Below are 115343 nucleotides of genomic sequence, written 5' to 3' on the forward strand. Positions count from 1 at the left end.
CGCGCGGGAAACTGACCCAGCCCCGCCGCATCCACCGCGCCGGAACCACCCGGCAGCCAGTACCGCTGCCGCTGGAAGGCATACGTGGGCAGGTCCACCCGCTGGGCACCCGTACCCGCGAAGACCTTCCCCCACTCCACCGCGAGCCCCCGTACGAACAGCTTCGCCAGCGCCGTGAGCAGCGCGCGGGGTTCGTCACGGCCGCGGCGCAGCACCGGCAGCCACACCTCGGCAACGTCGCCGTCGGCGTCCGTACGGGACTGCGGGCCCATGCCCGACAGCACACCGTCCGGACCGATCTCGATGAATGTCCGTACGCCGCTGTCGCGGAGCGCGCAGGCCGCATCGGCAAAGCGGACCGCTTCGCGAACGTGCCGCACCCAGTACGAAGGATCGGTGACCTCACTGGTCACAGGCTTGCCGGTCAGAGCCGACACCAGCGTCAGACGAGGCTCCCGGGCGGTGACGGAGCCAACGACGCGCGCGAACTCCTCCAGCATCGGCTCCATCAACGGCGAGTGGAAGGCATGCGAGACCCGCAGACGACTCGTACGGGCCCCGGTCTGCGCGAGTTCTTCCGCCGCAGCAAGTACCTCGTCCTCCACGCCGGAAATCACTACAGCCTTTGGGCCGTTAACCGCCGCGATGCCGACACCCGGGCGGCCCTTGATCGCTTCGAGGACCCGCTCCTCACTGGCCTCAATCGCAACCATGGCACCGCCAGTCGGCAGCTCCTGCATCAGCCGGCCGCGCGCAACCACCACCGCACACGCATCCTCCAGCGACCACACCCCCGCCACATACGCAGCCGCCAGCTCACCAATCGAATGCCCCGCCACCACCTGCGGACGCACGCCCCACGACTCCAACAGCCGAAACAACGCCACCTCGACCGCAAACAAACCGGACTGCGCCCACACCGTCTCGCCGATGCGGCCCTCACCCGGCCAGGACGCCTCGCCCTCACCACGGATCACCGCCGCCAGCGAACCCTCCAGATGCTCGGCCAGACCCGCGCACACGGCATCGAAGGCCTCAGCGAAGACCGGGAACGCCGCATACAGCCCCTGACCCATGCCGACCCGCTGGGCACCCTGCCCCGTGAACACGAAGCCGACCTTGCCCGCAGTGCTCGGCGCCCCACAGACGACACCGGGAACCTCGCGGCCTTCCGCCAACGCCCGAACTCCGGCGGCCAGTTCCTCACGATCGGCACCCAGCACCACCGCCCGGTGCTCCAACACCCCACGCAAAGACGCCAGCGACCATCCCATGCCACTCGCGCCCACGTCCGGACGCCGCTCGACAAACTCCGCCAACCGCTCGGCCTGCCCCACCAGCCCAGCAGCCGACCGGCCCGACACCACCCACGGCACCACCGGCAACACCACACCACCATCGCCGCCAGCGCCCTCAGCCGGGGCAGACTCGCCCTCAAGCGCGGAAGTGTCCTCCGGGGCCTGCTCGATGATCACGTGGGCGTTGGTGCCGGAGAACCCGAACGAGGACACGCCCGCACGCCGCGGACGCTCCCCCACCTCCGGCCACGGAGCGGCCTCGGTCACCAGCCGCACCGCACCCGCATCCCAGTCGATACGCGAGGACGGCACCTCGGCGTGCAGCGTCGCCGGGACGATGCCGTGCCGCATCGCCGACACCATCTTGATGACCCCCGCCACGCCGGCCGCCGCCTGCGCATGCCCGATGTTGGACTTCACCGAACCCAACAGCAACGGCCGCTCCTCCGGCCGACCCTGGCCGTACGTCGCCAGCAGTGCCTGCGCCTCGATCGGATCGCCCAGCCGCGTACCCGTGCCATGGCCCTCGACCACATCCACGCCATCGGCGCCCACACCGGCGCTCGCCAGCGCCGCGCGAATCACCCGCTGCTGCGACGGGCCGTTCGGCGCCGTCAGACCGTTGGAAGCACCGTCCTGGTTCATCGCCGTTCCGGCCACCACCGCGAGAATCCGGTGACCGTTGCGCCGCGCGTCCGACAGCCGCTCGACGACCAGGACGCCGACACCCTCGCCCCAGCCCGTGCCGTCGGCCTGTTCCGAGTACGCCTTGCAGCGACCGTCCGCCGCCAAGCCCCGCTGCCGCGAAAAGTCGATGAACGTCCCCGGGGTCGACATCACCGTCACACCGCCGGCCAATGCAAGGGACGACTCCCCCGAACGCAACGACTGGCACGCCAGATGCAGAGCCACCAACGACGAGGAACACGCCGTGTCCACCGTCACCGCCGGACCCTCCAAGCCCAGCGCGTACGCGACCCGCCCCGAGGCAACCGCACCCACACCACCCGTGCCGATGTATCCCTCCACTTCCTCCGGCACAGCGCGAGTCGGCAGGTAGTCGTGGTAGAAGAGGCCCGCGAAGACGCCCGTATCGCTGCCCTTCAACGATCCCGGATCGATCCCCGCGTCCTCCAGCGCCTCCCACGACGTCTCCAGCAGCAGCCGCTGCTGCGGATCCATCGCCACCGCCTCACGCGGACTGATCCCGAAGAACTCCGCGTCAAACTCCCCGGCGTCGTAAAGGAAACCGCCCTCGTTCGAGACACTCTTCCCCACCGCATCCGGATCCGGGTCATGGATGTCCTCGGCCCAACCACGATCCACCGGGAACGCACCCACCGCGTCCCGCCCCGATGCGAGCAGCTGCCAGAACTCACCCGGAGACGACACACCACCGGGGAAGTGGCAAGCCATCCCCACGATCACCAGACGGTCGTCGTCGACCGGCGCTCCGCCGGCCGCCTGGAGGGACGAGCCCACCGTCATGGCATCCGGCTCGCCAACCACCTCGCGCAGTACGAAGTCGGTCAGCGCCGCCGGAGTCGGATAGTCGAACACCACCGTCGCCGACAGCCGCAGGCCCATGGCGTTGTTCAGGCGGCTGCGCAGTTCGACTGCCGTCAGGGAGTCGAAGCCGGCGTCGCGGAAGGAGCGGCCGGGGTCGACGGCTTCGGGGCCCGACATGCCCAGCACCATGGCGGCCTGCGCCATGACCAGGTCCTGCACGACCTCGTGCTGTTCGGCCGGGCCCAGCCCTGCCAGACGTGCGGCCAGCGCGTTCTGGCCATCGGCGGCCTGGCCGACGGTACGGCGGGCAGACGAGCCCGTCCGCGCCGTACGGACAAGGCCGGACAGCAGCGGCGGAACCTCGCCGGCGCTACGCAGGGCAGGCAGGTCAAGCCGGGCCGTCACCAGCAGCGGGTCGGCGGCACCAGCGGCCGCGTCCAGCATGGCGAGGCCGTCCGCCGCGGACAGCGGCTTCAGCCCCTGGCGGGACAGCCGCAGCCAGTCGACATCGGCGAGCGCGCTTGCCATGCCGTACTCCCACGGACCCCACACCAGGGATGTCGCCGGCACACCGGACCTTCGGCGGTACGCGGCCAGGGCGTCCAGGAAGGTGTTGCCCGCCGCGTAGTTGGCCTGGCCCGGGTTGCCCCAGACCCCGGACACCGAAGAGAACAGCACGAAGGTGTCCAGGTCCAGGTCGCGGGTCAGCTCGTGCAGGTTCCAGGCCGCGTCAACCTTCGGCCGCATCACCGACTCCACGCGCTCCGCGGTCAGAGCCGTGGCCAAGCCGTCGTCCACGATCCCGGCCGCGTGAATGACACCCGTCAGCGGCACACCGTCCAGGACCTCGGCGAGCTGGGCACGGTCGGCGGCATCGCACGCCGCAACGGTGACCTCGACACCCACCTGCTCCAGTTCTACAACCAGTTCCGGCATGCCGGAAGCCTCGATGCCACGGCGGGAGACCAGCAGCAGCCGCTCAACCCTGCCCGACTCAGCCAGATGCCGGGCCACCAGACCCCCCAGAGCACCCGACGCACCCGTCACCAACACCGTGCCCGCAGGACCACCCACCGGAGCCGACGGCTCCAGAGCAACCCGCGCCAACCTCGGTACCCGCACCTGACCCCCGCGCACCGCGAACTGCGGCTCACCCGAACCCACACCCACCCGCAGCCACGCCACGACACCATCGGCGGACAGATCATCCACATCCGCCAGCACCAAACGCCCCGGATTCTCCGCCTGCGCCACCCGCACCAACCCCCACACCGCAGCAGGGGCAACCTCCACGGCGCAGTCCGCACCCGCATCCACCGCACGCTCGGTCACCACCAACAGCCGCGACCCGGACAAGGCCTCTTGCGCAAGCCACTCCTGTACGACACCCAATACGCGCACCGCCGCGCTACGAGCCGCGCCCGCAACACCAGCCGTGCCCACCTCCGGCACGACCCGCAGCACCACAACCGAGGGGACCTCACCGCCCCCATCCACCGACGCCACCAGGCCACTCACACCCTCGGCACCCAGCTCCACCCACAGACGCTCAGACACCGACTCGCCCTCGGGCACGACCGGCACCCACTCCACGCCATACAGACCCTCACGAGCCGACGCCGCCGCAGCGGCAAGGGGCCGCAGGACCAGCGAGCCCACCGAGACGATCAGTTCACCGGTGGCGTCGGCGAGGGTCAGCGATACGCCCTCGCCAGTACGCTCCGGGGTCACCCGGACCCGAGCCACCGACGCACCCGACGCATGCAGGCTGACGTTCTTCCAGGCGAACGGGACGTCAGGCCGGTCCCCGTGCACACCCGTGCCCACGATCACATGCAACGCGGCGTCCAGCAGCGCCGGATGTATCCCAAAGTCGGCGGCGTTCACACCCTCCGGCAGGGCGACTTCCGCGAACAGTTCGTCGCCACGCCGCCAGGCCGCACGCATCCCCTGGAACACGGGACCATACGCGAGACCGCTCGCCGCCAGCGCCGGGTAGAAATCGTCCAGGTCCACGGCGACGGCACCGGCCGGGGGCCACTGCGCCAGCCCACTGTCGGAAACCGCAGAGCCAGCCGGGGCCACCATGCCAACCGCATGCCGAACCCACTCCGCCTCGGACGCGGCGTCGTCGGCCTGGGCATAGACCGCTACCGCACGACGACCGGCCTCGTCGGGCTCGTCAACGGTGACCTGAACCCGCTTCCCGCTCTGCTGCGAGAGCATCAGCGGCGCCTCGATGACCAGTTCCTCGACCTGACCACATCCGGCCTCGTCACCGGCCCGCACCACCATCTCGACCAACGCGGCACCCGGCACCAACACCTGCCCGGCCACCACATGATCGGCCAAACACGACTGCCCCGACAGAGACAACCGACCCGTCAACATCAGACCGCCGGTCGCGGGCAGCGTCACCGCCGCCCCCAGCAGCGGATGACGCGGGCTCTCCAGGCCCAGATCCTCGGCACGCCTGCCCACGGCGGGGGTCAGCCAGTACCGCTGCCGCTGGAAGGCATACGTGGGCAGGTCCACCCGCTGGGCACCCGTACCCGCAAAGACCTGGTCCCAGCCAACGTCCACACCCCATACGAACGCCTTGGCAAGCGCCGTCAGCAGTGCGCGCGGTTCGTCACGGCCACGGCGCAGCACCGGCAGCCACACTTCAGCAACGTCGCCGTCGGCGTCCGTACGGGACTGCGGGCCCATGCCCGACAGGACACCGTCCGGTCCGATCTCGATGAACGTCCGCACACCGGCGCCCCGCAGCGCCCCGGCCGCATCCGCGAAACGGACCGCCTCCCGCACATGCCGCACCCAGTACGACGGATCGGCCACCTCAGCGCTCACCGGCTTGCCGGTCAGGCCCGACACCAACGTCAGACGAGGCTCCCGGGCGGTCACGGAGCCAACGACGCGCGCGAACTCCTCCAGCATCGGCTCCATCAACGGCGAGTGGAAGGCATGCGAGACCCGCAGACGACTCGTACGGGCCCCGGTCTGCGCGAGTTCTTCCGCCGCAGCAAGTACCTCGTCCTCCACGCCGGAAATCACTACAGCCTTTGGGCCGTTAACCGCCGCGATGCCGACACCCGGGCGGCCCTTGATCGCTTCGAGGACCCGCTCCTCACTGGCCTCAATCGCAACCATGGCACCGCCAGTCGGCAGCTCCTGCATCAGCCGCCCACGTGCGGCCACCACCGCACACGCATCCTCCAGCGACCACACCCCCGCCACATACGCAGCCGCCAGCTCACCAATCGAATGCCCCGCCACCACCTGCGGACACACACCCCACGACTCCAGCAACCGGAACAGCGCCACCTCAACCGCAAACAAGCCGGACTGCGCCCACACCGTCTCGTCAAGCCTGCCCTCACCCGGCCAGGACGCCTCGCCCTCACCACGGATCACCGCTGCCAGCGAACCGTCCAGATGCTCGGCCAGACCCGCGCACACGGCATCGAAGGCCTCGGCGAACACCGGGAACGCCGCATACAGCCCCTGACCCATACCCACCCGCTGGGCACCCTGCCCCGTGAACACGAAGCCGACCTTGCCCACACCACCAGCCGACGCCCCGGACACCACACCCGGAACCTCACGACCCTCAGCCAACGCCAACATTCCGGCGCCCAGTTCCTCACGATCGGCACCCAGCACCACCGCACGGTGCTCCAACACCCCACGCAAAGACGCCAGCGACCATCCCACGTCACTCGCGCCCACGTCCGGACGCCGCTCGACAAACTCCGCCAACCGCTCAGCCTGCCCCACCAGCCCAGCAGCCGACCGACCCGACACCACCCACGGCACCACCGGCAACACCACACCACCAGCACCCACCGGCGCGGATGCAGAGCCAGGCACGGGCGCTTCGTCGTCCGGCGCCTCCTCGATGATCACGTGAGCGTTGGTGCCACTGATGCCGAACGAGGACACGCCCGCACGCCGCGGACGCTCCCCCACCTCCGGCCACGGAGCGGCCTCCGTGACCAGCCGCACCGCACCCGCATCCCAGTCGATACGCGAGGACGGCACCTCGGCGTGCAGCGTCGCCGGGACGATGCCGTGCCGCATCGCCGACACCATCTTGATGACCCCCGCGATGCCCGCGGCCCACTGGGCGTGCCCGATGTTGGACTTCACTGTGCCCAGCCACAGCGGGCGGTCTTCCGGCCGTCCCTGGCCGTACGTCGCCAGCAGCGCCTGCGCCTCGATGGGGTCGCCCAGCCGGGTGCCCGTGCCATGGCCCTCGACCACATCCACATCACCCGTTCCCAGCCCGGCGTTGGCCAGCGCAGCACGGATCACCCGCTGCTGTGCGGGGCCGTTCGGCGCCGTCAGTCCGTTCGACGCGCCGTCCTGGTTGACCGCGCTGCCGGACACCACCGCCAGCACCTGGTGTCCCAGTCGCCGCGCGTCCGACAACCGCTCCAGTACGACGACGCCGGCTCCCTCGGCCATGCCCATGCCGTCGGCCTGTTCCGAGTACGCCTTGCAGCGGCCGTCGGCGGCCAGGCCGCGCTGGCGGCTGAACCAGACCAGCCACGACGGGCTGGCGTGGACGGTGACGCCGCCCGCGAGTGCCAGCGAGCACTCGCCGGACCGCAAGGCCTGGGCGGCCAGGTGCAGTGCCACCAGGGAGGACGAGCACGCCGTGTCCACGGTCAGGGCGGGCCCTTCCAACCCGAGCGTGTAGGCGACCCGGCCCGAGATCACGCTGGGGGCGATACCCGACTGGAGGTGACCCTCAAGTGCTTCGGGCGCGTCGGCGCCGTAACCGGAGGAGGACGCGCCGACGAAGACGCCGGTCGACGAGCCGCGCAGCTGCTTCGGGGCGATGCCCGCCCGTTCGAGGGCTTCCCAGGAGAGCTCCAGGAGCAGGCGCTGTTGCGGGTCCATGGCCAGGGCCTCGCGCGGGCTGACGCCGAAGAACTCGGCGTCGAACTCGCCGGCCCCCGAGATGAATCCACCCGCGCGCGCATAGAAGGTGCCGGCCCGCTCCGCGTCCGGGTCGTACAGCCGCGACAGGTCCCAGCCCCGGTCGGTGGGGAGTTGCGCGACCGCGTCCCCGCCCTCGGCCAGCAGGTCCCACAGCTGCTCGGGGGCGTTCACGCCCCCGGGGAGGCGGCAGCTCATCGACACGATCGCGATGGGCTCGTCGGTGGGTGCGGCGGGCCGGGCGTGTGCCGGTGTCCCGTCCGCGTGTCCCAGCGCCTGCGCCCGCAGGAACTCGGAGAGCACCGTCGGCGTCGGGTAGTCGAAGATCAGGGAGGAGGGCAGCCGCATGGCGACCGCGGTGCTCAGCCTGTTGCGCAGCTCGACCCCGGTCACCGAGTCGAAGCCGAGGTCCTTGAAGGTGTGCCCGGGGTCGATCGCCTGGGGTGCGGAGTGCCCGAGGACCGCCGCGGCATGTGTCTGGATCAGGTCCAGGATCATCTGGTCCTGCTCGGGTGCCGGGCGCCCCGCCAGCTCGCGCAGCACCCCGGTGCCGGCGTCGAGCGGGGGCAGTACGGCCGCGCCGGGGGCCGGCTGCGGCACCTCCCTCACGTGCGAGGGCGCTCCGCCGTCGAGCCAGAAGCGCTCGTGCCGGAAGGCGTACGTGGGCAGGTCCACGCGCTCGCCGGCCGGCAGTACGGCGCTCCAGTCCACCGAGGCGCCCTGGACGAACGCCCGCGCCAGGCCCGCCACCAGGCTCGCGGCGCCCGCGTCGGCCCGCCGCTGGAGCGGGATGAACACGCTCTGCGCGCCCGGGACGTCCGCCACCGCGTCCGGGCCCAGCGTCGAGAGCGAGCCGTCGGGGCCCACCTCGATGAAGACCGACACGCCCTGCGCCGCGAGGGCGGCGACGGCGTCGCCGAAGCGCACCGCCTGCCGCGTCTGCGCGGGCCAGTACGCGCCGTCGCACTCGGTCAGTACGTCACCGGTCAGCGCGCCCGCCCAGACCAACTGTGGCCGCTGGTATTCCAGTCCCGCCGCGACGTCTCCCAGCTCTTCGAGGACCGGGTCCATGGCCGTGGAGTGGAACGCGTGCGAGACCCGCAGCCGTCGCACCCGACGGCCCCGCTCGCGCCACTGCGCCACGACCCGGTCGACCGCGTCCGCCTCGCCCGAAACCACCACCGACTCCGGGCCGTTGACCACCGCGATGGAGACGCCGGGCAGCTCCGCCAGGCCGGCGAGCACGTCGGCTTCCGGCGCGTTGATCGCGGCCATGGCGCCGCCGCTGGGCAGCGCCTGCATCAGCCGGGCGCGTGCGGCCACCAGTCGGCAGGCGTCGTCCAGGGACAGCACTCCGGCCACGTACGCGGCGGCCACCTCGCCGACGGAATGGCCCACCACCGCATCGGCGACCACACCGGCCGCCTTCAGTACCGCTGCGACGCCGACCTCGAAGGCGAACAGCCCCGTCTGCGCGTACAGCGTCTGGTCCGCGAGGGCCTCGTCTACGCCGTCGGTGCCCAGGACGACGTCCCGTACCGGGATTCCGAGCTCCGACTCCAGCAGGCCGCACGCCCGGTCGAAGGCCTCGGCGAAGACCGGGCTGCCTTCGTACAGACCGCGCCCCATGCCGGCCCACTGCGAGCCCTGCCCCGCGAAGACCAGCCCCACCCGTGCGCCGGGCCGGGCCACGCCCGAGACCACCGATGCCGAGGGGGCCCCGTCGGCGAGCCGCTCCAGACCGGTCGCCAGCTCGGCACGGTCGGTGCCCAGTACCACGGCGCGGTGCTCGAACGCCGAGCGCGTGCTCGCCAACGACCAGGCTATGTCGGCCGGTTGCTGTTGCGGATGTTCCTCCAGCCACGCGCGCAGACGGACGGCCTGGGCCGACAGCGCCTGCGCCGAGCGGCCCGAGACCAGCCATGCGCAGGCGCCCGTGACCGCCGGGGCCGTGACCGCCGCGGTCACCTCGGCTGTGGCCGGGGCCTCCTCGACGATGACGTGGACATTGGTGCCGCTGATGCCGAACGCGGACACCCCGGCGCGGCGGGTGCGCTCTCCGGCGGGCCAGGGGGTCGACTGTGCCAGCAGCCGCACCTGGCCCGCCGACCAGTCCACGTGCGGCGAGGGTTCGCCGGCGTGCAGCGTCGCGGGCAGCCGGCCGTGGCGCAGGGCGAGCACCATCTTGATGACGCCGGCCACGCCGGCCGCCGCCTGGGTGTGGCCGATGTTGGACTTCACCGAGCCGAGCCACAGCGGTCCTTGACCGGCGCGCTCCTGGCCGTAGGTGGCAAGGAGCGCCTGCGCCTCGATCGGGTCGCCCAGCCTGGTGCCCGTGCCGTGCGCCTCCACCGCGTCCACGTCGGCGGCGGCGAGGCCGGCGTTGGCCAGGGCCCGGCGGATGACGGCCTGCTGGGCTTGGCCGTTGGGGGCGGTGAGGCCGTCGCTGGGGCCGTCGGAGTTGATCGCCGAGCCGCGCAGCACGGCCAGGACGGAGTGGCCGCTGCGTACGGCGTCGGACAGGCGCTCCAGGACGAGCAGACCGACGCCCTCCGACCACACGGTGCCGTCGGCCGCAGCGGAGAAGGGTTTGCACACGCCCTCGGGGGACAGCGCGCGCAGGCCGCTGAAGGCGACGAAGTTTCCCGGCGTGGCCATCACGGAGACGCCACCGGCCAGGGCGAGCGAGCAGTCGCCCTGGCGCAGGGCCTGTGCGGCGAGGTGAATGGCGACCAGGGAGCTGGAGGCGGAGGTGTCGACCGTGATGGAGGGGCCGTGCAGTCCCAGGAGGTAGGAGATACGGCCCGACATCACGCTGGTCGTCGTGCCGGTGAGCAGGTAGCCCTTAACGCTCTCGGGCGCTTCCTGCAGCCTGGGGCCGTACTCCCTGGGCTCGGCGCCCACGAACACGCCGGTTCTGGTGCCCCGGATCGCGGCGGGGGTGATGGCCGCGCGCTCCAGTGCCTCCCACGAGGCTTCGAGCAGAAGGCGCTGCTGCGGCTCCATCGACAGGGCCTCGCGCGGCGGGATACCGAAGAACCCCGCGTCGAAACCGGCGACGTCCTCAAGGAAGCCGCCCCGGGTGAGATAGGTCTTCCCAGGGCTCTCCGGGTCCTGGCCGTACAGGGATTCGCGATCCCAGTTCCGGTCCCCGGGAAAGTCGGAGAGGACATCCCGCTGCTCGCCCAGGAGTTTCCACAGATCCTCGGGTGAACGAACTCCGCCTGGGTATCGGCAGCTCATGCCCACGATGGCCAGTGGCTCGGCTCCGGCTGCCGCGAATTCCGTCGGAGCTGCCCCATCAGTCTCGTTCACAATTCCCTCGGCATTCCGGAGGTTGAGTGCGATACCTGGTCGAAATTCTTCCGCCAAGGGAAATATCGACGTAATAAAAAAGCGCGCCGGCGCCCCGACAGCCACGATATGGCTGGTCGGCCCGGCACACCATGCGTTCAACCGTGGAGGGCGCGTCGGTTGAGCGGCGCGCCACATCCCGGTCGGTGGAGAAACTCGCGTCCCTTATCCGTGTGCGACGGCGTCCTGGTCGCCTGCGGCCACGGCCAGTTCGGGCGAGGTGAGCCGCATCGTCGTCGGCGCCTCGCGCGGGGTGGCGAGCAGGTGCAGCCGCTGTACGTCCTTCTCCGCGGGCTCGCCGAGGGCGGCGAGGCAGCAGCAGGAGTCGTTGGCGAAGCCCGCGAACCGGTAGGCGATGTCCATCATGCGGTTGCGGTCGGTCGCCCGGAAGTCGGCGACGAGGTGCGCGCCGGCCTGCGCTGCCTGGTCGATGAGCCAGTTGAGGATGACCGCGCCGGCCCCGAACGTCACCACGCGGCACGAGGTCGCCAGGAGCTTGAGGTGCCACAGGCCCGGGTGGCGCTCCAGCAGGAGCACGCCGACCGCGCCGTGCGGTCCGAACCGGTCGGTGAGGGTGACGGTGAGGACCTCGTGGTCCGGGTCGGCCAGCAGGGCGCGCAGATCGGCGTCGGAGTAGTGGACGCCGGTCGCGTTCATCTGGCTGGTGCGCAGGGTCAGTTCCTCGACCCGCGAGAGGTCCTCCTCGTCGGCCCGCTTGATCGCCATGACGAGGTCGAGGGTGCGCAGGAAGTCCTCGTCGGGGCCGTTGAAGGTGTCCTTCTCGGCGTCCCGGCGGAAGCTGGCCTGGTACATCTCGCGGCGGCGCCGGGCGTCGACGGTGACGACCTCGGGACTGAATTCGGGCAGTCCGGTCAGCGTGGTCGCCTGGTCGGCCGCATAGCAGCGGATGTCGGGCGCGTGGAAGTTCACTTCGGCGCGCTCGGTGGGCAGGTCGTCGATGAAGGCGACGGCGGTCTGGGCGAAGTTCAGCCGCTCGGCTATCTCCCTGACCGCGTCGGACTTGCGCCCCCAGCCGATTTGGGGGTGGACGAAGTACTCGGCGATGCCCAGCTTTTCCAGGTGCTGCCAGGCCAGGTCGTAGTCGTTCTTGCTGGAGACCGAGTGCAGGATTCCCCTGGAGTCGAGCTCGATGATGGTCTCGCGTATTCCGGGAAACAGGTCCACGCTCGGGTCTTCCAGGAGCGTGCCGTCCCAGACGGTGTTGTCCAGGTCCCAGACCAGGCATTTCACGAGGGGTTGGCTGTCAGCCACGGGGGCCTCCCACCTGCATCGCATCGTCACGGTTCTTGTGTGCGTCGGAAATCGACAGGGCATGGTCCGCCAGGATCAGCTGGCAGATCTCGTTGCTGCCTTCTATGAGCTCCATGAGCTTGGCGTCCCGGAACGCGCGGGCCACCACGTGCCCGTCCTCGGAGCCTGTCGACCCGAGCAGTTGGACGGCGGTGGCGGCGCTCTGGGCGGCGTGGCCGGCGCTGACGTGCTTGGCGAGGACCGCCATCAGGCCCATGTCGGGCGAGGCGGAGTCCCAGCAGCGGCTCGCGTGTTCGCAGGCGCGCAGGGCGGCCTGTTCGGCGATGAACATCTCGGCCAGGTGCCTGCGGACGAGCTGGTGCTCGGCGAGCGCCACTCCGCCCTGCTCCCGCTGCTTGGCGTGGCTGCCGGCGGCGTTCAGGCAGGCGCGGAGAATGCCGACGCAGCCCCACGCGATCGACACGCGCCCGTAGGAGAGTGCCGTGGTGAACAGCATCGACAGGGGCTGTCCGCCGCCTCCGAGCACGTGGGTGGCGGGCAGGCGGACGTTGTCGAGGCGGATGTTGGCGTGACCGGCGGCCCGGCAGCCCATCGGGTGGGGGACGAGCTCGATGTGCACGCCCGGGGCGTCCACGGGGACCACAGCGGCGGCGGAGCCGTCGCCGTCGCCGTTGCGGCCCACGATCAGGACGAAGTCCGCGTAGCGGGTGCCGGTGACCCACTTCTTCTCGCCGTGGACGGTGAACCCGTCCCCGTCGGGCTCGATGCGGGTCCGCATGGCCGCCAGGTCGCTGCCGGCGCCCGGCTCGCTGAAGCCGACCGCCGTGAGCTTTCCGCCGGTCAGCTCCGAGAGGAACCGGCGCCGCTGGTCGCGGTCGCCGAACCGCTGGATGGCCCAGGCCACGATGCCCTGCGAGGTCATGATGCTCCGCAGGGAGCTGCACAGGCCGCCCACGTGGGCGGTGAGTTCACCGTTTTCCTGGCTGCTCAGCCCCAGGCCGCCGTAGGTCTGCGGGACCTGCGCGCACAGCAGGCCCCGGGCGCCGAGCGTGCGCAGCAGGTCGGTGGGCAGCTCGCCGGTGACGTCCCAGTCGGCCGCCTGGCCGCCGGCGAGCTCGTCGATGAGGGCGAGCTCGCCGGCCAACTGCTCAGGCATTCTCGGCCGTTTCCGAGGTGTCGCGGAGCCGCAGCACCAGACCGGCCATGGTCTGGACGGTGCGGAAGTTGTCGAGCTTGAGGTCTCCGCCGACGATGGCGATGTCGTACGTCTCCTCAAGGTGGACGACGAGCTGCATCGCGAACATGGAGGAGACGACGCCGGACGCGAAGAGGTCCTGGTCGACCTCGACGGTCGTCTTGATGCGCTCGGCAAGGAAGTCGAGGATCTCCTTCTGGAGGCCTTCGGTGGTGAAAGATTCCTCTTGGACGCTCATGACGCGACCTTTCCGTAGTCGTAGAAGCCCCGGCCGGTCTTCCGGCCGAGGTGGCCGTCCCGCACCTTCGCGAGCAGGAGGTCACAGGGGCGGCAGCTCTCGTCGCCGCGGCGCTCGTAGAGCACGTTGAGCGAGTCGACGAGGTTCTCCAGGCCGATGAGGTCGCCGGTCCGCAGCGGACCGGTCGAATGGCCGAGGCAGCCTTCCAGCAGGCCGTCGACGACCTCGACGGAGGCGACGCCTTCCTGGACGAGCATGGCCGCGGTGTTGATCAGCGGGTGCAGCAGCCGGTTGATCACGAAGCCGGCCGAGTCGTCGATGACGAGGGCCTCACGGCCCAGGACGCCGAGCAGCCCGGTGACCTCTTCGAGGATGGCGGGGTCGGTGCGCGGGCCGCGGATGACCTCGACCATCTTGATCATGTACGAGGGGTTCATGAAGTGCACGCCCACGAGCTCCTCGGGGCGCACGGTCCAGGAGGCCATCTCGTCGATCGGGATGCAGGAGGTGTTGGAGATCAGGGTCGTGCCGGGCCGCACGATCCTGGAGACCTCGGTGAGGACCTTCTCCTTGACCTCGGCGACCTCGGTGACGGCCTCGATGACGGTGGTGGCGTCCGCGATGTCCACGAGGGACGCGCTGGTGGTCAGCGTGCCCTGCGGGCGGTCCGCCGGCAGCACGCCCATGAGCTGGGCGTGCCGTGTCTTCTGCTTGATGGTCTGGCGCGCCGTGTCCAGCACGGCCTCGTCGACGTCCACCAGCACGACGGGGACGCCGTGGCCGATGGCGAGAGTCGAGATGTTCGTGCCCATTACACCGGCGCCGACGATGGCGAGGCGGTGCTCCTCAAAAGCAGTGCTCATAGGTTCTTCCCTGCGGTTTCGTGAGCCGTTTCGTGAGCCTTTTCCTGACGGGCACGGTCAGGCCTGGGCGGCCTGCCCTGCCCCGCGTGTCACGCGCGCACCCTCGCGGCGAGAGCGGCGGGGGTCGGGTACTGGAACACCTCGGTGAGTTCGAGGGACGTACCGGTCAGTTCTTCGACCTTCTGTGCCAGTACGGCGGCGAGCAGCGAATGGCCGCCCGCTTCGAAGAAGTTGGTCTGTGCCGTCGCCTCGGTGCCCAAGAGCCGGCGCCACATCTCCAGGAGTTCGCGTACGAGTGCGTCGTCCGCCGCCGGGTCCTGGTGCCCGCTTCCCTGGTCGAGTGCCTTCTCGGCGAGCCGTGCCAGGGCGTCCCGGTCGGTCCGGCCGTCGGGGGTCCTGGGCAGCGCGTCCAGGGGGACGACCTGCCAGGAGGCGGTGGACGCGGCGAAGGCGTGGTCGGCGGTCTCGGCGAAGGCGACGATGGTGGGCTCGCCGTCGGGCGGCGTCACGGCCAGCGCCGCGGCCGCGGTCACCGCGCGGTGGTCGAGCAGCTCCGCCTCGACGTCGCCGAGGTTGACGGGGCCGCCGTCGGTGGCCACCTGGCGGTCGATGCGGCCGAGCCACTCGATGGTTCCGTCCGTCCGCCAGCGGGCCAGCTGCCCGGTGCGGTGGTGGCGCCCGTACCGTGTGCGGGTCGGGAAGGCGGGGTCGTCGGGGCCGCTCAGGGCGAGCCCAGTCCCTGCGAGGCAGAGTTCGCCGCGCAGGCCGATGGGCAGTTCCCGGCCGTCGGGGGCGGTGACAAAGGCCCGCGTGTTGGTGATCGGCCGTCCCCGGTTCACGGCCTCGGCGGCCTCCACCCGGCCGGACAGGGCCCAGCCGGTGGTCTCCAAGGTGCCGTAGGCGCTGTGCAGTTGGCAGCCGGCCGTCAGGAGCCGCCGTGCGGTCGCGCGGGACAGCTCCTCGCCCTGGGCGAGCACGGTCAGCCCGTGCGGCCGGCCGGCGAGGTCCTCCAGGATGCGGGCGGGGGTGCCCGGCGGGAGGACGACGACGCTCGGGCCGTGGCGGTCGGCGGTTTCGCGCAGGCCGCTGCCATCCGTCCGCGCCTGCCGCGGCGCGATCACGACCCGGCCGCCCGCGCTCAGCGTCAGGCAGAGGTCGAAGAGCGCGCCGAACGTGCCGGGCGCGGCGAGTGCCAGTACGCCGGTGCCGGGCTCGACGCCGAGCTCGGTGGTGAAGTGGCCGACGGTGTCGGCGAGGGCCGCGTGGCTCAGCATGGTGGCGACCGGCTGTCCGTCGTCCCCGCAGGTGTGGAACAGGCAGGCGGGCGCCGTCGGTTCGGCGGTGGCATCCGGCGTGGCGGGGCCGGTCGCCGGGGCGGTCTCCAGCGGCAGTACGGGCGGCAGTTCCCCGTCGGCGGGAAGCTGTACGCCGGTCCCGGTCAGGGCGGCCTTCGCCCGGGAGTGGGTGAGCTGTAGAGCCAGCCAGGACGGGGCGTGCCCGATGTCGAGCGGCAGGCAGACGGCGCCTGCCCGCCAGACGCCGAGGGTGGCCGCTGCCGCCTCCTCGCCGCGGGGTGCGGCGATCGCCACCACGTCGCCCGCGCCGACGCCCGCGCCGGCCAGCAGCGCGTGGATGGCGGCCGCCGCCTCGTCCACCTGCCGGTACGTGGCGGTGTGCGCGCCCTCGACCACGGCGGGCGCGTCCGGCGTGCTCGCCGCACGGGAGGCGAACGCCGCCTGCACCGTGGGCAGTTCGATGGGGGAGGTCGTGTTGTTGGCCCGGTCGACGGCCCGACGGTCGGTGCCGCTCCACCCGGCGCTCTCGCCGAGCGGCCGGTCCGGGTCCTCGGCGGCCTCGATCAGCAGGGCCTCCAGCCGGTGCAGCATCGCCTCGACGTCGGCACGGGCCAGGGTCTCGGTGGAGTACCGGAGCAGGATCTCCGCGTCGGACGGCGTGCCGACCAGTTCGAGGTCGAACTTGCTGTAGGGGTTCTCGACCGTCACCAGCCGGGCCGGCATGCCGTCGATGGACAGCTCGCCGACGGGTGCCGCGGGCAGGAAGTTGAACAGGTGCCGGTAGAGCGCGGACTGCCAGGTCGAGCCGATCTCGGGGATCTCCCCCGCCAGTTCGTCGACGGAGGCGTTGGCGTGCCCCATCGCGCCGAGGAAGGCGTCCCGGGCCCGGCGGGCGAGCGGGCGGAAGCCCTCGGCCAGGTCGACGCGGACCCGGACCGGGACCACGTTGACGTGGTACCCGATGGCGGAGGTGTGCGGCCCGCGGACATCGACCGGGGTGCCGACGATAAGGTCGGGGCCCGCGCCGTGCGAGGCGAGGAGGGCGGTGTAGGCGGCCAGCATCACGGCGGCGGCGGGCGCCCTGGCCGCGCGCTGCAGTTGCTGCACGGCGTGCTGCGCCTCGGGGGAGAGCGTGTGGCGCGCGTTCTCGCCCGTCATCATCGGCTGACGGCTGCGCGGCAGGCCGCACCAGAGGTCGAGGCCGCCCGGCTCGATGCCCCGCAGCGTCTCGCTCCAGTACGCGACATCGGCGGGCCGCGGCTCGGGCTCGGCGAGGGCCGGGACCTCCGCGGTGGCCTGTGGCGGCACGGGCCGGCCGGCCGCGATCGCGTCGTAGACCGGGATGAACGACTGGAGGAAGAGGGCGGCGGAAACCATGTCGAACGCCAGGTGGTGCACCCCCACGCACAGGACGTCACCGTCCTGTGCGGTGGCGAACCCGACTCTGACCAGGGGCCGGCCGTCGAGCGTGAAGGGGCGGTCGACGAACGCGGTGAGGTCTTTGTCCAGCGACCCGCCGGTCAGGTCGAGCGGCTCGATCTCCGTGGCGAACTCGCTCGCGGGGACGACCTCCTTGACCAGTTCCGCGCCGGTCGCGCGAAAGACCGTCCGCAGCATCTCGTAGCGGCCGAGGACGATGGCCAGGGCCGCCTTCAGTACGTCCGGCCGCAGCCGGCCGCTCACCTGGAGGGCGATCCCCAAGTTGTTGATCCCGGTCTCCGGGACCAGCTCCTCCATCAGCCAGAGGGCCTTTTCCTTGTTCGTGGTGTTCATGACGCTCAGAATTCGGCGTGGTCGAGGAGTGTGCGAACGGTGGAGTCGTCACGCAGCAGATCGGCGTGGCTGGTGTCGAGCGAGATGCGTCGGCCGAGCATTTTGGTGGCGTTGACGGCCGTCGCCGCCCCGTTCTCCTCCAAGGTGGCGTAATCCGTGGAGGTAAGGGCGAGGGAACGCTTCCAGGTCTGGCTCGGATCGATGTCCACGGCAGCGGAAAGCCATGACATATACGTCTCGAACAGCTGGACCACTTCGTCCCTGCGGGAATCGGAAAGGCCGATCCGCCGGAATGCGGTGGAGGCCGTCTCCCGATAGAGCTCGACGACCTCGATGGCCGCGTCGACCAGGCTGATCGACGGGGTCCCGACGATCTCGGCGGCGCGCTTCCTGGCCTGTTCCGCCTCCTCGTCGGAGAAGACGGGGCCGGCCAGGGCGACCATCTTGTTGATTTCGGCGGCGAGCAGCTGGATGTCGGTGACCTGCCCGTCGAAGAGGACGATCTGGGGCTCGGTGCCCTGCCGCTGCGCCACGCGCTCCGCGATCTCCGCCGCGTAGACACCGCCGAGACAGTAGCCGAGCACGGCCACCACCTCGTACTTGTCCCAGTCCACACCCCGCATCCAGTGCTCGGTGTAGAAGTCGCCCGCGGGGCGCTCGGTCACCCGTACGGAAGGAAGCGTGGTCTGCATGAACCCGTGGCCGGACCAGGCGGACCCCATTTGGGCCGCCAGGTCCGCGAACCCCGCCTCGCGGCGTCCGGCCGCAGGGAAATCGACACCGAGAATAAGAGAGTTCGACGTGGGGACGGAGATGACGCTCCACGATTCTTCGTTCGGCACTTGTTCACCCATCATCAGAGGCGGACGGTCGCTTTCCCTGCGCCGCAGCCTGAGGTGCTAAATCGGACCAACCTGTCACGAAGGCGGAATTCCGTCCAAAGAAGCCGGTTGGACGCTAACATGATCCCGCCTTCCGGGGAACCCTCAAGAATCCCCAGGAGCGCCTTCCTGAAGCTCGTCCGGAAGCTCACTCAGGAGGAAGCCTGCGATCGCTTCCGGAAAATAGAGGTCGTAGACAAAGCCCTCCGGCAGTTTAAGTCCAGTCTGCTCGATAATTCTTTCCCGCAGTTGAACGGCGGACATGGACGTCATGCCCATCTCGAAGACGTCGCCGGTGGGGTGGATCGAGTCGCCCGAGGGGTAGTCGAGCGTCGCGGCGATCTCCTGGCGGACCAGTTCGAGCAGCAGCTCCCGCTGCTCGTCCTTGGACAGGCCGGACAGCTGCCGTACCCATCCCAGGGCCCCCGGCCCGTCCGCCGGCCCGCCGTCGGTCCCGCCCTCCTCGCCGTCGCCCGGCAGGCCGCCGGGCTGCGCGAGGTCGCGTTCGCGCTGCCGCCAGGTGGTGAGCTGCGCCAGCACCGTGCCCAGCGGCATGTCCTCCCGCAGCGGCTCGGTCATGCCCAGCACCCCGGCGAGGGCGGCCATGTCCCCTTCCTCCAGCGCGGTCCAGAACCGCTGCTCGCCCGGGGACGCCGCCACCGGCTTACGGGCCGGCGCGGCCGGCCAGTACCGCTGCCGCTGGAACGCGTAGGTGGGCAGGTCGACTCGGTGTCCGCCGCCCAGGACCGCCGCCCAGTCCACCGCGGTCCCGCTCACATGGACCGTGGCGAGCCCCGCCACGAACGACCGCAGTCCGGCCTCCCCGTGGCGCAGTGTCCCGGTGATCGTGACTCCGGCGCCCTTTTGCAGGTCCTCGTCGTCCAGGGCCCGCCGGATGCCCGCGGTCAGTACGGGGTCCGGGCTGACCTCGACGCACGCGCCGAACCCACCGTCGAGCAGGGCCAGCGCCATCTCCCGCAACGGTGCGGTCTCCCGCGGGCTGCGGCACCAGTAGCCGGCGTCCATGTCCGTGCCGTCGGTCCAGGCCAGGTCCCGGCTGGAGAAGACGGGCACCGTCCCCTGCCGCGGGCGGACCGGGGCCAGTGCGTCCCTGCCCGGCTGTGCTCCGGCGGTCAGCGCCGCGGTCCTGGCGGCGTCGGTCAGCGACAGCACTCCCGCGACGTGCGCGGCCGCGATCTCGCCCACGGCGTGCCCGGCGACCGCCGCCGGGTGCACGCCCGCCGAGCGCCACAGCGCGGCGAGCGACACCATCACCGCCCACAGCACGGGCTGGCGGACACCGGGGCGGTCCAGCGCCGGGCCGTCCGGCCCCTCGCAGACCACCTCGGTCAACTTCCAGTCCACGTACGGGGCCAGGGCCTGCTCGCACTCGGCCATCCGGGCCGCGAAGACGGGCGCCTCGTCCAGCAGCCCGGCGGCGGAGCCGAGCCACCCCGACTCACCGCCGGGGAAGACGAACACCGCCTTGTGCTCCGCCGCCGCGGTTCCGGTCAGCACGTCCCTGGTCTGCACGCCGGCGGCGACCAGGGCGAGCCCGGCGAGCAGGCTGTCGCGCTCCTCGCCCAGCACGACCGCCCGCTCGGCGAACGCCGTACGCGTCGTGGCCAGCGAGTACCCGACGTCCACGGGGGCCAAGTCCGGCCGTTCCAGCAGCAGCTCCCGCAGCCGTCCCGCCTGGGACTTGAGCGCTTCCGTGTTCCGCCCGGACAGCACCCACGGCACCACGGCGGGCGGGGCCGAGGGCCCGGCGGGAGCGGCACTCGCGGGCGGCTCGGGGGCCTCTTCCAGGATGACGTGCGCGTTGGTGCCGCTGATGCCGAACGAGGACACGCCCGCACGGCGCACCCGGTCGCCGGCCGGCCACGGCACCGGCTCGGTCAGCAGCCGCACCTCGCCGTCGGCCCAGTCCACGTGCGGCGAGGGCTCGTCCACGTGCAGCGTCGCCGGCAGCTCGCCGTGCTGGAGGGCGAGCACCATCTTGATCACGCCCGCGACACCGGCCGCCGCCTGTGTGTGCCCGATGTTGGACTTCACCGAACCCAGCCACACCGGTCGGTCCTCGTCGCGTCCCTGGCCATAGGTCGCGATCAGCGCCTGCGCCTCGATCGGGTCGCCCAGCGTCGTCCCCGTACCGTGCGCCTCGACGGCGTCGACCTGGTCCGCGCGGACCCCGGCGTTCGCCAGCGCGGCCCGGATCACCCGCTGCTGCGACGGGCCGTTGGGCGCCGTCAGACCGTTGGACGCACCGTCCTGGTTGATCGCGCTGCCGCGCAGCACCGCCAGCACCTGGTGCCCGTTGCGCCGCGCGTCCGACAGCCGCTCCACCAGGAGCACGCCCGCGCCCTCGGCGAAGCCGGTGCCGTCCGCCGCGGCGGCGAACGCCTTGCACCGTCCGTCCGGCGCGAGCCCGCGCTGCCGGGAGAACTCGATGAACGTCCCCGGCGTAGCCATGATCGTCACGCCGCCGGCCAGCGCCATCGAGCACTCGCCCGACCGCAGCGCCTGCGCGGCCAGGTGCAGCGCCACCAGCGCCGACGAGCACGCCGTGTCGACGGTCATCGTCGGCCCCTCCAGGCCGTAGGTGTACGCGAGGCGCCCGGACAGGATGCTCGTCGCGACGCCGGTCATCAGGTGCCCCTCGGCCTCGGAACCCCCCTCGGCCAGCACGCTCATCTCGTACCCGGAGGTGTAGCCGCCCACGAACGCGCCGGTCTGGCTGCCGCGCAGGGAGACGGGGTCGATCCCGGCCCGCTCGACGGCCTCCCAGGACAGTTCGAGCAGCAGCCGCTGCTGCGGGTCCATGGCCAGCGCCTCGCGCGGACTGATCCCGAAGAAGGCGGCGTCGAACTCGCTGGCGTCCGCGACGAAACCGCCCGCCTGCGTGTACGAGGTCCCCGTGTGCGCGGCGTCCGCGTCGTACAGGGCCTCCAGGTCCCAGCCGCGGTCGGCGGGGAACCCCGAGATCGCGTCGCGCCCGTCGGCGAGCACGTGCCACAGGTCCTCGGGCCGGTTGATACCGCCGGGGAACCGGCAGCTCATCCCCACGATCGCGATCGGCTCGTCGTGGGCCGCGGCCCCGGCGGGAGCCGGGGCGTCCGCGCCCGCGGCGGTCTCCCCGCCGAGCCGGCCGCGCAGGTGCACGGCGAGCGCGGTCGGGCTGGGGTAGTCGAACACGAGGGTGGCGGGCAGCCGCAGCCCCGTGGCCGTGCCGACCCGGTTGCGCAGCTGGACTGCGGTGAGCGAGTTGAAGCCCAGGTCGGTGAAGGCCCGGCCCGGCTCGACGGCGTCGGCGGAGGCGTGGCCCAGCACCGCCGCGACGTGCGCGCGCACCAGGTTCAGCAGCATCTGGTGGCCGTCCTCGGCGGGCAGCGCGGCGAGCTGCTGCCGCAGTGAGTCCGCGCCCGCCCCGCCGGAGGCCGCGGTCCGCCGGACCGGTCCGCCGGTCAACGCCCGCCACAACGGCGGGATCTCGTCGCTGCGGGCCGCCTGCGCCCGCATCCCGGGCAGGTCGAGCCGGGCCGGTACGAGCACGGCCGCGTCGCGGGTGAGCGCCAGGTCCAGCAGGGCCAGGCCCTCGGCCGCGCTCAGCGCGGTGGTCCCGCTCCGGGTCATCCTGGCCAGCTCGGCGTCGGAGAGCTGCCCGGTCAGGCCGCTGACCTCGGCCCACAGGCCCCAGGCCAGCGACGTTCCCGGCAGCCCGGCCGCCCTGCGGCCGGCCGCCAGCGCGTCGAGGAAGGCGTTGGCCGCCACGTAGTTGCCCTGCCCCGGCACGCCGAACGTCGCCGCCGCCGAGGAGAACAGCACGAAGTGCTCCAGGTCGATGTCCATGTCCCGGGTCAGCTCGTGCAGGTGCCATGCGGCGTCGGCCTTGGGTCGCATCACCGTCGCCACCCGCTCCGGGGTCAGCGAGGTGACCGTGCCGTCGTCGAGGACACCGGCGGCGTGGATGACGGTCCTGAGCGGGCGCTCGGCCGGGATCGCCTCGATCACGGCGGCCAGCGCGCCGCGGTCCGCCGCGTCGCAGGCGACCGCGTCGACCGATGCGCCGAGCTGAGCCAGCTCGGCGGCCAGCACGGCCACTCCGGCGGCGGCCGGGCCCGAACGGCTGGTCAGCACCACGCCGTCGGCACGCCCGGTGGTCACCAGGTGCCGGGCCACCAGCGCGCCCAGCGTGCCCGTACCACCGGTCACCAGCGCGGAGCGCGCGCCCTGCCGGACCGACGGCTGTTCAACTGCTGTCAGGGACCGGGATGGACGGGTCAGCCGACGCCCGTAGGCGACCTTGCCGCGAACTGCCAGCTCCGGCTCTCCGCTGTCCACCACGGATGGCAGGACCGATACGGCCTGGTCGTCGATGGTGGTGGCGGGCAGGTCCACGAGGACCAGCCGACCGGGGTTCTCCGACTGCGCCGAGCGCAGCAGACCCCTGGCGGCGGCCGCCGCCAGGTCCACGACTCCTTCACCGGCGGCGGCTGCCACACCGCCACGGGTGACGACCACGAGCTGGGCGTCTTCCAGGCGCTCTTCGGCCAGCCACTCCTGCACCAGCCCCAGAGCCCCACCGGTCACCCAGCGGGCGGCCTCGGCCACGTCGCCGTCCGTGTCCCCCACGCAGGCCAGCACGAACCGCGCAGTGAACTCCCCCGCGCCGGCCGCGGCGGCCACCTCGGCAAGGTCGGCGAAGGCACGTACCGGCACACCGGCCGCGTCCAGCCCCTCGGTCACACCGAAGCGGTCGGCGCCGATCAGCGCCCACTGCCCCGACGGTACGGGGGCCTCGGGGATCGGGGCCCACTCGACAGCGAAGAGAGCATCGGCCACTCCGGCCTCGGCGGTCTGGAGTTGGTCCGCCGAGACGGGACGGGTGATCAGCGACGCCACCGACACCACAGGCGCACCCGTCGCATCCGCGGCCGCCACATTCAGGCTGCCTTGGGCATCACGTCGCAGCCGCGCCCGCAGCACCGAGGCACCACTGGCATGCAGCTCCACACCGGTCCACGCGAACGGCAGCCGCGCCTGACCCGGCTCGCCCTGCTCGGCATCGCCGACCAGGGCGCTGGCGTGCAACACCCCATCGAGCAGAGCCGGGTGCAGGCCAAAGGCTCCCGCGTCCTCGGCCACGCCCTCGGGCAGGACCACCTCAGCGAAGATGTCCTCGCCGCGGCGCCACACCGCCCGCAGACCCTGGAACGCCGGCCCGTATCCGTATGCCCCTGCCAGCGCGTCGTACATCCCGCTGACATCCACCGCGGTCGCATCGCGCGGCGGCCAGACAGCGAAGTCCTTCTCCTCCTGAGCCGGTGCACCGGCCGGGGCGAGCGTGCCACTGGCGTGCTGGGTCCAGGCCTCCTGGGAGCCGTCGGTACGGGAGAACACCTCCACCGCACGACGCCCATCAGCGTCGGCCCCAGCCAACACCACCTGGACCTGGACACCTCCGTCGGCGGGCACCACCAGCGGCGCCTGCAACGTCAGCTCCTCCAACAGGCCACAACCCACCTGATCACCGGCACGTACGACCAGCTCCACGAAACCGGTGCCGGGCAGCAGGATCACACCGCCCACCCTGTGGTCCGCCAGCCACGGATGCGTACGCACCGACAGCCGACCGGTGCACACCAGGCCCGCACCACCAGCCAGTTCAACCACCGCACCCAGCAGCGGATGACCCACCGCCCCCAGACCCAGCGACACCGCATCCCCGCCGGCAACCGGCCCGGCCGCACGCGGCCAGAACCGCTCATGCTGGAAGGCATACGTCGGCAGCTCCACCCGGCCGGCGGACGGCAGCACCTTCACCCAGTCGACCGCCACGCCATGGACGAAGGCCTCCGCAAAGGACGTGAGGAGCCGCGCCGCGCCGCCGTCGTCGCGGCGGAGCGTCCCGCACACCACACCGGCCGCCGTACCGGGGCCGGCGTCCTGCGCGACCTCTTCGAGCGTGTCATTCATCGCGCCCAGCAGCACCGGATGCGGGGTCACCTCAATGAAGATCTGGTGCCCCGCCCCGGCCAGCACCCGCACCGCACGGTCGTAATGCACGGTGGCGCGCAGGCTTCCGTACCAGTACGCGGCGTCCAGCTCCTCACCGGACAGCGTCTCGCCCGTCATCGCCGACACCATCGGCACCCGGCCCCGACGCGGCGCGATCCCGGCCAGCGCGGAGGTGATCTCCTCCTCCAGGCGCTCCACCTGGGCGGAGTGCGAGGCGTAGTCCACGGCCACCATCCGGGCCCGGACCCCTTCCGCGTCCAGCTCCGCCTTGAGCTCTTCCAGAGCCCCGGGCTCGCCGGAAACCACCACCGCCGCCGGGCCATTGACCGCCGCCAGCGACAGCCGCTCGCCCCACTTCGGCAAACGCTCCTCGACCTCCGCAGCCGACAGGCTCACCGAGAGCATCCCGCCCGCACCCGCCAGCACCCTCAGCGACTGCGACCGCAACGCCACGACACGGGCACCATCCTCCAACGACAGCATCCCGGCCACCGTCGCCGCCGCGATCTCACCCTGCGAGTGACCCACCACCGCATCCGGAGACACACCTGCCGCCTCCCACACCGCCGCCAGCGACACCATCACCGCCCACAACGCGGGCTGGACGATGTGCGCCGCCTCCAGAGCGGGAGCGCCCGGCGCACCCGCGAGGACGTCGCTCAGCGACCAGTCGACGAACGGCGCCAGCGCCCGCTCACACTCGGCGAGCCGCGCCGCGAACACCGGACTGGTCTGGGCGAGTTCCCGCCCCATGCCCAGCCACTGCGAGCCCTGCCCCGCGAAAGCGAACACCGTCCGCGCACCCGGCCGAGCCACGCCCGACACCACGGAACCCGCAGGCACATCGGCCGCCAGGCTCTCCAGACCGGACACCAGCTCAGTACGGTCAGCGCCCACCACCACAGCACGGTGCTCGAACACCGACCGCGTGGTCGCCAGAGACCAGGCCACATCGGTCAGTTCCAGTTCAGGACGTGCCGCCACCCACTCACGCAGCCGTCCCGCCTGTGCGGTCAGGCCCTCGGCCGAACGGCCCGACACCAGCCACGCTCCGACCCCGCCGGGCTCGACCACAGCAGATCCGTCGGCCGGCTCTCCGGCATCGCCCTCGGGTACGGTTTCGGCCTCCGCGCCGGGGGCTTCCTCCAGCAGCAGATGGACATTGGTGCCGCTGATACCGAACGAGGACACGCCCGCACGGCGTACCCGGTCGCCGGCCGGCCACGGCACGGCTTCTCCCAGCAACCGCACATCGCCGGTCGTCCAGTCGACGTGCGGCGAGGGCTCGTCCACGTGCAGCGTCCGCGGCAGCTCGCCGTGCTGGAGGGCGAGCACCATCTTGATCACGCCCGCGACACCGGCGGCGGCCTGGGTGTGGCCGATGTTGGACTTCACCGAGCCCAGCCACACCGGCCGGCCCTCGCTGCGCTCCTGGCCGTACGTGGCCAGCAGCGCCTGCGCCTCGATCGGGTCACCCAGCGTGGTACCCGTACCGTGCGCCTCCACCACGTCCACATCGGCGGCTGTCAGTCGGGCATTGGCCAGGGCGGCCCGGATGACGCGCTGCTGGGACGGGCCGTTGGGCGCCGTCAGACCGTTGGACGCGCCGTCCTGGTTAATGGCGCTGCCGCGTACCACCGCCAGCACCTTGTGACCGTTGCGCCGCGCGTCGGACAGCCGCTCCACCACGAGCACACCCGCGCCCTCGGCGAAGCCCATGCCGTCGGCGTCCGCCGAGAACGCCTTGCAACGCCCGTCCACGGCCAGGCCGCGCTGCTGGCTGAAGCCCACGATCCCGTCAGGGGTGGCGATGACCGTGGCCCCGCCGGCCAGCGCCATCGAGCACTCCCCGGCACGGATCGCCTGGGCGGCCAGGTGCAGCGCCACCAGCGACGACGAACACGCCGTGTCCACGGTCACGGCCGGGCCCTCCAGGCCCAGCGCGTAGGACACCCGGCCGGACATCACGCTCGTCGCGAAGCCCGTCGTCAGATGCCCTTCGACTCCCTCGTTCCCAGTGCCGGCGCCGAATCCGTACGCCGATGCGAAGCCGCCGACGAAGACACCGGTCTGGCTGCCACGCAGCGACCCCGGGTCGATACCGGCCCGCTCCAGCGCCTCCCACGACACCTCGAGCAGCTGTCGCTGCTGCGGGTCCATCGCCAGCGCCTCACGCGGGCTGATCCCGAAGAACCCGGCGTCGAAGCCGCTGGCATCCGCCATGAATCCGCCGGACCGGGTGTACGAGGTCCCCACCTTCTCGGGGTCGGGGTCGTAGAGCCCCTCCGTGTCCCAGCCCCGGTCGTCCGGGAAGCCGGCGATCGCGTCCGTCCCGCTGGCTATCAACTTCCAGAACGCGTCGGGGTCGTTCACATCACCGGGGAACCGGCAGGCCATGCCGACGATCGCGATCGGCTCGTCGGACACCGCGTCCGTATGGACCGGCGGGAGGTTCACCAGCTGCTCGCCGTCGCCCACGAGCCGGGCCCGGAGGTGACCGGCGAGCGCGACGGGGTTGGGGTAGTCGAAGACGAGCGTGGCCGGCAGCCGCAGACCGGTCGCGGTGTTGAGGCGGTTGCGCAGTTCCACCGCGGTCAGCGAGTCGAAGCCCAGGTCGGAGAAGGCCCTGGTGGGTTCGATGGCGTCGGCGGAGGTGTGTCCGAGCACGGCCGCCACATGCGTACGGATCAGGTTGGTGAGCCTGCGCTCCCGGTCCTGCTGCGACAGTCCGGCCAGCTGCTGGTGCAGCGAGTCCGCGCCGCCGCTGCCCGAGGCCGCGGTACGGCGACCGGAGACGCTACGGATCAACTCGCGCCAAATCGGCGGGACCTCGGTGCTTCGGGCGGCCTGCGCCCGCAGCCCGGCCAGGTCGATTCGGGTCGGCACCAACAGCGCCTCGTCCCTGGCCACTGCCATGTCCAGCAGGGCCAGACCGTCCTCCGCGCTCAGCGCCCTGGCGCCGCCGCGGGTCAACCGGTCCCGTTCGGCGTCGCTGAGCTGCCCGGTCAGCGCGCTGACGTCGGCCCACATGCCCCAGGCCAGCGAGGTTCCGGGCAGTCCTGCGGCGCGACGCTGGGCGGCGAGGGCGTCGAGGAAGGCGTTGGCCGCCACGTAGTTGCCCTGGCCGGGAGAGCCGAAGGTCGCCGCGGCCGAGGAGAACAGGACGAAGTGCTCCAGGTCCATGCCCTGGGTCAGCTCGTGCAGGTTCCAGGCGCCGTCCGCCTTGGGCCGCATGACGGTTGCCACCCGCTCGGGGGTGAGCGAGGCGATCGTCCCGTCGTCCAGGACGCCCGCGGTGTGCACCACCGTCTTCAGCGGCGCCTCTTCGGGAATCCGGGCGAGGACGGTGGACAGCGCGTCGCGGTCGGCGGCGTCACAGGCCACGACCTGCACCTGCGCGCCCAGCGTCGCCAACTCCGCCGCCAGCGCCGCCACGTCGGGAGCCGAGGGACCGGAGCGGCCGGCCAGCACCAGCCCATCGGCCCGCCCGGTCGACGCCAGATGCCGGGCCACCAGCCCGCCCAGCGTGCCCGTACCACCCGTCACCAGCGCCGTCTTCCCACCCGTGCGGTGGGCCTGCGGTCCGTAGCGGCCTACGGGAATCGTGAGGACCATCTTGCCGGTGTGCCGCGCCTGCGACATGAAGCGGAACGCCTCCCGCGCCCGCCGCACATCCCACGCCCGCACCGGAAGCCGCGACAGCTCACCCTCGGCCATCAACCCGACGATCCGCCCGAGCATCTCGCCCATCCGCTCCGACCCGGCTTCGCCGAGGTCGAACGGCCGGTAGGTGACCCCCGGGTGCTCCTGTGCCAGAGCCTGCGGATCGCGCAGGTCGGTGCGGCCCATCTCGATGAACGCGCCGCCCTTCGGCAGCAGCCGCAGCGAAGCATCGGTCAGCTCCCCCGCCAGCGAGTTCACCACGATATCCACACCCGCACCGCCCGTGGCAGCCAGGAACTCCGCCTCGAAACCAGCACTCCGCGACGAGGAAATATGCGCCTCGTCCAGACCCATCGCCGCCAGCACCGGCCACTTCGCCGGACTCGCCGTAGCGAAAACCTCCAGGCCGAGATGGCGCGCAATCTGCACCGCCGCCATCCCGACGCCACCGGCAGCCGAATGTACGACCACCCGCTGCCCGGCCCGCGCACCCGCCAGCTCCACCAGCCCGTACCAGGCCGTTACGAAGGCGACCGGTACGGACGCGGCCTCCGCGTAGGACCAGGCCTCCGGGATCCGTACGACCTGTCGTGCATCCGTGATCACAACCGGGCCGAAGCCGCCGGCGGCGATCCCCATCACACGGTCACCCACGGCCAGCCCGGACACCGCAGGACCGGTCTCGATGACCGTTCCGGCGACCTCGCTGCCCATCAGACCGCCACCCGGATACATGTCCAGACCGATCAGCACATCCCGGAAGTTCAGCCCGCCCGCGCGAACCGCCACCCGAACCTGCCCGGCCTCCAAAGGAGCACCGGCCTGCGGCACCGCCGCCAGCACCAGCCCCTCCAACGACCCACCCGCATCCGGCTCCAACCGCCACAGCCCCTCAGGCACCACCAACTCACCCGACGGACGCGACAACCGCCGCCCCAACGCCACCTTGCCCCGCACCGCCAACTCCGGCTCACCACCGCCCGCCACAGACGGCAGCACCAAGACGGCCTGATCATCGGTGGCGGTGGCCGGCAAGTCCACGAGGACCAACCGGCCCGGGTTCTCCGACTGCGCCGAGCGCAGCAGACCCCTGGCGGCGGCCGCCGCCAGGTCCACGACTCCTTCACCGGCGGCGGCTGCCACACCGCCACGGGTGACGACCACGAGCTGGGCGTCTCCCAGGCGCTCTTCGGCCAGCCACTCCTGCACCAGCCCCAGAGCCTCACCGGTCACCCGGCGGGCGGCCTCGGCCACGTCGGCACCCTCGTCGCCGGCACACACCAGCACGACTCGCGGGGAGACATCGCCCGCCTCAGTGGCGGCCGTCACCTCGGCGAGGTCGGCGAAGGCACGTACCGGCACACCGGCCGCGTCCAGCCCCTCGGCCACACCGAAGCGGTCAGCGCCGATCAGCACCCACTCCCCCGACGGGACCGCAGACTCGACCACGGGAGCCCAGTCCACCGCGAAGAGCGCATCGGCCACTCCGGCCTCTGCGGAATGGAGTTGGTCCGCCGAGACGGGACGGGTGATCAGCGACGCCACCGACACCACGGGCGCGCCCGTCGCATCCGCGGCCGTCACCGTCAGGCTGCCCTGAGCGTCCCGCCGCAGCCGCGCCCGCAGCACCGAAGCACCACTGGCATGCAGCTCCACACCGGTCCACGCGAACGGCAGCCGCACCTGACCCGGATCGCCCTCCTGGAGCTGGACGGGTCCGTCCGCGAGGGCCCCCGCCTGGAGTACGGCGTCGAGCAGCACCGGGTGCAGCCCGAAGGAACCGGCCTCCTGAGCCACGCCCTCGGGCAGTTCCACCTCAGCGAAGATGTCCTCGCCGCGGCGCCACACCGCCCGCAGGCCCTGGAACGCCGGCCCGTAGCCGTACGACGCCGTGGCCAGCGCCTCGTACATGCCGCTGATGTCCACCGCGGTCGCATCGCGCGGCGGCCAGACAGCGAAGTCCTTCTCCTCCTGAGCCGGTGCACCGGCCGGGGCGAGCGTGCCACTGGCATGTTGGGTCCAGGCCTCCTGGGAGCCGTCGGTACGGGAGAACACCTCCACCGCACGACGCCCATCAGCGTCGGCCCCAGCCAACACCACCTGGACCTGGACACCTCCGTCGGCGGGCACCACCAGCGGCGCCTGCAACGTCAGCTCCTCCAGCAGGCCACAACCCACCTGGTCACCGGCACGTACGACCAGCTCCACAAAGCCGGTGCCCGGCAGCAGGATCACACCGCCCACCGTGTGGTCCGCCAGCCACGGATGCGTACGCACCGACAGCCGACCGGTGCACACCAGGCCCGCACCACCAGCCAGTTCAACCACCGCACCCAGCAGCGGATGACCCACCGCCCCCAGGCCCAAGGAGACCGCGTCCCCGCCCAGGTTCGGCCCGGCCTCGGGCGGCCAGAACCGCTCGTGTTGGAAGGCGTAGGTCGGCAGCTCGACCCGGTCGGCGGACGGCAGCACCTTCGCCCAGTCGACCGTCACGCCGTGGACGAAGGCCTCCGCGAAGGACGTGAGGAGCCGCGCCGCACCGCCGTCGTCGCGGCGGAGCGTCCCGCACACCACACCGGCCGCCGTACCGGGGCCGGCGTCCTGCGCAACCTCTTCGAGCGTGTCATTCATCGCACCCAACAGCACCGGGTGCGGGGTCACCTCCACGAACACCTGGTGGCCCTGGGCAGCGAGCGTGCGGACCGCACGGTCGAAGTGCACGGTGGCCCGCAGGCTTCCGTACCAGTACGCGGCGTCCAGCTCCTCACCGGACAGCGTCTCGCCGGACATGGCCGACACCATCGGCATCCGACCCTGGCGCGGGGCCACCTCGGCCAGTACGGAGACGATCTCCTCTTCAAGCCGCTCCACCTGGGCGCTGTGCGAGGCGTAGTCCACCGCCACCATCCGAGCCCGGACCCCTTCCGCGTCCAGCTCGGCCCGCAGCTCCTCCAGCGCCTCCGGCGCGCCCGACACCACCACCGCGGCCGGCCCGTTAACCGCCGCCAGCGACAGCCGCTCGCCCCACTTCGGCAAACGCTCCTCGACCGCAGCGGCCGACAGGCTCACCGAGAGCATCCCGCCCGCACCCGCCAGAACCTTCAACGACCGCGACCGCAACGCCACGACACGGGCACCATCCTCAAGAGACAGCATCCCGGCCACCGTCGCCGCCGCGATCTCACCCTGCGAGTGACCCACCACCGCATCCGGAGACACACCTGCCGCCTCCCACACCGCCGCCAGCGACACCATCACCGCCCACAACGCAGGCTGGACGATATGCGCCGCCTCCAGAGCAGGAGCACCCGGCGCACCCGCGAGCACATCGCTCAGCGACCAATCGACGAACGGCGCCAACGCCCGCTCACACTCAGCGATCCGCGCCGCAAACACCGGACTGGCTTCCGCCAACCCCCGGCCCATACCCACCCACTGCGAGCCCTGCCCCGCGAAGGCGAACACCACCCGCGCACCCGGCCGGACCACACCCGAGACCGCCGAACCCGCGGGCACACCGGCCGCCAGGCTCTCCAGGCCGGCCACCAGCTCGCCGCGGTCAGCGCCCACCACCACAGCACGGTGGTCGAACAGCGACCGTGTCGCGGCCAACGACCACGCCACGTCCTTCGGCTCCAGCTGGGGCCGCGCGCTCACCCAGTCCCGCAGCCGCCCGGCCTGCCCCGTCAGCCCCTCGGCCGACCGGCCCGACACCAGCCAGGCGTGCGCCCCCGAGACCACCGGTGCCGGTGCCGCGGTCTCGCCGTTCTCGGGCGCGGCCTCGCCGGACGCCGCTTCCTCGGCGGAGGACTCGGGAGCCTCCTCCAGGATGAGGTGGACATTGGTGCCGCTGATGCCGAAGGAGGACACACCGGCGCGGCGCGGACGCTCGCCGGCCGGCCACGGCACGGCCTCGGTCAGCAGCTGTACGTCGCCTTCCGACCAGTCCACGTGCGGCGAGGGCTCGTCCGCGTGCAGCGTCCTGGGAAGTTCGCCGTGCTGGAGGGCGAGCACCATCTTGATCACACCGGCCACACCGGCCGCCTGCTGGGCATGCCCGATGTTGGACTTCACCGAGCCCAGCCACAGCGGCCGGTCCTCGGGCCGGTCCTGGCCGTACGTCGCCAGCAGCGCCTGCGCCTCGATCGGGTCGCCGAGCGTGGTACCCGTACCGTGCGCCTCGACCACGTCCACATCGGCGGCCGTCAGACGGGCATTGGCCAGCGCGGCGCGGATCACCCGCTGCTGGGACGGGCCGTTGGGTGCCGTCAGGCCGTTGGACGCGCCGTCCTGGTTCGTCGCGGAGCCGCGTACCACCGCGAGCACCTTGTGGCCGTTGCGCACGGCGTCGGACAGCCGCTCCACGACGACCATGCCCGCGCCCTCGCCCATGCCCATGCCGTCGGCGTCCGCCGAGAACGCCTTGCAGCGCCCGTCCTCGGCCAGGCCGCGCTGCCGGGAGAAGCCGACGAAGCCCGCGGGCGAGGCCATGATCGTGACGCCACCGGCGAGCGCGAGCGAGCACTCGCCGGAGCGTACTGCCTGGCAGGCCAGGTGCAGCGCCACCAAGGACGACGAGCACGCCGTGTCGATGGACACCGCGGGCCCTTGCAGCCCGAGCAGGTAGGAGATACGGCCCGACATCACGCTGGCCGCGCCGCCGGTCATCAGGTGCCAGTCCAGGCCCTCGATGCTCCGCAGGCCCTCGTGCGTGACGTAGTCGGAGGGAGCGACACCGACGAACACGCCGGTCAGCGAGCCCCGGAGTGAGGCCGGGTCGACCCCGGCCCGCTCCAGCGCCTCCCACGAGGTCTCCAGCAGCAGTCGCTGCTGCGGGTCCATCGCCAGCGCCTCGCGCGGGCTGATCCCGAAGAACCCGGCGTCGAAACTCGCCGCGTCCCGCAGGAAGCCGCCCTCGACCACATAGGACGTGCCCTGGTTGTCCGGGTCCGGGTCGTACACGCCCTCGGCGTCCCAGCCCCGGTCCGTCGGGAAGCCGGAGATCGCGTCCCCGCCCGCGGCCAGGAGGTCCCACATCTCTTCCGGAGTGGTCACCCCGCCCGGGTACCGGCAGCTCATGCCGACGATCGCCAATGGCTCCGACGAAGCCGAGACGAGCTGGCGGTTCCGCTGACGCAGCCGCTCGGTTTCCTTCACGGAGGCACGCAGCGCTTCAAGGAGCTTGTCGGCCTGTCCGGTCATCGCTGCCTCCACGCATCGAGCATCATCAACTTCACTCCGTCTCGCCGTCCAAGGCCAGGCGGATCAGGCTTTCGGCGTCCAACCCGTCGATGTCCTCGGCCTCTTCGCCCTTGTCGTCGACCAGGGCGTCGTCGTGAACGTCGGCGAGTCGCATCAAGACCTCCATCAGCCCGGCCTCACGGAACCTGGACAGCGGGACGGTCGCGAGCGCCTTCCGGAGTTTCTCCTCGGCAGGCTGTGTTTCGCCATGTTCAGCGATCTCCGGCAGCAGCTTTTCCTGCAGGAACGCGGCCAGTTCCACGGGGTTGGGGTAGTCGAAGACGAGCGTGGCCGGCAGCCGCAGTCCGGTCGCGGTGTTGAGGCGGTTGCGCAGCTCCACCGCGGTCAGCGAGTCGAAGCCCAGGTCCGTGAAGGCCCGGGTCGCCTCGATGGCGTCGGCGGAGGTGTGTCCGAGCACGGCCGCCACATGCGTACGGATCAGGTCGGTGAGCCTGCGCTCCCGGTCCTGCTGCGACAGTCCGGCCAACTGCTGGTGCAGCGAGTCCGCGCCGCCGCTGCCCGAGGCCGCGGTACGGCGACCGGAGCCGCCACTGACCAACGCCCGCCATAGCGAGGGGACTTCCGCGCTGTGGGTGGCCTGGGCCCGCAGCCCGGCCAGGTCGAGACGGGCCGGTACGAGTACGGGCTCGTCGCGGGTGAGCGCCAGATCCAGCAGGGCCAGGCCGTCATCCGCGGTCAGCGCGTTGACACCACCACGGTTGATGCGGGCCCGTTCGGCATCGCTGAGCTGCCCGGTCAGCGCGCTGACGTCGGCCCACATGCCCCAGGCCAGCGACGTTCCCGGCAGACCGGCCGCCCTGCGGTCGGCCGCCAGCGCGTCGAGGAAGGCGTTGGCCGCCACGTAGTTGCCCTGGCCGGGAGAGCCGAAGGTCGCCGCGGCCGAGGAGAACAGGACGAAGTGCTCCAGGTCCATGCCCTGGGTCAGCTCGTGCAGGTTCCAGGCGCCGTCCGCCTTGGGCCGCATCACCGCCCCGATCCGCTCGGGGGTGAGCGAGCCGATCGTCCCGTCGTCCAGCACACCCGCGGTGTGCACCACCGTCTTCAGCGGCACCTCTTCGGGGATCCCGGCGAGGACGGTGGACAGCGCGTCACGGTCGGCGGCGTCACAGGCCACGACCTGCACCCACGCGCCCAGCGTCGCCAACTCCGCCGCCAGCGCCGCCACGTCCGGAGCCGAGGGACCGGAGCGGCCGGCCAGCACCAGCCCATCCGCCCGCCCGGTCGACGCCAGATGCCGGGCCACCAGCCCGCCCAGCGTGCCCGTACCACCCGTCACCAGCGCAGCCCGTCCAGCCGGCCGCGGGGCGACCAGATCGGAGACCTCGGGAGTGGAGGGGATGGTCAGGACCATCTTGCCGGTGTGCCGCGCCTGCGACATGAAGCGGAACGCCTCCCGCGCCCGCCGCACATCCCACGCCCGCACCGGAAGCCGCGACAGCTCGCCCTCGGCCATCAACCCGACGATCCGCCCGAGCATCTCGCCCATCCGCTCCGGCCCGGCCTCGCTGAGCTCGAACGGCCGGTAGGCCACGTCGGGGTGTTCCGCCTTCAGCGCGTCGGTATCCCGCAGGTCGGTGCGGCCCATCTCGATGAACGCGCCGCCCTTCGGCAGCAGCCGCAGCGAAGCATCGGTCAGCTCCCCCGCCAGCGAGTTCACCACGATGTCCACACCCGCACCGCCCGTGGCAGCCAGGAACTCCGCCTCGAAACCAGCACTCCGCGACGAGGAAATGTGCGCCTCGTCCAGACCCATCGCCGCCAGCACCGGCCACTTCGCCGGACTCGCCGTAGCGAAAACCTCCAGGCCGAGATGGCGCGCGATCTGCACCGCCGCCATCCCGACGCCACCGGCGGCCGAATGTACGACCACCTTCTGGCCGGGGCGTGCACCCGCCAGCTCCGCCAGCGCGTACCAGGCCGTTACGAAGGCGACCGGTACGGACGCGGCCTCCGCGTAGGACCAGCCGTCCGGGATCGGCACCACTTGCCGCGCGTCTGTGACAACGACCGGGCCGAAGCCGCCGGCGGCGATCCCCATCACACGGTCGCCCACGGCCAGCCCGGACACCGCAGGACCGGTCTCAATGACCGTTCCCGCAACCTCGCTGCCCATCAGACCGCCACCCGGATACATGTCCAGACCGATCAGCACATCCCGGAAATTCAGCCCGCCCGCGCGAACCGCCACCCGAACCTGCCCGGCCTCCAAAGAAGCATCGGCCTGCGGCACCGCCGCCAGCACCAGCCCCTCCAACGACCCACCCGCATCCGGCTCCAACCGCCACAGCCCCTCAGGCACCACCAACTCACCCGACGGACGCGACAACCGCCGCCCCAACGCCACCTTGCCCCGCACCGCCAACTCCGGCTCACCACCGCCCACCACAGACGGCAGCACCGAGACAGCCTGGTCGTCGATGGCGGTGGCCGGCAAGTCCACGAGGACCAACCGGCCCGGGTTCTCCGACTGCGCCGAGCGCAACAGACCCCAGACAGAGGCCGCCGCCAGATCCACGACACCCTCGCCGACAGAAGCGGCCACACCACCACGGGTGACGACCACGAGCTGGGCGTCTTCCAGGCGCTCTTCGGCCAGCCACTCCTGCACCAGCCCCAGAGCCTCGCCGGTCGCCCGGCGGGCGGCCTCGGCCACGTCGCCGTCCGTGTCCCCCACGCAGGCCAGCACGAACCGCGGAGTGAACTTCCCCACGTCGGCCGCGGCGGCCACCTCGGCAAGGTCGGCGAAGGTACGTACCGATACTCCGGCCGCCTCCAAGCCCTCGACCACACCGAAGCGATCGGCACCGATCAGCGCCCACTGCCCCGACTGAACCGCAGACTCGGCAATCGGAGACCAGTCGATGGTGAACAGCGAGTCCGCCACGCCCGCGTCAGCAGACCGGAGTTGGTCCGCCGAGACGGGACGGGTGATCAGCGACGCCACCGACACCACAGGCGCACCCGTCGCATCCGCGGCCGCCACAGTCAGGCTGCCCTGAGCATCCCGCCGCAGCCGCGCCCGCAGCACCGAAGCACCACCGGCATGCAGCTCCACACCGGTCCACGCGAACGGCAGCCGCGCCTGACCCGGATCACCCTGCTCGGCATCGCCGACCAGGGCGCTGGCGTGCAACACCCCATCGAGCAGAGCCGGGTGCAGGCCAAAGGCTCCCGCGTCCTCGGCCACACCCTCGGGCAGTTCCACCTCGGCGAAGATGTCCTCGCCGCGGCGCCACACCGCCCGCAGACCCTGGAACGCCGGCCCGTATCCGTATGCCCCTGCCAGCGCGTCGTACATCCCGCTGACATCCACCGCGGTCGCATCGCGCGGCGGCCAGACCGACAGGTCCTCCTCCGCCGCTCGGGATTCCCCGAGGGGAGCGACCGTGCCGCTGGCGTGCTGGGTCCAGGCCTCCTGGGAGCCGTCGGTACGGGAGAACACCTCCACCGCACGACGCCCATCAGCGTCGGCCGCAGCCAAGACGACCTGGATTTGCACGCCGCCCTCAGCGGGCACCACCAGCGGCGCCTGCAACGTCAGCTCCTCCAGCAGGCCACAACCCACCTGGTCACCGGCACGTACGACCAGCTCCACAAAGCCGGTGCCCGGCAGCAGGATCACACCGCCCACCGTGTGGTCCGCCAGCCACGGATGCGTACGCACCGACAGCCGACCGGTGCACACCAGGCCCGCACCACCAGCCAGTTCAACCACCGCACCCAGCAGCGGATGACCCACCGCGCCCAGACCCAGCGACACCGCATCCCCGCCGGCGACCGGCCCGGCCGCACGCGGCCAGAACCGCTCATGCTGGAAGGCATACGTCGGCAGCTCCACCCGGCCGGCGGACGGCAGCACCTTCACCCAGTCGACCGTCACGCCGTGGACGAAGGCCTCCGCGAAGGACGTGAGGAGCCGCGCCGCGCCGCCGTCGTCGCGGCGGAGCGTCCCGCACACCACCCCGGCCGCCGTACCGGGGCCGGCGTCCTGCGCGACCTCTTCGAGCGTGTCATTCATCGCCCCCAGCAGCACCGGGTGCGGAGTCACCTCAATGAAGATCTGGTGCCCCGCCCCGGCCAGCACCCGCACCGCACGGTCGTAATGCACGGTGGCGCGCAGGCTCGCGTACCAGTACGCGGCGTCCAGCTCCTCACCGGACAGCGTCTCGCCCGTCATCGCGGAGACCATCGGCACCCGGCCCCGACGCGGCGCGATCCCGGCCAGCGCGGAGGTAATCTCCTCCTCCAAGCGCTCCACCTGGGCGGAGTGCGAGGCGTAGTCCACGGCCACCATCCGGGCCCGGACCCCTTCCGCGTCCAGCTCGGCCCGCAGCTCCTCCAGCGCCCCGGGCTCGCCCGAAACCACCACCGAGGCCGGCCCGTTAACCGCCGCCAGAGACAGCCGCTCGCCCCACTTCGGCAAACGCTCCTCGACCGCCGCAGCCGACAGGCTCACCGAGAGCATCCCGCCCGCACCCGCCAACACCTTCAACGACCGCGACCGCAACGCCACAACACGGGCACCATCCTCCAACGACAGCATCCCGGCCACCGTCGCCGCCGCGATCTCACCCTGCGAGTGACCCACCACCGCATCCGGAGACACACCTGCCGCCTCCCACACCGCGGCCAGCGACACCATCACCGCCCACAGCGCAGGCTGCACCACATCCGCAGCCTCCAGAGCAGGCACACCCTCCGCACCCGCGAGAACAGCACTCAGCGGCCACGGCACGTACGGCGACAGCGCCGCCTCACACTCGGCAAGACGCGCCGCGAACACCGGACTGGCTTCCGCCAACTCCCGGCCCATACCCAGCCACTGCGAACCCTGCCCCGCGAAAGCGAACACCGTCCGCGCACCCGGCCGAGCCACGCCCGACACCACGGAACCCGCAGGCACACCGGCCGCCAGGCTCTCCAGACCGGACACCAGCTCAGTACGGTCAGCACCCACCACCACAGCACGGTGCTCGAACACCGACCGCGTGGTCGCCAGAGACCAGGCCACACCCGCCGGTTGCAGCTCCGGACGCGTGGTCACCCAGTCGTGCAGCCGCTCCGTCTGCCCTGCCAGGCCCTCGGCCGAACGGCCCGACACCAGCCACGCTCCGACCCCGCCGGGCTCGACCACCGTGAGGGTGTCGGCCTCGGCGGGCGCGCTCTGGTCGATGGCGTCGTCCTGGCCGTCGTTCTCCGGCACACCGGCCTCGGCGGCCGGGGCCTCCTCAAGGATGATGTGCGCGTTGGTGCCGCTCAGACCGAACGACGACACACCGGCCCGCCGCGGACGGCCGTTGGTGGGCCACGGCGCCGCTTCCGTCAGCAGCCGTACCTCGCCCGCCGTCCAGTCCACGTGCGGCGAGGGCTCGTCCGCGTGCAGCGTCTTCGGCAGGTGCTGGTGCTGGAGCGCCAGCACCATCTTGATCACACCGGCCACGCCGGCCGCGGCCTGGGTGTGGCCGATGTTGGACTTCACCGAGCCCAGCAGCAGCGGCCGGTCCTCGGGCCGCTCCTGGCCGTAGGTGGCCAGGAGCGCCTGCGCCTCGATCGGGTCGCCCAGCTTGGTGCCCGTACCGTGCGCCTCCACCACGTCGACCTCGTCGGCACGCACTCCGGCGTTTGCCAACGCGGCCCGGATCACCCGCTGTTGGGACGGGCCATTGGGCGCGGTCAGGCCGTTGGAGGCGCCGTCCTGGTTCGTCGCGGAGCCGCGCAGCACCGCGAGGACCTTGTGGCCGTTGCGCCGGGCGTCGGACAGCCGCTCCACGACGACCATGCCCGCGCCCTCGGCAAAGCCCATGCCGTCCGCGTCGGCCGAGAAGGCCTTGCAGCGCCCGTCCCTCGCCAGCCCGCTCTGCTCGCTGAAGCCGACGAACCCCTCGGGGGTCACCAGGATCGTGATACCGCCGGCCAGCGCCATCGAGCACTCGCCGGACCGCAGGGCCTGGGCGGCCAGGTGCAGTGCCACGAGGGACGACGAGCAGGCCGTGTCCACCGTCACCGCGGGGCCTTCGAGACCGAGCGCGTACGACACCCGGCCGGACAGCACGCTCGTCGCGTTGCCGGTGATGAGGTGCGCCGCGCCCTCGATTTCCACGCCGTAGCCGTAGCCGGACGCGTATCCGCCGGCGAACACGCCGGTCGAGGTGCCGCGCACCGACTCCGGGTCGATACCGGCCCGCTCCAGGGCCTCCCACGAGGTCTCCAGCAGCAGGCGCTGCTGCGGGTCCATGGCCAGCGCCTCACGCGGGCTGATCCCGAAGAACCCGGCGTCGAAGCCGCTCATGTCCTCGATGAACCCGCCGGCCTGTACGTACGAGCCGCGGCCCGAGGGGTCGCTGAGGGCCTCCAGGTCCCAGTCCCGGTCCTCCGGGAATCCGGAGATCGCGTCCCCGCCGGAGGTGAGCAGCGCCCACAGCCCGTCGGGGTCGACCACGCCGCCGGGGTAGCGGCAGCTCATGCCGACGATCGCGATGGGCTCGTCGGCCACGGACGGGGCCGAGGCCGCCGTCGGTGCCGCGGTGTCGTTCGGCTGGGCCCCCAGCAGCTCCGCTTCGAGGAACTCGGCCAGGGTGGCCGCGCTGGGGTAGTCGAACAGCAGGGTCGCGTGCAGCCGCAGCCCGGTCGCGGTGTTGAGGTCGTTGCGCAGTTCCACGGCGGTCAGCGAGTCGAAGCCGAGTTCGCTGAAGGCGCGGCCCGGCTCGACCGCCTCGGGCGACGGGTAGCCCAGCACATGGGCGGCCTTGGCCTGGACGAGTTCGATCAGCAGCCGGTGCTGCTCGGCCCGGCCCAGTCCGGTGAGTTGGCGCGCCAGGTCCCCTTCGGCCGGTACGGCGGGGACGGCCGCCAGGAGCGAGGCCAGCTGGTGGATCTCCGGCAGGTCCCGCATCAGCGGAACCTCCAGCAGGCTCGCCGCCGACACCGGCGTCGACAGGATCACGGACCAGTCGATGTTCGTCACCGTCAACACGGTGTCGGGGCCGTCGAGCGCCTCGCCCAGGGCCCGGACCGCCAGGTCCGGAGCCATCAGCCCTTCCCACTGGTTGCGGGCCAGCCGCTGCCGCGCGGCCTCGGAGCCCTGCGCCACGCCGGCCGCCCACGGGCCCCAGGCCACAGCGAGCCCGGCCAGTCCGCGGCTCCGCCGATTCTCGGCGACGGCGTCCAAGTACGCGTTCGCGGCGGCGTAGTTGGCCTGGCCGGGACCGCCCGTCGTGGCCACCACGGAGGAGAACAGGACGAATGCGTCCAGGTCCAGGTCCGCGGTCAGCTCGTCCAGGTGGGCCGCGCCGCCGGCCTTGGCCGCCAGCACCGTCTCCAGACGTTCCGCCGAGAGGCCGTCGATGACGCCGTCGTCCAGCACCGCCGCGGTGTGGATCACCGCGGACAGCGCAGGGCCGCTCGTACCGATCCAGTCCACCAGTCCGGCGACGTCCGACCGGTCACTCACATCACAGGTCAGGACGTCCACATGGGCGCCCTGCGCGGCCAGTTCGGCCGCCTGTGCGGCGACGCCCTGTCCGGTGGGCCCGGAGCGGCTGGTCAGCACCAGGCGGTCCACGCCGCGTCCGGTCAGCCAGTGCGCGACGTGTCCGCCGAGCGCGCCGGTGCCGCCGGTGATCAGCGCGGTTCCGTGCGATGTCCCCGCGCTTCCGTTCGCCGTCGGCTGCGGGGCGTGGGTCAGCCTGCGGCCCAGAATCCCGGCAGGCCTGACCGCGGCCTGGTTCTCGTCGCAGCCTGCCAGCACGGCCACCAGCTGCGCGCCGGTGCGCTCGTCCAGTACGGCGGGCAGGTCGATCAGCCCGCCCCAGCGGTCGGGGTATTCCAGGCCGACGACCCGGCCGAAGCCCCAGATCTGCGACTGCAGCGGGCTGCTCAGCACCTCGCCGGGCCCGGTGGCGACGGCGCCGCTGGTGAGGATCCACAGCGGCGCGGCCACATCGGCGTCGCCGAGGGCCTGCACCAGGGCGAGGGTCGTGGCCAGGCCTCGGGCCACGACCTCGCGGCCGGGCAGCGGCGTCTCGTCCAGCGCCAGCAGCGAGACGACACCGCACAGCGCGGCAGCGTCCGTACCGGCGCTCCGCAGCGCCTGTTCGAGCAGCGCGGCCACATCGGGCCGGTCCACGGTCCCGGCCGGTATCTCGACGATCACGGGCTCGGCGCCGCGGGCGGTCAGCGCCGCCACGCTCCCCCGGGTCAGCTCGGCCGCCGCAGTTCCGGCAGGCGTCACCACCAGCCACTGTCCCGACAGCCGTGCGCTGCCCTGCTCGGTGGCAGGCGCCCACGTGATGCGATAACGCCAGCCCGCCGTCGCCGACTTGTCCTGCTCGCGGCGCCGCCAGGACGCCAGCGCGGGCAGCACCGCACCGAGCTGCTTCCGGTCCTCGATCGCCAACGTGTCCGCAACCCGCGCCAGGTCCCCGCCCTCGACCGCCGCCCAGAACTGCGCCTCGGCCACCGTACTCGCACCATCACCACCCACCAGGGGGGCGGTCGCGGCGGCGGCCTCCAACCAGTACCGCTGGTGCTGGAAGGCATACGTCGGCAGCTCCACCGACTCCGCGGCAGGCAGCACCGCCTTCCAGTCCACCGGCAGCCCACCGACATACGCCTGCGCCAACGACGTCATCAGACGCCGGGCACCGCCGTTGTCCCGCTCCAACGTGCCCACGACCAGGACGTCGATGGTGCCCGCGTCCTCGGCGGTCTCCGTCACCGCCGCGGTCAGCACCGGATGCGGGGAGACCTCGACGAACTCCCCATACCCCTCACCGAGCAGAACCCGGACAGCCTCCTCGAAGCGGACCATCTTGCGCAGGTTCGCGTACCAGTACGCGGCATCCACCTCAGCGCCAGACACCCACTCGCCCGTAACGGTCGAAACCATCGGCACCCGACCCGCCCGCGGCGCGATCCCGGCAAGCTCCTTCGCCAGCACCGCTTCCAGCGGCTCCACCGCAGGGGAATGCGCCACGAAATCCGTCTCCGGGATACGCCAGCGCAGCACATGCCGCGAGGCCAACTCCCGCTCGAACTCCGCCAACGCACCCGGCTCACCCGACACCACCACAGCCGCCGGACCATTCACCGCAGCCACCGACAGCCGGTCATCCCAACGCTCGACCAACTCACGCACGGCCTCGGACGGCATCACCACCGACACCATCGAGCCCTCGACCGACAGACTCGACAGCGCCCGCGACCGCACCGCCACCACCCGCGCACCGTCCTCAAGAGACAGCAACCCGGCCACCGTCGCCGCAGCAATCTCACCCTGCGAGTGACCCACCACCGCATCCGGAGACACACCAGCGGCCTCCCACACCGCCGCCAGCGAGACCATCACCGCCCACAGCACCGGCTGCACCACATCCGCCGAATCCAGCCCCGGCGCACCCTCCCCACCCGCGAGCACCTCGGCAAGGGACCAGTCGACATGCGGTGCGAGTGCCTGCTCACACTCGGCCAACCGCGCCGCGAACACCGGACTCGACTGAGCCAACTCCCGACCCATACCGACCCACTGGGCACCTTGCCCCGCGAACACGAATGCCGTCCGGCCGCTGGAGCGGGCCACTCCGGAGACCACCGACCGCGCGGAGGTCCCGTCGATCAGGCTCTCCAGGCCGGCCACCAGCTCCGTACGGTCATCGCCCACGACGACCGCCCGCTGCTCAAAGGCGGACCGGGTCGCCGCCAACGACCAGGCCACATCGGTCGGTTCGAGTTCAGGCCGGGTCGCCACCCACTCGTGCAGGCGCTCCGCCTGAGCCGTCAGGCCCTCGGCCGTACGGCCCGACACCAGCCACGCGCTGACGTCGTCAGCCTCGATCAGGGCGGGGGCAGCGGCCGACGCGGGCGCATCGGCGGGATCCTCCGGGCTGTCCGTCTTGTCGGTGTCCTCGGCCGGGGCCTCCTCCAGGATGACGTGCACGTTGGTGCCGCTCATGCCGAACGCCGACACACCGGCGCGGCGCACATGCTCGCCGACGGGCCACGGCTTGGCCTCGGTCAGCAGCCGCACCTCGCCGGCCTCCCAGTCCACGTGCGGTGTCGGCTCGTCCACGTGCAGCGTGCGGGGCAGTTCCTGGTGCTGGAGGGCGAGCACCATCTTGATCACGCCGGCCACACCGGCGGCGGCCTGTGTGTGACCGATGTTGGACTTCACGGATCCCAGCCACAGCGGCCGGTCCTCGGCGCGCTCCTGGCCGTAGGTCGCGATCAGGGCCTGGGCCTCGATCGGGTCACCGAGCGTGGTGGCCGAACCGTGCGCCTCCACCACGTCCACATCGGAGGGCGACACCCGGGCGCTGGCCAGCGCGGCGCGGATCACCCGCTGCTGGGACGGGCCGTTGGGCGCTGTCAGACCGTTGGACGCACCGTCCTGGTTGACCGCCGAACCGGGGATGACCGCCAGCACCTTGTGCCCGTTGCGCCGGGCGTCCGACAGGCGCTCCACCACGAGCATGCCCGCGCCCTCGGCGAAGCCCGATCCCTCGGCCGCCGCGGCGAAGGACTTGCAGCGCCCGTCCACCGATATGCCGCCCGCCTTGGCGAAGGCGACGAACACCCCTGGGGTGGCGGTGACCGTGGCACCGCCGGCGAGTGCGAGCGAGCACTCGCCCGACCGCAGCGCCTGGGTGGCCATGTGGAGAGCCACCAGGGACGAGGAGCAGGCCGTGTCGATCGTGACGGCGGGGCCTTCCAGGCCGAAGGTGTACGACAGCCGGCCCGACAGCACGCTGGTCGCGTTGCCGGTCACCAGGTGACCCTCGACGACCTCCGTGCCCTCCAGGGGCACATCGGTTCCGTACCGGGAGCTGTAGCCGCCGACGAAGGCGCCGGTCTGGCTGCCGCGTAGCGTCGCGGGGTCGATGCCGGCCCGCTCGAAGGCCTCCCACGAGGTCTCCAGCAGCAGTCGCTGCTGGGGGTCCATGGCCAGCGCCTCACGCGGGCTGATCCCGAAGAACCCGGCGTCGAACGCGCTGGCGTCCCGGACGAACCCGCCCGCCTGCGTGTACGAGGTTCCGGCGCGCTTGGACTCCGGGTCGTAGAGCGCCTCGATGTCCCAGCCGCGATCCTGCGGGAACGGACCGATCGCGTCCGCGCCCGAGGCCAGCAGCTGCCACAGCTCCTCCGGGCTGGCGGCGCCGCCGGGGAAGCGGCAGGCCATGCCGACGATCGCGATCGGCTCGTCCGCCGTTCCCGTCACCGCCGGGCCGGAGGGCGTCGCGACGGCGGGCAGGTCCCCCGCCATTTCCGCGCGCAGCAGCCCGGCCAGCGCCGTGGGGGTGGGGTAGTCGAAGACCAGCGTCGCGGGCAGCCGCAGTCCGGTCTCCGCGTTCAGCCGGTTGCGCAGCTCGACCGCGGTCAGCGAGTCGAAGCCCACATCGGTGAACGCCCGGCTCGCGTCGATCGCCTCCACCGAGGAGTGCCCCAGCACCGCGGCGACATGGGCGCACACCAGGTCCAGCAGCACCCGGGCGCGCTCCGCGCCCGGCACCGACGCCAGCTGACGCCGCAGTGCCTCCCCGGCACCGGCGCCCGTGTCCGCACTCGCGACGGCGCCCGAGGCGGCCGTACGCCGGGTGGACACGCCCGCCAGCACCCGCCACAGCGGCGGGATCTCGGCGCTGCCCGCGGCCTGCGCCCGCAGCGCTGCCATGTCCAGCCGGGCGGGCATCAGCACGGCTTCGTCCCGGGTCAACGCGACGTCCAGGACGACCAGGCCGTCTTCGGCGCCCAGCGGTACGAAGCCGCGGTCGATCCGCGACAGCAGCCGCTCGTCGAGGTTGCGGCCGATGCCCGCCTCGTGCACCCAGGGGCCCAGCTGGAGCGAGAGTCCCGCGAGTCCGGCCGCTCGCCGGTATCCCGCCAGGGCGTCCATGAACGAGTTCGCGGCCACGTAGTTGCCCTGGCCCGGGGCGCCGAAGGTCGCCGCCGCCGAGGAGAACGTGACGAAGCGCTCCAGATCCAGGTGTGCGGTGAGCTCGTGCAGGTGCCAGGCCGCATCGACCTTCGGGCGCATGACCGCCGCCAGCCGCTCGGGGGTCAGCGACGCGATCACACCGTCGTCGACGACGCCCGCGGAGTGGATGACGGAGCCCAGCGGGCAGTCGGCCGGAATCCGCCGCAGCGTCGCGGCCAGCGCGTCCCGGTCGGCGGCGTCACAGGCGATCACCTGTACCCACACGCCCAGCTCCGCCAGCTCGGCGGCCAGCGCGGCCACTTCGGCGGCGGCCGGGCCCGAACGGCTGGTGAGCACCACGCCACCGGCCCGGCCCGTCGCCACCAGGTGCCTGGCCACCAGCGCGCCCAGCGTGCCCGTACCGCCGGTCACCAGCACCGAGCGGGCCGCCGTGTCGGCCTTCGGCTCGGACGGCCATGCGACCGGCGCCAGCTCGCCGGACGGGCGGGTCAGCCGCCTGCCGTAGGCGGAGCGTCCGCGGATCACCAGCTCGGGCTCGCCGCCGGCCAGTACCGAGGGCAGCACACCGGCGTGGTCACCGGCGTCGACGGCGGGCAGGTCGGCCAGGACCAGTCGGCCCGGGTTCTCCGCCTGCGCCGACCGCAGCAGGCCCCACGCGGCGGCCGCGGCCAGGTCCGACACCGCCTCACCGGCGACCGAGTCCACTGCGCCGCGGGTGACGACCACCAACTGCGCCTGGTTCAGGCGCTGTTCGTCCAGCCACTCCTGCACCAGCTCCAGCGTCGCGCCCGCGTTCTCGCGCACCGCTCCCGGGACGTCCTCGGTATCGGCGGGCAGGGGTTCGGCGCAGACCATGACCGTGCGGGGGTCGATCTCGCCCGCCTCGGCCGCGGCGGCCAGCTCGGCGATGTCGGCGAAGGGCCGTACCTGTACGCCCGCGGCGCCCAGCCCGTCCACCAAGCCGAAGTGGTCGGCGCCGAACAGCGCCCACTCCCCGGACGGGGCCGCGGCCTCGGCCACGGCGACCCAGTCCGTGACGAACAGCGAGTCGGTCAACCCGCTGTCGTCGGCCCGCAGTTGCCCCAACGGCACCAGGCGCTTGACCAGCGACCCCACCGACACCACCGGAGCCCCGGTCGCATCGGCGGCCGTCAGCGACAGACCGCCCTGCGCATCGCGCCGCAACCGCACCCGCAGCATCGAAGCGCCACTGGCGTACAGCTCAACATCCGTCCACGCGAAGGGCATCGGCACATGCCCCGGCTCGGCCTCGGCGTCCGCCTCCACCAGTGTCGCGCCGTGCAGCGCTGCGTCGAGCAGCGCCGGGTGCAGGCCGAACGCGCCCGCTTCCTGGGCCACTTCCTCCGGCAGCGCCACCTCGGCGAACACGTCCTCGCCGCGGCGCCAGGCGGCCCGTACTCCGTGGAAGGCCGGGCCGTACACCTCCGCCAGATGCACCGCGTACAGGTCGGCGATGTCCACCGGTACGGCATCCCGCGGCGGCCACACGCTCAGGTCTTCGTCACCGGGCCCGGCCGTCGTGGCCGGCGCCACCACGCCACTGGCGTGGCGCACCCACTCCTGCTGGGTGCCCGCCTCGTCGGGGCGGGAGAACACCTCCACCCCGCGGCGGCCCTGGGCGTCGGCCGCGGCCACCACGACCTGGATCTGGACCCCGCTGCCGTCGGCGGACACCACCAGCGGTGCCTGCAGCGTCAGTTCCTCCAGCTGGCCGCAGGCCACCTGGTCGCCGGCGCGTACCGCCAGCTCCACGAAACCGGTGCCGGGCAGCAGGATCACACCGCCGACCGCGTGGTCGGCCAGCCACGGCTGCGAGCGCACCGACAGCCGCCCGGTGCACACCAGGCCCGCGCCACCGGCCAGTTCCACCACCGCGCCCAGCAGCGGGTGCCCCACGGCGCCCAATCCGAGCGACGTCGCATCGCCGCCGGCCGAGCGCCCCACCAGCTGGGTCAGCGTCCCCTTCGGCCAGTACCTCTCGTGCTGGAAGGCGTACGTCGGCAGCTCCACCCGGTCCGCAGACGGCAGTACCTTCGCCCAGTCGACCGTGGCACCGTTGACGAACGCCTCGGCCAGCGATGTGACCAGGCGGCTCGCGCCGCCGTCGTCACGGCGCAGCGTCCCGCACACCGCCGCGGGCACCGTACCCGGACCCGCTTCCTGCGCCACTTCCTCCAGCGACTCGGTCATCGCACCGAGCAGCACCGGGTGCGGAGTGACCTCGACAAAGACCTGGTGGCCCTGGGCAGCGAGCGTGCGGACCGCACGGTCGAAGTGCACGGTGGCCCGCAGGCTTCCGTACCAGTACGCGGCGTCCAGCTCCTCACCGGACAGCGTCTCGCCGGACATGGCCGACACCATCGGCACCCGGCCCTGGCGCGGGGCCACCTCGGCCAGTACGGAGACGATCTCCCGCTCCAGCCGCTCCACCTGGGCGCTGTGCGAGGCGTAGTCCACCGCCACCATCCGAGCCCGGACCCCTTCCGCGTCCAGCTCGGCCCGCAGCTCCTCCAGCGCCTCCGGCGCGCCCGACACCACCACCGCGGCCGGGCCATTGACCGCCGCCAGAGACAGCCGCTCGCCCCACTTCGGCAAACGCTCCTCGACCGCAGCGGCCGACAGGCTCACCGAGAGCATCCCGCCCGCACCCGCCAGAACCTTCAACGACCGCGACCGCAACGCCACGACACGGGCACCATCCTCAAGAGACAGCATCCCGGCCACCGTCGCCGCCGCGATCTCACCCTGCGAGTGACCCACCACCGCATCCGGAGACACACCTGCCGCCTCCCACACCGCCGCCAGCGACACCATCACCGCCCACAACGCAGGCTGGACGATGTGCGCCGCCTCCAGAGCGGGAGCACCCGGCGCACCCGCGAGCACATCGCTCAGCGACCAATCGACGAACGGCGCCAACGCCCGCTCACACTCGGCAAGACGCGCCGCGAACACCGGACTGGCCTGGGCGAGTTCCCGCCCCATACCCACCCACTGCGAACCCTGCCCCGCAAAGGCGAACACCGTCCGCGCATCGGGCTTGACCACGCCCGAGACGACGGCGCCGCTGGGGGTCCCCTCGGCCAGGCTCTCCAGACCGGCTACCAGGTCGCCGCGGTCGCCGCCCACCACTACGGCGCGGTGCTCGAAGGCCGCCCGGGTGGTCGCCAGCGACCAGGCCACGTCCACCGGTTGCAGCTCAGGACGTGCCGAAACCCACTCGCGCAGCTGGCCCGCCTGCGCCGTCAGGCCCCGCTCCGAACGCCCCGACACCAGCCATGCGCCGGCGCCCGACACCACGGGAACCACGGAACCGGCACCGCTCGCGTCCGCCGACTCGGCCGCACCGTCCTCCGGCGCGGCCTGCGCCTCGTTGGTGGTCGCGCCGTCCTCGGCGGGAGCCTCCTCCAGGATGAGGTGGGCGTTCGTACCGCTGCCGCCGAACGAGGACACACCCGCGCGGCGCAGGCGTTCCCCGGCCGGCCACGGCACCGGCTGCGAAAGCAGCTCCACCTTGCCGGAGTCCCAGTCCACGTGCGGCGTGGGCTCGCTCACGTGCAGCGTCTTCGGCAGCTCGCCGTGCTGCATCGCCAGCACCATCTTGATGACTCCGGCCACACCGGAAGCCGCCTGGGTGTGGCCGATGTTGGACTTCACCGAGCCCAGCCACAACGGCCGGCCCTCGCTGCGCTCCTGGCCGTAGGTCGCAAGGAGCGCCTGCGCCTCGATCGGGTCGCCCAGCGTGGTACCCGTACCGTGCGCCTCCACCGCGTCCACGTCGGCGGCCGACAGCCGGGAGTTCTCCAGCGCGGCACGGATCACGCGCTGCTGGGAGGGGCCGTTGGGGGCCGTCAGACCGTTGGACGCGCCGTCCTGGTTGATGGCGCTGCCACGGATCACCGCGAGCACCTTGTGCCCGTTGCGCCGGGCGTCGGACAGCCGCTCCACGACGACCATGCCCGTGCCCTCGGCCCAACCGGTTCCGGCCGCGTCCGCGGAGAACGCACGGCAACGGCCGTCCACCGAAAGGCCCTGCTGCCGGGAGAACTCCACGAACATGCCCGGCTGCGCCAGCACCGTCACGCCACCGGCCAGCGCCATCGAGCACTCCCCGGCGCGGATCGCCTGGCAGGCCAGGTGCAGCGCCACCAGGGAGGACGAACACGCCGTGTCCACCGTCAGCGCCGGGCCCTCCAGGCCCAGCACGTACGACACGCGGCCGGAGAGCACGGCGGTCAGGTTGCCGGTCATCATGTGACCTTCGAGCCGGTCCGTGCCCCCTTCCGCCAATTCCAGGTTCACTATGTAGTTCGAGGTGAAACCGCCGACGAAGACGCCGGTCTTGCTGCCGCGCAGCGTCCCCGCGTCGATTCCCGCCCGTTCCAGGGCCTCCCAGGACACCTCAAGAAGCAGTCGCTGCTGCGGGTCCATCGCCAGCGCCTCGCGCGGGCTGATCCCGAAGAACCCCGCGTCGAATCCGCTGGCGTCCCGCACGAACGCGCCCGACTGCGTGTACGACCTGCCGGACTTCTCCGGGTCGGGGTCGTAGACACTCTCCAGATCCCAACCGCGGTCGGTCGGGAACTCGCCCACTCCGTCGCCGCCGGCCGACAGCAGGTCCCAGAAGTCCTCCGGGCTCTCCACGTTGCCGGGATAACGGCACGCCATGCCGACGATCGCCAACGGCTCGTAGTCGCCCGCCTCCAGCTTGTGCAGGCGCTTCCGCGTCTCCTGGAGCTCGGCTGCAGTCTTCTTGAGATAGGCGAAGAGTTTCTCTTGGTTATCCACAGTGACCCCTTACTAAAGCGTGCCGTCAATAAGTCCGAAGCAACTAGTTGGACAGACCAAGTTCCTTGTCCAGAAACTCAAACACCTCGTCGGGAGTTGCCGACTGGAGTTCGACCTCTTCACTCTCGGACTCCGCTCCGCCCTGTTTTTCGATCCACTGGGACAGAATTTTCTGCAGCCGCCTCGTGATGCTTTCGCTTGTTTCCTGGTCGGGTGCCGAACTCGACAGACTGGATTCGAGCCGGTCGAGGTCGTCGAGTATCGGCACCGAAACTGCTTCATCCTCGATGAATTCGGTCCGCAGCCAGGTGGCCACCGCCACGGGAGTGGGGTAGTCAAAGATCAACGTAGCGGGCACCCGCAGCCCAGTCGCAGCGTTCAACCTGTTACGGATCTCGACCGCCGTCAGCGAGTCGAAGCCCAGGTCCTTGAACGCCTGCTGCGCCTGTACCGCCTCCAGCGACGGATGTCCGAGCACCACCGCCGCCTCGGCCCGCACCAGGTCCGTCAGCACCCGCTCCTGCTCGGCCCGGTCCATCCCGGCCAGCCGCCGGGCCAGCTCCCCTTCGCCGGACGCGGCGTCGGCGGGTGCGGCGGCGGCGGGTGCGGCGGCGACGGTGGCCAGTTGACGGACCTCCGGCAGGTCCCGCACCAGCGGGCTCTGTGTCAGACCCACCGAGGTCGCGGCCAACTGGGCCCAGTCCACGTCCATCACCGTCACGACGGCGTCGGGGCCCTCCAGCGACTCGCCGAGCGCCCGCACCGCCAGTTGCGGGTCCATCGCGGGCATCGGGAGCCGTTTCATCCGCGACCGGATCGCCTCCTTGGACTCCGCGAGGCCGCCTCCGCCCCACAGGCCCCAGGCCACCGACAGACCGGCGAGCCCACGGCTGCGGCGGTGCTCCGCCAGGGCGTCCAGGTAGGCGTTGGCCGCCGCGTAGTTGCCCTGACCCGCGGAGCCCAGCGTGGATGCCGCGGAGGAGAACAGCACGAACGCGTCGAGGTCCAGGCCGGCGGTCGCCTCGTCCAGGTGGGCGGCGCTCGCGGCCTTCGCGGCCAGCACCGTCTCCAGACGCGATACGGAGAGACGATCGACCACCCCGTCGTCCAGAACACCCGCGGTGTGCATCACCGCGGACAGCGCCGGACCGCTGCGACCCGTCCACCCCACCAGCGCGGCCACGGCCGACCGATCGCTCACATCACAGGCCACGACGTCCACACGGGTGCCCTGCGCGGCCAACTCGGCAGCCTGAGCCGCGATGCCGGGAGCCCCGGGCCCGGAACGGCTGGTCAGGACGAGACGCTCCGCATCCCGTTCGCCCAGCCACCGCGCCACATGGCCCGCGATCGCACCCGTACCACCGGTGATCAGCACACTGCCCCGCGGCGTCCACTGCTCCTCGGTACCCCGGGACGGGGCGGGCCGGCTCATCCTGCGGCCGAAGACCCCGGCCGCTCTGATGGCGACCTGGTCCTCGCCGCCCCCGGCCAGCACCGCCACCAGGCGCGCGCCGGCCCGGTCGTCCACCGCCGCGGGCAGATCGACCAACCCGCCCCACCGGTCCGGGTGCTCAAGAGCGATGACCCGGCCCAGCCCCCACACCTGCGCCTGGACGGGGCTGCCCAGCACCTCGTTCGGCGTCGCCGCCACTGCACCGCATGTGGCCAGCCACAGCGGAGCGGCGATTTCTGCGTCGCCGAGGGCCTGTACGAGACCCAGCGTCGCCGCCAGACCACCGGCCACCACCGGGTGCTCCGGCACCGGCGTCTCAGCCAGCGCCAGCAACGACAGCACACCCGCGACCCCGCCGGGGTCCGCGCCCTTCAGCGCCTCGCCGATCCGCGCGGCCACACCGTCCCGGTCCACGGACAGGGCCGGGACCTCGACCACGACGACCTCGGCACCACGGGCCCCCAGCGCCGCCGTGCACCCCAGGGTCGTGCCGCCCTCGGCCAGACCTTCCGGGACCGCCACGAGCCACGTCCCGGACAGCACGCGCAGGTCGGGCTCGGCCGCCGGGGCCCAGCCCATCCGGTAGCGCCAGCCCGCGGTCACGGACCGGTCCTGCTCACGGCGCCGCCAGGACGCCAGTGCCGGCAGCACCTCGCTGAGATGCTGCTGGTCCTCGATGGCGAGCGTGTCCGCTATCCGGTCCAGGTCGCCGCCTTCGACGGCCGCCCAGAACTGCGCCTCGGCCGCCGTACCCGCTCCGTCCCCGCCGGTGGCGGGCAGCGCCGACAGGCCCTTCGGCCAGTACTGCTCGTGCTGGAAGGCGTACGTCGGCAGCTCGACCCGGTTCGCGGTCGGCAGTACCTTCGCCCAGTCGACCGTGGCACCGTGGACGAACGCCTCGGCCAGCGATGTGACCAGGCGGCTCGCGCCGCCGTCGTCGCGGCGCAGCGTCCCGCACACCGCCGCGGGCACCGTACCCGGACCCGCTTCCTGCGCCACTTCCTCCAGCGACTCGGTCATCGCACCGAGCAGCACCGGGTGCGGAGTGACCTCGACAAAGACCTGGTGGCCCTGGGCAGCGAGCGTGCGGACCGCACGGTCGAAGTGCACGGTGGCGCGCAGGCTTCCGTACCAGTACGCGGCGTCCAGCTCCTCACCGGACAGCGTCTCGCCGGACATGGCCGACACCATCGGCACCCGGCCCTGGCGCGGGGCCACATCGGCCAGTACGGAGACGATCTCCTCTTCAAGCCGCTCCACCTGGGCGCTGTGCGAGGCGTAGTCCACCGCCACCATCCGGGCCCGGACCCCTTCCGCGTCCAGCTCGGCCCGCAGCTCCTCCAGCGCCTCCGGCTCGCCCGAAACCACCACCGCGGCCGGCCCGTTAACCGCCGCCAGAGACAGACGCTCGCCCCACTTCGGCAAACGCTCCTCGACCGCCGCAGCCGACAGGCTCACCGAGAGCATCCCGCCCGCACCCGCCAACACCTTCAACGACCGCGACCGCAACGCCACAACACGGGCGCCATCCTCCAACGACAGCATCCCGGCCACCGTCGCCGCCGCGATCTCACCCTGCGAGTGACCCACCACCGCATCCGGAGACACACCTGCCGCCTCCCACACCGCCGCCAGCGACACCATCACCGCCCACAACGCAGGCTGCACCACATCCGCAGCCTCCAGAGCAGGAGCGCCGTCCGCGCCGGCGAGTACCTCCGACAGCGACCACGGCACGTACGGCGACAGCGCCGCCTCACACTCGGCAAGACGCGCCGCGAACACCGGACTGGACTCCACCAACCCCCGCCCCATACCCAGCCACTGCGAACCCTGCCCCGCAAAGGCAAACACCGTCCGCGCTCCCGCACGGGCGACGCCCGACACCACCGAGCCCGTGGACACCCCTGTCGCCAGGCTCTCCAGGCCCGTCACCAGTTCCGCGCGGTCGCCGCCCACGACGACGGCGCGGTGTTCGAACTGGGAGCGGGTCACGGCCAGCGACCAGGCCACGTCGGCCGGGTCCGAACCGGGTCGTGCGGCCACCCATTCGCGCAGCCTGCCCGCCTGGGCAGACAGTGCCTTGGCCGACCGGCCGGACACCACCCACGCGCCGGGGCCCGAGACCACCGGTGCCGTGGCAGCGGTGCCGCTGTCGGCGGCGTCCGGGACATCGTCCTCCGTGGTTGCGGAGCCGGTGGCCGGGGCCTCTTCGAGGATGATGTGCGCGTTGGTGCCGCTGATGCCGAAGGAGGACACACCGGCGCGGCGCGGCCTCCCGTCGGCGGGCCAGGGCACCGGCTCGGTGAGCAGCCGCACGTTCCCGGCCGACCAGTCGATGTGCGGCGAGAGCTCGTCCACGTGCAGCGTCCGCGGCAGCTGCTGGTGCTGGAGCGCCAGCAGCATCTTCATCACACCGGCCACACCGGCGGCTGCCTGGGTGTGGCCGATGTTGGACTTCACCGAGCCCAGCCACACCGGACGGTCCTCGGGACGGTCCTGGCCGTAGGTCGCGATCAGGGCCTGGGCCTCGATCGGGTCGCCCAATGAGGTGCCCGTACCATGCGCCTCCACCACGTCCACATCGGCGGCCGACAGCTGCCCGCCGGCCAGGGCGGCGCGGATGACGCGCTGCTGGGAGGGGCCGTTGGGCGCCGTCAGACCGTTGGACGCGCCGTCCTGGTTGATGGCGCTGCCGCGCACCACCGCGAGCACCGGGTGGCCCAGCCGCCGCGCGTCCGACAGGCGCTCGACCACGAGCATGCCGACGCCCTCGGCCATGCCCATCCCGTCGGCCGAGGCGGCGAACGCCTTGGAGCGTCCGTCCGCCGCGAGCCCGCGCGCCTGGGAGAACGCCACGAACCCGTCGGGGATCGCCATGACCGTGACGCCGCCGGCCAGGGCGAGCGAGCACTCCCCCGACCGCAGCGCCTGGGTGGCCATGTGGAGGGCCACCAGCGAGGAGGAGCACGCCGTGTCCATGGTCACGGCGGGGCCTTCCAGGCCGAAGGCGTACGACAGCCGGCCCGACAGCACGCTGGTCGCGTTGCCGGTCATCACATGCCCTTCGATGCCCTCGAACTCCCCGCCGCCCTGGAAGTCGAGTGCGGCATAGCCCGACCCGTAGCCGCCGACGAAGGCGCCGGTCTGGCTGCCGCGCAGCGCGGCCGGGTCGATGCCCGCCCGCTCGAAGGCCTCCCACGAGGTCTCCAGCAGCAGCCGCTGCTGCGGGTCCATCGCCATGGCCTCGCGCGGGCTGATCCCGAAGAACCCCGCGTCGAAGCCGCTGGCGTCCCGGACGAACCCGCCCTCTTGGGTGTAGGAGGTTCCCGACTGCTCGGAGTCCGGGTCGTAGAGCGCCTCGATGTCCCAGCCGCGGTCCTGCGGGAACGGACCGATCGCGTCCGTACCCGAGGCCAGCAGCTGCCACAGCTCCTCCGGGCTGGCGGCGCCGCCGGGGAAGCGGCAGGCCATGCCGACGATCGCGATCGGCTCGTCCGCCACCGCGGCGGCCGGGCGGGCGGGTTCGGCGGCGGGCAGTTCGCCCGCCAGCTCGCCCCGCAGCAGCCCGACCAGCGCGGCGGGGGTGGGGTAGTCGAAGACCAGCGTCGCGGGCAGCCGCAGCCCCGTCTCCGTACGCAGCCGGTTGCGCAGCTCGACCGCGGTCAGCGAGTCGAAGCCCAGGTCGGTGAAGGCCCGGCCCGCCTCGATCGAGTCCGCCGACGCGTGTCCGAGGACCGCGGCGACATGCGCCCGGACCAGGTCCAGCAGCATCCGGTCCCGCTCCGGTCCCGACGCGCCGGCCAGCCGTCGGCGCAACGCCTCCCCGGCGTCCGCACCGGAAGTGGTGGTCTGAGCGGCGGCGGCCCGGCGGACCCGGCCGCCGGCCAGCGCCCGCCACAGCGGTGGGACGTCCGTGCTGCGCGCGGCCCGCGCCCGCAGGTCCGCCAGATCCAGCCGGGCCGGTACGAGTACGGCCTCGTCGCGGGCCAGCGCGGTGTCCATCACGGCCAGGCCCTCCTCGGCGCCGAGCGTCGCGACCCCCGACCGGCTGATGCGCGTCAGCAGCTGCTCGCCCAGGTCCCGGCCGATGCCCGCTTCGTGCACCCACGGGCCCCACGCCAGCGACAGGCCCGCGAGGCCCGCCGCCCGACGGTGGCTCGCCAGTGCGTCCAGGAAGGCGTTGGCGGCAACGTAGTTGCCCTGGCCGGGCGCGCCGAAGATCGAGGCCGCCGAGGAGAAGAGGACGAAGTGGTCCAGGTCCATGTCCTGGGTGAGCTCGTGCAGGTGCCACGCGGCGTCGGCCTTCGGCCGCATGACCGCCGCCAGCCGGTCGGCGGTGAGCGTGGCAATCACCGCGTCGTCGATGATCCCGGCGGCGTGGAAGACGGAGCCCAGGGGGCACTCGGCCGGGATGGTCGCCAGCAGTGCGGCCAGCGCGTCCCGGTCGGCCACGTCACAGGCCACGACCCGGACCTGTGCGCCCAGCTGCGCCAGCTCCGCGGCCAGCACTGCCACATCGGCGGCGGCAGGGCCCGTGCGGCTGGTCAGCACCACCCCGCCGGCCCGGCCGGTCGCCACCAGGTGGCGGGCCACCAGCCCGCCCAAGGTCCCCGTACCACCCGTCACCAACAGCGTCCGCCGGCCACCGACGAGGGGGCCCGCGGGGTGTTCAACCGCCGCCAGAGCGCCGGACGGACGGGCCAGCCGCCGCCCGAACACACCCTTGCCCCGGAGGGCCAGCTCCGGTTCGCCGCCGGCGAGAACCGTCGGCAGCACGGCGATCCGTTCGCCGTCGTCGGTGGCGGGGAGGTCGGCGAGGACCAGCCGGCCGGGGTTCTCCGACTGCGCCGAGCGCAGCAGGCCCCGGACCGCGGCCGCCGCCAGGTCCGCCACGCTCTCGTCAGCCGTGGCCGCCACACCGCCGCGGGTGACGACCACCAGCTGCGCCGCCTCCAGGCGCGGTTCGTCCAGCCACTGCTGGGCCAGCTCCAGCATCTCGCCGGTCATCCGCCGGGCCGCCTGCGGCATCTCTTCGGCGGACGTGGGCGGGGTGCCCACGCAGACCAGCACCGTCCGCGGAGTGGCGTCACCGGCTTCCGCTGCCACGGCGATCTCGGTCAGGTCGGGGAAGGTCCGCACCGGTACGCCCGCGGCGGCCAGACCGTCGACCACCCCGAACCGGTCGGCGCCGATCAGCGCCCACTCTCCCGCCGGGGCGGGGGCCTCGGCCACCGGGGCCCACTCCTCGACGAACAGCACATCGTTCGGCGCGCCGTCGGCGCTCTGGAGCTGGGCGGCCGACACCGGGCGGCTGACCAGCGACTCCACCGACACCACCGGGGCGCCCGCGGTGTCCGCGGCGGTCAGCGCCAGGCCGCCCCGCGCGTCCCGCCGCAGCCGGGCGCGCAGCACCGACGCGCCGCCGGCGTGCAGTTCCACGCCGGTCCATGCGAACGGCATACGGACCTGACCCGGCTCGTCCTGGGCGTCTTCCGCCGCCGTGTCGTCCAGGGGCACGGCGTCCAGGGCGGCGGCATGCAGGGCGGCGTCGAGCAGAGCCGGATGCAGCCCGAAGGAATGCGCCTCGTGAGCCACCGGCTCCGGGAGCCACACCTCGGCGAAGATGTCCTCGCCACGGCGCCAGGCGGCCCGCAGCCCCTGGAACGCCGGGCCGTACACACCGGCCAGCCGCTCCGCGTACACATCGTCGACGTCGAGCGCGGTCGCGCCCTGCGGCGGCCAGACCGACAGGTCCTCCTGGGCCTGCCCGCTCGCCGGGGCCGGGGCGAGCACACCGGCGGCGTGCTGCGTCCATGCCTGCTGCTCACCGGTGTCGTCGGGGCGCGAGAACACCTCGATCCCGCGCCGCCCCTCGTCGTCGGCCGCGGCCACCACGACCTGGACCTGTACGCCGCTGCCGTCGGCGGGCACCACCAGCGGCGCCTGCAGCGTCAGTTCTTCCAGCAGGCCGCACCCGGCCTGGTCGCCGGCCCGTACCGCCAGCTCCACGAAGCCGGTGCCCGGCAGCAGTACGACGCCGCCCACGGTGTGGTCGGCCAGCCACGGATGCGTACGCACCGACAGCCGTCCCGTGCAGACCAGCCCCGCGCCGCCCGCGAGTTCCACCGCCGCGCCCAGCAACGGGTGGTCCACCGCGCCCAGGCCCAGCGACACCGCGTCCTGGCCGGCGCCCGCCAGCGTCAGGGGGAGCATCCCCTGCGGCCAGAACCGCTCGTGCTGGAAGGCGTACGTGGGCAGTTCCACCCGTCGGCCGGCCGGCAGCACCGCGGTCCAGTCCACGTCGGCTCCGTGGACGAACGCCTCGGCGAGCGAGGTGACCATCCGCACCGCGCCGCCTTCGTCGCGGCGCAGCGTGCCGCAGACCGCACCGGGCACCACGCCCGGACCCGCGTCCTGCGCGACCTCCTCCAAGGTGTCGTTCATCGCCCCCATCAGCACCGGGTGCGGGGTGACCTCGATGAACACCTGGTGCCCCTGGTCGGCCAGGGTCCGCACGGCACGGTCGTAGTGGACCGGTGCCCGCAGACTCCCGTACCAGTAGCGGGCGTCCAGCTCGGGTCCTGACAGCGTCTCGCCCGTCATCGCGGAGACCATCGGCACCCGCCCCTGGCGCGGCGCCACGCCTGCCAGTACGGAGACGATCTCCGCTTCGAGCCGCTCGACCTGGACGGAGTGCGAGGCGTAGTCCACGGCGACCATCCGGGCCCGTACGCCCTCGGCCTCCAGCTCCGCCCTGAGCTCTTCCAGGGCCTCCGGCTCGCCGGAAACCACCACAGCGGACGGCCCGTTCACTGCCGCCAACGACAACCGCTCGCCCCACTTCGGGAGACGCTGCTCAACGGCCGGAGCCGGCTGGCTCACCGAGAGCATTCCGCCCGCACCCGCAAGGGCCTTCAGCGATTGCGAACGCAATGCCACCACACGGGCGCCGTCTTCGAGCGACAGCATCCCGGCGACCGTCGCCGCAGCGATCTCACCCTGCGAATGGCCGACCACTGCGTGGGGGGCCACACCGGCGGCCTCCCAGACGGCAGCCAACGACACCATGACCGCCCACAGTGCGGGCTGCACCACATCCGCGGCCTCCAGAGCGGGAGCGCCGTCCGCGCCGGCGAGTACCTCCGACAGCGACCACGGCACGTACGGCGCCAGCGCCGCCTCGCACTCGGCGAGCCGCGCCGCGAACACCGGGCTGGACCGGACGAGTTCGCAGCCCATGCCCAGCCACTGCGAGCCCTGGCCCGCGAAGGCGAACGCCACCCGCGCGCCGGGGCGGGCCACACCCGACACCAGCGAACCGGCGGGGACACCGGCGGCCAGGCTCTCCAGGCCGGTCAGCAGCTCGGCAGGTTCACCGGCCACCACGACAGCCCGGTGCTCGAATGCCGACCGGGTCGTCGCCAGCGACCAGGCCACGTCCACCGGCGCCAACTCCGGCCGCTCCAGCAACCATTCACGCAGCCGGCCCGCCTGGGCCGCCAGGCCCTCCGCCGACTGGCCCGACACCAGCCACGCGCCGGGGCCCGACACCACGGCGGCCCCATCCGCGCCGGCCGCCGGGGCGGAATCGTCCTCGGCCGCGCCGGCTTCGGTGGCCGGCGCCTGCTCCAGGATGACGTGGGCGTTGGTGCCGCTCATCCCGAACGAGGACACACCGGCACGGCGCACCCGCTCCTCGGACGGCCACGGCATCGGTTCGTTCAGCAGCTTGATGTCGCCGGCGGACCAGTCCACGTGCGAGGACGGCTCGTCGGCGTGCAGGGTCTGCGGGATCTGCTCGTGCTGGAGAGCGAGCACCATCTTGATCACGCCCGCGACACCGGCGGCTGCCTGGGTGTGGCCGATGTTGGACTTCACCGAGCCCAGCCACACCGGCCGGTCCTCGGGACGGTCCTGGCCGTACGTGGCCAGGAGCGCCTGCGCCTCGATCGGGTCACCCAGCGTGGTACCCGTACCGTGCGCCTCCACCACGTCCACATCGGCGGCCGTCAGTCGGGCATTGGCCAGGGCGGCCCGGATGACGCGCTGCTGGGACGGGCCGTTGGGTGCCGTAAGCCCGTTGGACGCGCCGTCCTGGTTAATGGCGCTGCCGCGTACCACCGCGAGCACCGGGTGTCCGTTGCGCCGGGCGTCCGACAGGCGCTCGACCACGAGCATGCCCGCGCCCTCCGCCCAGCCCGTGCCGTCCGCGTCCTCGGAGAACGCACGGCACCGGCCGTCCATGGACAGGCCCTGCTGCCGCGAGAAGTCGATGAACGTCCCCGGCGTCGCCATGACGGTGACGCCACCGGCCAGTGCCAACGTGCACTCGCCCGAGCGCAGGGCCTGGGCGGCGAGGTGCAGCGCTACGAGGGACGACGAACACGCCGTGTCCACCGTGACCGCCGGGCCCTCCAGGCCCAGCACGTACGACACCCGGCCCGACAGCACACTCGTCGCGTTGCCGGTCATCAGGTGCCCCTCAACGCCTGAACCGCCCTGGCCCGCCAGGGTGAAGCCGTAACCGGACGCGTAGCCACCAGCGAATACGCCCGTCGCGCTGCCGTGCAGGGACTGCGGGTCGATGCCGGACCGCTCCAGCGCCTCCCAGGAGGTCTCCAGCAGCAGGCGCTGCTGCGGGTCCATGGCCAGCGCCTCACGCGGACTGATCCCGAAGAACCCGGCGTCGAACTCCGCCGCGTCGCGCAGAAACGCACCCTGCGCCACATACGAGGTGCCGTCCCGCTCGCCGTCCGGGTCGTAGACACCGTCCAGGTCCCAGCCGCGGTCGGTCGGGAAGCCACTCACCGCGTCCCCGCCGGAAGCCAGCAGGTCCCAGAACTCCTCGGGGCTGCCCGCACCGCCCGGGAAACGGCACGCCATACCGACGATCGCCAACGGCTCGTCCGAAGGCGCCATGACGAACAGCGGAGTGCCGGTACCCGTCTGCTCGCCGGTCAGCTCCGCCCGCAGGAAGTCGGCCAGCGCGGTCGGCGTGGGGTAGTCGAAGATCAGCGTGGCGGGCAGCCGCAGGCCGGTCAGCGCATTGAGCCGGTTGCGCAGCTCGACCGCCGTCAGCGAGTCGAAGCCCAGGTCCTTGAACGCCCGGCGGCCCCCGACGGCTTCGGCCGAGGCGTGCCCGAGCACCGCGGCGGCCTCGGCCCGTACGACATCGGTGAGCACCCGCTCCTGCTCCGCCCGGTCCAGCCCGGCCAGCCGTCGCACCAGTTCGCCCTCGCCGCGCAGCGCGGCTTCGCCCCCTGTACCCACGGCGGCCAGCTGGCGGACCTCGGGCAGGTCCCGCACCAGCGGCGCCTCCCACAGCCCCGCCGCATCGGGCGCGGACGCCAACTGGGCCCAGTCCACGTCCATCACGGTCAGCACCGGGTCGGGGCCCTCCAGGGCCTCACCGAGTGCCCGTACGGCCAGAAGCGGGGTCATCGGCGGCATGGCGCCCCGCTTGGCCCGCGCACGCACGGCGTCGCTGGACTCGGCGAATCCGCCGCCCGCCCATGCGCCCCATGCCACGGTCAGGCCGACGAGCCCACGGCTGCGGCGGTTCTCCGCCAGGGCGTCCAGGTATGCGTTCGCGGCAGCGTAGTTGCCCTGACCCGCGGAGCCCAGCGTGGATGCCGCGGAGGAGAACAGCACGAACGCGTCGAGGTCCAGGCCGGCGGTCGCCTCGTCCAGGTGGGCGGCGCTCGCGGCCTTCGCGGCCAGCACCGTCTCCAGACGCGATACGGAGAGACGATCGACCACCCCGTCGTCCAGAACACCCGCGGTGTGCATCACCGCGGACAGCGCCGGACCGCTGCGCCTCGTCCACCCCACCAGCGCGGCCACGGCCGACCGATCGCTCACATCACAGGCCACGACGTCCACACGGGTGCCCTGCGCGGCCAACTCGGCAGCCTGAGCCGCGATGCCGGGAGCCCCGGGCCCGGAACGGCTGGTCAGGACGAGACGCTCCGCATCCCGTTCGCCCAGCCACCGCGCCACATGGCCCGCGATCGCACCCGTACCACCGGTGATCAGCACACTGCCCCGCGGCGTCCAGGTACGGCCGTTGGCACGGGGCTGCACCGCCCGCGTCAGTCTGCGGCCGAGGACCCCGGCCTTCCTGATGGCGACCTGGTCCTCGCCACTGCCGGCCAGCACGGCCACCAGGCGTGCGCCCGCGCGCTCGTCGACCGTCGCGGGCAGATCGACCAACCCGCCCCAGCGCTCGGCATGTTCCAGACCGATCACCCGACCGAGGCCCCACACCTGCGCCTGGACGGGGCTGATCAGCACCTCGTCCGGCGTGGCCGCGACCGCGCCCCGGGTGGCCAGCCACAGCGGGGCGGCGATTCCGGCGTCGCCGAGGGCCTGTACGAGACCCAGCGTCGCCGCCAGACCACCGGCCACCACCGGGTGCTCCGGCACCGGGGTCTCAGCCAGCGCCAGCAACGACAGCACCCCGGACACGCCGACGGGCTCCGCGCCCTTCAGCGCCTCGCCGAGCAGCGCGGCCACACCGTCCCGGCCCACGGTCCCGGCCGGGACCTCGACCACGACGACCTCGGCCCCGCGGGCGGCGAGTGCGGCCGCACACTGCTGTGCCACCTCGTCCTCGCCCAGCCCGGCGGGGGACGCGATCAGCCATGTCCCAGACAGCACACGGGAGTCGGGCTCGGCGACGGGTGACCAGTTCACCCGGTAACGCCAGTTCGCGGTCACCGAACGGTCCAGCTCACGACGCCGCCACGACGCCAGCATCGGCAGGATCTCGCCCAGATACCGCTGGTCCTCGATCTCCAGCACATCGGCGACCCGCGCCACGTCGCCATCCTCGACCGCTGCCCAGAACTGGGCCTCCGCCGCCGTACCCGCGACATCTCCCCCGACGAGCGACGCCGCTGTCGGCATCAGCGACAGCACACCCTCCGGCCAGAACCGCTGGTGCCGGAAGGCGTATGTGGGCAGCTCCACCTGCTCGCCGGCCGGGAGCACCTTCGCCCAGTCGACGGCAGCACCGTTGACGTACGCCCGCGCCAGGCCGTTGATGAGGCCGGTCACGTCCTGGTCGGCGCGACGCTGAAGGGGTACGAAGACGCCTTCGTCGGTGCCGACACCCGCCACCGCATCCGGGCCGAGCGCCGAGAGCGATCCGTCGGGGCCCACCTCGATGAACACCGACACACCCTGCGCGGCGAGCGCGGCCACCGCATCGGCGAAGCGCACCGCCTGCCGGGTCTGCGCCGGCCAGTACGCGCTGTCGCACTCGGTCAGCACCTCACCGCTCAGCGCACCCGCCCACAGCAGCTCCGGACGCCGATACGTCAACTCGCCCGCAATCGTGCCGAGTTCACCCAGGACCGGATCCATGGCAGCAGAGTGGAAGGCGTGCGAGACCCGCAGGCTCCGCACCCGACGACCCTCACCCCGCCAGTACTCCACCACCCGCTCCACCGCATCCGCCGCACCCGACACCACCACCGACTCCGGACCGTTGACCACCGCAATCGACACCCCGGACACGTCCGCCAGAGCGGCCAGCACATCGGCTTCCGACGCGTTGACTGCCGCCATCGCACCACCGCCAGGCAGCGCCTGCATCAGCCGCGCCCGCGCCGCCACCAGACGACACGCATCCGGCAACGACAGCACCCCGGCCACATACGCCGCAGCCACCTCACCCACCGAATGACCCACCACCGCATCGGCAACCACACCGGCCGCCTTCAACACCGCAGCCAAACCCACCTCGAAAGCAAACAAACCCGCCTGCGCATACAACGTCTGATCCGTCAGGCTCTCGTCGACACCGTCGACACCCAGCACGACATCGCGTACAGAGTCACGTACAGAAGCTCCCAACTCCAGCTCCAGGAGCCCGCACACCCGGTCAAACGTCTCCGCAAACACCGGACTGCCGCCATACAGTGCCCGGCCCATGCCCAGCCACTGCGAACCCTGACCCGCAAACACCAGGCCCACCCGGGCATCCGACGGGGCCACGCCGGAGACCAGCGAGCCCGCCGACACACCGGCGGCCAGGTTCTCCAGACCGGCCACCAACTCGTCGCGGCCACCGCCCAGAACCACTGCCCGGTGCTCGAACACCGACCGCGTCGTCGCCAACGACCAGCCCACATCCACCGGCGCCAACTCCGCACGAGCCGAAACCCACTCACGCAACCGGCCCGCCTGCGCCGCCAGACCCTCGGCCGACCGGCCCGACACCAGCCACGCACCGACCTCACCGGCCTTGACGACCGCCGCTGCGGTTTCAGGCGCAGCGGCCCCTTCGTCCTCAGAGGGAACCTCGGCAGGCCCGGGGGCCTCCTCCACGATGACGTGGGCGTTGGTACCGCTGATCCCGAACGAGGACACACCGGCACGGCGCGCACGCTCCCCAGCGGGCCACGGCACCGACTCGTTCAGCAGCTTGATGTCGCCGGCGGACCAGTCCACGTGCGAGGACGGCTCGTCGGCGTGCAGCGTCTGCGGGAGCTGCTCGTGCTGCAGCGCCAGCACCATCTTGATCACGCCCGCGACACCGGCGGCGGCCTGCGTGTGACCGATGTTCGACTTCACCGAGCCCAACCACAACGGGCCCTGCTCGGCGCGCTCCTGGCCGTAGGTCGCGAGGAGTGCCTGGGCCTCGATGGGGTCGCCCAGCGTGGTGCCCGTACCGTGTGCCTCCACCACGTCCACGTCACTGGCGGACAGCTGGGCGCTGGCCAGGGCGGCGCGGATCACGCGCTGCTGGGACGGCCCGTTGGGAGCGGTCAGACCGTTGGACGCACCGTCCTGGTTCACCGCCGAGCCGCGTACCACCGCGAGCACCTTGTGGCCGTTGCGCACGGCGTCGGACAGCCGCTCCACGACCAGCATGCCCGCACCCTCGGCCCAGCCCGTGCCGTCCGCGTCCTCGGAGAACGCACGGCAGCGCCCGTCCTCCGACAGGCCCTGCTGCCGCGAGAACTCCACGAAGGTCCCCGGCGTCACCATGACCGTGACGCCACCGGCCAGCGCGAGAGAGCACTCACCCGAGCGCACGGCCTGGACGGCGAGGTGCAGTGCTACGAGGGACGACGAGCACGCGGTGTCCACCGTGACCGCCGGGCCCTCCAGGCCCAGCACATACGACACCCGACCCGACAGCACACTCGTCGCGTTGCCGGTCATCAGGTGCCCCTCGGCACCCGACCCGCCCTGCCCCGCCCACGAGACGCCGATCCCGTAACCGGACGCGAAGCCGCCCGCGAACACGCCGGTCGCGCTGCCGTGCAGGGACTGCGGGTCGATCCCGGCCCGCTCCAGCGCCTCCCACGAGGTCTCCAGCAGCAGCCGCTGCTGCGGATCCATCGCCAGCGCTTCACGCGGGCTGATCCCGAAGAACCCGGCGTCGAACACCGTCGCATCGCGCAGGAACGCGCCCTGCGCCACATACGAGGTGCCATCGCTCTCGCGATCCGGGTCGTACACGCTGTCCAGGTCCCAGCCGCGGTCGGTCGGGAACCCGCTCACCGCGTCCCCGCCCGAGGACAGCAGCTGCCAGAACTGCTCCGGACTGCCCGCACCACCCGGGAAGCGGCACGCCATACCCACGATCGCAACCGGCTCCGTCGCCCGCTCCTGCACCTTGCGCAGCCGTGCTCGGGCGTCCTGGGCGTCTGCAATGGCCCGCTTAAGGTAACTACGAAGCTTGTCCTCGTCAGACACGTCAGCTCCCAGGAATGATGGTTCGGCAGTTTCAGGGGCGGGCCGGCCGCACGGAGCGTGCGGCCGGCCCAGTTCCGGCGGGGCCCGTCAGGTCCGGGCAGGGATCACTCGAGTTCGTCGACGAGGGCGAACAGCTCGTCGTCGGTCGCGGCCTCGAGTTCTTCCTCACGCCGCTTCTTGCTCTTGTCGGCGTCCTGGCTGCCCATGGCATCCAGCAGTCGGCGCAGCCTCTCTGCGGCCTCCTCGCGCACCGGCTCGTCCACCGACTCCCGAAGGGCGGCCTCAAGCCGGTCGAGCTCGGCGAGAAGCGGCACCGACACCGCCTCGTCCGGAACCATCTCGGTCCGCAGCCAGGTGGCCAGCGCGACCGGGGTGGGGTAGTCGAACACCAGCGTGGCGGGCAGCCGCAGCCCCGTCACACCGTTGAGGCGGTTGCGCAGTTCGACGGAGGTCAGCGAGTCGAAGCCCAGGTCCTTGAACGCCCGGCGGCCCTCGATCGCCTCGGCCGAGGCGTGCCCCAGTGCAGCGGCCACCTCGGCCCGCACCACATCGGTGAGCACCCGCTCCTGCTCCGACCGACCCAACTCGGCCAGGCGCCGCACCAGTTCGCCTTCACTGCGATGCGTACCGCTGCCGCTCGTGCCCGTGGCGGCAGCGAGCCGGCGGATCTCCGGCAGGTCGCGTACGAGCGGTGTCTCCCGCGGGTCCGTGGCGCCCGGCGCCGCCACCAGCTGGGCCCAGTCGACGTCCATCACCGTCACGACGGCGTCCGGACCGTCCAGCGCCTCGCCCAGGGCGCGTACGGCGAGCTGCGGGTCCATGGGCGGCATCGGGCCACGCTTGACCCGCGCCCGCACCACCTCACTGGAAGCGGCGAAACCGCCGCCCGCCCATGCACCCCATGCCACGGTCAGACCGGCCAGGCCGCGGCCCCGCCGGTGCTCCGCCAGGGCGTCCAGGAAGGCGTTCGCCGCCGCGTAGTTGCCCTGCCCCGCGGCCCCGAGAGTCGACGCCGCGGAGGAGAACAGTACGAACGCGTCGAGGTCCAGGCCGGCGGTCGCCTCGTCCAGGTGAACGGCGCTCGCGGCCTTCGCGGCCAGCACCGTCTCCAGACGCGACACCGACAACCGGTCCACGACACCATCGTCCAGCACCGCAGCCGTATGCATCACGGCGGAGACAGCGGCTCCCGTCGCCCCGGTCCAGGCCACCAGCCCGGCCACGGCCGACCGGTTGCTGACATCGCACGCCACCACGTCGACGGCGGTCCCGGCGGTCGCCAGCTCGGCCGCCAACGCGGCAGCACCCTGCGCTCCGGGGCCGGAGCGGCTGGTAAGCACCAGTCGCGGTGCCCCGCGCCCGGCCAGCCAGCGCGACACATGCCCGGCGATCGCACCCGTACCACCGGTGATCAGCACGCTGCCGCGCGGTGTCCAGGTACGGCCGTTGCCACGGTGCTGCGCCGCCCGGGTCAGCCTGCGGCCGAGGATCCCGGCCGCCCTGATGGCGACCTGGTCCTCGCCGCACCCGGCCAGCACCGCTACGAGGCGCGCACCGGCCCGGTCGTCCACCGCCGCGGGCAGATCGATCAGACCGCCCCAGCGGTCCGGGTGCTCCAGGCCGACGACCCGGCCCAGACCCCACACCTGCGCCTGCACCGGACTGACCAGCGCCTCGCCGGGGGCGGCCACGACCGCGCCCCGGGTGGCCAGCCACAGCGGCGCGACGACGTCGGCGTCGCCGAGGGCCTGGATGAGGCCCAGCGTCGCGGCCAGTCCCCCGGCCACCACGGGGTAGTCCGGCACCGGGGTCTCGTCCAGCGCCAGCAGCGACAGCACACCGGATACGCCGGGCTCTGTTCCCGTGCGCTCCAACGCCGAACCCAGCACGGCCGCGATGTCCGCGCGGTCCACGACGCCGGCCGCCACCTCTGCCACGACGACCTCGGCACCACGGGCACCGAGCGCCGCAGCGCACTGTCGCACCACGTCGTCCTGGCCCAGTCCAGCGGGGGCCACAAGGAGCCACGTCCCGGACAGGACACGGGAGTCGGGCTCGGTTGCCGGAGCCCAGCTCGCCCGGTAGCGCCAGTTCGCGGTCGCCGAACGGTCCTGCTCACGGCGCCGCCAGGACGCGAGCGCGGGCAGTACCTCACCCAGAGGCTGCTGGTCCTCGATGGCCAGCGTGTCCGCGATCCGCGCCAGGTCGCCGTCCTCGACCGCGGCCCAGAACCGGGCCTCGGCCGCCGTGCTCGCACCATCGCCACCGGCGACCGATCCCGGCGTGGGGAAGTTCAGAATACCCTCCGGCCAGAACCGCTGGTGCCGGAAGGCGTACGTCGGCAGCTCCACGCGCTTCCCGGCCGGCAGGACGGCCGACCAGTCCACGGCGACACCGTTGACGTACGCCCGCGCCAGGCCGTTGATGAGGCCGGTCACGTCCTGGTCGGCGCGGCGCTGAAGGGGTACGAAGACGCCTTCGTCGGTGCCGACACCCGCCACCGCATCCGGGCCGAGCGCCGAGAGCGATCCGTCGGGGCCCACCTCGATGAACACCGACACACCCTGCGCGGCGAGCGCGGCCACGGCATCGGCGAAGCGCACCGCCTGCCGGGTCTGCGCGGGCCAGTACGCGCTGTCGCACTCGGTCAGCACCTCACCGCTGAGCGCACCCGCCCACAGCAGCTCCGGACGCTGGTAAGTCAACTCGTCCGCGACAGATCCGAGTTCGCTCAGGACCGGGTCCATGGCGGCAGAGTGGAAGGCGTGCGAGACCCGCAGGCTCCGCACCCGACGACCCGCCGACCGCCAGTACTCCACCACCCGCTCCACCGCATCCGCCGCACCCGACACCACCACCGACTCCGGACCGTTGACCACCGCGATCGACACTGCGGAGGTCCCGCCCAGAGCGGCCAGCACATCGGCTTCCGACGCGTTGACTGCCGCCATCGCACCACCGCCGGGCAGCGCCTGCATCAGCCGCGCCCGCGCCGCCACCAGACGACACGCATCCGGCAACGACAGCACCCCGGCCACATACGCCGCAGCCACCTCACCCACCGAATGACCCACCACCGCATCGACAACCACACCGGCCGCCTGCAACACCGCAGCCAAACCCACCTCGAAAGCAAACAGACCCGCCTGCGCATACAACGTCTGATCCGTCAGGCTCTCGTCGACACCGTCGACACCCAGCACGACATCGCGTACAGAGTCACGTACAGAAGCTCCCAACTCCAGCTCCAGAAGCCCGCACACCCGGTCAAACGTCTCCGCAAACACCGGACTGCCGCCATACAGTGCCCGGCCCATGCCCAGCCACTGCGAACCCTGCCCGGCGAACACCAGGCCCACCCGGGCGCCCTGCCGCGCCACACCCGAGACCACCGAACCCGCCGACACACCACCGGCCAGATTCTTCAGCCCCGTCAACAGCTCCTCACGCTCACCACCCAACACCACAGCCCGGTGCTCGAACACCGACCGCGTCGTCGCCAACGACCAAGCCACATCGACGGGCGCCAAATCGGGCCGCATCAGCAACCACTCGCGCAGTCGGCCCGCCTGGGCCGACAGCCCCTCGGCCGACCGCCCCGACACCAGCAAGGCACCGGCCCTGCCGGTCTCGACCACCATGGGAGCGTCGAGTGTCCGGCCCGTCTCGTCCACGGGTTCAGCGGGGGAGGACACCGACTCGCCGTACTCGGCGGGCGCTTCCTCCAGGATGATGTGAGCGTTGGTGCCGCTCATCCCGAACGAGGACACTCCGGCGCGGCGCGGACGCTCTCCGGCAGGCCACGGCACCGACTTCGTCAGCAGCCGTACCTCGCCCGCCGTCCAGTCCACGTGGGACGACGGCTCGTCCGCGTGGAGGGTCTGCGGGAGCTGCTCGTGCTGGAGCGCCAGCACCATCTTGATTAGACCCGCCACGCCGGCCGCAGCCTGGGTGTGGCCGATGTTGGACTTCACCGAGCCCAACCACAGCGGACGGTTTTCCGGCCGCTCCTGGCCGTACGTGGCCAGCAGCGCCTGCGCCTCGATCGGGTCACCCAACGTGGTGCCCGTACCGTGCGCCTCCACCACGTCTACATCGGCGGCCGACAGCTGACCGCTGGCCAGAGCCGCGCGGATCACCCGCTGCTGGGACGGGCCGTTGGGAGCGGTCAGACCGTTGGACGCACCGTCCTGGTTCGTCGCCGAGCCGCGCACCACGGCCAGGACGGGGTGGCCGTTGCGCCGGGCGTCCGACAGGCGCTCGACCACGAGCATGCCCGCGCCCTCCGCCCAGCCCGTGCCGTCCGCGTCCTCGGAGAACGCACGGCACCGGCCGTCGGCCGACAGGCCCTGCTGCCGCGAGAAGTCGATGAACGTCCCCGGCGTCGCCATGACCGTCACACCACCGGCGAGCGCCAGCGTGCACTCGCCCGAGCGCAGGGCCTGAGCGGCGAGGTGCAGCGCTACGAGGGACGACGAACACGCGGTGTCCACCGTGACCGCCGGGCCCTCAAGGCCCAGCACATACGACACCCGGCCCGACAGCACACTGGTCGCGTTGCCGGTCATCAGGTGCCCCTCGGCACCGGAGCCGCCCTGCCCCGCCAGCGTCACACCGAGCCCATAGCCCGATGCGAAGCCACCGGCGAAGACGCCCGTCGCGCTGCCGCGCATCGCACCGGGGTCGATGCCCGCCCGCTCCAGGGCCTCCCAGGAGGTCTCCAGCAGCAGCCGCTGCTGCGGGTCCATCGCCAGCGCCTCACGCGGGCTGATCCCGAAGAAGCCGGCGTCGAACTCCGCCGCGTCCCGCAGGAACGCACCGGACCGCGTGTACGAGGTTCCCTCGCTCTCCCGGTCCGGGTCGTAAAAGCCCTCCAGGTCCCAGCCACGGTCGGTCGGGAAACCGCCCACCGCGTCCCCGCCGGAAGCCAGCAGGTCCCAGAACTCCTCCGGACTACCCGCACCACCCGGGAAGCGGCACGCCATACCCACGATCGCCAGCGGCTCGTCCACCGCAACGGCAGACACAGTGGCCACCGGCGCGGCCACCTCTGCCTCCGCCCCGGTCAGCTCACCCCTCAGGAACCCGGCCAGCACGACCGGGGTGGGGTAGTCGAACACCAGCGTGGCGGGCAGCCGCAGCCCCGTCACACCGTTGAGGCGGTTGCGCAGTTCGACGGCGGTCAGCGAGTCGAAGCCCAGGTCCTTGAAGGCTCGCCGGTCCTCGATCGCCTCGGCCGAGGCGTGTCCCAGCGCAGCGGCCACTTCGGCCCGTACGACATCGGTGAGCACCCGCTCCTGCTCCGTCCGGCCCAGCCCGGCCAGCCGTCGCGTCAGCTCACCCTCACCGTGCACCACGGCTTCGGGCCCCGCGCTCGCGGCGACCAGTCGGCGCACCTCGGGCAGGTCGCGCATGAGCGGCATCTTCCGCACATCCGCAGCGCCCGGGGCGGAGGCCAGTTGGGCCCAGTCGACGTCCATCACCGTCAGCACGGCATCCGGACCGTCCAGCGCCTCACCCAGCGCACGCGCCGCGAGCTGCGGGTCCATGGGCGGCATCGGGCCGCGCTTGACCCGCGCCCGCACGGCGTCGCTGGACTCGGCGAAACCGCCACCCGCCCACACGCCCCATGCCACGGTCAGGCCGGCCAGGCCGCGGCCCCGTCGGTTCTCCGCCAGCGCGTCCAGGAAGGCGTTCGCCGCCGCATAGTTGCCCTGACCCGGACCACCCAGCGTCGACGCCGCCGAGGAGAACAACACGAACGCATCAAGATCCAGGCCGGCAGTCGCCTCGTCCAGATACACCGCACTCGCCGCCTTCGCAGCCAGCACCGTCTCCAGACGCGACACCGACAACCGGTCCACGACACCGTCATCCAGCACCGCAGCCGTATGCATCACCGACGACAGCACAGGACCACTCGTACTGGTCCAGGCCACCAGCCCGGCCACCGCCGACCGGTCACTGACATCACACGCCACCACATCGACAGCAGCCCCGGCAGCAGCCAGCTCAGCCACCAGGCCCGCCACATCGGAAGCGGCAGGACCCGAGCGGCTGGTCAGCACCAGACGCGACGCACCACGCCCGGCCAGCCACCGCGCCACATGACCCGCGATCGCACCCGTACCACCGGTGATCAGCACACTGCCACGCGGCGTCCACCTCACGTCACCGCGAGGCTGCGAGGCGCGTCCCAGACGCCGGCCCAGCACTCCCGCCGACCGGATCGCGACCTGGTCCTCGGCGCTGTCGGCCAGCACAGCCGCAAGGCGTGCGCCCGCGCGCTCGTCGACCGTCGCGGGCAGGTCGATCAGACCGCCCCAACGGTCCGGGTGCTCCAGGCCGACGACCCGGCCCAGCCCCCACACCTGCGCCTGCACCGGACTGACCAGCACCTCACCCGGACCGGCGGCCACCGCACCACGCGTGACCAGCCACAGCGGCGCGGCCACACGTATATCACCGAGGGCCTGTACGAGCGCCAAGGTTGCGGCCAGTCCCCCGGTCACCACCGGGTAGTCCGGCACCGGAGTCTCGTCCAGCGCCAGCAACGACAGCACACCCGCGACCCCGCCGGACTCCACACCCTCCAGCGCCTCGCCGAGCAGCGCGGCCACACCGTCCCGGTCCACCACTCCGGCCGGGACCTCGACCACGACGGCCTCGGCCCCGCGGGCGGCGAGTGCGGCCGCACACTGCTGTGCCGCCTCGTCCTCGCCCAGTCCGGCGGGGGCCGCGATCAGCCATGTCCCAGACAGCACACGGGTGTCGGGCTCGGCGACGGGTGACCAGGTCGCCCGGTAGCGCCAGTTCGCGGTCGCCGAACGGTCCTGCTCACGGCGCCGCCAGGACGCGAGCGCGGGCAGTACGTCGCCGAGTTGCTTCTGGTCCTCAAGGGCCAGCGTGTCCGCGATCCCGGCCAGGTCGCCGTCCTCGACCGCGGCCCAGAACCGGGCTTCCGCCACCGTATTCGCGCCGTCTCCGCCCGCGGACGAACCGACCGAGGGCATCGCCAGAATCCCCTCCGGCCAGAACCGCTGGTGCCGGAAGGCGTATGTGGGCAGCTCCACCTGCTCGCCGGCCGGGAGCACCTTCGCCCAGTCGACGGCAGCACCGTTGACGTACGCCCGCGCCAGGCCGTTGATGAGGCCGGTCACGTCCTGGTCGTCGCGGCGCTGAAGGGGTACGAAGACGCCTTCGTCGGTGCCGATACCGGCCACCGCATCCGGGCCGAGCGCCGAGAGCGATCCGTCGGGGCCCACCTCGATGAACACCGACACACCCTGCGCGGCGAGCGCGGCCACGGCATCGGCGAAGCGCACCGCCTGCCGGGTCTGCGCCGGCCAGTACGCGCTGTCGCACTCGGTCAGCACCTCACCGCTCAGCGCACCCGCCCACAGCAGCTCCGGACTCCGATACGTCAACTCCTGCGCGACAGATCCGAGTTCACCCAGGACCGGGTCCATGGCGGCAGAGTGGAAGGCGTGCGAGACCCGCAGGCTCCGCACCCGACGACCCGCCGACCGCCAGTACTCCACCACCCGCTCTACCGCATCCGCGGCACCCGACACCACCACCGACTCCGGACCGTTGACCACCGCAATCGACACCCCGGACACGTCCGCCAGAGCGGCCAGCACATCGGCTTCGGAGGCGTTGATCGCCGCCATCGCACCACCGCCGGGCAGCGCCTGCATCAGCCGCGCCCGCGCCGCCACCAGACGACACGCATCCGGCAACGACAGCACCCCGGCCACATACGCCGCAGCCACCTCACCCACCGAATGACCCACCACCGCATCGGCAACCACACCGGCCGCCTTCAACACCGCAGCCAAAGCCACCTCGAAAGCAAACAGACCCGCCTGCGCATACAACGTCTGATCCGTCAGGCTCTCGTCGACACCATCCACACCCAGCACGACATCGCGTACGGAGTCACATACGGAAGCTCCCAACTCCAGCTCCAGAAGCCCGCACACCCGGTCAAACGTCTCCGCAAACACCGGACTGCCGCCATACAGTGCCCGGCCCATGCCCAGCCACTGCGAACCCTGACCCGCAAACACCAGGCCCACCCGGGCATCCGACGGGGCCACGCCGGAGACCAGCGAGCCCGCCGTCACACCGGCGGCCAGGTTCTCCAGACCGGCCACCAACTCGTCGCGGCCACCGCCCAGAACCACTGCCCGGTGCTCGAACGCCGACCGCGTCGTCGCCAACGACCAGCCCACATCCACCGGCGCCAACTCGGGCCGTGTCACGACCCATTCGCGCAGCCGACCTGCCTGTGCCACCAGACCGGCCGCGGAGCGGCCCGACACCAGCCACGCACCGACCTCACCGGCCTTGACGACCGCCGGGGTCTCGGGCGCACCGGTCCCCTCGCCCTCAGCGAGAGCCTCGGCAGGCTCGGGGGCCTCCTCCACGATGACGTGGGCGTTGGTACCGCTGATGCCGAACGCCGAGATGCCGGCGCGGCGTACCCGACCGTCGGACGGCCACGGCACCTGCTCGTTGAGCAGCCGTACCTCGCCCGCCGTCCAGTCCACGTGCGAGGACGGCTCGTCGGCGTGCAGCGTCTGCGGGAGCTGCTCGTGCTGCAGCGCCAGCACCATCTTGATCACGCCCGCGACACCGGCGGCGGCCTGCGTGTGACCGATGTTCGACTTCACCGAGCCCAACCACAACGGCCGCTGCTCGGCGCGCTCCTGGCCGTACGTGGCAAGGAGCGCCTGCGCCTCGATCGGGTCGCCCAGCGTAGTGCCCGTACCGTGCGCCTCCACCACGTCTACATCGGCGGGGGACAGCTGACCGCTGGCCAGAGCCGCGCGGATCACCCGCTGCTGGGACGGGCCGTTGGGCGCCGAAAGGCCGTTGGACGCACCGTCCTGGTTCACCGCCGAGCCGCGCACCACGGCCAGGACGGGGTGGCCGTTGCGCCGGGCGTCCGACAGGCGCTCGACCACGAGCATGCCCGCGCCCTCGGCCCAGCCCGTGCCGTTCGCGTCCTCGGAGAACGCGCGGCACCGGCCGTCCACGGAAAGGCCCTGCTGCCGCGAGAACTCCACGAAGGAGAACGGTGTGGCCATGACCGTGACGCCGCCGGCCAGCGCGAGCGAGCACTCGCCCGAGCGCACCGCCTGGACGGCCAGGTGCAGCGCCACCAGCGACGACGAACACGCCGTGTCTACCGTGACCGCCGGGCCCTCAAGACCCAGCACGTAGGAGATACGGCCGGACAGCACACTGGTCGAGTTGCCGGTCATCAGGTGTCCCTCGACACCTGCTCCGTCCTGGCCCGTCAACGCCATTCCGATGGCGTAGCCCGAGCCGAAGCCGCCCGCGAACACACCGGTCGCGCTGCCCCGCAGCGAATGCGGGTCGATCCCGGCCCGCTCCAGGGCCTCCCAGGAGGTCTCCAGCAGCAGCCGCTGCTGCGGGTCCATCGCCAGCGCCTCACGCGGGCTGATCCCGAAGAAGCCGGCGTCGAACTCCGCCGCGTCCCGCAGGAACGCACCGGACCGCGTGTACGAAGTTCCCTCGCTCTCCCGGTCCGGGTCGTAAAAGCCCTCCAGGTCCCAGCCACGGTCGGTCGGGAAACCGCCCACCGCGTCCCCGCCGGAAGCCAGCAGGTCCCAGAACTCCTCCGGACTACCCGCACCACCCGGGAAACGGCACGCCATACCCACGATCGCCAACGGCTCGTCCACCGCAACGGCAGACACAGTGGCCACCGGCGCGGCCACCTCTGCCTCCGCCCCGGTCAGCTCACCCCGCAGGAACCCGGCCAGCACGACCGGGGTGGGGTAGTCGAACACCAGCGTGGCGGGCAGCCGCAGCTTTGTCGCCGCGTTCAGCTGGTTGCGCAGTTCGACGGCGGTCAGCGAGTCGAAGCCCAGGTCCTTGAACGCCTGCCTGGCCTGCACCATGTCCATCGAGGAGTGGCCCAGGACCGCGGCAGCCTCCGCCCGCACCACGTCGGTGAGCACCCGGTCCTGTTCGGCCCGGCCCAACCCGGCGAGGCGCCGGGCCAGTTCGCCACCGCTGTGCGCCGGGCCGTTGGCGCTCGCGCTCGCGGCGGCCAGTCGGCGGATCTCGGGGAGGTCGCGCACCAGCGGCATCTCGTGCACGTTCGCCGTGCCCGGCGCCGAGCCCAGTTGCTCCCAGTCGACATCCATCACGGTCACGACGGCGTCGGAGCCGTCCAGCGACTCGCCGAGCGCCCGTACGGCCAGGTGCGGGTCCATGGCAGGCATGGCGGTTCGCTGCATACGCGTCCGGATCACCTCGGTGGACTCCGCGAGTCCACCGCCGCCCCACAGACCCCAGGCGACCGCGAGACCAGCCAGGCCGCGGCCCCGCCGGTGCTCCGCCAGAGCGTCCAGGAAGGCGTTCGCCGCTGCATAGTTGCCCTGACCCGGACCACCCAGCGTCGACGCCGCCGAGGAGAACAACACGAACGCATCAAGATCCAGGCCGGCAGTCGCCTCGTCCAGATACACCGCACTCGCCGCCTTCGCAGCCAGCACCGTCTCCAGACGCGACACCGACAACCGGTCCACGACACCGTCATCCAGCACCGCAGCCGTATGCATCACCGACGACAGCACAGGACCACTCGTACTGGTCCAGGCCACCAGCCCGGCCACCGCCGACCGGTCACTGACATCACACGAAACCACATCGACAGCAGTCCCGGCAGCAGCCAGCTCAGCCACCAGGCCCGCCACATCGGAAGCGGCAGGACCCGAGCGGCTGGTCAGCACCAGACGCGACGCACCACGCCCGGCCAGCCACCGCGCCACATGACCCGCGATCGCACCCGTACCACCGGTGATCAGAGCACTGCCACGCGGCGTCCAGCTCTCCTCGGAGCCACGGGACTGGGGCACCCGGGTCAGGCGCCGGCCCAGAATCCCGGCCGACCGGATCGCGGCTTGGTCCTCTCCGCTCCCGGCCAGCACCGCTACGAGGCGCGCACCGGCCCGGTCGTCCACCGACGCGGGCAGATCGACCAACCCGCCCCAGCGCTCGGGGTGTTCCAGGCCGACAACCCGCCCCAGCCCCCACACCTGCGCCTGCACCGGACTGACCAGCACCTCACCTGGACCGGCGGCCACCGCACCACGCGTGACCAGCCACAGCGGCGCGACAATCCCTGCATCGCCGAGGGCCTGTACGAGACCCAGCGTCGCGGCCAGACCACCGGCCACCACCGGGTGCTCGGGCACCGGGGTCTCATCCAGCGCCAGCAACGACAGCACACCCGCGACCCCGCCGGACTCCACACCCTCCAGCGCCTCGCCGAGCAGCGCGGCCACACCGTCCCGGCCCACCACGCCGGCCGGGACCTCGACCACGACGACCTCAGCGCCACGAGCACCGAGCGCCGAAACGCACTGCCGCACCGCCTCGTCCTCGCCCAGTCCAGCGGGCGCGACAAGCAGCCACGTCCCGGACAGCACACGGGAGTCCGGCTCGGCGATCGGCGCCCAGCTCACCCGGTAACGCCAGTTCGCGGTCACCGAACGGTCCAGCTCGCGGCGCCGCCACGACGCCAGCGCCGGCAGCACCTCGCTGAACGGACGGCCGCCGTCCACCGCCAGCGTGTCGGCGAGCTGTGTCAGGTCACCGCCCTCGACGGCAGCCCAGAACTGCGACTCCGCCGCCGTACTCGCGCCGTCCCCACCGACGACCGAGCCCTGGGTGGGCAGCGCCAGCACGCCCTCGGGCCAGTACCGCTGGTGCCGGAAGGCGTACGTCGGCAACTCCACCAGCTCGCCCACCGGGAGCACCGCGCGCCAGTCCACCGTCGCGCCCTGCACATACGCCTCGGCCAGCGACGTGAGCAGCCGCGCCGCGCCACCGTCGTCCCGCCGCAGCGTCCCGCACACGGCACCCGGGACCGCGCCCGGCCCGGCCTCCAGGACCACTTCTTCGAGGGTGTCGTTCATCGCGCCCAGCAGCACCGGGTGCGGGGTCACCTCGATGAAGATCTGGTGCCCCGCTCCGGCCAGCACCCGCACCGCACGGTCGTAATGCACGGTGGCGCGCAGGCTTCCGTACCAGTACGCGGCGTCCAGCTCCTCACCGGACAGCGTCTCGCCCGTCATCGCGGAGACCATCGGCACCCGGCCCCGACGCGGCGCGATCCCGGCCAGCGCGGAGGTGATCTCCTCCTCCAGGCGCTCCACCTGGGCGGAGTGCGAGGCGTAGTCCACGGCCACCATCCGGGCCCGGACCCCTTCCGCGTCCAGCTCCGCCTTGAGCTCTTCCAGAGCCCCGGGCTCGCCGGAAACCACCACCGCCGCCGGGCCATTGACCGCGGCCAGCGACAGCCGCTCGCCCCACTTCGGCAGACGCTCCTCGACCGCGGCAGCCGACAGGCTCACCGAGAGCATCCCGCCCGCACCCGCCAACACCTTCAACGACCGCGACCGCAACGCCACAACACAGGCACCATCCTCAAGAGACAGCATCCCGGCCACCGTCGCCGCCGCGATCTCACCCTGCGAGTGACCCACCACCGCATCCGGAGACACACCTGCCGCCTCCCACACGGCGGCCAGCGACACCATCACCGCCCACAGCGCAGGCTGCACCACATCCGCAGCCTCCAACGCAGGCGCACCCGGCGCACCCGCGAGGACGTCGCTCAGCGACCAATCCACAAACGGCGCCAGCGCCCGCTCACACTCGGCAAGACGCGCCGCGAACACCGGGCTCGACTCCGCCAACTCCCGGCCCATACCCAGCCACTGCGAACCCTGCCCCGCGAAAGCGAACACCACTCGCGCGCCGGGCCGGGCCACGCCCGACACCACGGAACCCGCGGGCACACCGGCCGCCAGGCCCTCCAGGCCGGCCACCAGCTCGGTACGGTCAGCGCCCACCACCACAGCACGGTGCTCGAACACCGAGCGGGTGGCCGCCAGCGACCAGCCGACATCGGTCAGTCCCAGCTCGGGACGGGCCACCGTCCATGCGCGCAGCCGGCCCGCCTGCGCGGTCAGGCCCTCGGCCGAGCGGCCCGAGACCAGCCAGGCGCCGACCCCGCCGGTCTCGACGACCGCGGCGGTTTCGGGCGCACCGGTCCCCTGGCCCTCGCCGGAGACCTCGTCCTCGGTGGGCTCGGGGGCCTCTTCCAGGATGACGTGCACGTTGGTGCCGCTGATGCCGAACGCCGAGACACCGGCGCGGCGAACCCGACCGTCAGACGGCCACGGCACCTGCTCGTTCGCCAGCTTGATGTCGCCGGCTTCCCAGTCCACGTGCGAGGACGGCACGTCCGCGTACAGCGTCTGCGGGATCTGCTCGTGCTGTAGGGCGAGGACCATCTTCATGAGGCCCGCGACACCGGCCGCCGCCTGGGTGTGGCCGATGTTCGACTTGATCGATCCCAGCCACAACGCGCCCTGTTCGCCCCGACCCTGGCCGTAGGTGGCGAGGAGCGCGCCCGCCTCGATGGGGTCGCCCAGCGTGGTACCCGTACCGTGCGCTTCGACCACGTCCACATCGGCGGCGGTCAGCTGGGCACTGGCCAGGGCCGCTCGGATCACGCGCTGCTGGGAGGGGCCGTTGGGGGCGGTCAGACCGTTGGACGCGCCGTCCTGGTTGATGGCGCTGCCGCGTACCACGGCGAGCACCGGGTGGCCGTTGCGCCGGGCGTCCGACAGGCGCTCCACGACGAGCATGCCCGCGCCCTCGGCCATGCCCATGCCGTCGGCCGCGTCCGAGAACGCCTTGGAGCGTCCGTCCGCCGCCAGGCCGCGGGCGTGCGAGAACGCCAGGAAGCCATCGGGGCTGGCCATGACGGTGATGCCGCCGGCCAGCGCGAGCGAGCACTCGCCCGAGCGCAGGGCCTGGGCGGCCAGGTGCAGTGCCACGAGGGACGACGAGCAGGCCGTGTCCACCGTGACCGCCGGGCCTTCGAGACCGAGCGCGTACGACACCCGGCCGGACAGCACGCTGGCCGCGTTGCCGGTCATCAGGTGCGCCCCGAGGCTTTCGAGGTCGGCCTCGTCCTCCATGGTGACCGCGAGGTACGAGGAGCTGTATCCGCCCACGAACGCGCCGGTCTGGCTGCCGCGCAGGCTCGCGGGGTCGATGCCGGCCCGCTCGAAGGCTTCCCAGCTCACCTCGAGCAGGAGGCGCTGCTGCGGGTCCATGGCGAGCGCTTCACGAGGGCTGATGCCGAAGAAGCCCGCGTCGAACCCGCTGGCGTCCTGGAGGAATCCGCCCACCTGTGTGTAGGAGGTGCCGACCTGGGCCATGTCCGGGTCGTACAGGGCCTCGATGTCCCAGCCGCGGTCGGTGGGGAAGGTGGACATCGCGTCCGTGCCCGTGGACAGCAGCTGCCACAGCTCGTCCGGGCTGGTCGCGCCGCCGGGGAAGCGGCAGGCCATGCCGACGATGGCGATCGGCTCGTCCGCCACGACCGCGGCCGTCGCCGGGGTGGTGATGGGCTCCGCGACGTCGGACAGGTCGCCGGCCAGCTGTTCGCGCAGCAGTCCTGCCAGGGCCACGGGGTTGGGGTAGTCGAAGACCAGTGTGGCGGGCAGCCGCAGTCCGGTCGCCGGGTTCATCCGGTTGCGGAACTCGACCGCGATCAGCGAGTCGAAGCCCAGGTCGGTGAAGGGGCGGCCCGCCTCGATCGCGTCCCCGGAGGCGTGTCCGAGTACCGCGGCGGCGTGGGTGCGGACCAGGTCCAGCAGCACCCGGTCGCGTTCGGCGCCCGGCAGCCCGGCCAGCTGCCGGCGCAGCGCATCGGCGGCGCCGGCACCGCCTGCGGCGGAGGTGACGGCCGTCCGGCGGGGGATGAAGTCATCGGCCAGCACCTGCCACAGCGCCGGGATCCCGGTGGCGGCCGCCACCTCCCGCAGCGCGGTCTTGTCGAGGCGGGTCGGAACCAGGATGGCCTCGTCCCGCTCCAGGATCAGGTCCAGCAGGAGCAGGCCTTCGCTCTCGCTCAGCGCCGCGAGTCCCGATCCGGTCATCCGTCGGAGCATCAGCTCGTCCAGGTCGCGGCCGATGCCCGCCTCGGGCATCCAGGGGCCCCAGGCCAGCGCCGTCGCCGCGAGTCCGGCCGCCCGGCGGTACCCCGCCAACGCGTCCAGGAAGGCGTTGGCCGCCGCGTAGTTGCCCTGACCGGGGCCGCCGAATGCCGCCGCCACGGAGGAGAACAGCACGAAGTGGTCCAGGCCCATGTCCTGGGTCAGCTCGTGCAGGTTCCAGGCCGCGTCCACCTTGGGGCGCATCACCGCGGCGACCCGCTCCGGGGTCAACGAGTCGATCATTGAGTCGTCGATGATGCCCGCAGCGTGGAAGACGGACCCCAGCGGGCAGTCGGACGGGATGTCCGCCAGCACCGCGGCCAGCGCGTCCCGGTCGGCCACGTCGCACGAGATCACGCGGACCCATCCGCCGAGCGCCGCCACCTCGGCGGCCAGTTCGGCCACTCCCGCGGCAGCCGGGCCGGAGCGGCTGATCAGCAGTACGCCGCCGGCCCTTCCAGTGGCCACCAGGTGCCGGGCCACGACTCCGCCGAGGGTTCCCGTACCGCCGGTCAGCAGCACCGAGCGGGGGCCCGCGCCGTGCTGCGGCTGCGAGGGCTCCTCCGTCTGCTCGGGCAGTGCCAGTTCGCCTACGGGGCGGATCAGCCGCCTGCCGTAGGCGTGCTGTTCGCGGAAGGCGACTTCCGGTTCGCCGCCGGCGAGGACCGAGGGCAGCAGCGCCAGCCGGCCGTCGCTGCCGGCCGGGGGCAGGTCGGCGAGGACCAGCCGTCCGGGGTTCTCCACCTGTGCCGAGCGCAGCAGGCCCCACACGGCGCCGGCCGTCAGGTCGGCCACGCCCTCCTCGGCCCGTACGGCCACCCCGCCACGGGTGACCACGACCAGTTGCGCGGTTTCCAGCTGCTGCTCGCCCAGCCACTCCTGCACTACTTCGAGCGCCTCACCGGCGACCCGGCGAGCCGCCTCGGCAACGGAGCCGGCGCCGCTGTCGTCGCCCACGCACACGAGCACCGCCGCGGGAGCGATGTCTCCCGCGCTGGCGGCGGCGGCGATCTCGGCGACGTCGGCGTAGGTGCGCACGGGCACGCCGGCGGCGTTCAACTGGTCGGCGACGCCGAAGCGGTCGGTGCCGATCAGCGCCAACTGGCCGTCCAGGGCCGCGCTCTGCTGGGGCAGCTGGGTCCACTCCACGGTGAACAGCGCGTCGCTGACCCAGTCGTCGCTGGTCTGCAGCTGGTCCGGCGAGACCGGGCGGGTGACCAGCGATGCCACCGTCACCACGGGGCGGCCGGTGGTGTCCGCGGCCGTCAGCGACAGGTTGCCCTGTCCGTCCCGGCGCAGGCGGGCGCGCAGGACCGAGGCGCCGGTCGCGTGCACCTCCACGTCCGTCCATGCGAACGGCATGCGTATCTGGCCCGGTTCGCTCTCGTCGGCCGCTTCGGCGTCCGCGGCGTCCGCCACGACGCCCGCGAGCAGCGCCGCGTCCAGCAGCACCGGGTGCAGCCCGAACGAGGCCGCCTCGTCCGCGACCTCCTCGGGCAGTACGACCTCGGCGAAGATGTCCTCGCCGCGCCGCCAGACCGCCCGCAGGCCCTGGAAGGCGGGGCCGTAGATGTCGGCCAGGTGGACGGTGTAGAGGTCCGTGATGTCCAGTGCGGTGGCGTCGCGCGGCGGCCAGACGCTGAGGTCCTGCTCCGCCTGTACGGGCGTGTGGGCAGGGGCCAGCACGGCGCCCGCGTGCTTGACCCACTCGTGCTCCTCGTCCGGCTTGTCCGGCCGGGAGAAGACGTCCACCTCACGGCGTCCGTCGTCGGCGGCCCCGCCCACCACGACCTGGACCTGTACGCCGCCGCCGTCCGAGGGCAGCACCAGCGGTGCCTGCAGGGTCAGTTCCTCCAGCAGCGAGCACCCCACCTGATGGCCGGCGCTCACCACCAGTTCCACGAAGCCGGTGCCGGGCAGCAGTACGACGCCGCCGACGGCGTGGTCGGCCAGCCACGGCTGCGCACGCAGCGACAGTCGGCCGGTGCACACCAGGCCCGCGCCGCCGCCCAGTTCCACCACCGCACGCAGCAGCGGGTGCCCCACCGCGGCCTGTCCCAGCGACGACGGGTCGCCGCCCGCCGAGGATGCCGCGCCCGGCAGGGCCATCATGCCCTTGGGCCAGTACCGCTCGTGGCGGAAGGCGTAGGTGGGCAGCTCCACCCGCTCCGCCGTGGGCAGGACCGCGGTCCAGTCGACGGCCACGCCGGCGACGAACGCCTCGGCGAGCGAGGTGAGAAGGCGTATCGCTCCGCCGTCGTCGCGGCGCAGGGTGCTGCACACCGCGCCGGCCTGGACGCCGGGGCCCGTGTCGTCGGCGGCCGCCTCCAGCGTGTCGGTCATCGGCGCGATCAGCACCGGGTGCGGGGAGACCTCGATGAACACCTGGTGGCCCGTGCCCGCCAGCGTGCGTACGGCCCGCTCGAAGTGCACCGGGGCCCGCAGGCTTCCGTACCAGTACGCGGCGTCCAGCTCCTCGCCGCCGAGGACTTCGCCGGTGACGGCCGAGAGCATGGGTATCCGGCCGGCGCGCGGTGCCACATCGGCCAGCAGGGAGGTGATGCCCTCCTCCAGCTGCTCCACCTGCGCGCAGTGCGAGGCGTAGTCGACCGCGACCATCCGCTCGCGTACGCCCTCGGCCTGGAGCTCCTGCCGGAGCTCGTGCAGGGCGTCCACGTCGCCGGAGACCACCACGACCGAGGGGCCGTTGACGACGGCCAGGGAGAGCCGTCCCTCCCAGCGTTCCAGCCGCTTCTCCACGCGGGCGGCCGGCTCGGTCACCGACAGCATTCCCCCGGTGCCGGTGATCGCCCGCAGCGCCTGGGAGCGCAGCGCCACCACCTTCGCGCCGTCCTCCAGGCTGAGCATGTCGGCGACCGTCGCGGCGGCGATCTCGCCCTGCGAGTGGCCCACCACCGCGTCCGGGGACACACCGGCCGCTTCCCAGACGGCGGCCAGGGAGACCATCACCGCCCACAGCACCGGCTGCACCACATCCGCAGCCTCCATGGCGGGCGCGCCCTCGGCGCCGGTCAGCACGTCGGTGAGGGACCAGTCGACGTACGGCGCGAGGGCGCGCTCACACTCGGCGAGCCGGGCGGCGAACACCGGACTACAGGCGGCCAGTTCCTTGCCCATGCCCAGCCACTGCGAGCCCTGGCCGGGGAAGACGAACACCGAGCGGGCGCTGGAGTGCGCCACACCCGAGACGACCGAACTCGCCGGCAGTCCGTTGGCTACCTGCGCCAGAGCGCCGACCAGCTCGCCGCGGTCCGTGCCCAGTACCACGGCGCGGTGCTCGAACACCGACCGGGTCCGGGCCAACGACCAGGCCACATCGCCCGCTTCGAGGCCGGGCCTGGCCACCAGCCAGTCCCGCAGCCGGTCCGCCTGCGCCGTCAGGCCCTCCGCCGAACGTCCCGACACCACCCATGCCGTGGCGCCCGAGACCACCGGTTCCGCCGCTGCGGCGTCGGTCTCGGGGGCCGCGGTGGCGCCGTCCTCGGACGCGCCGTCGCCATGGGCGCCGTCCTCGGACTCGGGGTCCTCGGCGGGGGCTTCCTCGATGATGACGTGCGCGTTGGTGCCGCTGACGCCGAAGGAGGACACTCCGCCGCGGCGCACCCGCTCCCCGGCGGGCCACGGCTTGGCCTCGGTGAGCAGGCGTACGTCGCCGGCCGACCAGTCGATGTGCGGCGAGGCCTCCTGCGCGTGCAGGGTCTGCGGCATCTGCTGGTTCTGCAGCGCGAGAACCATCTTGATCACACCGGCGATACCGGCGGCGGCCTGGGTGTGGCCGATGTTGGACTTCACCGAGCCCAGCCACACCGGACGGTCCTCGGGGCGGTCCTGGCCGTAGGTGGCGAGGATCGCGCCCGCCTCGATGGGGTCGCCCAGCGTGGTGCCCGTACCGTGCGCCTCCACCACGTCCACATCGGCCGTGGACAGCCGGGAGCTGGCCAGCGCCGCCCGGATCACCCGCTGCTGCGAGGGGCCGTTGGGCGCGGCCAGGCCGTTGGACGCGCCGTCCTGGTTGAGCGCGGACCCGCGAACCACCGCCAGCACCGGGTGCCCCAACCGCCGGGCGTCCGAGAGCCGTTCCACGACGACCATGCCCGCGCCCTCGGAGATGCCCATGCCGTCGGCGTCCGCCGAGAACGCCTTGCAGCGCCCGTCGTGGGCGAGGCCGAGCTGCCGGGAGAACTGGGTGAACATGATCGGGATGGCGGTGACCGTGACGCCGCCGGCCAGCGCCAGCGAGCACTCTCCGGACCGGATCGCCTGGCAGGCCATGTGCAACGCCACCAGGGACGAGGAGCAGGCCGTGTCCACCGTCACCGCCGGGCCTTCGAGGCCCAGCGAGTACGACACCCGTCCGGAGATGACGCTGGTCGAGGTCCCGGTCATCAGGTGGACGTCCAGGTCCTCGTCCGCGCCGAATCCGTAACCGGAGAGCGAGGCGCCGGCGAACACGCCGGTCAGCGAACCGCGCAGCGAGGCCGGGTCGATGCCCGCCCGCTCCAGCGCCTCCCAGCACACCTCCAGCAGCAGCCGCTGCTGCGGGTCCATCGCCACGGCCTCGCGCGGGCTGATCCCGAAGAATCCCGCGTCGAATCCGCTGGCGTCCTCGATGAATCCGGCCTCGTGCACACGCGCATTGCCGTCCGGGTCCTGCCCGCACAGTTCATCGAGGTCCCAGCCTCTGTCGGACGGGAACCCGGCGACCCCGTCCCCGCCTGCGGCCAGCAGCTTCCAGAAATCCTCAGGGGCCTGGACATCTCCGGGGTAACGGCAGCCGATTCCCACGATCGCAATGGGCTCTTGGCTGCGTTCCTCGACCTCACGCAGACGCTGACGCGTGTCGTGCAGATTGGCCGTTACCCATTTGAGGTAATCGCGGAGAGTCTCTTCATCTGCCATCGGATCTCACCATTCCAGTCTTGAAATGCAAGCTTGCTGTCCGCAATTACGGAGAACTACCTACCGGCCGAGTTCCTTGTGAATGAACTCGAATATCTCGTCGTCCGTTGCGGATCCGATCTTCTCCGCGACCGCCTGACGCCCCGAAGTGGCGCCGGCCTCGCTCCACCGGGACAGCAGCCCCTGCAGACGATCGGTGATCAACTGATGCGTCTTCTCGTCCGGCTTCGCCTCGGTCAGCAGCGACCCGAGCCGGTCGACCTCCTCGACGAGGGACCCCGGAGCCGACCCGTCCTGGAACTCCTCGTTCCAGAGGTACTCGGCCACAGCGACCGGAGTGGGGCAGTCGAACAGCAGGGTGGCGGGCAGTTGCAGGCCGGTGGCCGTGCTGAGCCGGTTGCGCAGCTCGACCGAGGTCAGCGAGTCGAAGCCCAGGTCGCTGAAGGCGCGCGTGGCCTCGACCGCGTCGGCCGACGCGTACTCCAACACCGCCGCCGCCTTGCTCTGCACCAGCGTGACCAGCGTCCGGTTCTGCTCGGCGCGCGAGAGGCCCGCCAACTGTTGCTTCAGGGACACGCCCGCGTCCGGGTCGGCCGACGCGTCCGTGCCGCCCGCGTCCAGGGCCTGCCGGACCTCGGGCAGGCTCCCGATGAGCGGGCTGGGCCGCCGCAGCGTGAAGGTCGGCGCGAACCGCGCCCAGTCCACGTCCGCGACCGTCACCAGGCCTTCGCCGCCGTCCAGGATCTGGGCGAGCGCCTGTACGGCCTGATCCGACTCCATGGCGTAGAGGCCGCCGCGCGCCATCCAGGCGGCGGTGTCCTCGTCGGTCATGCCGCCGCCGCTCCACGGACCCCACGCCACCGAGGTGGCGGGCAGCCCCTGCGCCCTGCGCTGTTCGGCCAGTCCGTCCAGGAAGGTGTTGGCCGCGCCATAGGCGGGCTGGACGCTGCTGCCCCAGGTCGCCGAGATCGACGAGAACAGCACGAACGCGTCCAGGTCCAGATCCCTGGTCAGCTCGTCCAGATGCACGGCACCCGCGGCCTTCGCCGCAAGCACCGTCGCCGTTTCGGCCAGATCGGTCTCCCGGACCGTAGTTGCCTGCCCCACGCCCGCAGTGTGCATCACGGAGGTCACCGACGGCCCGCTCGCCGAGACCCAGTTGAACACCCCGGCCAGATCGGCCCGGTCGCTCGCGTCGCAGGCCACGACGTCCACCCGGGTGCCCTGCGCGGCCAGTTCGGCGGCCGTCGCGGCGACACCGGCGGCGGCAGGGCCGGAGCGGCTGGTCAGGACCAGCCGCTGGGCGCCGCGTCCGGTCAGCCAGCGCGCCACATGCCCGCCGAGCGCACCGGTGCCACCGGTCACCAGCGCCGCTCCGCGCGGCGTCCATTCCTGGCCGACGGTCCGGGGGTGGGAGGCCCGGGTCAGCCTGCGGCCCAGGATCCCGGCCGGGCGGATGGCGACCTGGTCCTCACCGCACCAGGCCAGAACGGCGGCCAGCCGCGCCTCGGCCGTTTCGTCGAAGACGGCAGGCAGATCGATCAACCCGCCCCAGCGGTCCGGGTGCTCCAGGCCGACGACCCGGCCCAGGCCCCACACCTGCGACTGCACCGGGTTGGCAGGGCCCTCGTCCGAGCCGGCGGCCATCGCACCGGAGGTGGCCACCCACAGCGGTGCGGCCACCTCCGCCTCGCCCAGCGCTTGCACCAGAGTCAGCGTCGCGGCCAGTCCCGCGGACACCACCGGATACTCCGCCACCGGCGTCTCGTCCAGCGCGAGCAGCGACACGACGCCGGCGAACCCGGCTTCCGGCAGCTCCGCTCGGATCTGCTCGACCATGCGCGCACGCTCGGCCATGGCCGTGGTCTCCATGACCACCACCTCGGCGCCGCGGGCGGTCAGCACCGCCACGCTCCCCCGGGTCAGCTCGGCCGCCGCAGTTCCGGCAGGCGTCACCACCAGCCAGGTGCCGGGCAGCATCCCCGCTTCGGGCGCGGTGACCGGCGTCCAGGTCAGGCGGTAGCGCCAGTTCGCCGTCGCCGACTTGTCCTGCTCGCGGCGCCGCCAGGACGCCAGCGCGGGCAGCACCGCACTGAGCTGCTTCCGGTCCTCGATCGCCAACGTGTCCGCGACCTGTGCCAGGTCCCCGCCCTCGACCGCGGCCCAGAACTGCGCCTCGGCCGCCGTACTCGCACCATCACCACCCACCAGGGGGGCGGTCGTGGCGGCGGCCTCCAACCAGTACCGCTGGTGCTGGAAGGCATACGTCGGCAGCTCCACCGACTCCGCGGCAGGCAGCACCGCCTTCCAGTCCACCGGCAGCCCACCGACATACGCCTGCGCCAACGACGTCATCAGACGCCGGGCACCGCCGTTGTCCCGCTCCAGCGTGCCCACCGTCAGCACACCCATGTTCCCGGCGTCCTCGGCGGTCTCCGTCACCGCCGCGGTCAGCACCGGATGCGGGGAGACCTCGACGAACTCCCCATACCCCTCACCGAGCAGAACCCGGACGGCCTCCTCGAAGCGGACCATCTGCCGCAGATTCGCGTACCAGTACGCAGCATCCACCTCAGCGCCAGACACCCACTCGCCCGTAACGGTCGAAACCATCGGCACCCGACCCGCCCGCGGGGCAATCCCGGCAAGCTCCTTCGCCAGCACCGCTTCCAGCGGCTCCACCGCAGGGGAATGCGCCACGAAATCCGTCTCCGGGATACGCCAGCGCAGCACATGCCGCGAGGCCAACTCCCGCTCGAACTCCGCCAACGCACCCGGCTCACCCGACACCACCACAGCCGCCGGACCATTCACCGCAGCCACCGACAGCCGGTCATCCCAACGCTCGACCAACTCACGCACGGCCTCGGACGGCATCACCACCGACACCATCGAGCCCTCGACCGACAGACTCGACAGCGCCCGCGACCGCACCGCCACCACCCGCGCACCATCCTCAAGAGACAGCAACCCGGCCACCGTCGCCGCAGCAATCTCACCCTGCGAGTGACCCACCACCGCATCCGGAGACACACCAGCGGCCTCCCACACCGCCGCCAGCGACACCATCACCGCCCACAGCACCGGCTGCACCACATCCGCCGAATCCAGCCCCGGCGCACCCTCCCCACCCGCGAGCACCTCGGCGAGAGACCAGTCGACATGCGGTGCGAGTGCCTGCTCACACTCGGCCAACCGCGCCGCGAACACCGGACTCGACTGAGCCAACTCCCGACCCATACCCACCCACTGGGCGCCCTGACCCGCGAACACGAACACCGACCGCGCGCCCGAGCGCGCGACCCCGGACACCACCGAGTCCGCAGGCGCACCCGCGGCCAGACCCTCCAGGCCGGTCACCAGCTCCGTACGGTCGTTGCCCAGGACCACAGCGCGGTGCTCGAACGACGACCGCGTCGCCGCCAACGACCAGGCCACATCGGCAGGTTTCAGCTCCGGACGCTTGGACACCCACTCCCGCAGCCGACCCGCCTGCCCGGCCAGGCCCTTCGCCGACCGGCCCGACACCACCCACGCGGCCAGGCCGTCGGCCTCAACCACCGGGAGTGAAACGTCAGTCACCGGTGTGCTCGCTCCGGAACCGTCCTCGGACTCGCCGGTTTCGGCGGCCGGGGCTTCCTCGACGATGACGTGGGCGTTGGTGCCGCTCATGCCGAACGAGGACACACCGGCGCGACGCACCCGGCCTTCGGCCGTCCACGGCACCGGCTCGGTCAGCAGCCGTACGTCGCCGGCCGCCCAGTCCACGTGCGGCGAGCGCTCCTGCGCGTGCAGCGTCGCGGGCAGCTCGCGGTGCTGCAGGGCGAGCACCATCTTGATGACACCGGCCACGCCGGCCGCCGCCTGTGTGTGCCCAATGTTGGACTTCACCGAACCCAGCCACAGCGGCGGCTGGTCGGCGCGCTCCTGGCCGTACGTCGCAAGGAGCGCCTGCGCCTCGATCGGATCGCCCAGCGGGGTCCCCGTACCGTGCGCCTCCACCACGTCGACCTCGTCGGCGCGTACCCCGGCGTTGGCCAACGCGGCCCGGATCACCCGCTGCTGGGAGGGGCCGTTGGGCGCGGTCAGGCCGTTGGACGCGCCGTCCTGGTTGGTCGCGCTGCCGCGGATCACCGCGAGCACCTTGTGCCCGTTGCGGCGCGCGTCGGACAGCCGCTCCACCACCAGCATGCCCGCGCCCTCGCCCAGGCCCATGCCGTCGGCGTCCGCCGAGAACGGCTTGCACCGTCCGTCCGGGGCCAGCCCCATCTGCCGGCTGAACTGGTCGAACAGGAGCGGGTTGGCGGCCACCATGACGCCGCCGGCCAGGGCCAGCGTGCACTCCCCCGAGCGCACCGCCTGGCAGGCCAGGTGCAGCGCGACCAGGGACGAGGAGCACGCCGTGTCCACCGTCACCGCCGGGCCCTCAAGTCCCATGACGTAGGCCACCCGGCCGGACACCACGCTGGTCGAGATGCCCGTGACGAGGTGTCCGTCCAGCTCGCCCTGGAGGCCGGTGCTCCAGCCGTAGCCCGATGCGGAGGCGCCCGCGAAGACGCCCGTCGCGGAGCCGCGCAGCGACGTCGGGTCGATTCCGGCCCGTTCCATCGCCTCCCACGCCACCTCCAGCAGCAGCCGCTGCTGCGGGTCCATCGACACGGCCTCGCGCGGGCTGATCCCGAAGAACCCCGCGTCGAACCCGGTCGCGTCGTAGACGAAGCCACCCGCCCGTACGGGTTCGCCGGACTCCGCCACTTCGGCGTCGGTCCGGTCCTCGATGACCCAGCCCCGGTCCTCGGGCAGGACGGAGATGGCGTCGGTTCCGGCGGCCACCAGGTTCCACAGTTCTTCCGGGCTCGTCACGCCGCCCGGGTAGCGGCAGCTCATGCCGACGATCGCCAGCGGCTCGTCGCTGACCGCCGCCGCGACCGGCGCGGTCCTGGCGCTGTCGGTGACGCCCGCCAGTTGCGCGAGGAGGAACTCGGCGGCGGCCGTGGGCGTCGGGGCGTCGAACAGCAGGGTGGCGGGCAGCTTCAGGCCGGTGGCGGTGCTGAGCCGGTTGCGCAGTTCGACCGAGGTCAGCGAGTCGAAGCCCAGGTCGCTGAAGGCGCGGGTGGCCTCGACGGCCTCGGGCGAGGGGTAGTCGAGGACGTCCGCCGCCTTGGTCTGGACGAGGTTGACCAGCGTCCGGTTCTGGTCGGCGCGCGAGAGGCCGGCCAGCCGCTGCTTCAAGGACGCGCCCGCGTCCGAGTCGGCCGCGCCGTTGCCGGGGGCGTCCGCGTCGGTGTCGTCCAGGGCCTGCCGGACCTCGGGCAGGCCCTCGATGAGGGGGCTCGGCCGCCGCAGTGTGAACGGCGGGGCGAACCGCGCCCAGTCCACGGCCGCGACCGTCACCAGGTCTTCGCCGCCGTCCAGGACCTGCGCCAGGGCCTGGACGGCCAGGTCCTTGTCCATGACGAGCAGACCGCGGCGCAGCCCCTGCTCGGCACCGTCCGCATCGGTCATGCCACCGCCGCCCCACGAGCCCCAGGCCACTGAGGTGGCCGGCAGCCCCTGCGCCCTGCGGTGCTCGGCCAGTCCGTCCAGGAAGGCGTTGGCGGCGGCGTAGGCGGGCTGAAGGCCACTGCCCCAGGTCGCCGAGATCGACGAGAACAGCACGAACGCGTCCAGGTCCAGGTCCCTGGTCAGCTCGTCCAGGTGCACGGCACCCGCGGCCTTCGCCGCCACCACAGCGGCTGTCTCGGCCAGGTCGGTGTCCTCCACCGTGGTGGCCTGCACGACGCCCGCGGTGTGCAGCACCGCGGACAGGGTGGAACCGTCCGACGCTACCCAGTTGAACACCCCGGCCAGATCGGCCCGGTCGCTCGCGTCGCAGGCCACGACGTCCACCCGGGTGCCCTGCGCGGCCAGTTCGGCGGCCGTCGCGGCGACACCGGCGGCGGCAGGGCCGGAGCGGCTGGTCAGGACCAGCCGCTGGGCGCCGCGTCCGGTCAGCCAGCGCGCCACATGCCCGCCGAGCGCACCGGTGCCACCGGTGACCAGAGCGGTCCCGCGCGGCACCCAGTGCTCGGGGTTCTGGCGGGGCTGCGGGGCGCGCGTCAGCCTGCGGCCCAGGATCCCGGCCGGGCGGATGGCGACCTGGTCCTCACCGCACCCGGCCAGGACGGCGGCCAGCCGCGCCTCGGCCGTTTCGTCGAAGACGGCAGGCAGATCGATCAACCCGCCCCAGCGGTCCGGGTGCTCCAGGCCGACGACCCGGCCGAAGCCCCACACCAGCGACTGCACCGGGTTGGTCAGCGCCTCACCAGCTCCGGTGGCCGCCGCTCCGCGCGTGGTCACCCACAGCGGTGCGGCCACCTCCGCGTCGCCCAGCGCCTGCACCAGAGCCAGCGTCCTCGCGTACCCCTGGGCGACCACCGGGTACGCGGGGACGGGCGTCTCGTCCAGCGCCAGCAGCGACAGCACGCCGGCCACTGGCTCCGTGTCCTGCACGGCCTGGCCGATGACGGCCGCCATCGCGCCCCGGTCCAGGACGTCGGCGCCCACCTCGACCACGGCCGCGTCCGCTCCGCGAGCGGCCAGCGCTTGTACGCATCGCTGCGTCAACGCGTCCTCGGCCCGCCCGGCCAGCACCAGCCAGCGGCCGGCGAGCGCGGCGGGGTCGGGGTCCGCGACCGGCGCCCAGGTCACCCGGTAGCGCCAGTTCGCGGCCTCCGAACGGTTCCGCTCCCGCCGCCGCCAGGACGTCATGGCCTCCAGCACCTCGGCCAGGTGCTGCTGGTCCTCGATTTCCAGGACCTCGGCGATATGCGCCTGGTCCCCGCCCTCGACCGCCGCCCAGAATCGCGTTTCGGCGGCCGTGCTCGCGCCGTCGCCGCCCGCCGGGGGCGCGGTCCGCGCCGACTGGTCCAGCCAGTACCGCTGGTGCTGGAAGGCGTACGTCGGCAACTGCACCTGCTCAGCGGCGGGCAGCACCGCCTTCCAGTCCACGCTCAGCCCACCGGCGTACGCCTGCGCCAGCGACGTGATCAGACGCGTGGCGCCCGCGTTGTCGCGCTCCAGCGTGCCCGTCGTCAGCACACCGGTGATCCCGGCGTCCTCGGCGGTCTCCGTCACCGCCGCGGTCAGCACCGGGTGCGGCGACACCTCCACGAACGCACCGAACCCGCCGCTGACCAGCACGCGTACGGCCTCTTCGAAGCGGACCGTCTGCCGCAGGTTCGCGTACCAGTACGCAGCATCCACCTCACTGCCGGACACCCATTCGCCGGTGACCGTCGAGACCATCGGCACCCGGCCGGCCTGCGGGGTGATCCCGGCCAGCTCCTTCGCCAGCACCGCTTCCAGCGCCTCCACCGCCGGGGAATGCGCCACGAAGTCGGTCTCCGGGATACGCCAACGCAGCACATGCCGCGAGGCCAACTCCCGCTCGAACTCCGCCAACGCACCCGGCTCACCGGACACCACGACTGCGGCAGGCCCGTTCACCGCGGCCACCGACAGCCGCTCGCCCCAGCGCTCGACCAGCTCACGTACGGCCTGGGACGGCATGACCACCGAGACCATCGAGCCCTCGACCGAGAGGCTCGTCAGCGCACGCGACCGCACCGCCGCAACGCGGGCACCGTCCTCAAGGGTGAGCATCCCGGCGACCGTCGCAGCGGCAACCTCACCCTGCGAGTGGCCGACGACCGCGTCGGGAGCCACGCCTGCGGCTTCCCAGACGGCGGCCAGCGAGACCATCACGGCCCACAGCACCGGCTGCACCACATCCGCCGAGTTCAGCCCAGGCGCACCCTCCGCACCCGCGAGCACCTCGGCGAGAGACCAGTCCACATGCGGTGCGAGTGCCTGCTCACACTCGGCCAGTCGCGCCGCGAACACCGGACTCGACTGGGCCAGCTCACGTCCCATCCCGACCCACTGGGCACCTTGCCCCGCGAACACGAACACCGACCGCAGACCAGAGCGCGCTACCCCGGACACCACCGAACCCGCGGGTTCACCAGCGGCAACCCTCTGCAGACCGGTCACCAGCTCCTCGCGACCGCCACCCAGCACCACAGCGCGGTGCTCGAACGACGACCGCGTCGCCGCCAACGACCACGCCACATCCGCCGGTTCCAGCTCAGGGCGCTTGGCCACCCACTCCCGCAGCCGACCCGCCTGCGCGGCGAGACCCTGGGCCGACCGGCCCGACACCACCCACGCGGCCAGGCCGTCCGCCTCGACCACCGCGGGGGCGGCAGCCATCGGCTCGGCCTCGTCTACGGGCTCGTCCAGGACGGCCGCCAACTCGCCGTCCTCGTTCGTGGCCTCCGGCTTCGCGCCGTCCTCGGCCGGGGCCTCCTCCAGGATGATGTGTACGTTGGTGCCGCTCATGCCGAACGCGGACACACCGGCACGGCGTACCCGCTCGTCCGTCGGCCACGGCACCGACTCGGTCAACAGCCGTACGTCGCCGGCCGACCAGTCCACGTGCGGCGACGGGTCTTCCGCGTACAGGGACCTGGGCAGCCGCTGGTTCTGCAGCGCCAGCACCATCTTGATGATCCCGGCCATGCCGGCGGCCTGCTGGGTGTGCCCGATGTTGGACTTCACCGAACCCAACCACAGCGGCCGGTCCTCCGGCCGGTCCTGGCCGTAGGCGGCGATCACCGCCTGGGCCTCGATCGGGTCGCCCAGCGGGGTGCCCGTGCCGTGCGCCTCCACCACGTCGATGTCGCCGGGGGACAGCTTGGCGCTGGCCAGGGCGGCGCGGATGACGCGCTGCTGGGACGGGCCGTTGGGCGCAGTGAGCCCGTTGGACGCACCGTCCTGGTTGATCGCGGAGCCGCGTACCACCGCGAGCACCTGGTGCCCCTTGCGCCGCGCGTCCGACAGCCGCTCCACCACCACGACACCGGCGCCCTCGGCCACGCCCATGCCGTCGGCCGAGGCCGAGAAGGTCTTGCAGCGTCCGTCGGGGGACAGCCCGAGCGAGCTGCTGAAGTCGGTGAACAGCACGGGGGTGGCCGCGACGAACGCGCCCCCGACCAGCGCCATCGAGCACTCCCCGGACCGCAGCGCCTGGACGGCCAGGTGCAGCGAGACCAGGGACGACGAGCACGCGGTGTCCACCGTGACCGCCGGGCCCTCAAGACCCAGCGTGTAGGAGATACGGCCGGACAGGATGCTCGTCGCGTTGCCCGTCATCACATGGCCGTCGAGCTCGCCCTGCCGGCCCGTTATCCAGCCGTACCCGGATGCGGAAGCGCCCGCGAAGACGCCCGTCGCGGAGCCGCGCAGCGACGTCGGGTCGATTCCGGCCCGTTCCATCGCCTCCCACGCCACCTCCAGCAGCAGCCGCTGCTGCGGGTCCATCGACACGGCCTCGCGCGGGCTGATCCCGAAGAACCCCGCGTCGAACCCGGTCGCGTCGTAGACGAAACCGCCTGCTTCCACCTCAGGGGCGCCGGAGTCGGGGACATCGGGGTCACCGAATTCCCAGCCCCGGTCCTGGGGCAGACCGGCGATCGCGTCGCGCTCGGCGGCCAGGAGGTCCCACAGTGCCTCCGGGCTGCGCGCGCCGCCGGGGAACCGGCAGCTCATGCCGACGATCGCGATCGGCTCGTCACCGGCAGCCTCCAGCTCCTGCAAGCGCTGCCGAGTCTCATGCAGATTGGCGGTAACCCGCTTGAGGAAGTAGCGGAGTTTGTCTTCGCTCACTTACGTCACCCCGTCGAGGAAGTCGCGGCGGTTGCCATGTCAGTAAATTCCGAGTTCTTTGCCGATGAAGTCGAAGACTTCGTCGTCGGTTGACGATTCGAGCTTTTCCGCAACGCCGGCCTCGGCGTTCCGCTCCCGGGCCTCTTTCCATTTGGAAAGCACGACTTCGAGCCGGTTGGTGATCTGGGCGGATTCGTCGTCGCCGGTCAGCGCGGCGAGCATGCCTTCCAGCTTGTCCAGTTCGGCGAGCACGGGCTGGGCCGCGCTGGTCTCCTCGGACTGGCTGGCGCGCAGATGCTCGGCGAGCGCGGCCGGAGTGGGGTAGTCGAACAGCAACGTGCTGGGCAGGCTCAGTCCGGTGGCGGCGCCCAGCTTGTCGCGCAGTTCCACGGCGGTGAGCGAGTCGGCTCCCAGGTCGGTGAAGGACCGGTCGGCCTCGACGTCGTCGATGCTCGCGTGTCCCAGTACGGCCGCGGCCTCGGTCCGGACCAGGTCGATCAGGAGCCGGTCCTGTTCCGGCCGCGACAGGCCTGCCAGTCGCTGGGCCAGGGCGCTGCCCGCCTCCGTGCCGGCCGGGCCGTTGTCGTTCTCCAACGCGGCCAGGACCTCGGCGACTTCGGGCAGGCTCTCGATCAGCGGGCTGGGCCTGCGCACGGTGAACGGCGGCGCGAACCGCGACCAGTCCACATCCACGACGGTGATCACCCGGTCCTGGCCGTCGAGCACCTGGGCCAGCGCCTGGACGGCCCGCTCCGGCTCCAGCAGCCGCAGTCCGCGCCGCTGCATCTGGGCCGAGCCCTCCTCGTCGGTCATCCCGCCGCCGCCCCACGGGCCCCAGGCCACCGAGGTGGCGGCCAGACCGCGGGCCAGGCGGTTCTCCGCCAGGGCGTCCAGGAAGGTGTTGGCCGCCGCATAAGCGGGCTGCAGACCGCTGCCCCAGGTCGCCGCGATGGAGGAGAACAGCACGAACGCGTCCAGGTCCAGGTCCGCCGTCAGCCGGTCGAGGCTGGCGGCGCCCGCGGCCTTGGCCGCCATGACCGAGGCGAGTTCCGTCACCGAGGTGTCGTCGATCGCGGTCGCCTGCGCGCGGCCCGCGGCGTGCATCACAGCGGTCAGCGGCGGTCCGTCGGCGCCGATCCTGGCGATCACCCCGGCGAGCGCGGAGTCGTCGGCGGCATCGGCCGCGAGCACCTCCACATGTGCCCCGCCCGTCGCCAGCTCCGCGGCCAGCGCGGCCGCACTCGCCGCAGCGGGCCCGGACCGGCTCGTCAGTACGAGCCGCTGTGCGCCGCGCCCGGCCAGCCAGCGGGCCACGTGCCCGCCGATCGCACCGGTACCGCCGGTGATCAGGACACTGCCACGCGGCACCCAGCGCTCGGACCTCCCGCTGGGCTGCTCGGCCTTGGCCAGCCGACGGCCGAAGACCCCGGCCGGGCGGATCGCCACCTGGTCCTCGCCGCACCCGGCCAGCACCGCGCAGAGCCGGGCCGCGGCCTGCTCGTCGAAGTCGGCCGGCAGGTCGATCAGGCCGCCACCGTGGTCGGGGTGTTCCAGCGTGGCGACCCGGGCGAGTCCCCAGGTCTGTGCCTGTACGGGGTTGCTGAGCACCTCGTCCGACGCGACCGCGACGGCGCCGCGGGTGAGAACCCACGCCGGCGCATGGACCGCCAGGGCGATCAGGGCCTGGACCAGTGTCTGGGTCCCGGCCAGGCCGTTCGCCAGCACCGAGTGACCGGGCAGCGGTGTCTCGTCCAGTGCCAGCAGCGATACGACGCCGGAGACACCGCCTTCCGGGTACACCGCGCTGATCTGTGCCGCCAGTCGCTCGTGGTCGGTGATTTCGGTGGCCTCCACCGTCACCACCTCGGCACCCCTGGCGGCCAGCGCCTGCACACATCCCCGCGTCAGGTCGTCATCGGCTCGCCCGGACGCGGCCACCACCAGCCAGTGCCCCGTCAGCACTGCCGGACCGGGCTCGGCGACCGGCGTCCAGCCAACCTGGTAACGCCAGTTGGCGGTCGCCGAACGGTCCTGCTCACGGCGCCGCCAGGACGCCAGTGCGGGCAGTACGTCGCCGAGTTGCTTCTGGTCCTCAAGGGCCAGCGTGTCCGCGATCCGCGCCAGGTCGCCGTCCTCGACCGCGGCCCAGAACCGGGCCTCGGCCGCCGTGCTCGCACCATCGCCACCCGCGGTCGGCGCCGCAGTCGGGGCGGTCAGCACGCCGCTGGGCCAGTACTGCTGGTGCCGGAAGGCGTACGTGGGCAGCGCCACCCGCTCGCCGGCGGGCAGTACCGCGCTCCAGTCCACGGCGACACCGTTGACGAACGCCCGCGCCAGGCCGGTCACCAGACCGGTGACGCCGTGCCCGGCATGCTCCTTCCGCCGCTGGAGCGGAATGAACGCGCTCGCGTCGGCGCCGATACCCGCCACCGCGTCCGGGCCGAGCGCCGACAGGGAGCCGTCGGGGCCCACCTCGATGAACACCGACACACCCTGCTCGGCGAGCGCGGCCACCGCATCGGCGAAGCGCACCGCCTGCCGGGTCTGCGCCGGCCAGTACGCACTGTCGCACTCGGTCAGCACCTCACCACTCAGCGTACCCGCCCACAGCAGCTCCGGACGCCGATACGTCAACTCGCCCGCAATCGTGCCGAGTTCACCCAGGACCGGATCCATGGCAGCAGAGTGGAAGGCGTGCGAAACCCGCAGGCGCCGCACCCGACGACCCTCACCCCGCCAGTACTCCACCACCCGCTCCACCGCATCCGCCGCACCCGACACCACCACCGACTCCGGACCGTTGACCACCGCAATCGACACCCCGGACATGTCCGCCAGAGCGGCCAGCACATCGGCCTCGGAGGCGTTGATCGCCGCCATCGCACCGCCGCCGGGCAGCGCCTGCATCAGCCGCGCCCGCGCCGCCACCAGACGACACGCATCCGGCAACGACAGCACCCCGGCCACATACGCCGCAGCCACCTCACCCACCGAATGACCCACCACCGCATCGGCAACCACACCGGCCGCCTGCAACACCGCAGCCAAAGCCACCTCGAAGGCAAACAGACCCGCCTGCGCATACAACGTCTGATCCGTCAGGCCCTCATCGACACCGTCCACACCCAGCACGACATCGCGTACGGAGTCACATACGGAAGCTCCCAACTCCAGCTCCAGAAGCCCGCACACCCGGTCAAACGTCTCCGCAAACACCGGACTGCCGCCATACAGTGCCCGGCCCATGCCCAGCCACTGCGAACCCTGACCCGCGAACACCAGGCCCACCCGGGCGCCCTGCCGCGCCACACCCGAGACCACCGAACCCGCCGACACACCACCGGCCAGATTCTTCAGACCCGTCAACAGCTCCTCACGCTCACCACCCAACACCACAGCCCGGTGCTCGAACACCGACCGCGTCGTCGCCAACGACCAGCCCACATCCACCGGCGCCAACTCCGCACGAGCCGAAACCCACTCACGCAACCGGCCCGCCTGCGCCGCCAGACCCTCGGCCGACCGGCCCGACACCAGCCACGCACCGACCTCACCGGCCTTGACGACCGCCGGGGTCTCGGGCGCAGCGGCCCCCTCGTCCTCAGAGGGAGCCTCGGCAGGCTCGGGGGCCTCCTCCACGATGACGTGGGCGTTGGTACCGCTGATCCCGAACGCCGACACACCGGCGCGGCGCGCACGCTCCCCAGCGGGCCACGGGACTGCCTCGGCCAGCAGCTGCACCTCACCGGCCGACCAGTCCACGTGCGGTGACGGCTCCTCCACGTGCAGCGTCTTCGGCAGTTCGCCGTGCTGCATCGCCAGCACCATCTTGATGACTCCGGCCATGCCGGCCGCGGCCTGGGTGTGTCCGATGTTGGACTTCACCGAGCCCAGCCACAACGGCCGTTCACCGGCCCGCTCCTGGCCGTAGGTGGCCAGCAGTGCCTGCGCCTCGATCGGGTCGCCCAGCGGCGTTCCCGTACCGTGTGCCTCCACCACGTCCACGTCACTGGCGGACAGCTGGGCGCTGGCCAGGGCGGCGCGGATCACGCGCTGCTGGGACGGCCCGTTGGGAGCGGTCAGACCGTTGGACGCACCGTCCTGGTTCACCGCCGAGCCGCGCACCACCGCGAGCACCTTGTGGCCGTTGCGCACGGCGTCGGACAGCCGCTCCACGACGATCATGCCGGCGCCCTCGCCCACGCCCATGCCGTCGGCGGAGGCCGAGAACGCCTTGGAGCGTCCGTCGGCCGCCAGGCCGCGCTGCCGGGCGAAGCCCACCATCTCCCAGGGCGTCGCCATGACCGAGACGCCGCCGACCAGCGCCAGTGAGCACTCCCCGGACCGCAGTGCCTGCGCGGCCATGTGCAGCGCCACCAGCGAGGACGAACACGCGGTGTCCACCGTCACCGCCGGAGCCTCCAGGCCCAGCACGTAGGAAATACGGCCGGAGATGATGCTCGTCGCGTTGCCGGTCACCAGGTGGCCCTCGACCTGCCCGGCGCCGTCCTGGTCTGCGAGCTGAAGGCTGGCCAGCGCGTAGTTGGACGAGTAACCGCCGACGAAGACCCCGGTGCGCGAGCCGCGCAGCGATGCCGGGTCGAGGCCGGTGGACTCCAGGGCCTCCCAGGACAGTTCGAGCAGGAGGCGCTGCTGCGGGTCCATCGCGACCGCTTCGCGCGGGCTGATCCCGAAGAACCCCGCGTCGAACTCGGTCGCCTGATGGAGGAATCCGCCCCGTCGCGAGTAGGTGGTCCCGGCGTGCGCGGGATCGGGGTCGAACAGGGCCTCCGTGTCCCATCCGCGGTCCTGCGGGAACTCCGAGGTTCCTTCGCCGCCCGCGGCCAGCAACTCCCAGAGTTCTTCGGGGGTGTTCACCCCGCCGGGGAACCGGCAGCTCATCGCCACGACGGCGATCGGCTCGCCGTCGGCGGCCGGGACATCCGGGGCCGCCGTGTTCTCCGCCAGGGCGCCGAGCAGCGTCATCCGCAGGTGGTCGGCGAGCACCGTCGGGTTGGGGTAGTCGAACATCAGCGTCGCGGGCAGCGCGAGCCCCGTCACCGTGGCAATACGGTTCCGCAGCTCGACCGAGGTCAGCGAGTCGAAGCCCATCTCGCTGAAGGCGCGGCCGGGTTCGACGTCGTCGGAGTTCGAGTGGCCGAGCACGGCGGCGGCCTCGTCCCGTACCGCGTCCACGAGCATCCGGTCCTGCTCCGCCCGCGTCAGGCCGGTCAGCCGCTGGGCCAGCTCGCCCTCGGCCGGCTGCCCGCTGGTCTCCGCGCGCGGCGCCGCCTTGAGCTGCTGGACGTCCGGCAGGTCGCGCAGCAGCGGGATGTTCAGGAACTCCGCCTGGCCGGGAGCGGCCGCGAGTGCGGGCAGGTCGAGGTCCATCACCGTCAGTACGGTGTCCGGGCCCGTCAGTGCCCCGCCCAGCGCCTTGACCGCCAACTCCGGGTCCATCAGGACTTCCCAGCGGTTGCGGCGCAGCCGCTGCCGGGCGGCGTCGCTGGCCTGGGACACACCGTCGCCCGCCCAGGGGCCCCAGGCCACCGAGAGGGCGGTCAGGCCCCGGGAGCGCCGGTTGTCCGTCAGCGCGTCCAGGAACGCGTTCGCCGCCGCGTAGTTGGCCTGGCCCGCGCCGCCGAAGGTGGCCGCGGCCGAGGAGAACAGCACGAACGCGTCGAGGTCGAGGTCGGCGGTGAGTTCGTCGAGGTGGGCGGCGCCGGCGGCCTTGGCCGCGAGCGCGGTGGCCAGCCGGTCGGCGGTCATCCGGTCGAGCACGCCGTCGTCGAGGACGCCCGCGGTGTGCATGACCGCGGTCAGCGGCGGCCCGTCGGCCGCGATGCGGTCGATGAGTGCGGACAGGCCGGGGCGCAGGGCGCTGTCGCAGGTGCTGATCTCTACATGGGCCCCGGCGGCCGCCAGGCTCGCGGCCAGCTCCACGGCGCCGTCGGCGGTGGGTCCCGACCGGCTGGCCAGGACGAGTCGCTGCGCACCGCGGTCGGCCAGCCAGCGGGCCACGTGGCCGCCGATCGCGCCGGTTCCGCCGGTGATCAGCACGGTGCCGCGCGGCGTCCAGTCCTGGCCCGTCTTGGGCTGCGGGGCCCGGGTCAGGCGGCGGCCCAGGATCCCCGCGGGCCGGATCGCCACTTCGTCCTCGTCGCAGCCGGCGAGCACCGAGCACAGGCGGCTCGCGGCACGTTCGTCGAACACGGGGGGCAGGTCGATCAGACCGCCCCAGCGTTCCGGCTGCTCCAGGGATACGACACGGCCGAGTCCCCAGGTCTGCGCCTGCACCGGGCGGTCGAGCACATCGCCGGGACCGGTGGCGACCGCCCCGGAGGTGAGCATCCACAGCGGCGCGGCGACCCCCGCGTCGGTCAGTGCCTGCAACAGGGTCAGCGTGCCGAGCACTCCCCCGGGCACCGCGGGCCACTGCGTGGTCGGCGCCTCGTCCAGCGCCAGCAGCGACACCACGGCGGTCACCCGCGCCGGTGCCTGCTCTTCGGCGCCGGTCCGCAGGGTCCGGGTGATCTCGGCGGCCAGCTGCTCGCGCCGCGCCGTGCCGGGCTCGACCTCGACGACCACGGTGCGGGCGCCCCGGGCGGCGAGCGCCCGTATGCAGGCCTGGGTCAACTCCTGGGTACGGCCGGCCCGGTGGGCCGGGACCGCCACCAGCCAGGTACCGGTCAGGGTGACCGGTGCCGGGTCGGTGAGGGGGGCCCAGTTGACCCGGAACCGCCAGTTGCCCGTGACGTCCCGCTCCCGTTCGCGCCGTCGCCAGGTGGCGAGCGAGGGCAGCACCTCGTTGAAGGACCGCTGTCCGTCCACCGCCAGCGTGTCGGCCAGGTGTTGCAGGTCCCCGCCCTCGACCGCCGCCCAGAAGCGGGCCTCGGCCTCCGTTGCCGCGCCGTCCCCGCCGGTGGCCGCCGGGGTGTTCACGCGGGACGCGCCGAGCCAGTACCGCTGGTGCTGGAAGGCGTAGGTGGGCAGGTCCGTGCGCCGTCCTGCGGGCAGCACCTGCTGCCAGTCGACGGCGGTGCCGCCCACGTACACCTGGGCGAGCGCCGTCAGCAGCCGCCGCGGGCCGCTGTCCTCGCGGGTCAGCGTCCCGGTGATCACCGGGGTGCCGGCCGCGCCCATGTCCTCGATCGTCTCGGCGATCCCGGTGGTCAGCACCGGCTGCGGGGACACCTCGATGAAGGTACGGTTCCCGGCCGCTGCCAGCTCCCGGATCGCCTCGTCGAAGCGGACCGTGTGGCGGACGTTGGCGAACCAGTACCCGGGGTCCAGCTCCGTGCCGTCCATCCACCGGCACTCCACGGTGGAGAACAGCGGGGTCCGGCCGGCTCCCGGCGCGATGCCCGCCAGGCTTTCGGTCAGTTCACCGGCCAGTTGTTCCACTCCGGCCGAGTGCGCCACGAAGTCGGTCACCGGGATCGGCCACCGCATGACGTGCCGGGCCGCGAGTTCGGCCCCGAACTCCGCCAGCGCGTCGGTCTCGCCGGAGACCACGGTGGCGGCGGGTCCGTTGACCGCCGCGACGGACAGCCGGTCGCCCCAGGGGGCCAGCAGTTCCCGTACGGCCGCCGCGGGCATCACGACGGAGAGCATCCCGCCGCCGGTGCCCAGCCCGGACAGCGCCCGGCTGCGTACCGCCACGACCTTGGCGGCGTCCTCAAGGGACAGGATGCCCGCGACCGTGGCCGCCGCGATCTCGCCCTGGGAGTGGCCCACCACCGCGCCCGGCGTGACGCCGGCCGCCTCCCACACCGCGGCCAGCGACACCAGCACCGCCCACAGCGCGGGCTGGACCACGTCGGCCCGCTCCAGGCCGGGTGCGCCGTCCGCTCCGGCCAGCACATCGGCCAGGGACCAGTCCACATACGGTTCCAGGGCCCGCTCGCACTCGGTGATCCGGGCCGCGAAGACGGGCGAGGTCTCCAGCAGCTCCCGGCCCATTCCCGCCCATTGGGCGCCCTGGCCGGGGAAGACGAACACCGCCTCGCTCGCTTCGGCGGCCGCGGCCGTCCCGGTGACGACGCCGGGCGCCGGCTCCCCGGCCGCCACTGCGGCCAGGCCCTTCGTCAGTTCCTCGCGTCCGCTGCCGGTCACCACGGACCGGTACTCGAACACGGAGCGGGTCTGCGTCAGCGACCACGCGACGTCCGCCGGGTCCACCTCCGGGCGTTTTGCGGCGTATTCGGCGAGGCGGGCCGCCTGCATCCGCATGCCCTCCGCCGTCCGTCCCGACACCACCCAGGCGCAGGTTCCGCCGGCGTCGAGGGCCGCGGGGGCTTCGTCGGGCGCCCCGGCGCCCTCGGTGTCCGCGGCCCTCTCGTCGTCCGCGGGCTCGGGGGCCTCTTCGAGGATGATGTGCGCGTTGGTACCGCTGACGCCGAAGGAGGACACACCCGCCCGGCGCGGCCGGCCGTCGGTCTCCCAGCGCCGCGCCTCGGTCAGCAGCCGTACCTGGCCCGCCGTCCAGTCCACGTGCGGCGAGGGCTCGTCCGCGTGCAGCGTCTGCGGCAGCTGCTTGTGCTGCAGCGCGAGGACCATCTTGATCAGTCCGCCGATGCCGGCCGCGGCCTGGGGGTGTCCGATGTTGGACTTCACCGACCCCAGCCACAGCGGCTGTCCCTCCGGCCGGTCCTGGCCGTAGGTGGCGATCACCGCCTGTGCCTCGATCGGGTCGCCGAGCACCGTCCCCGAGCCGTGCGCCTCGACCACGTCCACATCGGCGGTGGACAGTTGGGCGCTGGCCAGGGCGGCCCGGATGACCCGCTGCTGCGAGGGGCCGTTGGGCGCGGTCAGACCGTTGGACGCGCCGTCCTGGTTCACCGCGGAGCCGCGCACCACGGCCAGCACCGGGTGTCCGTTCTTGCGGGCGTCCGACAGCCGCTCCAACACCACCATGCCCGCGCCCTCGGAGATGCCCATGCCGTCGGCGTCGGCCGAGAACGACTTGGACCGGCCGTCGGGGGCCAGGCCCCGCTGCCTGCTGACCCAGACGAACAGGTCGGGGGTGGCCGCCACGAACGCCGCTCCGGCCAGCGCCAGCGAGCACTCCCCGGACCGCAGCGCCTGCGCGGCCAGGTTCACCGACACCAGCGCCGACGAGCAGGCCGTGTCGACCGTGACCGCCGGGCCCTCCAGTCCGAGGGTGTAGGAGATACGGCCGGAGAGCACGCTGGTCGTGATGCCCGTCAGCAGGTGTGCGTCCAGGCCCTCGGCGGAGTCGACGGCCATGCCGTATCCCGTGAAGCTCGCGCCCGCGAACACCCCGGTCCGGCTGCCGCGCAGCGACGACTGGACAATGCCCGCCCGCTCCAGCGCCTCCCAGGACGTCTCCAGCAGCAGCCGCTGCTGCGGGTCCATGGCCAGCGCCTCGCGCGGGCTGATGCCGAAGAATCCCGCGTCGAACTCGGTCGCGTCGTAGACGAACCCGCCCTGACGCACGTACGAGGTCCCGGTCCGGTCCGGATCCGGGTCGTACAGGCCGTCCAGGTCCCACCCGCGGTCCTGCGGGAACGCCCCGATCGCGTCCGTGCCCGAAGCCAGCAGCTCCCACAGCTCCTCGGGGCTTCTGACGCCGCCGGGGAAGCGGCAGCTCATGCCGACGATCACCACGGGGTCGTCGTCAGCGGGCGCCTGGCTCACCAGTACGGCGCTGCTCCTCGCCTGGACGCCCAGCAGTTCGGAGCGCAGGTATCCGGCGAGCACCGACGGAGTCGGGTAGTCGAAGAGCAGCGTCGCGGGCAGTTTGAGGCCGGTGCTCGCGCCGAGCCTGTTGCGCAGTTCGACGGCGGTCAGGGAGTCGAAGCCCAGGTCGCTGAAGGCCCGGCTGCTCCCGATGGCCTCCGGCGACGGGTACTCCAGCACCGCCGCGGCCTCGGCCTTGACCAGATTGGCCAGTGTCCGGTCCTGCTCGGCAGCCGGCAGTTCCGCCAGCTGCCGCTGCAAGTTCGTACCGGCGTCCGGGTCGGGGGCCGTGCCGCTCGCGGTCGCGTCGCCGCTGTCCAGGGCCTGCCGGACCTCGGGCAGGCCCTCGATGAGCGGGCTGGGCCGCCGCAGCGTGAACGGCGGGGCGAACCGCGCCCAGTCCACGTCCGCGACCGTCACCAGGCCTTCGTCGCCGTCCAGGACCTCCGCCAGTGCCTGGACGGCCAGGGCGGGGCTCATCAGTCGCAGCCCGCGCCGCTCCAGCCGGATCCCGTCCTCGCCGGAGCTCATCGCGCCGCCGTTCCACGGGCCCCAGGCCACCGAGGTCGCGGGCTTGCCCTCGGCGCGGCGGCGCTCAGCCAGCGCGTCCAGGAAGGCGTTCGCCGCGGAGAATCCCGGCTGCCGGCCACCGCCCCAGACAGCGGCGACCGAGGAGAACAGCACGAACGCGTCGAGGTCCAGGTCCGCGGTCAGCTCATCGAGCCGGACCGCCGCTTCCGCCTTCGCCGCGAGCACCGGGGCGAGCTCCGCCACGTCGATGCTGTCGATCGGCCTGTCGTCGACGATCTCCGCGGTGTGCACCACGGCGGTCAGCGGAACGGACGCCCCGGCCCGGTTCACCACGGAGGCCAGCTCGGCAGAGTGCCCCGTGTCGCACGCCACGATGTCCACGAAGGCGCCCTGGGAGGCCAGTTCGGCTGCCAGTGCCGCCACGCCGGGGGCGGCGGGACCGGTACGGCCGGTCAGCACCAGGCGGGGCGTGCCCCGTTCGGCCAGCCAGCGCGCTATGTGCCCGCCGATTTCAGCGGTGCCGTCGGTGACCAGCGCGCTTCCGCGCGGCTTCCAGCGTGTCCCGGAACCGTGCGACTGCGCGATGCGGGACAGCCTGCGGCCCAGGAGGCCGGTCTCCCGGATCGCGACCTGGTCCTCATCACCACGGGACACCACCGCCGTGAGGCTCTTACCTGTACGTTCGTCGAACACGGCGGGCAGGTCGATCAGTCCGCCCCAGCGGTCCGGGTGTTCCAGGGCCACGACCCGGCCCAGTCCCCAGACCTGCGACTGCACCGGATTGGCGGGTGCCTCGCCCGAGGCGGCCGCGACGGCGCCACAGGTGAGAACCCAGAGCGGTGCGGTCACTGCGGCGTCGCCGAGAGCCTGCACCAGGGTGAGCGTGGCGGCCAGCCCCGCGGACACCACCGGGTGGTCCGGCACGGGCGTCTCGTCCAGCGCCAGCAGCGACACGACACCGGCGAACCCGGCTTCCGGCAGGTGCTCGCGGAGCTGCTCGACCATGCGCGCACGCTCGGCCATTGCCGAGCTCTCCACGACCACGGGCTCGGCACCATGGGCGGCCAACGCCGCCACACAACCCCCCGCCACACCAGCCGCGGCCGGCCCGGCCGGCACCACAACCAGCCACCGCCCCGACAACCCGGCGACACCCAGCTCCACCACCGGCGCCCACGACACACGATAACGCCAGCCGGCCGTCACCGACCGGCCCAGCTCACGCCGCCGCCACGACGCCAGCACCGGCAACACCGCACCAAGCTGTTCCCGGTCCTCCACCGCCAATGTCTCCGCAAGCTCCGCCACATCACCCCCCTCGACCGCCGCCCAGAACCGCGCCTCCGCCGCCACACCCTCGCCGCCTACCGGGGCGGCAGCCGGAACAGCCGCCTCCAACCAGTACCGCCGACGCTGGAAGGCATACGTCGGCAACTCCACCACCGCTGCCGCAGGCAACACCGCCCTCCACTCCACATCCAGCCCACCGGCATACGCCCGCGCCAACGACCTCACCAAACACACCGCACCGCCCTCACCCCGCTCCAACGTCCCCACCGTCAGCACACCCGCGCTCCCGGCGTCCTCGGCGGTCTCCGCCACCGCCCCCGTCAGCACGGGATGCGGCGACACCTCCACAAACGCACCGAACCCACCACCGAGCAACACCCGCACGGCCTCCTCAAACCGCACCGTCCGCCGCAGATTCGCATACCAATACCCCGCATCCACCTCATCACCCGACACCCACCCACCCGTCACAGTGGAAACCATCGGCACCCGACCAGCCCGCCCGACAACCCCCGCAAGCTCCCGCCCCAACACCGCCTCCAACGGCTCCACCGCAGACGAATGCGCCACAAAATCCGTCTGCGCCACACGCCACCGCAACACCCGCCGCGACGCCAGCTCCCGCTCGAACTCCGCCAACGCCTCCAACTCACCCGAAACCACCACCGACGCCGGACCATTGACCGCCGCCACCGACAACCGCCCACCCCAGCGCCCCACCAACTCACCCACAGCCTCCGACGGCATCACCACCGACACCATCGACCCCTCAACCGCCAAACCCGCCAACGCGCGCGACCGCACCACCACCACCCGCGCACCATCCTCCAGCGACAACATCCCCGCCACCGTCGCCGCAGCAATCTCACCCTGCGAATGCCCCACCACCGCATCCGGCACCACACCCGCCGCCTCCCACACCGCCGCAAGGGAGACCATCACCGCCCACAACACCGGCTGCACCACATCGGCAGCCTCCAACGCAGGCGCACCCTCCACACCCGCCAGGACATCACTCAGCGACCAGTCCACCAACGGCGCCAGCGCCTGCTCACACTCCGCCAGCCGCGCCGCGAACACCGGGCTGGAGCCCACCAGCTCCCGGCCCATACCCACCCACTGCGAACCCTGACCCGCGAACACGAACGCCGTCCGGCCGCTGGAGCGAGCCACCCCGGACACCACCGACCGCGTGGACACCCCGCCGGCCAGACTCTCCAGGCCGGTCACCAGCTCCTCACGGCCACCACCCAGCACCACCGCCCGGTGCTCGAACGACGACCGCGTCGCCGCCAACGACCACCCCACATCGGCCGGTTGCAACTCCGGCCGCCGGGCCACCCACTCCCGCAACCGGTCCGCCTGCGCCGAAAGACCCTCGGCCGTACGACCCGACACCACCCACGCGCTGACATCACCGGCCTCGACAACGGCGGGGACGACAGCCGGCTCGACCTCGACGACGGCGGTGCCGTCGCTGCTCTTGCCCGACTCGGTGCCTTCGACGTCCTCGCCGGTGGGCCCGCCGCCGACGAGCGTCGACTCGCCCGTCTCCGCGGGAGCTTCCTCCAGGATGACGTGGGCGTTGGTGCCGCTCATTCCGAACGAGGACACACCGGCGCGGCGCATCCGTTCCCCGGCGGGCCACGGCCTGGCCTCGGTCAGCAGCCGCACCTCACCGGCCGCCCAGTCCACGTGCGGCGTCGGCTCGTCCACGTGCAGCGTCCGCGGCAGTTCCTCGTGCTGGAGGGCGAGCACCATCTTGATCACACCTGCCACACCGGCCGCCGCCTGCGTGTGCCCGATGTTGGACTTCACCGAACCCAGCCACAACGGCGGCCTTTCCGCGCGCTCCTGGCCGTACGTCGCGAGCAGCGCTTCGGCCTCGATCGGGTCGCCCAGCGTGGTCGCCGAACCGTGTGCCTCCACCACGTCCACATCGGCGGCGGACAGCCGGGCACTCGCCAGCGCGGCACGGATCACCCGCTGCTGGGACGGACCATTGGGGGCGGTCAGGCCGTTGGACGCGCCGTCCTGGTTGATGGCGCTGCCGCGGATCACCGCGAGCACCTTGTGCCCGTTGCGGCGCGCGTCCGACAGGCGCTCCACCACGAGGACGCCGGCGCCCTCACCCCAGCCGGAGCCGTCCGCTGCCGCGCTGAAGGACCTGCACCGCCCGTCCACCGACATGCCCCGCTGGCGGGAGAACCCCACGAAGACGCCGGGCGTGGCCACCACGGTGACGCCGCCGACCAGGGCCAGCGAACATTCCCCCGACCGCAGCGACTGGGTGGCCATGTGGAGGGCCACCAGGGACGACGAGCACGCCGTGTCCACCGTGACGGCCGGGCCTTCGAGGCCGAGGGTGAACGCCAGGCGCCCCGACAGGACGCTGGTCGAGATGCCGGTGACGAGATGGCCCTCGGAGCCGGCGGTCTCGGCCGAGGGGCCCATGCCGTAGCCCGAACTGTAGGAGCCGGTGAACACACCGGTCTGGCTGCCGCGCAGGGATGCCGCGTCGACGCCCGACTTTTCGAGAGCTTCCCAGGCGACTTCCAGCAGCAGCCGCTGCTGGGGGTCCATCATGAGTGCCTCGCGCGGGCTGATCCCGAAGAACCCCGCGTCGAACTCGGCCACGTCGTACACGAATCCGCCGTGGCGCGCGTACGAGGTTCCGGGGTGGTCCGGGTCGGGGTCGTAGAGGTTCTCCAGGTCCCAGCCACGGTCCTGGGGAAACGCCCCGATCGCGTCCGTGCCCTCGGCCACCAGCTGCCACAGGTCCTCGGGGCTCCGGGCCCCGCCGGGGAACCGGCACCCCATCCCGACGATCGCGATGGGTTCCTGGCTCCGTTCCTCGACCTCAGCCAGTCGACGGCGGACCTGGCGCAGATTAGCCGTCACGAGCTTGAGGTAATCGCGGAGCTTGTCTTCGTTGGCCATTTCTTCCGCCACTCCTGCTTGCCGAGGATATGCACGTCTGCCGCGCTGCGGTATTACCGCGGGAAATTTCGCAAGATGCCACTCGGGCACGGCGGAGGAGAAACGACCAGGATCAGCAATGAGAACTGGCACGCTTTACTGCGGCAGGGATCGAAGTGACCACCGCGGCCGGCGACAGGGGAACCTCACCGACGCGTTCGCCTCCTGGCCCGAGAGCCAGTGACAAATTATCCCTGCAACTCGCCACCTCGCGCTTGCCGCCAGTTACCTTCTCAATAATCAGAGGAAGACGCCGGGTGAATTACCAAAACCTTGATCCGGCTCACCGGCAACTGGAACGTATCCGCGTCCGTCGAGTCCACGCAACGTGGCAGTTGAACACTTGAACCGTGCACAGGAGTTGAGCACTTATATCAGGCACAACGCCCGGGAATCCGCCGTTCGGTCCGTCCGGGGTGCCCGTATATCGCTTGCACAGAAACCGTCCGCAGACAACGAAGCGGTGGCCGGCTCGAACGAGCGGACCACCGCTTTGCCACTGCCGTACGCGCCTCAGGCGGAGTTCCCGCCGCGCAGCCACTGCCCGAGCGTCCGCCGCGGATACCTGACCACCACGTCACCGCCGCGTATCCGGCCGCTCACGTTCACACGGAGTTCGACGGGGACGTCACCGTCGGAGCCGGCGGTGCGGTCCTTGACCTCGCCCACGCCCACGGCCACGTCTTTGGTGACCACCTCGATACCCGGCCTGACCACCAGCACCAGGTTTCCGCCGACGCTGACGTAGACGTCCAGGTCGAGAACGTCGTGGCTGAGCACTGCCTCGGTGAAGTCGAGTTTGACGTCTCCCCCGTGCATCCGGATGTCCAGCCTGCGCGGGACCTCCCAGGACCCGGAGCGGTGCAGGGTACCGAAACGCTGGTTGATCTCCACCACGTCCTTGGACCGCGTACTCGGATCCGTGGGAGCGGGAGAGACCGGCAGATCGCGGGTCAGCCCGGCCAGATCGCCGATGGTGCGCGCGGCCAGCGCCGCCGTCACGCGCTCTTCGAGTTCTTCGGTGGTGAGCCGGCCGTCACCCGCAGCGTCGCGAAGAATCTCCACGACCTGGTCCCGGTCTGCGTGCGAAGCCTTCATGCCTTCTGCGGGCACATCCTCTGCGCCGTCGTCGTTCGACGACTTCTCATCGTTCATGTCTACAGCCTCATCTGCCACGGGAAGAATCGCAAGGCGGATCCGGCCAAGTCCCTAACACTATGCGCATATCACCGGGAACCGTTCAACTGACATGTCCTCACGCTTGAACGGCCGTCGACCGCGTCCCCCGTCGGTCAGGAAGCGGTTGAACGACGGCCTGGAGTTCCCGCTTCGCCTAGCGTGGGACGCTCAAGCCGCATCCCATCGCCTGCCCGTCTGCCCGGCTGCCGGCCAGGCGGTCTCTGAACAGGTGCAGACAACGGCTGAGAACACCAATCTGTCACCCGAATCCTGCCATCCGGCCGAGGGAGAAATAGGGCTATGGAAGTTTCGTTGTTGAGTCTTGTCATGGGTTCCATCACGTCAGCGACGATCGGCGCCGCCGCCCGCCTCGGTGTCGCAGACGCCCTCGCGGACGGGCCGGCAACGGGTGCCGAACTGGCCAAGGCCGTCGACGCGGACCCCGAGGCGCTGGAGTCCCTCATGAGGGCCGTGACGGCGCTGGGGGTCTTCGCGCGGGACGAGGAGGGCCGCTACACCAACTCGCCCCTCTCCGAACAGCTCAGGACCGATCACCCCGAGTCGATCCGGCATCTGACCTCGCTGCTCTGCGGTCTCTACGGCCAGGCGGCCAGCGGCGGGCTCACGCAGGCGGTGCGGACCGGCACATCGGTCATGCCCCACGCGTTCGGCGTCTCGCTGTACGAGTACCTGGAGAAGGACGCCGAGACCTCGCGGATATTCGACCTCGCGATGCAGGACTGGGCCCGGCCGATAGGCAAAGTGCTGGCCGAGCACCTCACGTTCGAGAACGTGCGCACGGTGGTCGACGTCGGCGGGGGCAACGGGGCGCTCCTGAAGGCCATCCTCTCGGCGCATCCGCACCTCAAGGGCGTCTGTGTGGACCGCCCGGACACGTGCCGGCGGGCGGAGGCCGGGCTGCGCGAATCGGGCGACGAGGACCTCATCGAGAGGCTGTCCTACCAGCCGTCGGACATCCTCACCGCAGTCCCCGAGGGCGGTGATCTCTACATCATAAAAAACGTCCTCCATGACTGGAGTTCAGAGAGCGGTGTGCGGATCCTGAGCAATATCCGCACGGCCATGAGTGCCGGCGCCCGTACGGGCGGCACGCCGAAGCTCCTGGTCATCGACCCGTTGATGGAGCACGACTCGGGGGCTGCGTTCCGCAACGTCATCAAGATGGTGGTCGGTGAACCCAACACCCGTGAGCGCGGCGAGGCCGACATCCGCCGGGAAGCGGCAGCGGCGGGGCTGCAGGTCCTGTCGATCACTCCTTGCCCTGCGGACCTGAGCGTCGTCGAATGCGTCGTGGCCGAACGCGGGTGACCCCAGGTGCCTGAGCGGCATCCGCCGCGGCGGCACAGCGTGGTTCGTCGTATCCCGCGGCCGACTTCACTCTCCGCGGGATACGGCGCGTCGGCGGGCCCGGCGAGCGCCGGGTGAGACGGTCTTCATCCGGGCCGCCACTGCGGTACGCCGGGTACGGAGCGGCCTCGGGCCAGGCATCGCCGCGCCGGGCCCGGCCGGAGGAACGTTCGTCGGCGGACCCGATGCCACCCGGACCCGCCCCGACCCACGTCCTGCTCCGGCCTCCGCGACGAACACGCTGAACACCTGCGCAGGGCCAGGTTGACGCCGGGGATCGTGGTCGGCAGCGCCCCCTCGCCCCGCGTCCGGCCCAGGGCGAGGCCCGCCCGTACCTGTGGAACGCATTCCCCGGCAGCCAGGACTCCAGCACGGCCCGGACTCGCCGACGATGCCGTGGACCATGACCCTCAGCTTGATTCCGGCATCCTTCGAGAACACCGCCGGATGGTTGGCACTCTGGCGCGGCCCCGGACCGTCTCGGTGCGATGCGGGGTCAGGTCCCACGGCTTCCCTGTCACGCGGCGGTACGGAGCCGGGGCCGCGCCGGCCCGTACTCGACCGAACGACAGCCCCACTCGCAGGCGCACACACGGGACTTGCGACGCGGCACAGTCTCCGATGTGCTGGCGTTGCGCAGCCGCAGCCCGAAGCCGTCGGCGGTCCGCGGGAGGCAGTACGGCGGCTTCTCGCACGCCGCCACCGTCTCCGTGCCCACCTCGATGGCCCTGTTCCCGACCAGCCGGTCCGCCCTCAGCTCCAGCGGGACGTCGCACATCGTCAAACGTGCGCACCCACGGCGGCTGCGCTGTCCCTTCCCATGGCGTGCGGTTACGCACCTTACGCTCGGCTTCGCCGGGGTCGGCCCGGTGCGGCCCTCCCCGGTCGTCCGTACCGTCTGCCGCCGACCGGACCGGCTGGCGGTGCCCGCCCGGTCGGGACCTCAGGACGTGAAGCAGCCCTCTCCGTCCTAGTCGGGATTCACCACGCGCGCCCGTCTGTTCAACTCCTGAGCGAAGTCCTCCCAGATCTGCGAGTTGTGGCGGGAGAGCTGAATGATCAGCTCGATGCAGTGTGAGGGCACCGAGGCAACGATGTCAGTCATGTCCTTGGCGCCCTGCACGTTCTCCTTGAACATCCGCAGCAGTCGCCGCCCCAGCTCGCTCTGTCGCAACGACGGGTCTCGCATGAGCTTTTCGAGCGTGGCGGTGGAAGGACGGCCTGCGACGGCCGGAGCCTGTTCGGGAAGTGGGTTCTTCGGGGCCCGCGCCCCCGAGTTGGCGGGGCTGTTCCCCTGGCTCGGAACAGGGTCGTCACCGCGTTCCAGCCGCCGCCGTACGTCGAGCGCCGTCGCGGGCGACACCCCGGCCGTCCGGGCCACCTGGCGCAGAGAAGCCTCTGGGTTCTCCCTGATGAGTTCGGCCACCCGCAGCCGGCCCTGCGCGCCGTTCAGTGGACGGACCTTGCCGTCCCGCCCGATGCGGAAATCCGATTTCGGCACGGAATCCGACGAACGCCGTAGCGCCGCTACCGCCCGGGAACCGAGGCCGGTGGATTTCGCGATGGCCCGGTCCGACATGCTGGGGTGCGACTTGAGGATGCGCAGTGCCGCCGCGGTACGGTCGGCCTGTGTCAGCGGCAGACCGTGCTCGACATTGGCCTCGACCGCCTTGAGGAACGCGTCCTCGCTGCTGCCGTCGAAAAACTCGACGTCAATGACTTCCAGCCCCTTGATGGAGGCTGCCATCAAACGATGGATCCCATCGATCACCCGCATTGTTTTTCGGTCGACCAGTATGGGAGGGGGCGGGCTTTCCAGCGCCGCGAGCCGTAGTACGTGAACCTTGTCCTCACCCTCGAGCCGGGGCGAATCACCGGGTAAAATTTCCATGATCGGAACCGGAATGATGCGCGACCCGCCGGCTCGGCAATCATCCACTGCAGCCGGAAATGCTCTCCCGCCGACCCGACTCAATCCGCACCCCCATGAGAGCGACGACGAGTCGATGACAGCGAAGAAGAAGGTTCCTCTTCATCGGCTCGCGCCATACGTACCAGAGACCCGCCAGGCGAGTCTGTAATTTCTCAAGAAATCCCCGGCTGAATTACTCGGCCCGGCCTGCAGCTCGGCGGATTCCGGGCCAGAGTAACAGCAGGCGCCGCACGGCAGAAGCAATCAGCCCCGGGCTTGCCATCTCTTTAATGTCTCATTGTGCGCTCTTTAATTGCCTGACGCGAGGCGTACAGCGTTACAGCCGGTAGCGCCTCATCCGAACGCAATCCTTATATCACCCGGGTTTCACTCGGCCGAACAATCACCTTCAAGGTCACCTGGACGCCGCTTTCCAGTCGCGCGTTCCACTCGGCGGACCGCCCCGCCCTTGCCTTACCGTGCCGAAGAAACCCTGAAGGTCAGGATTGCTTGAGATTTCGACCAGTTCTGCACACGGTAGCCCCTTACGGTGACAGAGTGTGAAGTCGACGTCGTCGGTCCGAGCGTTCAACCAGGCCCCCCGAGGCGTTCAACTGACGCGCCACCGCGGGTTGAACGCGGCCGAGCCCAACGGACCAGTGGTTCACCACAATACGGCGAAAGCTCCGGTCTTCGGGACAACTTAGAAAAGTCATCCCGCCGACCGGAGCTCCATCGTGTTTTGTGGCGGGCTACGCCTGGTCCGCGCCCTCCTCCACAGCGGCACTCGCCTTCTTGGTGCTCTTCTTCTTCGCTGTCGCCTTCTTCTCGGGCGCCTTGTCGACGGCGGACGAGCCCTCGACCACCTCGCCGACCAGCACCTGCGATTCGCCGGCCGGAGACTCCTGCGGCACGGCCGGGACGCTGAGGCCGGGCACGGTGAGATCCGGAACCTTCTTTACCGCCTCCAGGGCCGATTCGATCGCCTCGGCCAGCGACGGCGACACCGTGTCATCGAACTCCGCCTTGGTGACGACGACATCGGCATTGGTCGGAAGCGAATCGGTCACGAAGGCCGCGTTGGCGAAACCAGCCTCTTGCAGAACAGCTGACTCTTCATCGGTGATTTCCCTGCTGAGAACCAGCGAGAATTTATGCCCCACGTACGTCACCTTTCAATGTCGCCACGTAATCGGAACAGCAACCGGACCTTTGGGGACGAC

17 protein-coding genes and 2 pseudogenes are annotated in these 115343 nt (G+C 72.2%); 1 reads left to right on the forward strand and 18 read right to left on the reverse strand.

Annotated features, from left to right (window positions below):
- The 15 genes and pseudogenes from ACH4K4_RS00005 to ACH4K4_RS00075 form a co-directional block, all read right to left on the reverse strand.
- Positions 1 to 11015 (reverse strand): annotated as a pseudogene (locus ACH4K4_RS00005) (SDR family NAD(P)-dependent oxidoreductase); the annotation flags it as partial.
- Between the two features lie 255 nt (positions 11016 to 11270).
- Positions 11271 to 12401 carry an HAD-IIIC family phosphatase gene (locus tag ACH4K4_RS00010; protein ID WP_398164478.1) on the reverse strand — a complete coding sequence of 377 codons (1131 nt, stop codon included), beginning with the start codon at positions 12399 to 12401 and terminating at the stop codon, positions 11271 to 11273.
- A complete protein-coding gene (locus tag ACH4K4_RS00015; protein WP_398163681.1) occupies positions 12370 to 13533 on the reverse strand; it encodes an acyl-CoA dehydrogenase family protein in 1164 nt (387 codons plus the stop codon). The genes ACH4K4_RS00010 and ACH4K4_RS00015 overlap by 32 nt, the downstream gene beginning before the upstream one ends.
- Complete coding sequence (locus ACH4K4_RS00020) at positions 13526 to 13810, reverse strand: acyl carrier protein (RefSeq protein ID WP_398163682.1); 285 nt, start codon at positions 13808 to 13810, stop codon at positions 13526 to 13528. Before ACH4K4_RS00020 ends, ACH4K4_RS00015 begins: the two co-directional genes overlap by 8 nt.
- Positions 13807 to 14673 carry a 3-hydroxyacyl-CoA dehydrogenase family protein gene (locus ACH4K4_RS00025; protein ID WP_398163683.1) on the reverse strand — a complete coding sequence of 289 codons (867 nt, stop codon included), beginning with the start codon at positions 14671 to 14673 and terminating at the stop codon, positions 13807 to 13809. Before ACH4K4_RS00025 ends, ACH4K4_RS00020 begins: the two co-directional genes overlap by 4 nt.
- An 89-nt stretch (positions 14674 to 14762) precedes the next feature.
- Positions 14763 to 17741, reverse strand: coding sequence for an AMP-binding protein (locus ACH4K4_RS00030; protein WP_398163684.1), 2979 nt, complete (start codon positions 17739 to 17741; stop codon positions 14763 to 14765).
- Between the two features lie 5 nt (positions 17742 to 17746).
- Entirely contained in the window at positions 17747 to 18583 is an 837-nt protein-coding gene (locus tag ACH4K4_RS00035; protein WP_398163685.1) for a hypothetical protein, read from the reverse strand.
- 144 nt (positions 18584 to 18727) lie between these two features.
- Positions 18728 to 33505, reverse strand: coding sequence for an SDR family NAD(P)-dependent oxidoreductase (locus tag ACH4K4_RS00040; protein WP_398163686.1), 14778 nt, complete (start codon positions 33503 to 33505; stop codon positions 18728 to 18730).
- A 31-nt stretch (positions 33506 to 33536) separates the two neighbouring features.
- Positions 33537 to 50303: a type I polyketide synthase gene (locus ACH4K4_RS00045; RefSeq protein WP_398163687.1), complete on the reverse strand. Its 16767-nt coding sequence runs from the start codon at positions 50301 to 50303 to the stop codon at positions 33537 to 33539.
- Positions 50304 to 50346: 43 nt separating this feature from the next.
- Positions 50347 to 57066, reverse strand: coding sequence for a type I polyketide synthase (locus ACH4K4_RS00050; protein ID WP_398164479.1), 6720 nt, complete (start codon positions 57064 to 57066; stop codon positions 50347 to 50349).
- Positions 57058 to 65433 (reverse strand): annotated as a pseudogene (locus ACH4K4_RS00055) (type I polyketide synthase); the annotation flags it as partial. The gene ACH4K4_RS00050 and the pseudogene ACH4K4_RS00055, both read right to left, overlap by 9 nt.
- Positions 65434 to 65576: 143 nt before the next feature.
- Positions 65577 to 85451 (reverse strand): type I polyketide synthase, encoded by a 19875-nt coding sequence (locus ACH4K4_RS00060; protein ID WP_398163688.1) that lies wholly within the window; start codon positions 85449 to 85451, stop codon positions 65577 to 65579.
- Positions 85452 to 85511: 60 nt separating this feature from the next.
- A complete protein-coding gene (locus tag ACH4K4_RS00065) occupies positions 85512 to 95159 on the reverse strand; it encodes a type I polyketide synthase (protein WP_398163689.1) in 9648 nt (3215 codons plus the stop codon).
- 39 nt (positions 95160 to 95198) lie between these two features.
- Positions 95199 to 109622, reverse strand: a complete 14424-nt coding sequence (locus ACH4K4_RS00070; RefSeq protein ID WP_398163690.1) for a type I polyketide synthase — start codon at positions 109620 to 109622, stop codon at positions 95199 to 95201.
- A 552-nt stretch (positions 109623 to 110174) separates the two neighbouring features.
- Positions 110175 to 110816 (reverse strand): DUF1707 domain-containing protein, encoded by a 642-nt coding sequence (locus ACH4K4_RS00075; protein ID WP_398163691.1) that lies wholly within the window; start codon positions 110814 to 110816, stop codon positions 110175 to 110177.
- Between the two features lie 324 nt (positions 110817 to 111140).
- Between ACH4K4_RS00075 and ACH4K4_RS00080 the strand changes: the two genes are divergently transcribed.
- Positions 111141 to 112169 carry a methyltransferase gene (locus ACH4K4_RS00080; RefSeq protein WP_398163692.1) on the forward strand — a complete coding sequence of 343 codons (1029 nt, stop codon included), beginning with the start codon at positions 111141 to 111143 and terminating at the stop codon, positions 112167 to 112169.
- A 556-nt stretch (positions 112170 to 112725) separates the two neighbouring features.
- Here the strand turns inward: ACH4K4_RS00080 and ACH4K4_RS00085 are convergent.
- The 3 genes from ACH4K4_RS00085 to ACH4K4_RS00095 all read right to left on the reverse strand — a co-directional run bounded on the left by ACH4K4_RS00085 (position 112726) and on the right by ACH4K4_RS00095 (position 115283).
- Positions 112726 to 112992 carry a hypothetical protein gene (locus ACH4K4_RS00085; protein ID WP_398163693.1) on the reverse strand — a complete coding sequence of 89 codons (267 nt, stop codon included), beginning with the start codon at positions 112990 to 112992 and terminating at the stop codon, positions 112726 to 112728.
- Positions 112993 to 113178: 186 nt separating this feature from the next.
- Entirely contained in the window at positions 113179 to 114099 is a 921-nt protein-coding gene (locus tag ACH4K4_RS00090; RefSeq protein ID WP_398163694.1) for a transcriptional regulator, read from the reverse strand.
- 773 nt (positions 114100 to 114872) lie between these two features.
- A complete protein-coding gene (locus tag ACH4K4_RS00095) occupies positions 114873 to 115283 on the reverse strand; it encodes a hypothetical protein (RefSeq protein ID WP_398163695.1) in 411 nt (136 codons plus the stop codon).
- Between the last annotated feature and the right edge of the window lie 60 nt (positions 115284 to 115343).

This window comes from Streptomyces sp. NPDC017529, assembly GCF_044329785.1.
GTDB lineage: Bacteria > Actinomycetota > Actinomycetes > Streptomycetales > Streptomycetaceae > Streptomyces.

Bases quoted from the DNA above. Each gene is read 5' to 3' on its own strand.
- ACH4K4_RS00025 (WP_398163683.1), bottom strand. From the start codon at position 14,673: ATGAGCACTGCTTTTGAGGAGCACCGCCTCGCCATCGTCGGCGCCGGT.
- ACH4K4_RS00060 (WP_398163688.1), bottom strand. From the start codon at position 85,451: ATGGCAGATGAAGAGACTCTCCGCGATTACCTCAAATGGGTAACGGCC.
- ACH4K4_RS00090 (WP_398163694.1), bottom strand. From the start codon at position 114,099: ATGGAAATTTTACCCGGTGATTCGCCCCGGCTCGAGGGTGAGGACAAG.
- ACH4K4_RS00080 (WP_398163692.1), top strand. From the start codon at position 111,141: ATGGAAGTTTCGTTGTTGAGTCTTGTCATGGGTTCCATCACGTCAGCG.
- ACH4K4_RS00030 (WP_398163684.1), bottom strand. From the start codon at position 17,741: ATGAACACCACGAACAAGGAAAAGGCCCTCTGGCTGATGGAGGAGCTG.
- ACH4K4_RS00040 (WP_398163686.1), bottom strand. From the start codon at position 33,505: ATGACCGGACAGGCCGACAAGCTCCTTGAAGCGCTGCGTGCCTCCGTG.
- ACH4K4_RS00020 (WP_398163682.1), bottom strand. From the start codon at position 13,810: ATGAGCGTCCAAGAGGAATCTTTCACCACCGAAGGCCTCCAGAAGGAG.
- ACH4K4_RS00010 (WP_398164478.1), bottom strand. From the start codon at position 12,401: ATGCGATGCAGGTGGGAGGCCCCCGTGGCTGACAGCCAACCCCTCGTG.
- ACH4K4_RS00015 (WP_398163681.1), bottom strand. From the start codon at position 13,533: ATGCCTGAGCAGTTGGCCGGCGAGCTCGCCCTCATCGACGAGCTCGCC.
- ACH4K4_RS00070 (WP_398163690.1), bottom strand. From the start codon at position 109,622: ATGGCCAACGAAGACAAGCTCCGCGATTACCTCAAGCTCGTGACGGCT.
- ACH4K4_RS00075 (WP_398163691.1), bottom strand. From the start codon at position 110,816: ATGAACGATGAGAAGTCGTCGAACGACGACGGCGCAGAGGATGTGCCC.